This is a genomic window from Pseudomonas sp. 58 R 12 (assembly GCF_900005865.1).
Classification (GTDB): domain Bacteria; phylum Pseudomonadota; class Gammaproteobacteria; order Pseudomonadales; family Pseudomonadaceae; genus Aquipseudomonas; species Aquipseudomonas tritici.
In genome coordinates this window covers 57,507-170,267 of the sequence record NZ_CVTP01000021.1, presented here as the reverse complement: position 1 = coordinate 170,267, position 112,761 = coordinate 57,507, and the positions used below count along the sequence as shown (strand labels likewise).

Genomic DNA, 112,761 nt, shown 5'->3' with positions numbered 1-112,761 from the left:
TTTGCCATTGGGCAGTCGCCCGGCCAAGCGCCGTGCGGGCGGGATTGAAAGCCTGCGTGCGATCCCATGGATCTTCGGTTGGACCCAGACCCGCCTGATGCTGCCGGCCTGGCTTGGTTGGGAAGCGGCGCTGAGCAAGGCGCTGGAGCGCGGCGAAGGCGAACTGCTGGGGCAGATGCGTGAGCAATGGCCGTTCTTCCGTACCCGCATCGACATGCTGGAAATGGTGCTGGCCAAGGCCGATGCCGATATCGCCCGTCTGTATGACGAGCGGCTGGTGCAGCCAGACCTGCTGCCATTGGGTGCGCACCTGCGCGACCTATTGTCGCAGGCGTGCAGCGTGGTGCTTGGCCTGACCGGTCAGTCGCAACTGCTGGCCCATAGCCCTGACACCCTTGAGTTCATCCGCCTGCGCAACACCTACCTCGACCCCTTGCACTTGCTGCAAGCCGAGCTGCTGGCACGCTCGCGCCAGCAGGAAGCGGCGCAGGACAGCCCTCTGGAACAGGCGCTGCTGGTGTCTGTGGCCGGTATTGCCGCTGGTTTGCGTAACACCGGCTAAGGTTTTTTGCGTGTTCTCAATGGCTTGCAGATAAAGCACGTCGGCCGTCCTGAAAAGGGCGGCTGGCGTTTATGCGGCCGGGTTGCACTCAGGCACACCCTACCTATGACGTAAGCCGGGCACGGTTCCTGCGACTTTCGGCGGCTTGTGTGGTTAGGGCCTGCTGTGTATCTTGATCAGCCTTTGGCCGTTTTGGACGGCTGGGCTCATACAGTTACAAACCCTATTTTACGAGATTGGCCCCACGCGGCGAATCCGAGCGTCATCTCTATAAAAAATTGAGGAGCACATCAATGCGCGTCATTCTGCTGGGAGCTCCGGGGGCCGGTAAAGGTACTCAGGCAAAGTTCATCACTGAAAAATTCGGCATTCCACAAATCTCCACCGGCGACATGCTGCGTGCGGCCGTCAAGGCCGGCACCGAGCTGGGCCTGATCGCCAAGAGCGTGATGGACAGCGGTGGCCTGGTTTCTGATGACCTGATCATCAACCTGGTCAAGGAACGCATCAGCCAGGAAGACTGCAAGAACGGTTTCCTGTTCGACGGCTTCCCGCGCACCATTCCCCAGGCCGAAGCCCTGGTGAAGGCCGGCGTCGAGCTGGATGCCGTCGTCGAAATCGCGGTTGAAGACGAAGAAATCGTCCAGCGCATTGCTGGCCGTCGCGTTCACGAAGCTTCTGGCCGCGTGTACCACACCGTCTACAACCCGCCAAAGGTTGAAGGCAAGGACGATGTGACTGGCGAAGACCTGGTGCAGCGTAAAGACGACACCGAAGAAACCGTGCGTCATCGCCTGTCGGTCTACCATTCCCAGACCAAACCGCTGGTGGATTTTTACCAGAAGCTGTCCGCCGCTAACGGCAAGCCGAAGTACAGCCACATTCCTGGCGTCGGCTCGGTTGAAGCGATCACTGCCAAAGTGCTGCAAGCACTGAGCTGATCCCTCGACTGGCTTCACGGATAACGGCCCGCTTGCGGGCCGTTGTTGTTTATACTGGCGCACTTTTTTTCGACTTGGACACCCACAACGATGAGCACCCTGCTGGCCCTGGACACCGCGACTGAAGCTTGCTCCGTTGCCTTGCTGCACGATGGCAAGGTAACGAGCCACTACGAGGTGATCCCGCGCCTGCATGCGCAGAAGCTGCTGCCAATGATCAAGCAACTGCTTGAAGACGCAGGTACTACGTTGGCTGCGGTCGATGCCATCGCCTTCGGCCGTGGCCCGGGCGCGTTTACCGGTGTGCGCATCGCCATCGGCGTGGTGCAGGGGCTGGCGTTCGCGTTGGAGCGCCCGGTGTTGCCGGTGTCCAACCTGGCGGTACTGGCGCAGCGTGCCTTGCGCGAACACGGCGCGCAGCAGGTGGCGGCCGCTATCGATGCGCGGATGGATGAAGTGTATTGGGGTTGCTATCGCGCAACGGCGGGCGAGATGCGCCTGGTGGGCGTGGAAGCAGTGCAGCCGCCGGAGTCGTCTGCGTTGCCGTTGGATGCCAGCGGTGATTGGTTCGGCGCCGGCACCGGCTGGGGGTATGGCGAACGCATTGCCGTGTCGTTGGCCGGCCAGGACGCTGCGATGTTGCCTCATGCCGAAGACTTATTGACCCTCGCGCGCTTCGCGTTCGAGCGGGGTGAAGCGATTCCGGCGGACCAGGCTGCTCCGGTTTATCTGCGCGATAAGGTTGCGCAGACTAAAGCTGAACGCGGGATTATTTGACGTCAAAAATGCTGGCACTTTGGGGCTAAATTCACCAATCGTCAGAATTTGCCCCCGCTTTTAAACCTTTTTCAAATTATGTGTTCTAGTTATCACCAGAGCATTTGCGCGTTATGGATTGCGCCACTAAAATGCCATCACCGATACCGAGTTCGCATACATGCGTATAGATGGATTTTCCTCACCGTCCTACCCCATCAAGCGTAAGCCACGCAAGGCAAACGTTACGGTAGACGAGTCCGTCGAAGATTCGCCGGACTTTATCGAAGTCCAGTCCGAAGCACAGCAAAATGCCCAGGGTTCCGCAGGCGCTCGTATCAGCGGTCTTCCAGCCCGTCAGCAAGACATGGTCTTCCCGCGCTCCATGAGCAAAAGCGTCGCCACCGCCCTGGCCAGCTACCTGACCACTGCCGGTTTTGTCGAATGGGATATGGAAGTGCTGGGCCTCGACATCCACATCTGATGCGTCTGCCTTACTACCTCGGTTGCCCGTCCTGGAGCGAAAACGCTTGGCGCGAGTACCTGTACCCCGCCGATGCCCGTTCCAGCGACTACCTTGCGCTCTATTCCCAGGTCTTCAACGCGGTTGAAGGCAATACCACCTTTTATGCCCGCCCTTCAGCTGCGACGGTGCAACGCTGGGCCGAAATCATGCCTGACGATTTCCGCTTCACGGCCAAATTTCCCGGTGATATCAGCCATAGCGGCAACCTGATCGAACAACTGCCGGCGGCAGAAAGCTTTGTTGGCTTGATGAGCCCGCTGGGTGAGCGGGTATCGCCATTGTGGTTGCAGCTGCCCGCGACGTTCACGCCGCAGCGTCTGGGTGAGTTGGCAGGTTTTATTGATGGGCTCGAGCGTCCGATGGCTGTCGAAGTGCGGCACCTTGAGTTTTTCGCCAAGGGAGATGCCGAGCGCCGGCTCAACCGTTTGTTGCGTGACCGCGGGGTCGAGCGGGTCTGCCTTGACCCGCGCGCTTTGTTCAGTTGCACGTCCACCTCGGCGGCCGTGCTGCACGCGCAATCCAAGAAGCCCAAGGTGCCACCGCGTCCGGCGGCGCTGACGCAGTTTCCCCAAGTGCGTTTTATCGGCCATCCCGAATTGGAAGCCAATGACCCGTTCCTGGTCCCCTGGGTGGAGAAAGTTGCCGGTTGGATTGAAGAAGGCCGCACGCCCTACGTGTTCCTGCACACCTCGGACAACCGCCTCGCCGCGCAATTGGCGCTGCGGTTTCACGACCAGTTGAGGGTGCGCCTGCCTGGCCTGCCAGCGCTGGCAACCCTGGATCGAGCTCCCGTAGCGGAGCAACTGGGGTTACTCTAGGGCACCTTTTTCCGCCTGGAGCCAGACATGGATGCCCAAACCCTTCGCGCCGAAACCTTCAAGGCCTTGCATGAGCGCGACCGTGCGTTTGTGATGCCCAACCCGTGGGATGCAGGTTCCGCTGTGATGCTCGCCAGCCTGGGGTTTGAGGCGCTGGCCACCACCAGTGCGGGGTATGCGTTCAGCCTGGGGCGCCCGGATGCGGAAGGGGCGCTGTCCCTGGATGACACGTTGATCAACGCCAGTATGATCGTCAAAGCCACAGCGTTGCCGGTGGCGGCCGATCTGGAAAACGGCTTCAGTGACACCCCCGAAGGTTGCGCCCAGACGATCCTGCGTGCCGCGGCCACGGGTATCGTTGGCGGTTCCATCGAGGATGCCACCGGTATTGCCGCCGACCCGATCTATCCCTTCGACCTTTCCGTCGAGCGCGTGGAAGCTGCCGTTGCCGCCGCGCGCAGCCTGCCATTCCCCTTCACCCTGACTGCCCGCGCGGAAAACCTCCTGCATGGTCGTCTGGATTTGCCTGACACCATCCGCCGCCTGCAAGCCTACGCCGAAGCCGGTGCCGACGTGCTGTATGCCCCAGCCCTGCGCACTGCCGAGGAAGTGCTGGCGGTGGTCAAGGCGGTCGCGCCCAAGCCGGTGAATGTGTTGATGTCCGGCGGCTTGAACCTCAGCGTGGCGCAGTTGAGCGAGATGGGCGTGCGGCGTATCAGCGTCGGCTCGGCGCTGGCGTTGGCCGCCTATGGTGAGTTCTACCGCGCGGCCCAGGAAGTCTATGAGCTGGGCACGTTCACCTTCACCGACCGCAAAATGCCGTTCAGTCAGGCCAACCAGTTCTTTAAGGACTAAGCGGTGCGTTTCTTCAAAGTTATCGGCGTACTGCTGGTTCTGGGCGGGGTGTTTGCCGTCGGTGTCTGGCGTGGCTGGGTGCCGTTGCCGGCTGAGTGGAACCCCTGGGCGCCGTTGGATGTGCGCGCCAGCCCCAACTTTTTGACCCGTTATAAATTGGGACGTCTGCAGGATGATCCGGCGCTGTGCGACAAAGTGCTGGAAACCTCCGGCCTGCGCGTCGGCCATCAGGCCGATACGCCCGCCGACGCCGCCTGCCCTTTGCGCAATACCTTGCGTGTGCAGGGCGCTGCGGTTGGGCTCAGCAGTAGCTTTCTCGCCAGTTGCCCACTCGCGGTCGCGTTCGCGTTGTTCGAGCGGCACAGCTTGCAGCCGGCGGCCCAGGCGGTGTTTGGCCAGGCGGTGACGCGGGTCGATCACCTGGGCAGCTTCGCCTGCCGCAACATGTATAACCGCGCTGAAGGGCGTCTCAGCCAGCATGCCTCCGCCAATGCGCTGGACATTGCCGGCTTTCGCCTGGCGGATGGACGTAGCATCAGTGTGCTCAAGGATTGGCCGGGGGAGGGCGCTGATGCACGGTTCCTGCGTCAGGTGCGCGACAGTGCCTGCGATGATTTCAATGTGGTACTGAGCCCGGACTACAACGCCGCGCACCGCAACCATTTCCATCTGGACATGGGGCGTTGGTGGGTGTGTCGCTAGGGTTTAAGCGGCCAGACGCAGGTTGTTGGCGATCAGCGGGCGTGCCCAGTAGTAATCGAAGTCCAGGGCCTTTTGTTGCGCGACCAGTTCTTCGGTAGGGTACGGCGTGGCGGCCGGTGGCAGCAGGTCCAGCTCGAATTCGGCAATGGGCAGGTGCAGTGGGCGTGGTTCCGGCGCAGGGCCTGGCTCCGGCAGCGGCTGGCCGGCGGTCAGCACGATCGGGCGTACCCAGCCACTTTCGAAATTCTGCTGGCGTTGCTGGGCGACGATTTCTTCGTCCGGGAACGGCTCGGCGGCGGGTGGCAGCAGTTCGGTTTCGAACTCGGCGATCGGCAGGAACAGCGGCTCAGGAGGGGCGATCTCGGTGTCTTTCACGTCACACTCACGCTGGGTGAGGATCTGCGACAACAGGTCGGCGCCGGCGTTGGGTTCTACCGCTGGGTCCGCAGGTGCAGGCGCCTGGACCGCCAGCGCGCCAGGCGTATCGCCGAGCTGCTCGGCCAATGCCCGGGCGAAGAAGTCCTGCCACACATGACTCACCCCGGCCAGCGCTTGAGTATTGCGCAGGCCGTAGTGGTTATGGGTCGGCAGTACACCGATGGTTAGGGGAAGAATGTCTGACATTTTTCTCGGTCGACGCTCAGCTCTGGCAAAATACCTGACTGTTGTTTTTATCGGCCGGTTTTGGCCGATCCTTAATATTTTTGAGCGTAGCGATTGATGAGCGAACAACCAGCGGCCAGCCGCATCAGGGTCGAGGCCTTGGGCGAAGGTTTCAAGGACCGTGCCGAGCAGTGGGCTTCACTGCTGGGTTTGCCGTTACACCTGGCGGATGCGGACTTTGCCCTGCAGTTCGGGGAGCATGGCCTACAGCTACAACAACTTGGGCCTGACGCGCCTGGGCCGGTGCGGGTGGACTTTGTCGAGGGCGGCGCGGCGCATCGACGGCTGTACGGCGGTGGCAGCGGGCAGATGATTGCCAAGGCCGTGGGGGTCGCCCAAGGCGTACGCCCACGGGTGCTGGACGCCACGGCGGGCCTGGGTAAGGACGCCTTCGTGCTTGCCAGCCTGGGCTGCGAAATGAGCCTGATCGAGCGCCAGCCGCTGATCGGCGCCCTGCTCGAAGATGGCCTGGCGCGCGGCGCGGATGATTTTGAGGTGGCGCCGATCGTGGCGCGTATGAAGTTGCTCAAGGGCAACTCCATTGACGTGATGCGCAACTGGGAAGGCGAGCCACCCCAGGTGATCTACCTCGACCCGATGTTCCCGCACCGTGAGAAGACGGCATTGGTGAAGAAGGAAATGCGCCTGTTCCGCCCGCTGGTGGGCGATGATCCGGACGCACCGGCGCTACTGGCCGCTGCCCTGGCCCTGGCCAGCCACCGCGTGGTGGTCAAGCGTCCGCGCAAGGCGCCGTGCATTGAAGGGCCGAAGCCGAGCCATGCGCTGGATGGTAAGTCCAGCCGGTATGATATTTACCCCAAGAAAGCGCTAAAGGCCTGACTCTTCATTGAGTCTTAGGGCCTCATCGCGGCAGCACAAGGCTTCAGGGTCGATAAGCCCGCATAAACAACCCCACCACTTCCTGCACATGTGCTTCGGCGGCTTCTTCGCTCAGTTGCCCGCCGCAGCCATACAGCAGGCAAAAATTCGCCGTGCCCTTGAGCAGGCAAAAAAAGTGCTCGGCTGCCGTGAAGGGTTTATCGATGCTCAGGGCGCCGCCCTGGTCGATCTTGCCGAGCAGGCGCTCCATGCCTTGCAGCATGCGCATGGGGCCGGCCTCGAAGAAGATCTGCGAGAGTTTCACGTCTTGGCTGCCGGTGGTCATCATCAGGCGATGCAGGTTTATCGACTCTTCGCTGTTGATCAGGCGATGGAACCCCCGCGCGATGTTCAACAACACAGTCTCCACAGGCACGCCTTCGGGCAGCTCGAAGTACATCACCGGCAGCTGTTCCTCGCACTTGGCCACCACGGCGGCGGTGAACAGGGTCTCTTTGTCATTGAAGTGGCTGTAGACGGTCAGTTTTGAAACGCCGGCCTCGAGGGCCACGGCATCCATGCTGGTGCTGGCGTAACCATTACTCAAAAACAGGAATTTCGCTGCTTCGAGAATAGCCTGGCGTTTTGCCATGTCCTTGGGGCGCCCGGGGCTATTGGTGTTTACAGGATTGTCGGACATTTTCACCTTTAATACTGGACTGGCGAGTTTGGTATTAATAACATACCGGCCAGTATAATTATTCTTAGCTTCATTTGCGAAAGGTCCTACAGCATGCGCAGCACTTTCCTGCCCTTTGCGTTGCCTGTCAGTCTGGTGTTCTTGTTGGCTGCCTGCGGCCATGAAGAAGCGGTCCAGACCACCATCCGCCCGGCCATGGTGGTGCAGCCACAGCCTTCTTCGCAGTCGATGGACAGCTACCCCGGCGAAGTGCGCGCGCGCTATGAGCCAGACCTGGCATTCCGCATCGGCGGCAAGATCAGCAAGCGGCTGGTGGAAGAGGGCGAGCGAGTCAAGGCCAACCAACCGCTGGCAGAGCTCGACCCACAGGACGTGCGCCTGCAACTGGAAGCCACCCGTGCCCAGGTTGCCGCCGCCGAGGCCAACCTGAGCCTGGTACGTGCCGAGCGCGACCGCTACAAGACCCTGATGGACCGTCAGATGGTCAGCCGTTCCCAGTACGACAATTCCGAAAACCTCTATCGTTCCGGTGTTGCCCGCCTCAAGCAGATCAAGGCTGAGTTCGACGTGGCCAGCAACCAGGCCGGCTATGCCGTGCTGCGTGCGCCACAGGACGGTGTGGTCGCCAAGCGCGCAGTGGAAGTTGGGCAAGTGGTGTCCGCCGGCCAGACCGTGTTCACCCTCGCCACCGATGGCGAGCGCGAAGTGCTGATCAGCTTGCCGGAGCAGGGTTTTGGCCGTTTCAAGCTTGGCCAGCCGGTCTCGGTGGAGCTGTGGAGCCAGCCCGATCAACGCTTCACCGGGCGTATTCGTGAGCTGTCACCGGCGGCCGATCCGAAGTCGCGTACGTTCGCGGCCCGCGTGGCGTTCACTAGCGGCAAGGTGCCGGCCGAGCTTGGCCAAAGCGCCCGGGTTTTCATACAGGCCGATGGTGTTATTCCGTTGTCGGTGCCGCTGTCGGCCCTCAGTGCGGAGAACGGTGAGTCCTACGTCTGGCGTGTGCAGCCCGACAATACGCTCAAGCGCACGCCGGTACGCATCGGCGCCTTTGGTGAAAAAACCGTCCCGGTACTGGAAGGCCTGACCCCGACCGATTGGGTAATCGCCGCGGGAGTCCATGTGCTCCACGAGGGCCAGCAAGTGCGCCCGGTGGATCGTGCCAACCGTGTGGTGAATCTGGCGGCCAAGGAGTAGTCCCCGATGGGTTTCAATCTTTCCGAATGGGCGCTGCGTAATCGCCAGATCGTACTGTTCCTGATGATCCTGCTGGCGGTGGTTGGCACCTTGTCCTACTCCAAGCTGGGACAAAGTGAAGACCCGCCGTTCACCTTCAAGGCCATGGTGATCAAGACCAACTGGCCGGGGGCCACGGCCCAGGAAGTTTCGCGGCAAGTCACCGAGCGCATCGAGAAAAAACTCATGGAGACGGGTGAGTACGAGCGCATCGTCTCCTTCTCGCGGCCCGGCGAATCCCAGGTCACTTTCATTGCCCGTGATTCCATGCATTCGGCGCAGATCCCCGACCTGTGGTACCAGGTGCGCAAGAAGATCAGCGACATCCGCCAGACCTTGCCACCGGATATCCAAGGGCCGTTTTTCAACGATGAGTTCGGCACCACCTTTGGCAATATCTACGCGCTGACCGGTGATGGTTTTGACTACGCCGTGCTTAAGGACTATGCCGACCGCATCCAGATTCAACTGCAGCGGGTGGCGGATGTGGGCAAGGTCGAGCTGCTCGGCCTGCAGGATGAAAAGATCTGGATCGAACTGTCCAACCTCAAGCTGGCCACGCTCGGCCTGCCATTGGCGGCGGTGCAGCAGGCATTGCAGGAGCAAAATGCGGTGTCCACTGCGGGCTTCTTTGAAACCCCTAGCGAGCGCGTGCAACTGCGGGTGTCGGGCAACTTCAAGAGCGTGGAAGAGATCCGTAACTTCCCGATTCGCGTGGGTGACCGCACCTTCCGCATCGGCGATGCAGCCGACATCCACCGCGGCTTCAACGACCCACCGGCACCGCGTATGCGCTTCATGGGCGCAGATGCCATTGGCCTGGCCGTGGCCATGCGTGACGGCGGCGATATTCTGGTACTGGGCAAAGCCTTGGAGAGCGAATTCTCACGCCTGCAGAAGAACCTTCCGGCAGGCATGGAACTGCGCAAGGTGTCGGACCAACCGGCGGCGGTGAAAACCAGCGTCGGGGAATTCGTGCAGGTGCTGGCCGAAGCGCTGGCCATCGTGTTGCTGGTGAGCTTCTTTTCCCTTGGTGTGCGTACGGGCATGGTGGTGGCCCTGGCGATTCCGCTGGTGCTGGCGATGACCTTTGCCACCATGTATTACCTCGGCATCGGCCTGCACAAGATTTCCCTCGGTGCCCTGGTACTGGCCTTGGGTTTGCTGGTGGATGACGCGATCATCGCGGTAGAAATGATGGCGATCAAAATGGAGCAGGGTTATGACCGGCTCAAGGCCGCCAGCTTTGCCTGGACCAGCACCGCATTCCCGATGCTCACCGGTACGCTGATCACGGCGGCGGGCTTCCTGCCGATCGCCACGGCGCAATCGAGCACCGGCGAATACACCCGTTCGATTTTCCAGGTGGTGACCATTGCGTTGCTCGCCTCGTGGGTGGCTGCCGTGGTGTTTGTGCCCTACCTGGGGGAAAAACTCCTGCCGGACCTGGCGAAGATTCACGCAGCCAAGCACGGCACCGATGGCCCTGATCCCTACGGCACGCCGTTCTATCAGCGTGTAAGGCGATTGGTGGAATGGTGTGTGCGTCGGCGCAAGACCGTGATCGTACTGACCCTGTTGTTGTTTATCGGCTCGGTGGCGTTGTTCCGTTTTGTGCCTCAACAGTTCTTCCCAGCCTCTGGCCGACTGGAGCTGATGGTCGACCTGAAGCTGGCCGAAGGTGCCTCTTTGAGCAACACCGCTGATCAGGTCAAACGCCTGGAGGCGCTGCTCAAGCAGCACGAAAGCATCGACAATTACGTGGCCTATGTCGGTACCGGTTCGCCGCGCTTTTACTTGCCCCTGGATCAGCAACTGCCGGCCGCCAGCTTCGCGCAGTTTGTGGTGCTGGCCAGAACCATTGAAGAACGTGAAAGCCTGCGCACCTGGCTGATCGAAACCCTCAACGAACAATTCCCGGACCTGCGCTCACGGGTCACACGCCTGGAAAACGGCCCGCCCGTGGGCTACCCGGTGCAGTTCCGCGTGACCGGCGAGCACATCGAAGAAGTCCGCGCCCTGGCACGCAAAGTCGCAGCCAAGGTTCGCGAAAATACCCACGTGGTCAACGTGCACCTGGACTGGGAAGAGCCGAGCAAGATCGTCTACCTCAATATCGACCAGGACCGCGCCCGTGCCCTTGGCGTGAGCACGGCCAACTTGTCGAAATTCCTGCAGAGTTCGTTGACCGGTTCCAGCGTCAGTCAATACCGGGAGGACAACGAGTTGATCGAGATCCTCCTGCGCGGCACGGTGCATGAACGCACCGAGCTGTCATTGCTGCCAAGCCTGGCGGTGCCCACCGATAACGGTAAAAGTGTAGCGCTGTCGCAAATCGCTACCCTCGAATACGGCTTCGAAGAAGGCATTATCTGGCACCGCAACCGTCTGCCGACGGTGACCATCCGCGCCGACATCTATGGCAAGGAGCAGCCGGCGACATTGGTCCAACAGATCTTGCCAACCCTTGCAGGCGTGCGTGCCGAACTGCCGGATGGCTACCTGCTGGACGTCGGCGGTACGGTCGAGGACTCGGCCCGTGGCCAGAACTCGGTGAAGGCCGGCGTGCCGCTGTTTATCGTGGTGGTACTGACCCTGCTGATGCTGCAACTGCGCAGCTTCTCGCGCACGGCCATGGTGTTTCTGACAGCGCCGCTGGGGTTGATCGGTGTGACGTTATTCCTGCTGGTATTCCGCCAGCCGTTTGGCTTCGTGGCCATGCTGGGGACCATTGCACTGTCCGGGATGATCATGCGGAACTCAGTGATCCTGGTCGATCAGATCGAACAGGACATCAAGGCGGGCCTGGCACCCTGGCAGGCGATCATCGAAGCCACCGTGCGACGTTTCCGCCCGATTGTGCTGACAGCCCTGGCGGCCGTGCTGGCAATGATTCCACTGTCACGCAGTGTGTTCTTCGGACCAATGGCCGTGGCGATCATGGGCGGCTTGATCGTGGCGACGGCGTTGACGTTGTTGTTTTTGCCGGCGTTGTACGCGGCGTGGTTCCGAGTCAAACCACAGTCCGTGTAAAAGTTTGTCGTAGGGTTTTTCACAAAGGCAATACGGAGGCGGGAACGTTTCAGAGACGCGGGCCACACATGAATTACCTGATTGCCAGGTCTTCTACCAGCAGGCTCCATACCTGCTGGTAGAAGCTTAAATCTGATGATTCAAGGAGTGTTTATGAAAATTGATATCAATGTCAGCGCTTTCAAACCCGCCTGCAGCAGCAACCCATGCGGGCCTGGCAAGCCTGAACCTGCCAAGCCCAGTGACCCTTGCAAAGAGGCTTGCAAGCCCCGCAAGGGTTTCGCGATAGGCTTTGGTGTCATGCCCTTGGGGGCGATCGCTTTTGGCGGTCTTGGTCTTGGTCTTGGTTTAGGGAAGATCTTCTAATCACACGAGGACTTCTTGGTTCCGGGCAGGTGAGCCCCCCCACACCTGCCCGGATTCATGTGCGGCTTTACAGCGCGCCGAAGACTTTCTTCGCCAGGCTGGTCGCGGCAGCTGCAGGGTTCTCGCGAATGGTTTCTTCCTGCTTGGCAATCATCTTGAACAACCCATCCAGCGCCTGCTCGGTCACGTAGTTTTCGACGTTGGCGCTCTTGGCGTCCACTGCGCCAAAGGCCGCAGCCTTGCCGGCCAGGGCGTTGTACTGTTGGGCCACGCCGACCTTGTCGGTAGCCGCCTTGACGATCGGCAGGAACTTGGCGCGAATTTGTTCGCGGCTGCTTTTGTTCAGGTACTGGGTTGCCGAGTCCTGACCCCCACTGAGAATGCCCTTGGCGTCAGTCACGCTCATGTTTTTCACGGCGTTGACCAGGATCGGTTGGGCCTGGGTCACGGCGGTTTCGGCGGCCTTGTTCATGCTGGTCTCCAGCTGAGTGACTTGATCACCCATGCCGAACATTTTCAGTTTGTCGGCGACTTTGCCCAACTTGCCCGGCAGGCCGATCTTCACTTCGGGGTTATCGCTGAAACCACCGGGGACGCCCAGTTGCTTCACGGCGATCTGCGCGCCTTGGGTCAGTGCATCCTTGAGGCCACCGGCGGCGTCGCCTTGGGACAGGCTGCCAAGATCCAGGGCCATGGCATTGGCACCGAGCAGCAAGCCGGCACACAGGGCAGTAAAACGAAGGGAGTTACGGAGCATGGACGCTTCCTTATGATGTTCGAATTCAGTGGGCGACAGCATCAACCCGCAGACGCAACGGTTGTGGGTCCTGGCCGTTGAGCTGCACAGAATGCCGTTCGGTGGTGATAAACAGTAGCTTGCCATCCAGCTCGATGCGAGCGCTCACCGAGTAACTGTGGCCAGGTTTGACGTGCGCCGGGTCGTAGCTCAGGTGAAACGGCAGCGGCACTTGGCCTTTGACCGGGCCTTTCTGTTCGGCCAGGGTGACGGCCGGGGCGTCCATCAGCGACACGTCTTGCAGGCTGACGCTCAAGATCGCGGTCGGCGGCAGGGCAATACGTTGCAGGTAGAACACTTCGCCATCAAGGCTGGCCTTGGGGGTGGGGCTCATGGACTGGCAGGCTCCAAGCAGGGCGGTGAGGCCCAGGAGAATGATCTTTTTCATGGTACAGCTCCTTTTCAACGGCGCCGGCATCCAACCGGCGCCTGTTTAAATCTAGCGGGTTTCTTCAGGTGTCGGGGCTTCGGGTTCGACGGGCGCTTCGGCAGCGCCATCTACACGATGCAGGGCCACCTGACGGATCGACAGGCGAATCTCCGCCGGCAACACGCGCTTGGCTGCGCCTTCAGCCAGCTCACCCAGCAGGTCGTGGTAGCTCAGCTTGCCGGCTTCGTCGCGACGCAGCACATCTTGCTCCAACAAGGTCTGGATGAAATGTCGGAAAAGGCTCTTGTCGAAGAATTCCGGGGCGTTGAGGCCATGCAGGATCGACAGGCGCTGGGCCATGATCGTGCACAGGTCTTCCAGCTCTTCGGCGCTGATGCTGCTCTGGCCACTGTTGAGCAGCAGCGAAATCGCCATGTAGAAGCGTTGCAAGGTCTGGGCGATGCTCTTGGACAGCAGCGTCAGCAGTACGAAGTGCCGCGAACTCGGGGCCGGGCGCAGGAACACGTCTTTCTCGAAACGCAGCAGGCCCTGTTCGACAAAAGCCTCCAGCCATTGGTCAACCACCGTGTCCAGCTCTTCCAGCGACCAGCGGATAAACAGCTCCGATTGCAGGTACGGATACAGCGCGTGGGTGTAACGCAGGATCTGGTCGCGGCTCATGCGCGAGCTGCTCTGGAAGAAACTCGCCAGCAGCGCCGGCAGGGCAAAGATGTGCAAAACGTTGTTGCGGTAGTACGTCATCAGGACGGCGTTTTGCTCGTCCAGGTACAGAATCTTACCGAGGGCGTCGCTCTGTTCCGACAGCAGGTCCATGTCCTTGACGTGCTTGATCAGTGCCAGGCCATCGCCTTCGGGCAACGTGGTGTGAGGCGAGTAGGGCACGCGGCGCAGCAGCGCCAGGTACAGGTCCAACTGGCGCGCCATGGCTTGTTCGTCGAGCGCCAGGCGCGTGGTGGACAGCAGTGCCAGCGCTACCAGGTTCACTGGGTTCACTGCCGCAGCTTCGTTCAGGTGGCGCGCCACCTGTTCGCCAAGACGGTGGGTGGTTTCGTTGAGCCAGGCTGGTTTGTAGTTCGGGCCCAGTTCCTGGGAGCGCCAATCCGGCTGTTCGCTGTCGAGGAACTCGGTCAGCTTGATCGGCTCGCCGAAGTTGACCGCGACTTGGCCAAAGCGCTGCTTGAGCGCGCCGACCACCTTGAAAATATCGAAGATCGATTCTTTCTTCTTGGTCGCGCCGCGCAGCTCGCCGAGGTAGGTGCGGCCTTCGAGCACGCGTTCGTAGCCGATGTACACCGGCACAAACACGATCGGCATACGCGAGGAGCGCAAGAAACTGCGCAGGGTAATCGCCAGCATCCCGGTCTTCGGTTGCAGCATGCGACCGGTGCGCGAGCGCCCGCCTTCGACGAAGTACTCCACCGGGAAACCCTTGGTGAACAGGGTATGCAGGTATTCGTTGAACACCGAGGTGTACAGCGGGTTGCCCTTGAAGGTGCGGCGCATGAAAAACGCACCGCCACGGCGCAGCAGGCTGCCGATGACGGGCATGTTCAGGTTGATCCCTGCGGCGATATGCGGCGGCGTCAGGCCATTTTTGAACAACAGGTAAGACAGCAACAGGTAGTCGATATGGCTGCGGTGGCAAGGTACGTAGATCACCTCGTAACCCTGGGCAACCTTTTGCACACCTTCGATGTTATTGACCTTGATGCCGTCGTAGATCTTGTTCCAGAACCAGCTCAGTACCACTTCCAGGAAGCGGATCGCGGTGTAGGTGTAGTCCGAGGCGATCTCGTTGCCGTAACGCAGGGCCTGGGCCTTGGCTTTTTCCGGGGAGATTTTTTCCCGCTCAGCCTCGTCGGCAATGGCTTGGCGTACCAGCGGCATGTTGACCAGGCCTTTCACCAGATTGCGGCGGTGGGACAGGTCAGGGCCGATCACGGCGGTCTTCAGGTTACGAAAGTGCACACGCAGGATGCGTTGGGCCATGCGCACCGTACGTTCGTGGCCTTTATTGTGCTCGATCAATTCACGCAGGTTGATTGGCGCAGAGAATTGCACACGGGTCTTGCGACCGAGGATCAGGATGCTCAAGAACCGACGCAGACGACCGGTCACCGCCCAGCTGTCGGCAAATAACAATTTCCACGGGCTGGACTCGCTCTCGGGGGATTGGCCCCAGAACACGCTGACCGGAATGATTTGTGCATTCTCTTCGGCGTGTTCGCTGAGGGTGTTGACCAGGCGGGTCAGGGTCGGCGGCGCGCCGCGCTTGTCCTGGCGGCCAAGCCAGTCGGGCTCTGGCGTGAGGTAGAAGAACGCCGCCGCTTCCATCAACGGGCCGACCGCTACCGGCAGCACCGGGCGCGGCAAGCCGGCCTTGGTGCACTCGGCGTCGACCACGGCCAATTCGCTGAGGGAAGGTGATTGCAGGACGTAGAACACCGGCCGGCTGCGGTCCAGGTTAAGGGTTAGGGACGACTGGTTGATCGTCTCCGAGCGAACCCAGAGGTACAACAGCCGGCGCAAGGTGCCAAATACCAGACGGCGAAACGGGGAGCGGGTCATACGGCTTCTGCTTTGAGTGGAAAAAACCGAGCAGACGCTCGGGCGGGTAGTGTGCCGTATTCGCCGAAAATCGGCAAAAAAGCAGCGATGTAAACTTGAGTTGATCGTTTTTGAGCCTGTCTTATACTCGGCAGTTCAATGCGAGCGACTCAACAATAAAAATGCATGTGGGAGTAAGACAGATGGCAACGCGCGAAACCGGCAATGTGAAGTGGTTCAACGATGCAAAGGGCTATGGGTTTATTCAACGCGAGGATGGCAAGGATGTGTTTGTGCACTACCGCGCCATTCGCGGTGATGGTCACCGTTCTCTGGCCGAGGGCCAGCAGGTGGAGTACGCCGTGGTGACCGGCGAGAAGGGGTTGCAGGCGGAGGATGTGGTCGGTCTATAAAGACGCTGGCTTGGTAACCTAATCAACTGTGGGAGCTGGCTTCCCTGCGATAGCATCACTGCGGTCTGACTGAATAGACCGAGGTGTCTGCATTGCAGGCAAACCAGCTCCCACATTGATTGGGTTTGCAGGTTTAGATCAGGCCGTTTTCCAGGTGATCTGCTCTTCACCGTCTTCGCTGATACGAATCCACGTGTCAGCGCTTTCCTCACCTTCCTCTTCAACCCAAGTTCCCGGTGCACAGCGCACTTCCACGTTCAGCGCGGCAAACGCGGCGCGGGCGCAGGCGATGTCGTCATCCCACGGGGTCTGGTCGCTTTCCAGGAACAGGCTGTTCCATTTGCCTACGGCTTTCGGTAGCCACGTTACCGGCACATCGCCGGCCTTGCACTTGTAGGTCTGACCCCGTTGGACCCAGTCGGTGCACGGGCCCAGGGCGGCGCCCAGCCAGGCGGCAATGGCCTTGTGGTCGACGTCAGCGTCCTTCAGGTAAATCTCGATATCGGGTTGGCGCATGGATGTTCCTCGTTGCGGGATTCGAAAATCCATTCGCGGAAAAGTCAGTTAGTTAAGCACGAAATAATCGTAGCGCATCGACACAGTGACCAGCAGCGGCTCGGCCGCCTCGATCACTTGCGCGCGGCGCTCGGCACTGGCGCGCCAGCCGTGGGGTGTCATGGCCAGCAGGTTAGCGCGGTCCTGGGGCTCGGCCAGGCTCAGCGTGAATGCCAGCGTCTCGCTGTGCGCCAGGCTCATGCCGTCCGGCACCAGGGCCAGATGCTTGTCGTCGGTGTATTCGCGCACTTCGTCGTACAGGCGTTCGCGCAGTTCCATCAGGTGGCCGCTGGTAGGACCGACCTTCATCAAGCCGCCGCCAGGGCTGAGCAGGCGCTTGGCCTCCTGCCAGTCCAATGGGCTGAACACGCTGGCGAGGAACTGGCAACTGGCATCGGCCAAGGGCACACGGGCCATGCTGGCGATCAACCAGGTCAGCGCCGGGTTGCGCTTGCACGCGCGCTTGACCGCTTCTTTGGAGATATCCAGCGCGTAGCCATCGGCGTGGGGCAGGGCGTCGGCAATTTGCGCGGTGTAGTAACCCTCGCCACAACCGATGTCGACCCAGCGCGCCGGGGCACGTTCAGCGGCCAGCTCGGCCAGGCGTTTGGCCACGGGAGCGTAGTGCCCGGCGTTGAGGAAGTCGCGGCGCGCTTCCACCATCGCCAGGTTATCGCCCGGGTCGCGGCTGTTCTTGTGCTGCACCGGCAACAGGTTCAAGTAACCCTGGCGCGCACGGTCGAAACGGTGCCCGGCGGGGCAAGCCACGCCATTGTCGACCGCGTTCAGCGGTGCGCTGCAAATGGGGCACGCGAGCATCAGGCGAGCAACTTGATCAGGGTCTGGTAATAGATTTCGGTCAGCACATCGAGGTCGCTGGCGAGGATGCGTTCGTTGACCTGGTGGATCGTTGCGTTGACCGGACCCAGCTCTACCACTTGAGTGCCGAGGGTCGCAATGAAGCGCCCGTCGGAGGTGCCGCCACTGGTGGACGCCTTGGTCTCACGGCCGGTGATTGCCTTGATGCTCGCGGAGACCGCATCCAGCAACGCACCCGGTTCGGTCAGGAACGGCAGGCCCGACAGCGCCCACTCCACGTGCCAGTCCAGGCCATGCTTGTCGAGAATCGCCGCAACCCGTTGCTGCAGGCCTTCCACGGTGGATTCGGTGGAGAAGCGGAAGTTGAACACCGCTGTCAGCTCACCGGGGATCACGTTGGTCGCGCCAGTGCCCGAGTTGAGGTTGGAGATCTGGAAGCTGGTCGGCGGGAAGAACGTGTTGCCGTCATCCCAATGCTCGGCGGCCAGTTCGGCCAGTGCCGGAGCGGCCAGATGGATCGGGTTTTTCGCCAGGTGCGGGTAGGCCACGTGACCTTGCACACCGCGTACGGTCAGGGTGGCGCCGAGGGAGCCACGACGGCCGTTCTTGACCACATCGCCCACCAGTGTGGTGCTTGACGGTTCACCGACGATGCACCAGTCCAGGCGCTCCTTGCGCGCGGCCAGGCGTTCGATTACCGCCTTGGTGCCGTGGTGCGCGGGGCCTTCTTCATCGCTGGTGATCAGGAAAGCGACCGAACCCTTGTGGTCCGGGTAATCGGTGACGAAACGTTCAGCCGCCACCAACATGGCTGCCAGGCTGCCTTTCATGTCCGCCGCGCCACGCCCGCAGAGCATGCCGTTTTCGTCGATCAGCGCGTCGAACGGGTCGTTCTGCCACGCCTGCACCGGGCCGGTCGGCACCACGTCGGTATGGCCGGCAAAGCACAGCACCGGGCCGTCATGCTTGCCGTGAGTGGCCCAGAAATTGTCCACATCTTCGATGCGCATCGGTTCCAGCGCAAAACCGGCGTCGCCCAGGCGCTGCATCATCAGCTTCTGGCAATCGGCGTCGATCGGCGTCACCGAGGGGCGACGGATCAGGTCGATGGCAAGTTGAAGGGTCGGCGAAAGGTCGGCATGGGCCGTCATGGGGGAAACTCCGGAAAGCGTGTAATAGGCGCTGGACGAATGTGGACTTGAAGCAGCGCAGATCCAATGTGGGAGCTGGTTTGCCTGCGATAGCATCGCCACGGTGTACCTGCCAGACCGTGGCGTCTGCATCGCAGGCAAGCCAGCTCCCACAGAGAGCAGGGTCTAGGCCAAGTCTTGCAAAACGGCCGTTATCTTATAGCAAAACGGCGGCCAGAGGCCGCCGTTTAGTGCATTGCGCAAGTTTTTACACGGCTGTGACAGGCTCAGCCTTCGCCGAAGGTTTCGGCAGCGAAGACAGGAACGCCATGATCAGCGCCGCCACATACGGCAGCGACTGCACCAGCAGCATCACCACCCAGAAGCGGATGTCATTGCTTGGCAGGCCCTGCACCAAGTAAATCCCCAGCGCCGCGCCCCACAACAGCAGCATGATGAACATCTCTTCACGGGCTTCGGAAATCGCTACCCAGAAGCCGTGGTTATCCGCGTTTTTCGGTGTACGAAAGAACGGAATACTGGTGGTGAAGAAACCATACAAAACCGCTTTGGCGATGGTGTGCGACAACGCCAGACCGGCCAGGGCTGCACAGAACGCATCCTTGAGGTTCACACCCACGGCGCGGCGGTACAGGAAGATGATCTTGCCGACTTTGAACACAAACAGCGCCAACGGCGGGATCGCGAAAATCAGCAACGGCGGGTCGACCCGCGTCGGCACGATGATCATCGCCGCCGACCACAACAGCGCGCCAACGGTGAAGAAGATGTTCATGCCGTCCGCCACCCACGGCAACCAGCCCGCGAGGAAGTGGTAGCGCTGGCCACGGGTCAGCTCGGTGCCTTTGCCGCGCAACAGGCTTGCGGTGTGACGCTTGATGATCTGGATCGCACCGTAGGCCCAGCGGAAACGCTGTTTCTTGAAGTCGATAAAGGTATCCGGCATCAGGCCCTTGCCGTAGCTGTCGTGGTAATACGCCGCCGACAGGCCTTTCTCGAATACACGTAGGCCTAGTTCGGCGTCTTCGCAGATGCACCAGTCGGCCCAGCCCAGTTCTTCAAGCACCGAGCGACGGGTCATGGTCATGGTGCCGTGCTGGATGATCGCGTCGCGGTCGTTGCGGGTGACCATGCCGATATGGAAGAAGCCCTTGTATTCCGCGTAGCAGAGCTTCTTGAAGGTGCTTTCGTTCTGGTCGCGGTAATCCTGCGGCGACTGCACGACGGCGATTTTCGGGTCGGCGAAATGCGGCACCATGTGCTTGAGCCAGTTTGGCGACACGCAGTAGTCGGAGTCGATCACCGCGATCACTTCGGCATCCTTGGCGGTGTGCGGGATCAGGTAGTTCAGTGCGCCGCCCTTGAAACCAGCCAGGGGCGCGACGTGGAAGAACTTGAAGCGCGGGCCCAGGGTTTCGCAGTAGTCGCGCACCGGCTCCCAAACGGCCGGGTCCTTGGTGTTGTTGTCGATGATCAGGACTTCGTAGTCCGGGTAATCGAGGGCGGCCAGGGCGTCGAGGGTCTGTTTGACCATCTCCGGCGGCTCGTTGTAGCACGGCACATGGATCGACACTTTCGGGCGGTAGTCCGACTCCCCCTCCACCGGCAGGAATTCACGCCGGCGCTTGTGAGTCCATACCGCTTCCGCCAGTTCGTGCGCTTCGGTCAGCAATACGATAAACACGCCCAGGGCGCCGAGGGCCAAGAGGATGCCCACGGTGACACTGAACCAGGTGCTGTATTGCTGGCTGTAGTCGTAACCGATCCACACCAGCACCGAACCGCACAAGAACGCGATGAACGTCAGGAAGGTCCGGCCACGTTGGCGCAGGGCGGAGCCGTCGATCATCAACAGGGTCAAGGACAGCAGCGCGAGTACGACCGAGCCGATGGCCAGTACGCGCCATTGCGGGATCGCGACCACCGGCCCTTCAAAGTTGAATTTCTGCTGGCGTGCGCCGTTGAACACACCCCAGTAAGCGCCGGCCGAGCCTTCGTCGCTGACTTTCCACGGCTGATCGAACGCCTCGATCACGAAGTAGTTGTAGCCCTGACGGTTCAGCTTGTTCACCAGCGTACGCAGGTAAATCGCCTGGTCGGCCGGCGACGTTTCATTGCCGCCGCGCATGCGCCCGTTGCTCGGCCAGCCAACCTCCGACAGCAGCAGCGGCTTTTTCGGGAACAGTTTCTTCAGATCCTTGGCGCGGTCGAGTACGTACTGGCCGGCCTTGTCCATCGGAATGTACTCCCAGAACGGCAGGATGTGCGCGGCGATCAGGTCGACGTGCTTGGCCAGTTGTGGGTTCTTCTCCCAGATGTCCCATTGCTCGGATGTCGTCACCGGCACTTTCACAGCGGCGCGCACCCGATCCAGCAGCACGATCAGCGCTTCTGGCGTGATGTCCTTACGGAACACCGCCTCGTTACCGACCACCACCCGCACCACGCTGCGCGAGGTGTTGGCGATTTCGATGGCGCGCTGGATTTCCCGCTCGTTACGTTCAAGGTCCGGGCTGATCCAGATCCCCAACGTCACGCGCAGGCCGAATTCTTCCGCCAACTTGGGGATGTCGCCCAGGGTGCCGTCGACCGAGTAGGTACGGATGTTGTCCGTCAGCTTGCTCATGATCTCAAGGTCGCGACGCATCTGATCGTCGGTCGGGAACTGGTTTTTCTGTGGGTACTGGCCTTGCTGGAACGGCGAGTAGGAAAAACCGGAGATCTGCTCAGGCCAGTTGGGAGCAGTGACCGGGCGGTTGATCAGCGCCCAGAAACCGGTGAACAGCGCGGCAATTGCCAGCACGATCACCAGGTTGAGTCCAAATTTACGCGATGCCATGGTTATGTCAGGTTCCAAAAGGTGTGGAACGAAAAGAGGTGTCGGCCTGCGCCGAACGGCGCGCATCCTACACCGGCCCTTCCCTGACCGTACAGCAAGCAGAGAAAAACCGGACATTAGTCAGCGAAAGGCCATCTAAGTTCTTTACTTGTAGCTTGTCGCTTCGAACTTGTCGCTGCGTAGTCCATAATGCGCGCCGGTTTTTGGGGTAATGGTCATGAGCACAGAAGATCCACGGTTTGCAGGCGTCGCCCGCTTGTATGGCATTGAAGGCCTGGAACGCTTGAAAGCGGCCCATGTGGCAATCGTCGGCGTCGGCGGCGTGGGCTCGTGGGCGGCGGAAGCCATGGCCCGTTGCGGGGTGGGCGAGATTTCGCTGTTTGATCTGGACGATGTCTGCGTCAGCAACAGCAACCGCCAGTTGCACGCGCTGGACAGCACCGTGGGCAAGCCCAAGGTCGAGGTGATGGCCGAGCGCCTGAAGGGCATCAACCCGGATTGCACCGTGCATGCGGTGGCGGACTTTGTGACCCGCGACACTATGGCCGAGTACATCACGCCGGATATCGACTGCGTGATCGACTGCATTGACGCCGTTAACGCCAAGGCGGCATTGATTGCCTGGTGCAAGCGCCGCAAGATCCAGATCATCACCACTGGCGGCGCCGGCGGGCAGATCGACCCGACGCTGATCCAGGTCTGCGACCTGAACCGCACCTTCAATGACCCGCTGGCGTCGAAAGTGCGCTCCACGTTGCGTCGCGACTATGGTTTCTCACGCACCGTGACCCGCCATTACAGCGTGCCGTGCGTGTTTTCCACCGAGCAACTGCGCTATCCCAAGCCGGATGGCAGTATTTGTTTGCAGAAGAGTTTTGTCGGGGATGGCGTGAAGCTGGATTGCGCCGGTGGGTTTGGCGCGGTGATGATGGTCACGGCCACGTTCGGCATGGTGGCGGCGACCAAGGCAGTGGACAAGATTGTGGCTGGGGTGCGGCGGCCGTCGGAGCGGGTCAAGCCTGCTTAAACCTTAATGCCGTGCACCGCTCCCACACAAGCCCGCTCCCACAGCTAGTTTTGTGTACGGCTCAACGCTCGCATGCGCTGCAATACCGCATTGAGGCCATTGCTGCGCGACGGTGACAGTTGACGGGAAAGGCCCAACTGGTTGAACCAGTCAGGCAGATCCACCGCCTGCAACTCGGCCGCCGACAACCCATTGACCCGCGCCAGCAGCAACGCCACCAGCCCGCGAATCATCCGCGCATCGCTGCTCGCCGCAAACTGCCAATGCCCATCCTGCAAACGCCCCACCAACCACACCAGGCTTTCGCAGCCCTGCACCAGGTTGGCGTCGACCTTGTCCTCATCCGCCAGGGCCGGCATACGCTCGCCCCACTGCATCAACATCCGCGCGCGTTGCTCCCAGCTACCGACGGCTTGAAAGGCTTCAAGCGCGCTGACCGCATCCACCGGCACACTCATCGCAACATATCCAGGGCCTGGTCCAGCGCTTCAAAAAAGCGTTCCAGGTCATCGGAATCGTTATACAGCGCCAGGGACACGCGGATCGCCCCCGACAGATGCATGGCCTTGAGCAACGGCATCGCGCAGTGATGACCCGCGCGCACGGCAATGCCTTGTTCGGTCAGCAGGTGCGCAAGGTCGGCGTTATGCACGCCGTCGACCACAAAACTGACCAACGCCACCTGCGGCGAACCCAGCACGCGCACGCCATTGCGTGCCTTGAGCCCACGCAGCAGGTAGTCATGCAGGGCTGCTTCATGGGCGATGACCGCTTGTTGATCCAGCGAACTCAAGTAATCCAGGCTGGCGCCCAGGCCAATCACGCTGGCAATCGGCGGTGTGCCGGCCTCGAAACCCAGCGGCGCGGGACGGAAACTGGCGCTGTGGTAGTCGGCTTGTTGCACCATTTCTCCTCCGAACTGCCAGTGGCGCAGGTGATGCAGGGCGTCATTGCGCCCAAACAGCACGCCGACGCCGTCCGGGCCGTACAGTTTGTGGCTGGAGAATACGTAGAAGTCGCAACCCAGGGCCTGCACGTCGTGGCGGCCATGGACGATGCCTTGGGCGCCGTCCACGACGGTCAGGGCGCCGTGTGGCTGGGCCAGTGCCAGCAGGGCCTCCAGCGGCTGCCAGGCGCCGAGTACGTTGGACAGCTGGCTCACCGCCAGCAGGCGTGTGCGCGGGCCGATCAGCTCGGCGGCGGCTTGCAGGTCGATCACGCCGTCCTCGCCAAGTGGCAATACCACCAGCGTCAGCGCGCGACGTTTGGCCAATTGCTGCCACGGCAACAGGTTGGCGTGGTGCTCGAGGGCGCTGATGACAATCTCATCGCCCGCATTGAATAAATGCTCCAGGCCATAAGCCAGGAGGTTCAGCGCAGAGGTCGCGCCGTGGGTAAACACAATCTGCCCGCTGTCACCTGCATTCAACCATTGCGCGACCTTGCTGCGACTGTCTTCGAACGCCTGTGTCGCATGGGCCCCCGGCAAATGCTGGGCGCGGTGCACATTGGCTGCGCCGTTGGTGTAGTAATGGCTGATGGCATCCAACAAGGCCTGGGGTTTTTGCGTGGTGGCGGCGTTGTCCAGGTAAGTCTGGTCTTGCCGTTGCAGGGTGGCGATGGCTGGGAAATCGGCGCGCCAGGGGGAGGGCACAAGCATGGTGATCAAGACTCGTATAAGCGAGCCCCAGGGGAGGGGCCCGCTAGTGGCATCGAGTGGCTGCTTAGTTGTGAGCGTGCAGCGCTTCGTTCAGTTCGATAGCCGATTTGTGGGTTTTGCACTCCACGGCACCGGTCTCGGAGTTACGGCGGAACAGCAGGTCTGGCTGGCCGGCCAGCTCGCGCGCCTTGACCACTTTGACCAATTGGTTCTGCTCGTCCAGCAGCGCAACCTTGGTCCCGGCCGTCACGTACAGGCCCGATTCCACGGTGTTGCGGTCGCCCAATGGGATACCAATACCGGCGTTGGCGCCGATCAGGCAGCCTTCGCCGACCTTGATCACAATGTTGCCGCCACCCGACAGGGTGCCCATGGTGGAGCAACCGCCGCCCAGGTCAGAACCTTTGCCGACGAACACGCCCGCCGATACCCGGCCTTCGATCATGCCCGGGCCTTCGGTGCCGGCGTTGAAGTTGACGAAACCTTCGTGCATCACGGTGGTGCCTTCGCCCACGTAGGCGCCCAGGCGGATACGCGCCGCATCAGCGATACGCACACCGCTCGGCACCACGTAGTCGGTCATTTTCGGGAACTTGTCCACCGAGAACACTTCCAGCAGTTCGCCGCGCAGGCGGGCTTCCAGCTGGCGTTCGGCCAGCTCATTGATGTCGATCGCACCTTGGCTGGTCCAGGCTACGTTCGGCAACTGCGGGAACACACCGGCCAGGCTCAGGCCGTGTGGCTTGACCAGGCGGTGAGACAGCAGGTGCAGCTTGAGGTAAGCCTCAGGCGTGGAGGTCAGTGCGGTGTCTTCGGCCAGCAACGTGGCGACCAGCGGGGTGTGGCTCTCGGCGAGCCGATTGAGCAGCGCGGCTTGGGTCGCATCGACATTTTTGAGCGCATCAGCCAGTTGCAGTGCTTGGCTGATGGTGAACGTGATCGCTTGATTGCCTTCGGTGTAACCCAGGATCGGCGCGATGGCCGCGACGATTTCAGCCGATGGGTTGAGCAACGGTTGTGCGTAAAACACTTCCAGCCAAGCACCTTGGCGGTTCTGAGTGCCGACGCCGAAGCCCAGGCTGAACAGGGAATGGGACATGGTGTTACCTCTACAAAAAATGGAAGGCTGGCCTACTTGAGGGCCGCCGAATAACTTTCTGGCTTGAAGCCAATCAGGGTTCTGTCACCGAGATCGAGCACCGGGCGCTTGATCATCGAGGGTTGTGCGAGCATCAATTCAATGGCTTTCGACTGATCGAGATCGGCTTTGCGTTCGTCTTCGAGTTTGCGAAAGGTGGTGCCCGCACGGTTCAAAACCACCTGCCAACCGTGCTCGTTGCACCATTGGGTCAAGTGCTCGCGGTCGATACCGGCCGTTTTATAGTCGTGGAACTCATAGCTCACAGCGTGCTCATCGAGCCAGGTGCGGGCCTTTTTCATGGTGTCGCACGCTTTGATGCCGAAAAGGTGCAACGTTTTGCTTGAAGCGGTCAAGGAATTGCCCCCTTTGAGCGAATGAAATGGAAAGGTTACGGATTATGCCACGACCAGCGGCCTCTGGTGCCCCTCGTCATGCTGGCGTGCGACTTATGTGCAAATGCCAGCCGGCAGCATAGGTGCGTAATATGGCACTTCAACGGCGAGTTGTTGCCTCATGTGTCGTTGCGAGTCGATTGTCCGGGAAACCCGCGTTATGCAAACCGCTTACACCGTTCTTATCCTACTGATGTTGGTCAGCGTTTCGCGCCTGGTCGGGCGTGTCATCCCCCTACCGTTACCCTTGGTGCAGATCGCAGCGGGCGCCTTGTTGGCCTGGCCCACGTTGGGGTTGCACGTGGCGCTGGACCCGGAGCTGTTCCTGTTTCTGTTCCTGCCGCCGCTGCTGTTCTCGGATGGCTGGCGCATGCCCAAGCGTGAGTTGTGGCGCCTGCGTGGGCCGATCCTGACGTTGGCGGTGGGGCTGGTGCTGTTCACCGTGGTGGGTGCCGGTTACTTCATTCACTGGATTTTGCCTACGATCCCGTTGCCCGTGGCCTTCGCCCTGGCGGCTGTGTTGTCACCGACGGACGCCGTGGCGGTGTCGGCCATTTCCCAGAACCGCCTGCCCACGCCGCTGATGCATATGCTCCAGGGCGAGGCCCTGATGAACGATGCTTCGGGCCTGGTGACCTTCAAATTTGCCCTGGCGGCGGCGTTGACTGGCGTGTTTTCCCTGGCGGATGCCAGCCTGACATTTGTGTTGGTCGCCGTAGGCGGCCTGGCCGTGGGGGTGGCGTTGAGCTGGCTGGTCGGGCGACTGCGTGCGTGGATGATCGCGCGAGGCTGGGACGACCCGGCGACTCACGTGGTGTTTATGTTGCTGCTACCGTTCGCCGCCTATGTGCTGGCTGAGCGCTTGGGCGCATCGGGCATTTTGTCGGCGGTGGCGGCGGGCATGATGCAAAGCTGGCTCGACCTGCTACCCCGCCAGACCAGCACCCGCTTGCTCAATCGCAGTGTGTGGTCGTTGCTGGAGTTTGCCTTCAACGGCTTGATTTTCCTGCTGCTAGGCCTGCAACTGCCGGACATCATTAAGGCCGTGGTGAGTCACGAGCCGACGCTGTGGCCCACATTGTTTTATCGCTGCCTGGATGTGGTCGCGATCTTTCTGGTGCTGGTGGTGTTGCGTTTCATCTGGGTGCAGAGCATCTGGCGGCTGTCGGGTTTATTGCGCCGGATTCGTGGGAAAAGTGAATTGACGCTGGTGCCGACTGCGCGCTCCTGCTGGCTGCTGACCGTCGGTGGTGTGCGCGGTGCGGTGACGCTGGCGGGTGTGATGTCAGTGCCGTTGCTGCTGGCGCCGGGCCAGGATTTCCCCGAGCGCGACTTGCTGATCTTTATTGCTGCCGGAGTGATCCTGCTGTCGCTGATCACCGCGTGCATCGCCTTGCCCCTGTTGTTGCGCGGCATCGAAAAAAGCCCCGATGAAAAGCGCCACAACGAAGTGCGCGAGGCCTGGAAAAAGACCGCAGTGGCTGCAATCCACGCGCTGGAGGCCGAAGACTCGGCGCAAAGCGAAACCCAGGACGCCGCCCAGGCTGCGCTGGCGACCGAACTCAAGGCTCGCCTGATGTCGGAATACCGCCATCAGTTGGAGGTGTTCAATGATTCAGCTGAAGCCCAGGCGCTGGCGCGGCAGATGGACCTGCTTGAGCGCAAATTGCGTCTGAAGGCCCTGCGCGCGCAGCGCTTGGAGTTGTATAGCTTGAGCCGTCATCGCCAGATTGGTGACGACGTCTTGAGGGAGGTGTTGGCCGAGCTGGATATGAGTGAGGCTAATCTGGGTCATGTGAAATGACCCATAAGGCCATTAGCGGCGACGCTGAATAAAATCGCGAATCCGCTCCGCCGCTTCCACACACTCCGCCAAGGGGGCAACCAACGCCATGCGCACACGCCCGGCGCCGGGGTTGAAGCCGTCGACTTCCCGCGACAGGTACGAGCCTGGCACCACAGTGACATGTTCCTCTACGAACAGATCCCGGCAGAAAGCGGCGTCATCACCTTCGACATTCGGCCACAGGTAGAAACCGCCGTCGGGGTTTTGCACGTCCAGTACTGGCTTGAGGATCGCCAGCACCGCATCGAATTTCTCGCGGTACAGATCACGGTTGGCCTGTACGTGGGCTTCGTCCTGCCAGGCAGCAATGCTCGCCAGTTGGGTTTGCACCGGCATCGCGCAACCGTGGTAGGTGCGGTACAGCAGGAAAGCCTTGAGAATGTCGGCGTCGCCGGCCACAAAACCGGAGCGTAGGCCTGGCAGGTTGGAGCGCTTGGACAGGCTGTGGAACACCACGCAACGCTTGAAGTCCTGGCGACCCAGCTCGACGCAGGCACTCAACAGGCCCGGCGGCGGGGTGTGTTCGTCGAAGTAGAGTTCGCTGTAGCATTCGTCGGCAGCGATCACGAAGTCGTATTCGTCGGCCAGGGCGATGAGTTTTTTCAGGGTGTCGACCGGTATCAGCGCGCCGGTCGGGTTGCCGGGGGAGCACAGGAACAGGATCTGGCAGCGTTTCCAGACGTCCGGCGTCACGGCGTCGAAATCCGGGTTGAAGCCATTGGCGTCCAGGCACGGCAGGTAGTGCGGCTTGGCGCCGGCCAGGAACGCGGCGCCTTCGTAGATCTGGTAGAACGGGTTCGGGCTCACCACCAGCGCGTCGTCGCCGCGATTGACCACGGTTTGGGTGAAGGCGAACAGCGCTTCACGCGTGCCGTTGACCGGCAAGATGTTGCGCGCCGGGTCGAGCCAGCCCTCGGGCACATCGAAGCGGCGCTCGCACCAGGCGCCGATGGCCTCGCGCAGCGCGGGGATGCCCAGGGTGGTCGGGTACACGGCCATCTGGTCAAGGTTATTGCTCAGCGCTTCGGCCACGAAGGTCGGGGATTTGTGCTTCGGCTCGCCGATGGACAGCGCGATCGGGCGCTTATCCGGGGTCGGCGTAACACTGCCCAGCAGGGCGCGCAGTTTCTCGAACGGGTAGGGCTGCAGCTGGTTCAGGGCGTTGTTCATGTAAGCCTCTATCACGGTGAACACGGACTTTGTGGGAGCTGGCTTGCCTGCGATGGGGACGCCGCGGTACACCAGAGACTCCGCAGCGATGCCATCGCAGGCAAGCCAGCTCCCACAGGGATCGTGTTTACAAAGTTAAAAATTCAAATAGTCAGGCGCGTCAGCTCGACGTTCGGTTCCTGGGTCACGCTTAATTGCTGCTCGATGGCTTCCTGCAAGCGGCGGCACAGCTCCGGGTCGGACAGCGGCTGGTTGTCGGCGTCGGTGATGAAGAACACGTCTTCCACGCGCTCGCCGAGGGTTGCAATCTTGGCATTCTGCAACGACAGGTCGAACTCCAGGAAAATCCCACCGATCCGCGCCAGCAGGCCCGGGCGATCCGGGGCGCTGAGTTCCAGCACCGTCACCGGGCGCTGGGCGTCGTTGGAGATGGTCACCTGGGGCGCAAACGCAAAATGCTTGAGCTGGCGCGGCACCCGGCGCTGGATGATGGTCGGGTAGTCGTCAGGGTTGCGCAGGGCCTCGGTAAGGCCTTCGCGGATCTTTTTCACGCGTGCTGGGTTGTCACCAATGGAGTCGCCATCGGTGTCGAGCACGATATAAGTGTCAAGGGTGAACTGACTGCTGGAGGTAATCACGCGGGCGTCATGGATGTTCAGGTTGAGCTGGTCCATGGCGGCCACCGTCACGGCGAAGAAGTCATGCTGGTCCGGCGCATAAATGAAGATCTGCGTACCGCCCTCGAATTCGCGCTGGGTGGTTTCCTTGATCAGCACCAGCGGGCCGCCATCGGCCGGCTGCTGCAGGATCGCGTCAGTGTGCCAGGCCACGTCGCCAGCGGTGTGGCGCAGGAAATAATCGTCACCCAGTTGCGACCACAGCTGCTCGACGTCGTCCGGGTCGTTGCCGCCGCGCACCAATATGTCCAGCGCCGCGCTTTGGGTGCGGCGGATCTGCTCTTCGCGGTCCACCGGGTTTTCCAGGCCGCGGCGCAGGGCGCGCTTGGTCTCGGTGTACAGCTGGCGCAGCAGGCTGGCGCGCCAGGAGTTCCACAGCGTCGGGTTGGTGGCGTTGATGTCGGAGACGGTCAAGACGTACAGGTAGTCGAGGTGGGTTTCATCGCCGACGGTCTGTGCGAAGTCGTGGATCACCTGCGGGTCGGACAGGTCCTTGCGTTGGGCGGTGGTCGACATCACCAAATGGTTCTGCACCAGCCACACGATCAGGCGGCTGTCCCACAGCGGCAACTGGTGGCGCTGGCAGAACGCCTCGGCATCCACCGCACCGATCTCGGAATGGTCGCCATGCCGGCCCTTGCCAATGTCATGGTACAAGCCGGCCAGGTAGATCAGCTCGGGCTTGGGCAACTTGGCCATCAGCTTACTGGCCAGCGGGAATTTCTCTGATACCTGGGTGTACTGCAATTTACGCAGGTGCTTGATTAGGTTCAGGGTGTGCGCATCCACGGTATAAATGTGGAACAGGTCGTGCTGCATTTGCCCGACGATAAAGCCGAACTCAGGCAGATAGCGCCCAAGGATGCCGTAACGGTTCATGCGCCGCAGGTTGCGGTGGATGCCGATCTTGCACTTGAACAGCTCGATAAACAGGCTGGTGTTGCGGATATCGTTGCGGAAATCGTCGTCGATCAGGTGACGGTTTTCCCGCAGCAGGCGAATGGTGTCGGCGCGCACGCCTTTTATTTCCGGCTGCTGGGCCATCAGCACGAAGATTTCCAGCATGGCGAACGGCGTGCGGCGGAACACATTGTCGTTGCGCGCTTCGATATAGCCGTCGTGCAGTTGGAAACGCGAGTTGATCGGTTGCGGCGGCGCTTCGTCTTCAGGGGCCAGGATCACCTCTTCGAAGTGCTGGATGATCAGGTCGCTGAGCTGGGCAATGCTCATGACCACCCGGTAATACTGCTGCATGAAGCTTTCGATGCTGGTCTTTGCGTCCTCGCCTTCAAACCCCAGCAAGGTGGCGATGGAGCGCTGATGATCGAACAGCAGGCGGTCTTCGGAGCGCCCCGCGAGCATGTGCAGGGCGTAGCGCACCTTCCACAGGAACTCCTGGGAGGAGGCCAGCAGGGCGTTCTCGCTTTCTACCAGGAAACCTTCGCCGGCCAGTGCCCGCAGGTTCAAGGTGCCGTATTGGCGGCGGGCAACCCACAAAATCGTCTGGATATCCCGCAGCCCGCCCGGTGAGCCTTTGACGTTGGGTTCCAGGTTGTATTCGGTGTCGTTGTACTTGTGATGCCGGGCCTTTTGCTCGGCGCGCTTGGCCAGGAAGAAGTCCTTGCTCGGCCACATGTGCGCGGTGCTGGTGACTTCGAGCATGCGCTGGCGCAGGCGCTCGGGGCCGGCAATGGTGCGGCTTTCCATCAGGTTGGTGATCACCGTGAGGTCGGCGCGGGCCTCTTCGGCGCATTCGTCGACCGAGCGCACGCTCTGGCCGACTTCCAAGCCTATGTCCCACAACAGCGTCAGAAAACGCTCGATGGAATCGCGAAAGATCTCATGGTCGGCGCTGTCCAGCAGGATCAGCAGGTCAATGTCGGAGTAGGGGTGCAACTCGCCACGTCCGTAGCCGCCGACCGCCACCAGGGCGATGTCGGCGTCTTCGCTCCAGTTGAACTGTTCCCATGCCTTTTGCAGGATGTTATCGACAAACCAGGCGCGGTCCTCGATCAACCGACGTATGTCCCGGCCGCTGCGAAAGCGCGCATCGAGCACCTCGCGGGCCTGGCGGATAGCTTTCTTGAACGCGGCGATGGGGCTCGCCTTCAGGGCCAGTTCGGCCTGGAACTGGCCACGGTCGAAGAGTTCGGGATCCACCTGGGGCATCGATCGGCTTTCCTTTCTATCTATCAGTCAGTCACAACACAGTGGGGGAAAACCTGAGCAACCGTTACGCCGAAGCAGCACCGGAAGTACGCGGGATTGTGTCGTCGGCGCGCAGGGTAAAGATCTCGTAGCCGGTTTCGGTGACCAGCAGGGTGTGTTCCCACTGGGCCGAGAGCTTGCGGTCCTTGGTGATGGCGGTCCAGCCGTCGCCCAGCACTTTGGTATCGGCCTTGCCTTGGTTGATCATCGGCTCGATGGTGAAGGTCATGCCTGCCTTGAGCTCCATGCCAGTGCCGGCGCGGCCGTAGTGCAGGATCTGTGGCTCTTCGTGGAACACGGTGCCGATACCGTGGCCGCAGAATTCGCGCACCACCGAGAAGCCGTTCTTTTCAGCGTGCTTCTGGATCACTTCGCCGATGTCGCCCAGGCGGCAACCGGGTTTGACGATTTCGATGGCCTTGTACATGCATTCCTGGGTCACCTGGGACAGGCGCTCGGCCCAGACCGGCACAGTGCCGACGTGGAACATGCGGCTGGTGTCGCCGAAGTAGCGGTCCTTGATCACGGTAACGTCGATGTTCAGGGTGTCGCCGTCCTTCAACGGTTTGTCCCCCGGAATCCCGTGGCAGACCACGTGGTTGACCGAGGTGCAGATCGACTTGGGGAAGCCCTTGTAGTTCAACGGCGCAGGGATAGCGCCCTGCACGTTGACGATATAGTCATGGCAGATCTGGTTCAGGGTCTCGGTGGTCACGCCGGGCTTGACGTGCTCGGCGATCATTTCCAGCACGTCGGCAGCCAGTTTGCCGGCGATGCGCATGCCGGCGATGTCTTCGGCGGTTTTCAAACTAACGGTCATACAGGCTCTCTCTAGCGCGACGCGCTGAAATCAATACGGTTTACGGGCGTGCGACAAAAGGTTACAGAATTCGCACAAGCCACAAAAAACGCGATTCTAACAGACGATGGCGTCAAATCATGAGCCTCTGATGATCGCTTCTCTCTATAAGGTAGGGCTATGTGAGCTCTATTCAAGGGGTTACACGAAAGCACCCTGCGGCAAATGTGATTGCGTGTTCCGTTTTTGCCGATGCTGTGGTATAAAATGCGCCGCTTTCCGGGGATACCCCGCAGAGCTTAAATCCACACACGTGTCGACACGATGACCTGGGTGCCGGAGGCCTTGAAGCCGCTGGTTGGTCATTGGGATACGTGGAGGCCAAACCCGACTTATTAAGGAACTATCATGTCCCAAGTCAACATGCGCGATATGCTGAAGGCCGGTGTGCACTTCGGTCACCAGACCCGTTACTGGAACCCGAAAATGGGTAAATACATTTTCGGCGCGCGTAACAAGATCCACATTATCAACCTTGAAAAAACCCTGCCAATGTTCAACGAAGCTTTGACTTTCGTAGAGCGCCTGGCCCAGGGCAAAAACAAGATTCTGTTCGTCGGCACCAAGCGTTCCGCTGGCAAGATCGTTGCTGAAGAAGCAGCACGTTGCGGTTCGCCGTACGTCGATCACCGCTGGTTGGGCGGCATGCTCACCAACTTCAAAACCATCCGTGCTTCCATCAAGCGTCTGCGTGACCTTGAAGTGCAAGCCGAAGACGGTACTTTCGCCAAGCTGACCAAGAAAGAGGCGCTGATGCGCACTCGCGACCTGGAAAAGCTCGATCGTTCCCTGGGTGGTATCAAGGACATGGGCGGTCTGCCTGACGCACTGTTCGTTATCGACGTTGATCACGAGCGCATCGCGATCACCGAAGCCAACAAGCTGGGCATCCCTGTTATCGGCGTAGTCGATACCAACAGCAGCCCGGAAGGCGTTGACTACATCATCCCAGGCAACGATGACGCAATCCGCGCTATCCAGCTGTACATGGGTTCGATGGCTGACGCTGTAATCCGTGGTCGCAACCACGTTGCTGGTGGTGCCGAGCAGTTCGTTGAAGAAGCTCCGGTAGCCGCAGCTGAGTAATTGACGCCCTGGCGTTGACTCAGTAAGCAAAAAGGGGGCTTGGCCCCCTTTTTGCCACCTCGAAAACCATTTGTCGGCAGCGCAGCTACAACATCTGTAACGTGCAGCGGCTAACAAGGGTGGTTCGGGAAGAATTGATCCCCCGTTCGATCGGGTGGAGTGGTTGAAAACCTATCCAAGAGGAATTTGAAAATGGCAGCAATTACTGCAGCGTTGGTTAAAGAACTGCGTGAGCGTACCGGCGAAGGCATGATGGATTGCAAGAAAGCCCTGGAAAAGGCTGACGGCGACATCGAAAAAGCCATTGATGACATGCGTGCTTCCGGCGCCATCAAGGCTGCCAAGAAAGCAGGCAACGTGGCTGCTGAAGGCGCTATCGCTCTGAAAGAAGACGGCAAATCTGCTGTTCTGCTGGAAGTGAACTCGCAGACCGACTTCCTGGCCCTGCAGGACGACTTCAAGGCATTTGTTGCCGCCAGCGTTGATAAAGCGTTCGCCGACAAACTGACTGACGTCGCTCCGCTGATCGCTGCTCAGGAAGCTGATCGCCTGGTACTGGTCGGCAAGGTTGGCGAAAACGTCAACATCCGTCGCCTGACCCGCGTTGAAGGTGATGTGGTTGGTGGTTACCTGCACGGTAACAAAATCGGCGTTGCTGTTGTCCTCAAAGGCGGCGACGTTGAGCTGGCCAAAGACATCGCTATGCACGTAGCGGCCAGCAACCCTGAGTTCCTGCTGCCTTCGGAAGTTTCTGCCGAAGCCATCGAGCGTGAAAAGGCTGTTTTCCTGCAGCTGAACGAAGAAAAAATCAAAGGCAAGCCAGAAAACATTGTTGAGAACATGGTCAAAGGCCGTATCAGCAAGTTCCTGGCTGAAGCGAGCCTGGTTGAGCAGGCGTTCGTCAAGAACCCTGAAATCAAGGTTGGCGAGCTGGCTAAGAAAGCCGGTGCTGAAATCGTTTCCTTCACCTACTTCAAAGTAGGCGAAGGCATCGAGAAGCCGGTCGACAACTTCGCTGAAGAAGTTGCTGCCCAGCTGGCTGCCGCCAAGCAATAAGACAGTTTTCAACTGTCGCCCGAAAGAGGCTGCCCGCTCACGCGCGCAGCCTCTTTTCAAATGGGAAGGCCGATTTTAATTGGCATCCCTTCGGAACTGGCTTACAAAGCCGTGTTCCGATGGCGCTGTAGCAGCGTCCAGCTAGAGTGAACGCAAGCCGTAAACGGCTCGCCAAGAATTTTTAAAAATACGCCGCAGGAGAGATTCGCAATGGCTCAGCAGGGCAGTGGTTATCAGGCTCGCTATAAACGCATTCTACTCAAGCTTAGCGGCGAGGCCCTCATGGGCTCGGAAGAGTTCGGGATCGATCCCAAAGTGCTCGACCGCATGGCGCTGGAAGTCGGCCAACTGGTCGGTATCGGCGTTCAGGTCGGCCTGGTGATCGGCGGCGGTAACCTGTTCCGCGGCGCGGCACTGAGTGCGGCCGGCATGGATCGGGTCACGGGCGACCACATGGGCATGCTGGCCACTGTGATGAACGCCTTGGCTATGCGCGACGCCCTGGAGCGCGCCAATATCTCGGCTATCGTGATGTCGGCTATTTCCATGGTCGGCGTGACCGATCACTATGACCGCCGCAAAGCCATGCGCCACCTGAACGCCAAGGAAGTGGTGATCTTCGCCGCTGGCACAGGTAACCCGTTCTTCACCACCGACTCGGCAGCGTGCCTGCGCGCCATCGAAATCGATGCTGACGTGGTGCTCAAGGCGACCAAGGTAGACGGCGTTTACACCGCAGATCCATTCAAAGACCCGCATGCCGAGAAGTTCGATCATCTGACCTACGATGAAGTGCTGGATCGCAAACTGGGCGTGATGGACCTGACGGCTATTTGCCTGTGCCGCGACCACAAGATGCCACTACGCGTATTTAACATGAACAAACCCGGTGCCCTGCTGAATATCGTACACGGCGGCGCAGAAGGGACTCTGATCGAGGAAGGCCAACAATGATCAACGAAATCAAGAAAGACGCTCAAGAGCGTATGCAGAAATCCCTGGACTCCCTGAACCATGCATTTGGTCAGATTCGTACAGGCAAGGCTCACCCAAGCATTCTGGGCAGCGTGATGGTGCCGTATTACGGCGCAGATACCTCCATCACCCAAGTGGCCAACATCACTGTAAAAGACTCGCGCACCCTGCAAGTCGTCGCCTTTGAGCGCAACATGCTCGGCGCCGTCGACAAGGCCATCCAGAGCGCCGGTCTGAACCTCAACCCGACCAACCTGGGCGAGTTGCTGCTGATCTCCATGCCAGCCCTGACTGAAGAAACCCGCAAGGGCTTCACCAAGCAGGCGCGCAGCGCAGCTGAAGATGCGCGGGTTGCCGTGCGCAACATTCGTCGTGATGCCTTGGGTGATCTGAAGAAGCTGGTCAAGGACAAGGAAATCAGCGAAGACGAAGAGCGCCGTGCCGTTGCCGATATCGACAAGCTGACCAAAGATGCCGAGGCCCAGATCACTAAGGCCACGGAAGAAAAAGAAAAGGACCTGATGGCCGTATAAGGGGTCAGGACGCCTTCATGGAAAAGACCAAGCAGACTGTACCCTCCGTGGTGCCGCGCCATGTCGCGATCATCATGGATGGGAATAATCGCTGGGCGAAGAAACGCTTTATGCCGGGTGTCGCCGGGCATAAAGCGGGTGTCGATGCGGTACGGGCTGTAATTGAGGTGTGTGCCGAGGCCAAGGTCGAAGTGTTGACCTTGTTCGCCTTCTCCAGTGAGAACTGGCAGCGGCCCGCCGAAGAAGTCAGTGCCTTGATGGATCTGTTCTTCAAGGCCTTGCGTCGTGAGGCCAAGCGCCTCAACGACAACAATATCAGCCTGCGTATCATCGGTGATCGCTCGCGCTTCCACCCGGAGCTGCAAGCCGCCATGCGCGAAGCCGAGGCTATTACCGCCGGCGCCGACCGTTTTGTGCTGCAGATCGCAGCCAACTACGGTGGCCAGTGGGACATCGCCCAGGCTGCACAGCGGCTCGCCCGCGAAGTGCAGGCCGGTCATCTGCGTCCCGACGACATCACGCCCGAACTGTTGCAAACCTGCCTGGTTACCGGCGACCTGCCGTTGCCTGACTTGTGCATCCGTACCGGTGGTGAGCACCGCATCAGCAATTTCCTGTTGTGGCAGCTGGCCTATACCGAGCTGTACTTCTCCGACCTGTTCTGGCCGGACTTCAAACACGATGCCATGCGTAAAGCACTGGCTGATTTCGCTTCCCGTCAACGTCGCTTCGGTAAAACGAGCGAGCAGATCGAAGCTGGAGCCCGGGTTTAAATGCTTAAACAACGAATCATCACAGCACTGATCCTGTTGCCGATCGCCTTGTGTGGGTTTTTCCTGCTCGAGGGTTCCGGCTTTGCGCTGTTTATCGGCCTGGTCGTGACGCTGGGTGCCTGGGAATGGGCGCGCCTGGCGGGTTTCAGCGCGCAGTTGCCGCGTGTGGTGTATGCCGCTGTCGTGGCTGCCTTGGCGTTTCTCTTGTACATCCTGCCGGACATTGCGCCCTGGGTGTTGGGGGCGGCGGTGCTGTGGTGGGCGCTGGCGACGTTCCTTGTGTTGACTTACCCGCGTACCAGCGGCAAGTGGTCCAGCGTTGCCTGCAAGCTGGTGATTGGCGTGTTGATCCTCTTACCGGCGTGGCAAGGGCTGGTTGAAATCAAGCGTTACCCTATGGGTAACTGGCTGATCCTGGCCGTGATGGTGCTGGTCTGGGGGGCGGATATCGGTGCCTACTTCTCGGGCCGGGCCTTCGGCAAGCGCAAGTTGGCGCCGGCAGTCAGCCCTGGCAAAAGCTGGGAAGGCGTTTATGGTGGTCTCGCGTTGACGCTGGTGATCGCGCTGGTCGTCGGCGTTGTGCGTGGCTGGTCGGTGAAGGAAATTTTGCTGGCGCTGGTGGCCACGGCCATCGTGGTGTTCATTTCGGTGGTGGGCGACCTCACTGAAAGCATGTTCAAGCGCCAGGCCGGGATCAAGGACAGCAGCAACCTGCTGCCGGGCCATGGCGGCGTGCTGGACCGCATTGACAGCTTGACCGCGGCCATTCCAATCTTCGCCGTGCTGTTGTGGATGACGGCTTCGTGAGCCGCCTGCAACAAGTAACCGTGCTGGGTGCAACCGGCTCGGTAGGGCTGAGTACCCTTGACGTGATTGCGCGTCATCCTGATCGCTATCAAGTCTTCGCCCTCACCGGGTTTACCCGCTTGAGCGAGCTGCTGGCCTTGTGCGTGCGTCATTCGCCGCGCTTTGCCGTAGTGCCCGAAGCCGCTCTGGCTCGGGGGCTGCAGGATGACCTGCGGGCTGCCGGGCTTGCCACTCAGGTGTTGGTGGGGGAGGAGGGGTTGTGCCAGGTCTCGGCTGACGCTGACGTGGATACCGTAGTCGCCGCTATTGTCGGTGCAGCCGGTTTGCGTCCGACCCTGGCTGCCGTCGATGCCGGCAAGAAGATCCTGCTGGCCAATAAAGAAGCGCTGGTGATGTCCGGCGCACTGTTTATGCAGGCGGTGCGCAAAAGCGGCGCCGTATTGCTACCCCTGGACAGTGAGCACAATGCAATCTTCCAGTGCATGCCCGGTGACTATGCGCGCGGCTTGAGCCAGGTTGGCGTGCGCCGGATCCTGCTGACGGCCTCTGGTGGTCCGTTCCGGCAAACTCCGTTGGCTGAGCTGGAGCATGTCTCGCCCGATCAGGCGTGCGCTCATCCGAACTGGTCCATGGGGCGAAAGATCTCGGTGGATTCGGCGAGCATGATGAACAAGGGCCTTGAGTTGATCGAGGCGTGCTGGCTGTTCGATGCGCGTCCGGATCAGGTCGAGGTGGTGATTCACCCGCAAAGTGTGATTCATTCGCTGGTTGATTACGTGGACGGTTCGGTGTTGGCGCAGTTGGGCAATCCCGATATGCGCACCCCTATCGCCAATGCCCTGGCCTGGCCGGAGCGGATTGATTCCGGCGTGGCGCCTTTGGACCTGTTTGCCGTGGCCCGTCTGGACTTCGAAGCGCCGGACGAGCAGCGCTTTCCTTGCCTGCGCCTGGCGCGGCAAGCTGCCGAAGCGGGTAACAGCGCGCCGGCGATGCTTAATGCAGCCAACGAAGTGGCTGTGGCAGCGTTTCTCGAACGGCGCATCCGCTTTCCGCAGATCGCGAGTATCATCGAGGACGTCCTGGCGCTTGAACCTGTCGTGGCGGTGAATGATCTGGGGGCGGTATTCGAGGCTGATACCAAGGCTCGAGCCCTGGCTGGGCAATGGTTGAGCCGGAACGCGCGTTAGTCTTTGGGCGGGTTTGAGCCTCTAGGCGCTGGATTGGAATGCGGAGAAATTAGATGAGTGCGCTTTACATGATCGTCGGCACCCTGGTTGCTCTGGGTGTGCTGGTTACCTTCCACGAATTCGGCCATTTCTGGGTCGCGCGTCGTTGCGGCGTCAAGGTACTGCGCTTTTCCGTCGGTTTCGGCATGCCGCTGTTGCGCTGGCATGACCGCCAAGGCACCGAATTCGTGATTGCGGCCATCCCGCTGGGTGGCTACGTCAAGATGCTCGATGAGCGCGAAGGCGAAGTGCCTGCAGATCAATTGGACCAATCCTTCAATCGCAAGACCGTTCGTCAGCGTATCGCCATTGTTGCCGCTGGCCCGATCGCCAACTTCCTGTTGGCGATGGTGTTCTTCTGGGTCCTGGCCATGCTGGGCAGCCAGCAGGTGCGTCCGGTCATCGGAGCGGTCGAGTCGGACAGTATTGCCGCCAAGGCCGGCCTGGTTGCCGGGCAGGAAATTGTTTCCATTGATGGCGAGCCCACCACAGGTTGGGGCGCGGTCAATCTGCAGTTGGTGCGCCGCCTGGGCGAAAGCGGCATCGTCAATGTGGTGGTGCGTGAACAGGACTCGACTACCGAAACCCCGCGTGATCTGACCCTCGACCACTGGCTCAAGGGCGCTGATGAACCTGACCCGATCAAGTCCCTGGGCATACGTCCATGGCGTCCGGCCTTGCCGCCGGTCCTGGCGGAGCTCGATCCGAAAGGTCCGGCCCAGGCCGCTGGCCTGAAAACCGGCGATCGGCTGTTGGCCCTCGATGGACAGGCGCTGGGCGACTGGCAGCAGGTGGTCGACCTGGTTCGTGTACGTCCTGATACTAAAATTCTGCTGAAAGTTGAGCGCGACGGTGCTCAAATCGACGTCCCAGTGACCTTGTCGGTTCGCGGGGAAGCCAAGGCGGCCGGGGGTTACCTCGGTGCCGGGGTCAAAGGTGTCGAATGGCCGCCGTCGATGGTGCGTGAGGTCAGCTTCGGGCCGTTGGCAGCAATTGGCGAGGGTGCAAAACGCACTTGGACCATGAGCGTGCTGACCCTGGAATCCCTCAAGAAAATGTTGTTCGGCGAGCTCTCGGTAAAAAACTTGAGTGGACCGATAACCATTGCTAAAGTGGCGGGCGCTTCTGCCCAGTCGGGTGTCGCGGATTTCCTGAATTTCCTGGCTTATCTGAGTATTAGCCTGGGTGTTCTGAATTTGTTGCCCATTCCAGTATTGGATGGGGGACATCTGTTGTTTTATCTGGTCGAGTGGGTGCGTGGTCGCCCCTTGTCGGATCGGGTGCAGGGTTGGGGGATACAGATCGGTATCAGTTTGGTGGTCGGGGTGATGTTATTAGCCTTGGTCAACGATCTGGGTCGACTGTAACGCTTCGCTGAATTGCGAATCTGCCGCATTTTGCGGCAGTTTGTTTATTGCCAGTTGGAATAAGAAAGGACTTCATGAAACGTCTGCTGCTAACTGCGGTTCTCACCGTATTGATGATCGCCGAAGTTCACGCCGAGTCCTTCACCATCTCCGATATTCGCGTCAACGGCCTCCAGCGGGTTTCCGCCGGTAGCGTCTTTGGTGCATTACCGTTGAACGTCGGTGAACAGGCTGATGACCGTCGCCTGGTGGAGTCCACTCGTGCGCTGTTCAAAACCGGTTTCTTTCAAGACATCCAACTGGGGCGTGAAGGCAACGTCCTGGTCATCACCGTTGTCGAGCGACCTTCCGTCGCCAGTATCGAGATCGAAGGCAACAAGGCGATCTCTACTGAAGACTTGATGAAAGGTCTGAAGCAATCCGGCCTGGCCGAAGGCGAGATCTTCCAACGCGCCACCCTTGAAGGTGTGCGTAACGAACTGCAACGCCAGTACGTTGCCCAGGGCCGCTACTCCGCGACCGTGGAAACGGAGGTGGTGCCGCAGCCTCGCAACCGTGTGGGCCTCAAGGTCAATATCAACGAAGGCACCGTGGCTGCGATCCAGCACATCAACGTGGTGGGTAATACCAAGTTCGCTGATGAAGACCTGATCGACCTGTTCGAGCTCAAGACCACCAACTGGCTGTCGTTCTTCAAGAACGATGACAAGTACGCCCGCGAAAAACTGTCTGGTGACCTGGAACGCCTGCGCTCCTACTACCTGGACCGTGGCTATATCAACATGGATATCGCCTCGACCCAGGTGTCCATCACCCCGGACAAGAAACACGTCTACATCACAGTCAACGTCAACGAAGGCGAGAAGTACAAGGTTCGTGACGTTAAGCTGAGCGGCGACCTGAAAGTGCCTGAAGACCAGGTCAAGGCGCTGCTGCTGGTGCAGAAAGACCAGGTGTTCTCGCGCAAGCTGATGACCACCACGTCAGAACTGATCACTCGCCGCCTGGGTAACGAAGGCTATACCTTCGCCAACGTCAACGGCGTGCCGACCCCGCATGATGATGACCACACCGTGGACATCACTTTCGTCGTCGATCCCGGCAAGCGTGCCTACGTGAACCGCATCAACTTCCGTGGCAACACCAAGTCGGCGGACGAAGTACTGCGTCGTGAAATGCGTCAGATGGAAGGTGGCTGGGCGTCGACTTACCTGATCGACCAGTCCAAGACCCGTCTTGAGCGCCTGGGCTTTTTCAAGGAAGTCAACGTCGAAACCCCGGCCGTACCGGGTGTGGATGACCAGGTTGACGTGAACTACGCCGTGGAAGAACAAGCCTCGGGCTCGATCACCGCCAGTGTCGGCTTCGCACAAAGTGCCGGTCTGATCCTTGGTGGCTCCATCACCCAGAACAACTTCCTGGGTACCGGTAACCGCGTGTCTATCGGCCTGACCCGAAGCGAATACCAGAGCCGATATAACTTCGGTTATACCGACCCCTACTGGACTGCTGATGGTGTGAGCCTGGGCTACAACGCCTTCTACCGCACCACCGACTACAAAGACCTCGACGTTGACGTTGCAAGCTATGCAATCGACAGCCTCGGTGCCGGTGTCAACGTTGGTTACCCGATCAGCGAGACGTCGCGCCTGACCTTTGGCCTGACTGCGCAACAAGATGAGATCAAGACCGGTGTCTACACCGTGGATGAGATCTTTGACTTCACCCGTCGTGAAGGTGACAAGTTCCTGAACTTCAAGGCGTCTGCCGGCTGGTCCGAGTCGACCCTGAATAAAGGTGTACTGGCGACCCGTGGTCACTCCCAGAGCTTGACCCTGGAAACCACCACGCCGGGCAGCGACCTGTCGTTCTTCAAGCTTGACTACCGTGGCCAACTGTTCACGCCGTTGAGCGACAACTACACCATGCGCCTGCACACTGAATTGGGTTATGGCGATGGTTATGGCTCCACCAACGGTCTACCGTTCTACGAGAACTACTACGCGGGTGGCTTCAACTCCGTACGTGGTTTCAAAGACAGCACCTTGGGCCCACGTGGTACCCCAAGCCGTGGTGTTGGCGTAACCGGTAACCAAGGCACTGTGGCTGACTCCGACAACGACCCGCTGCCGTTCGGTGGTAACGTGTTGATCCAAGGTGGTGCGGAAATCCTGTTCCCGCTGCCGTTCGTAAAAGATCAGCGTTCCCTGCGTACCTCTGTATTCTGGGACGTGGGTAACGTGTTCGACTCCAAGTGCGAGCAGATCCGTAACCCGAGTGGCGTGAAGTCCGACACCCAGTGCAACGACGTGAGCCTGAGCAACCTGGCAAGCTCCGTGGGTGTGGGTGTGACTTGGGTAACTGCGCTTGGCCCATTGAGCTTTGCTCTGGCCATGCCGATCAAGAAACCGGATAACGCTGAAACCCAGATTTTCCAATTCTCCCTCGGCCAGACGTTCTAAGCGTCTGACCCAAGATAACGACAACGGATTCTGTAGGAGTGCATCGTGCGTAAGTTGACTCAATTGGTTCTGCTGGCAACCGTGCTGGTAGCGACCCCGGCCTTTGCCGAAATGAAAATTGCCGTGCTGAACTATCAGATGGCCCTGCTGGAATCCGATGCGGCCAAGCGTTATGCCGTGGATGCCGAGAAAAAATTCGGTCCGCAACTGACCAAACTCAAGACGCTGGAAAGCAGCGCCAAGGGCATCCAGGATCGTCTGGTAGCCGGTGGCGACAAGATGCAGCAAGGCGAGCGCGAGCGTCTGGAGCTTGAATTCAAGCAAAAGGCCCGTGACTACCAGTTCCAGTCCAAAGAGCTGAACGAAGCCAAAGCGGTTGCTGACCGTGAAATGCTTAAACAGCTGAAGCCGAAACTCGACAGCGCCGTTGAAGAAGTCATCAAGAAAGGTGCCTTTGACCTGGTGTTCGAGCGTGGCGCGGTTATCGACGTCAAGCCTCAATACGACATCACCCGCCAGGTGATCGAGCGCATGAACCAGCTGAAGTAAGCCATGACCGCGACTATCAAGCTCGGCGAGTTGGCCGAGTTCCTGGGGGCCACCTTAAATGGCTCCCCGGAGAAAGAAATCACTGGGCTAGCCACCTTGCAGGAGGCTGGCCCAGCTCAGTTGAGCTTCCTCGCAAACCCTCAATACCGTAAATACCTGGTCGACAGCCAAGCCGCCGCCGTGTTGCTGAAAGCTGCTGACGCCGAAGGGTTTGCCGGGGATTCGCTGGTGGTGGCCGACCCGTACCTGGCTTATGCCCGGGTGTCGCACCTGTTCGATCCGAAACCCAAGGCCGCAGCCGGTATTCATCCGTCTGCGGTCATCGCCGATGATGCCCAGGTTGATCCTGCGGCCAGCATTGGCGCCTTTGCGGTGATCGAGAGCGGTGCGCGCATTGCGGCAGGTGTGACCGTTGGTGCTCATTGCTTTATCGGTGCGCGCTGCGAGATTGGCGCTGACGGTTGGCTCGCACCGCGCGTAACCCTGTACCACGATGTGCGTATCGGTGAGCGTGTGGTCATCCAATCGGGTGCGGTGATCGGGGGGGAAGGCTTCGGCTTCGCCAACGCCAAGGGCATCTGGAACAAGATTGCCCAGGTCGGCGGCGTATTGATCGGCGACGACGTGGAAATTGGCGTCAACACGGCTGTTGATCGCGGGGCCTTGGCCGATACCGTGATCGGCAACGGCGTGAAGCTCGACAACCAGATTCAGATCGCCCACAACGTGCAGATTGGTGATCACACCGCCATGGCGGCGTGTGTGGGTATTTCCGGCAGCACCAGGATCGGCAAGCATTGCATGCTCGCCGGTGGCGTAGGGCTGGTGGGGCATATCGATATTTGCGACAACGTCTTCATCACCGGCATGACCATGGTTACCCACTCGATTACCGAGCCAGGGGCCTACTCATCCGGTACCGCCATGCAGCCTGCAGCTGAATGGCGCAAGAGCGCAGCACGGTTGAGGCAGCTCGACGACATGGCTCGACGTCTCAAACAGCTGGAAAAGCGTGTTGGGGACGTGACCCCTGGCGGTAATGCTTCATCAGAAGGCTGATACCATTTCCATATCAAGTGTGCACAGCCGCTAGACTGCCTCCTTGATTTGCTAGCGGGGCGTGCTTTTAGTTCGCCCGCCCCCAATCTTTATTACAGGCTTCCCCCCGAAATGATGGACATCAACGAGATTCGCGAATACCTGCCTCACCGTTACCCGTTCCTGCTGGTGGACCGCGTAGTGGACCTCAACGTCGAGGAAAAGCGCATTCGTGCCTACAAGAATGTCAGCATCAACGAACCGTTCTTCAACGGTCACTTTCCCGCGCATCCAATCATGCCGGGCGTGTTGATCATCGAAGCGATGGCCCAGGCTGCCGGTATCCTTGGCTTCAAAATGCTCGACCTCAAGCCTGCCGACGGCACGCTCTACTATTTCGTGGGCTCCGATAAGTTGCGTTTCCGCAACCCGGTCACCCCGGGTGACCAGTTGATCCTGGAAGCCAAGTTCATCAGCTGCAAACGCCAGATCTGGAAGTTCGAATGCCAGGCTTCGGTGGACGGCAAGCCTGTGTGCTCCGCCGAAATCATCTGTGCGGAACGCAAACTATGAGTTTGATTGACCCTCGCGCAATCATCGATCCGTCGGCCGTACTGGCCGCCGACGTTGAGGTCGGCCCCTGGTCGATCATCGGCGCAGGTGTGGAAATCGGCGAGGGGACTGTCATCGGGCCGCACGTGATCCTTAAAGGTCCGACCCGTATTGGCAAACACAATCGTATCTACCAGTTTTCCTCGGTAGGCGAAGACACCCCGGACATGAAGTACAAGGGTGAAGAAACACGCCTGGTAATCGGTGATCACAACATCATTCGTGAAGGCGTGACCATTCACCGTGGCACCGTGCAAGATCGGGCCGAGACCACGCTGGGTGATCACAACCTAGTCATGGCCTACGCGCACATCGGCCACGACAGCGTCATCGGCAACCACTGCATTCTGGTCAACAACACCGCGTTGGCCGGCCATGTGCACGTCGACGATTGGGCGATCCTCTCCGGATTCACCCTGGTGCATCAGTACTGCCATATCGGCGCCCACAGCTTTTCCGGCATGGGTACCGCCATCGGCAAGGATGTTCCGGCGTTCGTCACAGTATTCGGTAACCCGGCCGAAGCCCGCAGCATGAACTTCGAAGGCATGCGCCGTCGTGGTTTCAGCGAAGAGGCCATCCACGCCCTGCGCCGTGCCTACAAGGTGGTTTATCGCCAGGGGCTTACGGTGGACCAGGCGTTGACCCAATTGGCCGAGCCGTCGGCGTTGTTCCCGGAAGTCGCGGTGTTCCGTGACTCGATCCAGGCGTCGACTCGCGGCATCACCCGCTGATCATGGCTAATCTGCGTATTGCGCTGGTGGCCGGAGAAGCTTCCGGTGACATTCTAGGCGCAGGTCTTATGCGGGCCCTCAAGGCCCAGCACCCTGCGGTGGAATTTATTGGGGTCGGCGGCCCGCTGATGCAGGCCGAAGGGCTCACGTCCTACTTCCCCATGGAGCGGCTATCGGTCATGGGGTTGGTGGAAGTGCTGGGCCGTCTGCGTGAGCTGTTGGCTCGCCGCAAGCTGCTGATCCAGACCCTGATCGAAGAGAAGCCCGATGTTTTCATCGGGATCGACGCACCGGACTTCACCCTTAATATCGAACTCAAGTTGCGTCAGGCCGGGATCAAGACCGTGCACTACGTCAGCCCCTCCGTGTGGGCATGGCGCCAGAAGCGCGTATTGAATATCCGCGAAGGCTGTGACTTGATGCTGACCCTGCTACCGTTCGAAGCCAGGTTCTACGAAGAAAAGGGCGTGCCGGTGCGGTTTGTCGGGCACACCCTGGCCGACACCATCCCTTTGCAGGCTGACCGCGCAGCCGCGCGTGCCGAGTTGGGCTTGCCTGACGGTCCGCTGGTGGCGTTGATGCCGGGCAGCCGTGGCGGCGAAGTCGGCCGCCTGGCTGCGGTGTTCTTCGATGCTGCCGAGCGCCTGCAAGCGTTGAAGCCAGGCGTACGTTTCGTGCTGCCCTGCGCGAGCCCGCAGCGTCGTGCGCAGATCGAAACCCTGCTGGACGGTCGCAACCTACCGGTGACCTTGCTCGACGGCCAATCGCACCTGGCCCTGGCGGCCTGTGATGCGGTGCTGATCGCCTCGGGTACGGCCACCCTGGAGGCCTTGCTGTACAAGCGTCCGATGGTCGTGGCCTATCGCCTGGCGCCGCTGACCTTCTGGATTCTCAAGCGCATGGTCAAAAGCCCTTACATCTCCCTGCCCAACCTGCTGGCCCAGCGCCTGTTGGTGCCGGAGTTGTTGCAGGACGATGCAACGCCTGAGGCCTTGGCGCAAACTCTACTACCCTTGATCGACGGCGGCGAAGAGCAGACTCGCGGTTTTGACGACATTCACCGCACCTTGCGCCGTGATGCCTCGAACCAGGCGGCGGACGCCGTGTTGACCTTGATCGGCAAGAAACAGGAAACTTTATGATCAAGCAAATGGGCCTGGATTTCAGCCTGGTTGCCGAAGCCCACGAACTGGTGGCCGGTGTTGACGAAGTCGGGCGCGGGCCTTTGTGCGGCGCTGTCGTCACGGCGGCGGTGATTCTCGACCCGAGCCGCCCGATTCTCGGCCTCAACGACTCGAAAAAACTCACCGAAGCGCGGCGCGAAAAGCTCTACGACGAGATTATTGAGAAGGCCCTCAGCTGGCATATTGCTCGGGCCGAAGTCGAGGAAATCGACGCGTTGAACATCCTCCACGCCACCATGCTTGCCATGCAGCGTGCAGTAGAAGGCCTGCACATCACGCCAAAAATGGCCATGATCGACGGCAACCGCTGCCCAAAATTGGCCATGCCGGCGGAAGCGGTGGTGAAGGGCGATAGCAAGGTGCCTGCGATTGCGGCAGCTTCAATCCTGGCTAAGGTCAGCCGCGATCGTGAAATGGCTGCTTTCGAATTGATCTACCCCGGCTACGGGATCGGCGGCCATAAAGGCTACCCGACGCCCGTTCATCTGGAAGCCCTGGCTCGCCTCGGCCCGACGCCGATCCACCGCCGCTCGTTCGCCCCCGTACGCCAGGCTTATGAGCTGCGCGAGAGTCTCAGCGAGGTGTAGTCGCGAGGCTGATGTTTTTGCCAAGGCCCGGTACAATCCCGGGCCTTGTTGTTTCTACGTTTAAGACAGGATCACTATGCCGGCTTCATTCGTTCACCTGCGCCTGCACACTGAATACTCCCTGGTTGACGGCCTGGTACGGATCAAACCGCTGGTCAAAACCCTGGTGGGCATGAACATGCCTGCCGTGGCGGTTACCGATCAGAACAACATGTGTTCCCTGGTCAAATTCTATAAAAACGCCATGGGCGCCGGCATCAAGCCGATTTGCGGCGCCGACCTGTGGTTGTCCAACAAAGATCCGGATAACGCCCTTAGCCGTATCAGTCTGCTGGCGATGAACGGCGTGGGTTATCGCAACCTCACCGAACTGATTTCCCGTGGCTTTATCGACGGCCAGCGCAACGGCTCGATCATCATCGAGCGCGAGTGGGTCGCCGAGGCCAGCGAAGGGCTGATCATGCTGTCCGCCGCTAAAGAGGGTGAGATCGGTCTTGCGCTACTCGGCGGCAATCCTCAAGAGGCTGAAGGGCTGGCCCGCGAGTGGATGCAGGTTTTCCCCGACCGTTTCTACCTGGAAGTCCAGCGCACCAACCGCCCCAACGACGAAGAGCACCTGCACGCCGCCGTGGCCCTGGCCGACAAGCTGGGCGCGCCGCTGGTCGCGACCAACGATGTGCGCTTTATCAAGAAAGAAGATTTCGAAGCCCACGAAACCCGCGTGTGCATCGGCGAAGGCCGGGCCCTGGATGACCCGCGTCGCTCGAAGAACTACAGCGAGGAGCAATACCTCAAAAGTGCCGACGAGATGGCCGAGCTGTTCAGCGACCTGCCCGAGGCCCTGGAAAACTCTGTCGAAATTGCCAAGCGTTGTAACATTGAAGTGAAGCTGGGCAAGCACTTCCTGCCCAACTTCCCGATTCCCGATGGCATGACCATCGATGAGTACTTCCGCAAGGTGTCGTTCGACGGCTTGGAAGAGCGCCTCAGCGTGCTGTTGCCCAAGGACACCACTGAGGATTACGACGCCAAGCGCCAGGTCTATGTCGACCGGCTGAATTTCGAACTGGATATCATCATCCAGATGGGGTTCCCCGGTTACTTCCTGATCGTAATGGACTTTATCCAGTGGGCCAAAAGCAACGGCGTGCCGGTAGGCCCGGGCCGGGGGTCGGGTGCTGGCTCGCTGGTTGCTTACGTACAGAAGATTACCGATCTCGACCCGCTGGAATATGACCTGCTGTTCGAACGGTTCCTGAACCCGGAACGGGTTTCCATGCCCGACTTCGACGTCGACTTCTGCATGGACGGGCGCGACCGCGTCATTGAATACGTGGCTGAGAAATACGGCCGTAACGCGGTAAGCCAGATCATCACCTTCGGTTCCATGGCCGCGAAAGCGGTAATCCGCGACGTTGCGCGGGTGCAGGGCAAGTCCTACGGCCTGGCTGATCGCCTGTCGAAGATGATTCCGTTTGAAGTCGGCATGACCCTGGAAAAGGCCTACGAGCAGGAAGAGATCCTGCGTGACTTCATCAAAATCGATGAAGAAGCCGCCGAAATCTGGGACATGGCGCGCAAGCTCGAAGGCGTGGTGCGTAACGTCGGTAAACACGCCGGTGGTGTGGTTATCGCGCCTACAAAGCTCACCGACTTTTCGCCGATCTATTGCGATGAAGAAGGCGGCGGCCTGGTCACCCAGTTCGACAAGGACGACGTGGAGGCGGCCGGCCTGGTGAAGTTCGACTTCCTCGGCCTGCGCACGCTGACGATCATCGACTGGGCGCTGAAGACCATCAACCGCGAGCGCGCCAAGGTCGACGAAGAGCCGCTGGATATTGCGTTTATCCCGCTGGACGACAAGCCGACCTATCAGTTGCTGCAAAAGGCCGAAACCACGGCGGTGTTCCAGCTTGAGTCGCGCGGCATGAAAGAGCTGATCAAAAAGCTCAAGCCCGACTGCCTGGAAGACTTGATCGCACTGGTGGCGCTGTTCCGTCCCGGCCCGCTGCAATCGGGCATGGTGGACGACTTCATCAACCGTAAGCACGGCCGCGCCGAGCTGGCGTACCCGCACTCCGACTACCAATACGAAGGCCTCAAGCCGGTATTGGCGCCGACCTACGGCATCATCCTGTATCAGGAACAGGTGATGCAGATCGCCCAGGTGATGGCCGGTTACACCCTCGGTGGTGCGGACATGTTGCGCCGCGCCATGGGTAAGAAAAAACCCGAGGAAATGGCCAAGCAGCGCGGCGGTTTCATTGAAGGTTGCGCCACCAACAATATTGACGCCGACCTGGCCGGTAATATTTTCGACCTGGTAGAGAAATTCGCCGGTTACGGCTTCAACAAATCCCACTCCGCCGCCTACGGCCTGGTGTCGTACCAGACCGCCTGGCTGAAGGCTCACTACCCGGCGCCGTTCATGGCTGCGGTACTTTCGGCGGATATGCACAACACCGACAAGGTCGTGACCTTGATCGAGGAAGTGCGCACCATGAAACTGCGCCTCGACGCACCGGACGTGAACGCCTCGGAGTTCAAGTTCACGGTAAACGACGAAGGCCGCATCATTTATGGCCTGGGCGCGATCAAAGGCGTGGGCGAAGGTCCGGTGGAAGCCATCACCGAAGCGCGCCAGGACGGCCCTTTCAAGGACCTGTTCGACTTCTGCGCACGGGTTGACCTCAAGCGCATCAACAAGCGAACCCTCGATGGCTTGATCCGCAGTGGTGCGCTCGACCGTCTCGGTCCGTATTTCCATGATGAGCCGAAGGCTTACCAGGCAAATATCGACCGTAACCGCGCCGTGTTGCTCACCGCGATGGAAGAGGCGATCAAGGCTGCCGAACAGACCGCGCGCACCCACGACAGTGGCCACGCCGACCTGTTTGGCGGATTGTTCGTCGAGGAAGACGCGGATGTGTACGCCAACCATCGCAAGGCCAAGGAGCTGACCCTGAAGGAGCGCCTCAAGGGTGAGAAAGACACCTTGGGCCTGTACCTGACCGGTCACCCGATTGATGAATACGAAGGTGAAATCCGGCGGTTCGCCCGCCAGCGCATCATCGACCTGAAACCGGCGCGGGATACGCAGACCGTCGCCGGCATGATCATCGCCCTGCGGGTGATGAAAAATAAAAAGGGCGACAAGATGGGCTTTATCACCCTCGACGACCGCTCGGGCCGCATCGAAGCCTCACTGTTTGCCGATGCGTTCCACTCCGCGCAGTCGCTGCTGCAGACTGACGCCATGGTGGTGGTGGAAGGGGAGGTCAGCAACGACGACTTCTCCGGCGGCCTGCGGCTGCGGATCAAGCGTGTGATGAGCATGGAAGATGCGCGCACCAATTTGGCCGAGAGCCTGCGCTTGAAGGTGAAAACCGAAGCGCTCAAGGGCGATCAGCTACGCTGGTTGGGCGACCTGCTCAAACGCCACCGTGGCGCGTGCCCGGTGACCATGGAGTACACCGGCAATGACGCCAAGGCCATGTTGCAGTTTGGCGAGACCTGGCGAATTGATCCTGCTGATGGCTTGATTCAAGCATTGCGTGACCAGTTCGGCCGTGACAACGTCTTTCTCCAATACCGTTGACGGTCAGGCAGTAATACTTAGCCTGATCTCGGCGAAACATTTAATCTCGACCTAGACGCGCCTCTCCCTTAAGGTAGGGCGCGAATAGACAACCGGCTGGCCAGGCACTCCTTGGCCGTCGACCCAAGACGGACGCTTATGAACCCGAATTTTCTTGATTTCGAACAGCCGATCGCTGACCTGCAAGCCAAGATCGAAGAGCTGCGCCTGGTCGGCAATGACAATTCGCTGAATATCGGCGATGAAATCGCTCGCCTGCAAGACAAGAGCAGTACGCTCACCGAAGACATCTTCGGCAAGTTGACCAGTTGGCAGATCGCCCGCCTGGCCCGCCACCCGCGCCGTCCGTACACCCTGGACTACATTCAGCACATCTTCACCGAGTTCGACGAGCTGCACGGCGATCGCCACTTCTCCGACGACGCGGCCATCGTGGGCGGTATCGCTCGCCTGGACGACCAGCCGGTGATGGTGATCGGTCACCAGAAAGGCCGTGAAGTGCGCGAGAAAGTGCGCCGCAACTTCGGCATGCCGCGTCCGGAAGGCTACCGCAAGGCGTGCCGCCTGATGGAAATGGCCGAGCGCTTCAAGATGCCGATCCTGACCTTCATCGACACGCCGGGCGCCTACCCGGGTATCGACGCTGAAGAGCGCAACCAGAGCGAAGCAATCGCCTGGAACCTGCGCGTCATGTCGCGCCTGAAAACCCCGATCATCGCTACCGTGATTGGTGAAGGTGGGTCCGGTGGTGCACTGGCCATTGGCGTGTGCGATCAGCTGAACATGCTGCAATACTCGACCTACGCGGTGATCTCGCCGGAAGGTTGCGCTTCGATTCTGTGGAAAACCGCCGAAAAAGCGCCGGACGCCGCTGAAGCGATGGGTATCACTGCTGATCGCCTCAAGGGCCTGGGCATTGTCGACAAAGTGATTGCCGAGCCATTGGGCGGCGCCCACCGTGATCCGGCGGCTGCTGCCGCGACTATTCGTGCCGAGCTGGGTTCGCAACTGGCGATGCTCAAGAAGCTGGATAACGAAGCGCTGTTGGCCCGTCGTTATGAGCGTTTGATGAGCTACGGTCTCTGATCAAATACTGATCTGGCAGACAATGCTGTACTAGTGTGGGAGCGGGCTTGCTCGCGAAAGCGGTGAATCAGTCAATATATTCAGTGACTGACACCACGCTTTCGCGAGCAAGCCCGCTCCCACATTTGCTTTGTGTATGCTGGTCTATCGTGTTCCAAGTATGCGGCGACAATGTGTGATGAAACGAACGCTGACCGCCAAACTGCTGCAAGCCCTGAGTCCGTGGCAAAATGCCCCGGCCTGGCATATCGCTTTCTCTGGCGGACTGGATTCCACCGTCCTGCTCCATCTCCTGGCCTCCCTGCCAGAAAACGAAACGCTCCCACCCCTCGGCGCAACCCATGTCCACCATGGCCTGCAAGCCGCCGCCGACGCCTGGCCAAGCCATTGCCAGTCGATATGCGACAGCTTGGGCATCCCCCTGCGCGTCATGCGCGTGCGGGTACAACCCGGCGCCAGTCTTGAGCGGGCTGCCCGTGACGCGCGTTACCAGGCGTTCACCGAGGTGATCGGAGCAGGGGAGGTGCTGCTGACAGGCCAGCATCGCGACGATCAGGCCGAAACCCTGTTATTCCGCCTGTTACGTGGCGCAGGCGTGCGCGGGCTGTCGGCAATGCCTGCACAGCGCCCGTTGGCGGCTGGTTATCTGGTTCGGCCGTTATTGGATGTAACGAGGGGTGAGTTGGAAGCCTACGCCCACGAGCATCAGCTCACGTGGATCGAAGACCCGTCCAACGCCGACCCAAGGTTCTCACGCAATTACCTGCGCCATCACGTGTTCCCAACGCTCACGGAGCGCTGGCCTCAAGCTGTCACGAGCCTTGCCCGCACTGCCGAGCACCTGAGTGAAGCCCAGGGCCTGCTCGATGAATTGGCGCAAATGGACCTGCAAGCCGCCGATCAGCCTGCACCTTTTCCCTGGCTGCACCTGCCGTCCTTGGCTCTCGCGCCGCTGCGCGAACTTTCCGACGCACGCCAGCGTAACGCCCTGCGCCATTGGCTGGCCCCACTGACCCGTCTACCCGACAGCGACCACTGGGCCAGTTGGCATGCCCTGCGTGATGCCAAGGGCGACGCACAGCCCTTATGGCGCCTGGCCGACGGCGACCTGCACCGTAGCGGCGATCGCCTTTGGTGGCTGCCCTCCACATGGTCAGAATTTTCTGACGCATCGCTGAGCTGGTCCGATCCGCAAAATCCACTAGAGTTACCCGGCAATGGTCGGTTGAAACTCACTGGCAAAGCGCCTGCAGGCCCGTTGGTGATCCGTTACCGCAAGGGCGGTGAAATCGTCGAAGTGCCAGGTCGCGGACGGCGTGACTTGAAGCGCCTGCTTAATGAAAGCGGGCTTCCGAGCTTCGTCCGTGGCAGATTGCCGCTGCTGTATCAGGGTGAGCAATTGCTGGGGGTGCCTAGCCTGGCGGGACTGTGGAACACAGGGCCGGGCGACTGGCAATTAGATTGGATGCCACAGACCTGCGATCAAGGTTTGAGCTGATAGCGCCTTTCCGGTAGACTACGCTCCCTTCTTGATACAACTTCTGTGGATTCGCCTGAATCGCAGCAGTTGCCGATTACCAAGCAGTCTTTGCTGGGCGATTCCAAAAAATGTGTAGCGATCAACGTACTGGTGTTTCAGTGCCGGTCTGTCATCACGCGGCGGTTTTTTTGAAAGGTGCACTGTGATTAATGCAGGTGATCGGGGGCTTCGGCCTCTCTTCGCTCTCCCCGGCGGCTCGGACCGCTTTAACGCAGACTTCTAGGGTTTTTCATGACGCGCTACATATTCGTCACGGGCGGTGTTGTTTCTTCATTGGGGAAAGGCATTGCCTCCGCTTCATTGGCGGCCATCCTGGAGGCGCGGGGACTTAAGGTCACCATGCTCAAGCTGGACCCGTACATCAACGTCGACCCGGGCACCATGAGCCCGTTCCAGCACGGTGAAGTGTTCGTCACTCACGACGGCGCCGAGACCGACCTGGACCTGGGCCACTACGAGCGGTTCATCCGCACGACCATGACCCAGAACAACAACTTCACCACCGGCCGTGTCTACGAACACGTGCTGCGCAAGGAGCGCCGTGGTGACTACCTGGGTGCAACCATCCAGGTGATCCCGCACATCACCGACGAAATCAAGCGCCGCATCATCAAGGGTGCAGGCGATGCCGACGTGGCGATGGTCGAGATTGGTGGCACCGTCGGTGACATCGAGTCCCAACCGTTCCTCGAAGCCATCCGCCAGCTGCGTTTCGAAGTCGGCGCCAAGCGTGCGATGCTGATGCACCTGACCCTGGTGCCGTACATCGCCACCGCCGGCGAAACCAAAACCAAGCCTACCCAGCACTCGGTCAAGGAACTGCGTTCCATCGGCCTGCAGCCGGATGTGCTGGTGTGCCGCTCCGATCACCCGATCGACATTTCCTCGCGTCGCAAGATCGCGCAATTCACCAACGTTGAAGAACGTGCGGTGATCGCGCTGGAAGACGCCGACACCATCTACAAGATCCCGGGCATCCTGCACTCGCAAGGCCTGGACGATTTTGTGGTCGAGCGTTTCGGCCTGCAATGCAACGGCGCGGACCTGTCCGAGTGGGAAGCCGTGGTCGACGCCAAGCTCAACCCTGAGCACGAAGTCACCATCGCCATGGTCGGCAAGTACATGGAGCTGCTGGACGCGTACAAGTCGCTGATCGAAGCGATGAGTCACGCCGGCATCAGCAACCGTACCAAGGTCAACCTGCGCTACATCGACTCCGAAGACATCGAGAACCAAGGCACCGCGCTGCTTGAAGGTGTCGACGCGATCCTCGTACCCGGCGGTTTCGGCCTGCGTGGCGTGGAAGGCAAGATCACTGCCGTGCAATACGCTCGTGAAAACAAGGTGCCATACCTGGGTATCTGCCTGGGCATGCAAGTGGCCGTTATCGAGTTCGCCCGTAACGTGCTGGGCTGGAAAGACGCCAACTCCACCGAGTTCGACAGCAAGAGCGGTCACCCGGTCGTGGGCCTGATCACCGAGTGGGAAGATGCCACCGGTGCCGTCGAGACCCGTACCGAAGCCTCCGACCTGGGCGGCACCATGCGCCTTGGCGCGCAGGATTGCCTGCTGGAGCCGGGTTCGCTGGTCCACGATTGCTACGGCAAGGACGTGATCGTCGAGCGTCACCGTCACCGCTACGAAGTGAACAACAACCTGCTGCCACAAATCAAAGAGGCCGGCCTGAAAATTTCCGGTCGCTCCGGTGATGGCGCGCTGGTTGAAGTGGTCGAGGCACCGGATCATCCATGGTTCGTGGCGTGCCAGTTCCACCCGGAGTTCACCTCGACGCCGCGCGACGGTCACCCGTTGTTCAGCGGTTTCGTTAAAGCAGCACTGACGCAACATCAGAAGAAGGCGTAACCCTGATGGCCCAGAAGATCATTCGCGTAGGCGACATCGAGATTGCCAACGACAAGCCCATGGTGCTGTTTGGCGGCATGAACGTGCTGGAAAGCCGCGACATGGCGATGCAGGTCTGTGAAGAGTACGTGAAGGTGACCCAGAAACTGGGTATCCCTTACGTGTTCAAGGCCAGCTTCGACAAGGCCAACCGTTCGTCCGTGACCTCCTATCGCGGCCCGGGCCTTGAAGAAGGCATACGGATCTTCCAGGACATCAAGCAAGCCTTCGGCGTGCCGATCATCACCGACGTCCACGAGCCTGAACAGGCTGCCGTGGTCGCCGAGGTGTGCGACATCATCCAGTTGCCGGCCTTCCTGTCGCGCCAGACCGACCTGGTTGTCGCGATGGCCAAGACCGGCGCTGTGATCAATATCAAGAAAGCCCAGTTCCTCGCGCCCCAGGAGATGAAACACATCCTGAACAAGTGCGTGGAAGCGGGTAACGACCAGTTGATCCTCTGCGAGCGCGGTTCGAGCTTCGGCTATAACAACCTCGTGGTGGACATGCTCGGTTTCGGCATCATGAAACAGTTCGAATACCCGGTGTTCTTCGACGTGACCCACGCGCTGCAAATGCCCGGTGGTCGCGCCGATTCCGCGGGCGGGCGGCGTGCCCAGGTGCTGGACCTGGCCAAGGCCGGTATCAGCCAGTCTTTGGCGGGCCTGTTCCTCGAAGCCCACCCGGACCCGGACAACGCCAAATGCGACGGTCCGTGCGCCCTGCGCCTGGACAAACTGGAGCCATTCCTGGCCCAGCTCAAGCAGTTGGACGAACTGGTCAAGAGTTTTCCGACGGTAGAGACCGCGTAAGCGCCATTTCTCCGGTAGACTTTCCCACGCTTTACGCTCAGGCCTACGGGCCTGAGCCATGTCGCCTGCAAGCCTGCCCCGTTGTTCCACCCTTGCGGTCGGTCAAAAGATTTCCTTCAGCTGCGTCGTTTTCGTCAACTTTGGAGTGTTTACAACAATGGCAAAAATCGTCGACATCAAAGGTCGTGAAGTTCTCGACTCCCGTGGCAACCCCACCGTCGAAGCCGACGTGCTTCTCGATAACGGCATCATCGGCAGCGCCTGCGCGCCGTCCGGTGCTTCCACTGGTTCGCGCGAAGCGCTGGAACTGCGTGATGGCGACAAGAGCCGTTACCTGGGCAAGGGTGTACTCAAGGCTGTAGCCAACATCAACGGCCCGATCCGTGACCTGTTGCTGGGCAAAGACCCGCTGGACCAGAAAGCCCTGGACCACGCGATGATCAAGCTCGACGGCACCGAAAACAAAGGCAGCCTGGGCGCCAACGCCATCCTCGCCGTGTCCCTGGCTGCTGCCAAGGCTGCTGCCCAGGATCAGGACCTGCCGCTGTACGCACACATTGCCAACCTGAACGGCACCCCGGGTGTGTACTCGATGCCGGTCCCGATGATGAACATCATCAACGGTGGCGAGCACGCCGATAACAACGTCGACATCCAGGAATTCATGGTACAGCCGGTCGGCGCCAAGACCTTCTCCGAAGGCCTGCGCATGGGTACCGAGATTTTCCATCACCTCAAGGCTGTGCTGAAGGCCCGTGGCCTGAGCACTGCGGTGGGTGACGAAGGTGGTTTCGCACCGAACCTGGCGTCAAACGAAGATGCACTCAAAGTGATCTCCGAAGCCGTAGCCAACGCTGGCTACAAGCTGGGCACCGACGTGACCCTGGCCCTGGACTGCGCGGCCAGCGAGTTCTACGAGGACGGTAAATACAACCTGTCCGGCGAAGGCCAAGTGTTCAACTCCGAAGGTTTTGCTGACTACCTCAAAGGCTTGACCGAGCGTTACCCGATCATCTCGATCGAAGACGGCCTGGACGAGTCCGACTGGGATGGCTGGAAAATCCTCACCGACAAGATCGGCGAGAAAATCCAGCTGGTGGGCGACGACCTGTTCGTCACCAACACCAAGATCCTGAAAGAAGGCATCGATAAAAAGATCGCCAACTCGATCCTGATCAAGTTCAACCAGATCGGTACCCTGACCGAAACCCTGGAAGCCATCCAGATGGCCAAGGCTGCGGGCTACACCGCCGTGATCTCGCACCGCTCCGGCGAAACCGAAGATTCGACCATTGCCGACCTGGCCGTGGGCACTTCGGCTGGCCAGATCAAGACCGGTTCCCTGTGCCGTTCCGACCGCGTTTCCAAGTACAACCAATTGCTGCGTATCGAAGAGCAACTGGCCGGCAAAGCCAAGTACAACGGTCGCGGCGAGTTTCGCGGCTGATCGCTCTTGATGGTAAGGCATGGTAAAAAGTCGACGGATTGCGTCGGAAAACTCACGATAGTGTGGGTTTCGACGCTAATCTGATGGCTATCAAGCACAAGCCTGGTTTTTCCAGGCTTCGTGCTATCAGTTACTTTAAAAGTTTCGCATGGCTGTCTTTTTTCACTGGATACCCGGATTTCGATGCGCAGTCCCAATTGGTTGTTTCTCGTCTTGCTCTTGTTGCTGGCTGGCCTGCAGTACCGCCTATGGGTCGGTAATGGCAGCTTTGCGCAGGTAAAAGACCTGACCGAGCAAATCGCTGCACAGCACGCCGAAAACGAGGTCCTGCTGGAGCGCAACCGCGTCCTTGATGCGGAAGTGCTTGAGCTGAAAAAGGGTACCGAGACCGTTGAAGAGCGGGCTCGTCATGAGTTGGGCATGGTCAAGGAGGGCGAAACCCTCTACCAGTTGGCCCAATGAGCAACAGCTTGCCGGCCTTCTGGGCCGTGATTCCTGCCGCGGGCATTGGTGCCCGCATGGCCGCGGACCGTCCCAAGCAATACCTGCAACTGGGCGGACGCACCATTCTCGAACACAGCCTTGGCTGTTTTCTCGACCACCCCTCGCTTAAAGGCCTGGTGGTCAGCCTTGCTTCTGATGATCCTTATTGGCCTGACTTGGCGTGTGCCATGGACCCGCGCATTCACCGTGCGGACGGCGGTTCGGAACGTTCCGGGTCGGTGCTCAACGCACTGTTGCAGCTGAACGCTTTGGGGGCCAGTGATGATGATTGGGTACTGGTGCATGATGCGGCGCGGCCGAACCTGAGTCGCGATGACCTCGACAAACTGCTGACTGAACTGGCGGACGACCCGGTGGGCGGTCTGCTGGCCGTGCCGGCACGCGACACCCTCAAGCGCGTCGATAAGCACGGGCGTGTCGTCGAAACCGTCGACCGTAGCCTGATCTGGCAAGCCTACACGCCGCAGATGTTCCGCCTGGGTCCGCTGCATCGTGCTTTGGCTGACAGCCTGGTGGCGGACGCCGTCATCACTGATGAGGCTTCTGCCATGGAATGGTCCGGCCAGGCGCCGCGGCTGATCGAAGGGCGGTCGGACAATATCAAGGTGACGCGGCCGGAGGATCTGGAGTGGCTCAGGTTGCGGTGGGCGAATCGGCGGTAGTCAGTTGCACCGAGTCGACCCCTTCGCGAGCAAGCCAGCTCCCACCTTTAACCGCGTTACTACAGGATAAACGCGGTTAAAGGTGGGAGCTGGCTTGCCTGCGAAGAGGCCGGCACAAACAGCCAATAATTACTGGCTGTACTCCGGCCTCTCAGCCAACCCCACCTTCAAAAAATCCACCAACTTCCTGACCTTCGGCGACAAGTGCCGCTGCTGCGGATACAGCGCCCACACCGCCGTATTCGGCGGCTGATGCGCCTCCAGCAGCGACACCAGCGCGCCACTGTGCAAATGCTCCAGCACGTAATAATCCGGCAACTGGCACAACCCGACGCCCAGCACCGCCGCATCCAGCACCGCTTGCCCACTGTTGCAGCGCCAGTTTCCCTGCACCCGCTGGGAAAACTCGCGTCCGTCCTGGGCCAGTTGCCAGATATCCGAGCTACCAATCAGGCAGTTATGCCGGCTCAACTCCGACAAACTATGTGGCCGACCATACCGCGCCAGGTAGGACGGCGACGCGCACAGGTACATGCGCCTCGGTGCCAGCCTGCTGGCGACCATGCGTGAATCCTGTAAGCGCCCCAGGCGAATCGCCAGATCCAGGCCTTCGTGCACGAGGTCCAGTTGACGGTTGCTCAGCTCGATATCCACGCGCAACTGCGGGTAGAGGCCCATGAACCGCGTTACCAGCGGCACGATAAACCGCTCGCCGTAGGCCACGGCACAGGTCATGCGCAACATGCCTTTGGGTTCGCTGGTGAGGTCACCCACCGCACGCAGGGCTTCTTCGCGACCGTCCTGTAAACGTTGGCAATGTTGCAGAAAGGTCTGGCCGGCTTCCGTCAAGGTAACCTTGCGCGTGCTGCGATACAGCAGCCGCGTTTGCAGGCGTTCTTCCAGGCGCGCCACCTGCCGGCTGATATGCGACGAAGAAACGCCCAGGCGTTCCGCTGCCGCAGTGAATTGGCTGCATTCGGCCACCGCGACAAATTCATCAATGCCTTCCCAGCGGTTTTCAAGCACGGTGATTATCCCTGTACAGCAATAAAGTTTTGCTTTCGCTTGGATTATTAATCAATCAGCCATGTTTTACACTCACCGCCTCAGTATTCAATTCCCTGGAGAAACCCGGATGATCAAGTCCCGCGCCGCCGTAGCCTTCGAAGCCAAGAAGCCCCTTGAGATCGTTGAAGTGGATGTCGCCATGCCCAAGGCTGGCGAGGTGCTGTTGCGCGTGGTCGCGTCCGGTGTATGCCATACCGACGCTTACACGCTGTCGGGCGCTGACCCGGAAGGTATCTTTCCGTCGATCCTCGGCCATGAAGGCGGTGCAGTGGTTGAAGCGATCGGCGAAGGCGTGACTTCGGTCGCCGTTGGCGATCATGTGATCCCGCTGTACACCCCGGAATGCGGCCAGTGCAAATTCTGCCTGTCGGGCAAGACCAACCTGTGCCAGGCCATTCGCTCCACTCAGGGCAAAGGCTTGATGCCGGATGGCACCACTCGGTTTTCCTACAAGGGCCAGCCGATTTTCCACTACATGGGCACTTCGACCTTCTCCGAATACACCGTGTTGCCGGAAATTTCCGTGGCCAAGATTCCTAAAGAAGCGCCACTGGAAAAAGTTTGCTTGTTGGGTTGCGGCGTCACCACTGGCATTGGTGCAGTGATCAACACCGCCAAGGTCAAGCCGGGCGACACCGTGGCCATCTTCGGTCTCGGCGGTATCGGCCTGTCAGCCGTCATCGGTGCAGTCAAGGCCAAGGCTGGGCGCATCATTGCCATCGACATCAACCCTGCCAAATTTGAAATCGCCAAGCAGCTGGGTGCGACTGACTGCATCAACCCGAAAGACTACGACCGCCCGATCCAGGACGTGATTGTCGACCTGACCGATGGCGGCGTGGACTTCTCTTTTGAATGCATCGGCAACGTTCAGCTGATGCGCGCTGCCCTCGAGTGCTGCCACAAAGGTTGGGGTGAGTCGGTGATCATCGGCGTGGCCGGTGCCGGTCAGGAAATCGCCACGCGTCCCTTCCAACTGGTGACCGGTCGCGTCTGGCGCGGTTCGGCCTTCGGTGGCGTGCGCGGTCGTACTGAGCTGCCAAGCTACGTGGAAATGGCCCAGACCGGCGAGATCCCGCTGGACACCTTCATCACCCATACCATGGGCCTGGAAGACATCAACAAAGCGTTTGACCTGATGCATGAAGGCAAAAGCATTCGTACCGTCATCCACTTCTGAGGTCGGCCATGAGTCTGGAAAACCTGTCGTGCCAGAAGAGCTTCGGCGGCTGGCACAAACGCTACAAGCATCACTCCGATGTGCTCGGCTGCGACATGACCTTCGCCGTCTACCTGCCGCCGCAAGCGGAGCAGGGCGGCAAGTTGCCGGTGTTGTACTGGCTGTCCGGTCTCACCTGCACTGATGAGAACTTCATGCAGAAGGCCGGCGCGCAGCGCATGGCCGCCGAGCTGGGGTTGATCATCGTGGCGCCGGACACCAGCCCTCGTGGGCCGGGTGTTCCGGGTGATCCTGATAACGCGTGGGATTTTGGCCTTGGCGCCGGCTTCTATCTGAATGCCACACAGGAGCCCTGGTCCAAGCACTATCGGATGCATGACTACGTGGTGAAGGAATTGCCTGCGTTGGTTGAAGCGCATTTCCCGGCTTCAGATAAACGTGGCATCAGCGGTCACTCCATGGGCGGCCACGGTGCACTGGTATGTGCGTTGCGCAATCCCGGGCGTTACCTGTCGGTGTCGGCGTTTTCGCCCATCAGTAACCCGATGGACTGCCCATGGGGTCAGAAGGCCTTTTCCCGCTACCTGGGCGAAGAGCGTTCGAAATGGCGTGAGTGGGACGCCTGCGTGCTGATCAGCGAAGCCGCGGAAAAGCTGCCACTGCTGGTGGACCAAGGTGACCGCGACGATTTCCTTGCCGTGCAACTCAAGCCTGAAGCCTTGCAGCAAGCGGCGAAGGCGGCCAACCATCCGTTGGAACTGCGGCTGCAACCTGGCTACGACCACAGCTACTTCTTTATCGCCAGCTTCATCGAAGACCATTTGCGACACCATGGTCGTGCTTTGCTCGGTTAATGTGAGGCAAAAGTAGGTAGAATCACGCCCTGAATTAAATCGGGGCGTTTTTTTATGCGTATTGGCCACGGCTACGATGTGCACCGTTTCGCTGAAGGCGATTTCATCACCTTGGGCGGCGTGCGCATTGCACATCACCATGGGTTGCTGGCTCATTCCGACGGCGACGTTGTGTTGCATGCCTTGAGCGATGCCTTGCTCGGCGCGGCGGCGTTGGGCGATATCGGCAAGCACTTTCCGGACACCGACCCGACCTTCAAGGGTGCGGACAGCCGTGTATTGCTGCGCCATGTGGTTGGCCTGATCCATGCCAAAGGCTGGAAGGTCGGCAACGTCGACAACACCATCGTGGCCCAGGCGCCAAAAATGGCGCCCCATATTGAATCGATGCGCGCACTGATTGCCGCAGACCTGCACATTGAATTGGATCAAGTGAACGTGAAAGCCACCACCACCGAAAAGCTCGGGTTCACCGGTCGTGAAGAGGGCATCGCCGTGCACTCCGTTGCCTTGTTGCTGCGCGCATGAATGATCTGCAACTGCTGGGCCCACGGGCCTATGGCGAGGCCTTGGGCAGCGCGGTCCTGAAGGCGACCGCCGAAGACTTCCAGGTTGATGAAGTGCTGGATATCCCGCTGACCGGCGAGGGTGAGCACCTGTGGTTGTGGGTTGAGAAGCGTGGCCTCAATACAGAAGAAGCCGCGCGGCGCATCGCCAAGGCGGCCGGCGTGCCGTTGCGCACTGTCAGCTATGCCGGGCTCAAGGATCGCCAGGCGTTGACCCGCCAATGGTTCAGCGTGCAGTTGCCAGGCAAAGCCGATCCGGACATGAGCGCTGCGGAAAACGATAGCCTCAAGGTTCTCAAGACCGCCCGTCATAAACGCAAATTGCAGCGCGGCGCACATTCGGCCAATGGTTTCACCTTGCGCCTGACCCAGCTGGCCGGTGATACCGCCGCCATCGACGCGCGTTTGCAATTGATTGCACAGCAGGGCATCCCCAACTATTTCGGTGCCCAGCGTTTTGGTCACAATGGTGGCAACGTGGTCGACGCCCGCGAGTGGGCCGCGCGCAAGGCTTTGCCGGAACAGCGCAACGTGCGTTCGCGGCTGCTGTCGACGGCGCGCAGCTACCTGTTCAACAAGGTGCTGGCGGCGCGTGTGGCTGACGGTTCCTGGCAGCGTGCGCAGGTCGGCGACCTGTTGGCGTTTACCGACAGCCGCAGCTTTTTCCCGGCGGGGGAGGCGGAGTGCAGCGACCCGCGCCTGGCCATTCTGGACCTGCACCCGACCGGGCCGCAGTGGGGCGAAGGTGATTCACCTGCCAGCGGCGCAACCTTCGAACTGGAACAGGCGGTCGCCGCCGGTGAAGCCGACCTGCGCGATTGGCTGGTGAATGCCGGCATGAGCCAGGAACGTCGCATTCTGCGACTGCCCATTGGCGGTTTGACGTGGCATTATCCCTCGCTGGACATTCTGCAATTGGAATTCGTCCTGCCGGCCGGATGCTTCGCCACTGTCTTGGTGCGCGAGCTTGTTGATCTGGTGCCGGTGGGGCAGACGGACAACCCATGCGTATTCTGATATCAAACGATGACGGTGCCACCGCACCCGGTCTTGCCGCGCTCTATGCTGCGCTGGAAGATTATGCCGAGTGCGTGGTGGTTGCCCCCGACCAGGACAAGAGCGGCGCCAGCAGTTCGTTGACGCTCGACCGTCCGCTGCACCCGCAGGTCCTGGCCAATGGCTTTATCAGCGTGAACGGCACTCCTACCGACTGCGTCCACCTGGCGATCAACAGCCTGTTGGATCCGCAGCCGGACCTGGTGGTGTCGGGCATCAATCTTGGTGCGAACCTGGGGGATGACGTGCTGTATTCCGGTACCGTGGCGGCAGCCCTTGAAGGGCGTTTCCTGGGGCAAACCGCGTTCGCCTTTTCGTTCGCCTCGCGCCAATTGGATAACCTGCCGACCGCGGCCTATTTCGCGCGCAAGCTGGTAGAGGCCCATGGCTCTCTGGACTTGCCGCCGCGCACGGTGCTCAACGTCAATATTCCCAACTTGCCCCTTGATCATATTCGCGGCATCCAGCTCACGCGCCTGGGCCATCGCGCCCGCGCGGCGGCGCCGTTGAAGGTGGTTGATCCGCGCGGCAAGGAAGGCTACTGGATCGCTGCTGCGGGTGACGCCGAAGATGGCGGCCCGGGCACGGACTTTCATGCGGTGATGCAAGGTTATGTATCGATTACCCCATTGCAATTTGATCGCACCTTCAGTGATGCCTTCAGTGGTCTCGATGGCTGGCTGGAGAGGCTTCGCTGATGGGCCGTGAACAAGACGACTTGCTGCGCCGGGGCATCGGGATGACTTCCCAGCGTACCCGCGAACGCCTGATACAGCGCCTGTACGAAGAGGGCTTGTCCAACGCCCAGGTGCTGGAAGTGATCCGGCGCACGCCTCGGCATCTGTTTGTCGATGAAGCCCTGGCCCACCGTGCCTATGAAGACACGGCGCTGCCTATCGGCCATAACCAGACCATTTCCCAGCCTTACATGGTGGCGCGCATGAGCGAGCTGCTGCTGGCGGCGGGGCCGTTGGACAAGGTGCTGGAAATCGGCACGGGCTCCGGCTACCAGACCGCCGTGCTGGCGCAGTTGGTGGAGCGGGTGTTCTCGGTGGAGCGCATCAAAGTGCTGCAAGACCGCGCCAAGGAGCGCCTGGTGGAGTTGAACCTGCGCAATGTGGTGTTTCGCTGGGGCGATGGCTGGGAAGGTTGGCCGGCGCTGGCACCGTACAACGGCATCATTGTTACCGCCGTGGCCACCGATGTTCCGCAAGCGCTGCTTGATCAACTCGCCCCCGGTGGGCGCCTGGTGATTCCGGTCGGCTCCGGTGAAGTGCAACAATTGATGCTCATTATCCGTGAGGACGAAGGCTTTTCACGGCATGTACTGGGCGCTGTTCGTTTTGTACCGCTGCTCAATGGCCCGCTGGCCTGATCAATTTTTTCCGGCGGTGAATTCTGCTGGCGGGGATGTGTCTTACAGCGGGGTCTATTGAATCAACATCACTGGCGCGACGATTCAACACGCTGAACGATTCGTTTCAGACGTGTGCCGGTAAAACTCCAATGCCCAGTTATACTTGCGTCATATTTCAAGCCTGGTACAGGCATTCATGTTCAGCCAGCACAAAGGGAGCGGCGGGTGAGTCTCACAGGTCTTGCGCAGCGTATGAGTAAAACAAGCTTTCATCGACTGGTGCTTGGCCTCGTCTTCAGTTCTGTGTTGGTAGGGTGCTCCAGCTCGCCAAGCAGCGGCGCGCGGGTGGTTGATCGTAATAGTGCGGCACCGCAAAAGCCGACGGTAACCACCGGGCAATATGTGGTGCGAAAGGGCGATACGATGTTCTCGATCGCCTTCCGTTATGGCTGGGACTACAAGGCCCTCGCAGCGCGTAACAATATTCCTGTGCCTTACACGATACATCCGGGTCAGACGATTCGCTTCGACGGTCGCACAGGATCAACGCCTACGGCAGTCGTGACGAACAGTGGTTCTTCGCCGTCGTCCTCAAGCAAAACCACCGTCTTCACCCGGCCTGCTGGTACTGCCGCGCCTGCCCCTGCGAACAAGCCGGCACCTGCGCCGTTGCCACCTGCAGGGCCCGCGCCGACCGGTTGGGGATGGCCTTCCAACGGCGTGTTGATTGGAAAATTCTCTTCAAACGGTAGTTTGAATAAAGGCATTGATATCGCCGGAGATTTGGGACAGCCTGTTTTAGCTGCGTCTGATGGGACGGTGGTGTACGCCGGGAGTGGTTTACGGGGCTACGGCGAGCTTGTCATCATCAAACACAGCGATACCTACGTCAGTGCCTACGGTCATAACCGTAGGCTGTTGGTTCGGGAGGGGCAGCAGGTCAAAGTCGGACAGACAATTGCCGAAATGGGATCAACTGGTACAGACCGGGTGAAACTGCACTTTGAGATTCGCCGACAAGGGAAGCCTGTAGATCCGCTGCAATTCTTGCCCCGTCGTTGATATGTTGCACAGCCTGTTCCCTTCACGTAGAAGGAACAGGCTCCAGCGTTGCCAAGGATAAAGGCGCCGCTTGAGCTTGAGGTCGAACTCACCAAAGGACTATAACAATGGCTCTCAGTAAAGAAGCGCCGGAGTTTGACATCGACGATGAGGTTCTCCTTATGGAGACCGGCATTGCTACGGAATCGATGTCGAATGAGGGATCTGCTGTACCTTCAGTTCGCACCAAATCCAAGAACTCCACCGCGTTAAAGCAACACAAGTACATTGACTACACACGGGCGCTCGATGCGACCCAGCTGTATCTCAATGAAATCGGCTTTTCCCCTCTGCTTACCCCCGAAGAAGAAGTCCATTTTGCGCGCTTGTCGCAAAAGGGTGATCCGGCTGGGCGCAAGCGCATGATTGAAAGCAACCTGCGCCTGGTGGTGAAAATCGCCCGACGCTACGTCAATCGTGGGCTTTCCTTGTTGGACTTGATCGAGGAGGGCAACCTGGGCTTGATCCGGGCGGTAGAGAAGTTCGACCCTGAGCGGGGCTTCCGCTTTTCGACCTATGCCACCTGGTGGATTCGTCAGACCATCGAACGGGCGATCATGAATCAGACCCGCACGATCCGGTTGCCGATCCATGTGGTCAAAGAGCTCAACGTCTACCTGCGGGCAGCGCGTGAGCTTACCCAAAAACTCGATCATGAACCTTCGCCCGAAGAAATCGCCAACCTGCTGGAGAAGCCGGTAGGGGAGGTCAAGCGCATGCTTGGTCTTAACGAGCGTGTGTCTTCGGTCGACGTCTCGTTGGGTCCGGATTCGGATAAAACCCTGCTGGACACTCTGACGGATGATCGCCCTACAGATCCTTGTGAGCTGTTACAGGACGATGATCTTTCCCAAAGCATTGACCAGTGGTTGTCAGAGCTCACTGACAAGCAGCGTGAAGTGGTGATTCGCCGCTTCGGCCTGCGCGGCCATGAGAGCAGTACCTTGGAAGACGTGGGCCTGGAGATCGGTCTGACCCGTGAGCGGGTGCGGCAGATCCAGGTGGAAGGGCTCAAGCGCTTGCGCGAGATCCTGGAGAAGAATGGCTTGTCGAGCGAGTCGTTGTTTCAGTAACGTCTCCTAAGGCAGCTATTAAAACGCCCGGTGCATGAGAGTGCGCCGGGCGTTTTGCTTTCTACTGCGGTAGCAGCTGCCGAGCCTCGGCGAGGCTGCGTCAACGGTATATCTGACGTACCGCGAACGCAGCCTCGCCAAGGCTCGACAGCTGCTACGTCACGCAGAGTCATACGGCATGAAATCCCAGGCATAAAAAAACCCCGCTTTTAAGGGCGGGGTCTTTTCGACTAAGTCAGTACAAGTTAGATAACTTGAACTTCTTCAGCTTGCATGCCTTTCTGACCGCGGGTAGCGATGAAAGAGACCTGTTGGCCTTCTTTCAGGCTTTTGAAGCCGTCGGATTGGATAGCTTTGAAGTGAACGAACAGGTCGTCACCGGATTGTGGAGTGATGAAGCCGAAGCCTTTTTCATCGTTGAACCACTTAACGGTACCAGTTTGGCGATTAGACATGGTGTAACTCCTTGAACAAAGTTAACTGCGACTCAGGAAAAGCCCTGGCCGAGACTGAGTGCAAAGAGCAGGAAAAATTCTTGGAGATGGTTGGATCGAAATTCAACATATCGTGTAGAGATTCTCAGTGACACAAGCAACACAGTGACGTCACCTTAACTGTTTTTCTCGGACGTGCCAATGATATTTCCGAAGGTTTCTCTATTTTCGTGACTGGCGGTGGTATTTCTATTCGCCTCGCACAGCTATACGGGGCCCGGCTCCGTTGGCTACGACGTGTGAGCAACCGGCGTTTTTTTTAAGAAAAGCCCCGTGGCCTTTGAACCCCAACGCCGGCCCCGGTAAGATGCCCAACAGATTTTTCACCTCGCTATTCAGGACACCGCCATGAGCATCAAATCGGACAAGTGGATTCGCCGCATGGCGCAAGAGCACGGCATGATCGAACCGTTCGTCGAGCGGCAGATCCGCGGCCAAGGCGATGCCCCGGTGATTTCCTACGGCGTTTCCAGCTATGGATATGACGTGCGCTGTGCCGATGAATTCAAGGTGTTCACCAACATCAACTCGGCCATCGTCGATCCAAAAAACTTCGACGAAAAGAGCTTCGTCGACGTCAAGAGCGACGTGTGCATCATCCCACCGAACTCCTTCGCCCTGGCGCGCACCGTGGAGTTCTTCCGTATCCCCCGCGACGTGCTCACCATCTGCCTGGGTAAAAGTACCTACGCGCGTTGCGGCATTATCGTCAACGTGACGCCGCTTGAGCCTGAGTGGGAAGGTCACGTGACCCTGGAATTCTCCAACACCACTACGCTACCGGCGAAAATCTACGCCAACGAAGGCGTGGCGCAGATGCTGTTCCTGCAGTCTGACGAGGCCTGTGAAGTGTCCTATAAAGACCGCGCGGGCAAGTATCAGGGCCAGCGCGGCGTCACTCTCCCACGCGCTTGATAGAAAGGTCTTACGCGTAAAGGGAATTAGTCTGAAGAAAGTGACTCTATCTAGGTGTACTGCCTCGGCGCGTGTAAAACGCGTCGAGCCACGCTTGAGGAGTACTTTATGAAGATCGACCCGCGAATCAGCGCAGAAATTGCCCGGCTTGAACCCAACCAGATTGGCGTTCTGGCCTGGTCCCTGATGGCCGATCCCGCTTATGCGGGTGGTATTCCCGGCCAGCCAGATCCGGATTCCCCGCAACCCATTGAAGAACCGGGCTCGCCCACTGTTCCAGATGAGCCACCTCCCGCGCCTGTAGCCTGACACTTCGCCAGCCAGTTAATGCACTGGCCAAACTTGATGGTCGCCGATGACAAATATTCGGCGGTCATTGGCCTGTTCCACTGCAAAGCCACCGGTAAACGCGCCAAACGCCGGCAGCAAGCTGACCTGCGTTCCGATCTGGAAGCACGGTAGGCGCAGACTTTGCCGTCCCCTGCCGCGCAAGCGATACACCGGATGCACGTGCCCTGCCAATACATGGTGGGTCGCATGGGCATCCGGTTCGTGTTGCAATGCAAACGGGGCCATCAGCAGCGGCTCCGCAACAACCTCGATCCTCAGATCCGCAGGTGGGTCACCCGCACGTTTATCGTGATTGCCTCGAATCAAGGTCATAGGCAGGTCAGGATGGCGTGCTCGCCAGGTTCTCAATGCGCTCAGCGTGCCGCTGGCGTGAGAGCCTGGGCCGTGCAGGAAATCGCCTAGAAAGATCACCTGCGTACACGGTAGCGTCGATAGCAACCGGTCCAGTCGTTGCAAATTCTCGGTCGTGGTTCCCTGCGGCACCGGTTGCCCCAGGCTTCGATATGCCGACGCCTTGCCGAAATGCGCATCCGCAATCAACAGACACTGACGCGCAGGCCAATAGACGGCCTTGTCTGCCAGCAGCCACAGTTCTTCACCCTCGAGCATTACCGAACAAACCATCAACGCTTCCCGTTATCCGCGACTTTTTCCAGGTCCTTGACCATCCGCGCAATGCGCTCAGAAAGTTTTTCCGAACTCATGCTTTCGCGCATCCGCTCAACCAGCAGGGGAAAGGCCAACGGCGTAGGCCGTTCGATCTTATGCAGGTCCAGTTTCAGCGCCGACAGATGACGTAATGTCTCTTCCAGCCGGCGAATATCCAACTCATCACGCAGGACTTCTTCCCCTGCCTGGGTCAGCAGCAGGTTCTGCGGGTCATATTGCTTGAACACCTCAAAGAACAACCCGCTGGACGCCTGCACCTGCCGGGTGCTTTTCGGCGCGCCAGGGTAACCGGCGAACACCAGCCCGGCGATACGTGCGATTTCACGAAAACGGCGCAGGGCCAACTCCCCGGCATTCAGGCTGGCCACCACATCATCCAGCAGGTTTTCAGGACTCAACAGCGCGTCGTTCAACAGCGCTGGCCAATCCACTTCGGTGGCACTCAATAACTCCAGCCCGTAATCATTCACCGCAATGGAGAAGGTGACCGCCTCCCCTCGGCTCACCCGCCACGCCAACACACTCGCCAGCCCCAGGTGCACCTGGCGCCCGGTGAAGGGGTAGAGGAACAGGTGCCATCCCTCCCGCGATTTCAAGGCCTCAGCCAGCAAGTGCTCGCGCGTCGGCAAGCCGGACCAGCGCAATTGTGTTTGCAAGAGGGGCCGAACCGCCTGCATCTCCGGCCCTTCGAAGTGTCCGTGGGCCGCTTCATCCAAGCGCACGACGACGGCCTGGGCCAGCTCATTGGAAAGCGGCATGCGCCCACCATTCCAGCGCGGTACGGCGGCTTTTTTCGCGGTGCTGCGACGTACATAGGCGGTCATGTTTTCGACCCGCACCAGCTCCAGCAAGCGCCCGGCGAACAGGAAGCCATCTCCCGGCTTGAGCCGCGCAATAAAACCTTCCTCGACGCTGCCGAGGTTTTTGCCGCCGCCGCCCTTGCTCCAGAACTTCAACTGGATGCTTGCGTCGCTGACGATGGTGCCGACGCTCATGCGATGTCGACGTGCCAGCCTTGCGTCCGGGACGCGCCAGATGCCGTGCTCGTCCGGCTCGACGCGACGGTAATCCGGATAAGCCGTCAACGAAAGGCCACCATGGCGCACAAACCCCAGCGCCCAGGCCCAGTCTTCATCCGTCAGATCGCGATAAGCCCAGGCGCCGCGTACCTCGGCCAGCAGCGCTTGCGGTGTAAAGCCACCGCCCAATGCCATGCTGACAAGATGCTGGACGAGTACATCCAACGATTTGTGCGGCGACTCGCGCGCTTCAATGCGCCGCTGCGCAATCGCATCCTGCGCCGCCGCGGCCTCCACCAACTCCAGGCTGTGGGTCGGCACCAATGTCACCCGCGAGGGCCGCCCCGGCGCGTGCCCCGAGCGACCGGCGCGTTGCATCAGGCGGGCCACGCCTTTGGCCGAGCCGATCTGCAGTACGCGCTCCACCGGCAGGAAATCCACCCCCAGGTCCAGGCTTGACGTACACACCACCGCCTTGAGCTGGCCGTCTTTCAAAGCCCGCTCCACCCAGTCACGGGTCTCTCGCGACAGCGAACCATGGTGCAGGGCAATCACCCCGGCCCAGTCGGGACGGGCTTCAAGCAATGCCTGGTACCAAATTTCCGATTGCGCTCGCGTGTTGGTAAAGACCAGGCAACTGCTGCTGCTTTCCACCTCGGCCACCACTTGGGGCAGCATCTTCAAGCCGATATGCCCGGCCCAGGGAAAACGTTCTGTAACGGGTGGCAATAATGTGTCGATGATCAACTGCTTGGCCGTTAGCCCCTGCACATTGATCCCGTCACCCTGTGGGATCAGCACTTCCAATGCGTGAGACTGATTACCCAAGGTTGCCGAAATACCCCACACCATCAACTCTGGATGCCAGCGCCGCAAGCGTGCCAGCGCCAGTTGCAGTTGCACGCCGCGTTTATTACCGATCAGTTCGTGCCACTCATCCACGACCACCATGCGCAGGTTTCCCAGGCTGGCTTCGCTATCGGCGCGGGCCAGCATTAACGTCAGGCTTTCCGGGGTGGTGACCAGTGCGGTGGGCTGGCGGCGGGTCTGCCGTGCGCGTTCGCTGCTGCTGGTGTCGCCGGTGCGCAGGCCGACACTCCAGGGAATCTGTAACGCCTCGAGCGGCGCCTCAAGAGCGCGGGCGGTGTCGGCGGCCAATGCACGCATGGGCGTGATCCACAGCACCGTCAGCGGTTCAGCCGGCGGTTTGCGTTTACCGGTTGCCGCTGGGCGAGTGATGGCCAAGCGATTGAGCGCGGCAAACCACAGTGCATAGGTTTTACCGGCGCCGGTGCTGGCATGCAGCAAACCTGATCGGCCTTCCTTGACAGCCGCCCAGACTTCTTTTTGAAAGGCGAACGGCTTCCAGCCTTTGGCGGCGAACCATTGCCGGGCGAAGTCGAGAGGTTTTGCCATGCGGGCGCTGACGCTCTGAAGGGCTTATTGCACAGACCCTTAACGCCTGCCAAAGGTTTAACCGGGTGCGGCACGACAGTAATGCAATTGGGATGTATTGGCCTGGGCCACTGCGTAGCAGGTCAAGGTTGGCGGCAGCGGTTGCTGGTTGTTTTTGCGTCGGACCAGGTAAAAGTCTTTCGACAGCGGCAGTTGTTGTGGGCTTTTGGTGTGCCGTGCCCAGCCGCTGCTATAGAACTCGGCCGAATAAGAGCGTGAGCCCAGGTAGATCAAGTCGCCCGGCGCAGCGGCTTGTTGCGCTTTCCAAAGCGCAACCATGTTTTTCTGGTTTTGTGGGCGGTCGGCAATCTCGCCACTGATGATCAAGATGCAGCCCAGTAGGGGCAAGGCCAACGCCATGGCTGCGATGACGGTCCCGCGTGTTTTGCGGCAGAGCACCTCAGCCAGTAATAACGCCCAGGCTGGCAGCGCGGGCAGTACGTAGGTCCAGAGGATGTTGGTGGACATGGTAAAGAACAAGGGCGCTGAAACAGCCCAGCCCAGCACAAAGATCAAGTACTCTCGCTGACCTTCAAATTGCCCGCGCAGCTTGACCAGCATCGGTAAAAACAGCGTCCAGGGCAAAAGCCCGCCCAGCAGGTGCCCCCAAATCATCGCCAAGGGTTGCGCATGTGCGCTGCCGTATAGATCGCCTTGCCATTTGCTGATGACGTAGCGACTGAAATGTTCGCCGACGATGAAGTACTCCAGAAAACCCGGGGTTTTCAGTTCGGCCAGCCAATACCAAGGCATGGCCACCGCGAGCATCAGTGCCAACCCCGGCAACCATGGCAGCCCCAGCAATCGCCGCCAATGGCCGGTAAGCGCCAGCCAGATTGACGCGGGCATCGCCAGCAACACAAGCGCCAGCGGGCCTTTTGCGAGCAGGCCCAGGCCAAGCCCGAGAAAACCCGCCATGGCCCACCTGCGGTCACCGTGCATCAAACCGCGCCACACGCCCAGGTGGGCGAGCAAAAGGGCGAACGCCAATGCGCCGTCGGTCAACACGGCACCGCTGGAAAGGAGCCCGAGTGTGCAGGTCGAGTAGATAATCGCTGCCGTCAACCCGACTCGCAGGCTGCGCTCGCCGCAAGCGAAGTGCACGATCAGCGCGCAGCTGGCGACATGCAGCAGCCAGGTTGAAAAACGGCTGGAGAACTCGTTGATGCCGAACGCTTTCATGCTCAGTGCCTGTAGCCAGAATGACAACGGCGGCTTGCCCCAGAACGGCACTCCGTGATCGAACATCGGCGTGATCCAGTCATTGGAGACGAGCATTTTTCGGGCAATTTCGGCATAGCGGGCCTCTGAGGTATCCATGATTGGATAGAGCCCGAGTGTGAGCAGGCGCGCCAGCAGCACCGTGAACAGGATGCCCCAGAGCAAACGCATGGACGTGGAATGATTCATGCCGTCAGCCTTTATGAAGGGATTCAAGATAGATCGCGCTTATGCAGGGAGTTGGGCCTGGGGCTCACCACCGTCAGCACCCGGCCGACATACTCGCCGACCACGGCGGTACCCAGGCACAACAACAGAATCGATTGCACCAGCAGATGCGCATGGGTCAGTTCACCGAATGTCGCGGTGGCTGCAACCCACAGTGAGCCAACCAGAAAGCTCATGGCACTCAAGTAGCTGTACATGCGCAGCGGGCGAGTAGAGAAAGCAAGAATCGAGTCCGCACACAGGTCCAGCAATGACAGCGGCGTCCACTTGGTTGTGCCTGCTTGGCGTGGCTTGCGGTCGTAGTTCACTTCGGTACTTGGGTAGCCGAGCCAGCTGACCAGCAGTTTCAATACGCCGGCGTTGTCGTCCATGGCGCGAATGGCCGCGAGTGCGTTGGGCCCTATGAGTCTGAAATCACTGACTTGCTGGGGGACTTCGAAGTCGTCGATCAGTTGGTCCAGCGTGGCGTAATAGAGCCTTGCGGCCGTGCGTTTTGTCCAGGAATCACAGTGCCGTGAGCGGCGCTGCATGTTCACGATCTCATAGCCCTTGTGCCATTCCTGCACCATAAGGGGGATCAGCTCCGGTGGGTCTTGCAGGTCGCAGTCCATGATGATTACTGCGCCGCCGTCTATGTCGTTGATGCCTGCGCGCATGGCCGCTTCTTTGCCGAAGTTGCGACTCAAGTGCAGGCACCTGACACGCGGGTCCTGAGAAAATTGATCGATCATGGCCGCTGTCTGGTCTTGACTGCCGTCATTGATGTAGAACACTTCTGTGCGGATTCTTACGCGTTCAATGATCGCCATCAGGCGCAAATGGAATTGCGTTATTACGCACTGCTCGTTAAAGCAAGGCACCAATATTGTAAGTTTCGTGGCAGGCAAGGACTCACTGAAGAGGTTCGCGTTTGCTGTCATGTTTGAATACCCAGAAGTGATTAATCGTAAAGCCTTGAAGAGTCACGGCGACCATTGTCATGAGCTGTGCAAGTTGTGCAGGTACGCCCCAGTGGATCAGTAGCGTGACAATAAGCGTGTTAGATAAAACCTGACTGGTGGCCGTTATGAAAAATCGCCCTCTATTGCAGTCTCGCTTCACAAATACCCAATGCCTGGACATGCAATAGGCGACCAGCGCCCCCGTAACGGCTGCACAGAAGGTGGATGGCGTTGGGCCGTAGTAAGGCAGCAAGCAGACGAACACTACGAAATGCACCAGTGTCGCGAAGAAGCCTGCGCCCAGATAACGGATGAACACTCGAAGTATTTTTTGCATGACAAGAATGTATAAGATGAAGTGTGAATCAAATGTAACGTCGCGAAACGATATTTGTTGTCAGTTTTATTTGTTTGCTGAAGGGATGTTCTTAGTTGTTTGTAAGAATTTGGAGTTTGTCCTGATGGAAATATTACTAGTTGAAGATGATCATGCGTTGGCGGGTTCGTTGGGGGATTATCTCGGTGAATTTGGTTTCGATGTAGATTTTGCCCGCGATGGGCGAAGTTGCCTGGAGCGTGTCCAGCACCATGAGTACGACCTCATCGTCATGGATGTGGCAATGCCTCGCATGAGCGGTTTTGACACCTGTCGCCAGTTGCGGTGCGAGCAGAACCACACGCCCGTTATATTCCTGACGGCACGTGACGCACTGCCCGATAAACAAGAGGGTTACGACGCAGGCGGCGACGATTACCTGGTCAAACCCTTTGAGCCTCAAGAGTTGCTATGGCGTATCCGCGCGCTGATCCGCCGGGGCTCCCTGCGCCAGCCACGCCGTGTGAAACAACTGGGCGACCTGGTGATTGATCCGGTCTCGCAGGCGTTGCGCTACAACGGCGTCATCACGGTGTTACCCGCCCTCCAATTCACCTTGCTGAACCTGCTTGCCGATGGGGCACCGGAGCCCGTCAGCCGGCGCAAACTGGAGGCCGCGTTGTGGCCAGGGGGTGATCCGCCAGACAGTGATGCACTGCGCACGTATATCTACCGGCTCCGCCAAGCCTTGGGCAAGCCATACGGTAACGAGCTGATCCGGACGGTTCACGGTAAGGGCTATCGTCTTGCGATTCCTTACTGATTCCTTTTTTGCGCGAATCCTCTCTGCACTGCTGCCGTTCATGGCAACGATTACGTTGTTCTACAGTGTGCTGATCTGGGCCACTGTCAACGTGACAGAGGACTACATCATTGCCAGCTATTTGAAGCTTGAGGCACAGGCGTTCGAGGAACGGCATAGCCTGCAAGGGGCAGCGACGGCGATGCCCAACAGCATTTACCTGCAAGGCTACTGGTCGGGAGACGCTGAACTTCCCGCCGTCATTCGCCAATTGCCAGCCGGTCACCATGAACTGGAGGGAGAGGATGTCCATGTGTTCGTGAGTGTTGTACCGGGTGCGTCGCAGCGGCTGATACTGGTGCTGAACGAGTCTGAACTCAGCCAGACCGAAGGCTACGGCGCTCAGATTTTCGGGCTGTTGTGCGCGGTGGCCGGATTGATCCTGATCCTGGGTACCATCCTGGCCATCGCGATTGCCCGCGCCATTGCCCAGCCCGTCAGCCAATTGGTGGAGGACGTGGCCTCTGAACCGCGTGGGCCGTGCAGATTCAGCGGGTTCGAGCGCCAGGACGAAATCGGCACGTTGAGCCGTACGCTGTCGGCTCTGGTGACCCAGCAAAATGCCGCGCTGCTGCGCGAGCAGGCATTTACCCGGCACGTGAGCCACGAGCTACGCACCCCCTTGGGGATCTTGAACAACAGCCTGGCGATCCTGCGTTTGCCCGGCTGCAACGCCGAAAAATCCGCACGCAGCCTGCTACGCATGGAGGGCGCGTTGTCCGGAATGAAAATGACCATTGAGCTGTTTTTGTCCCTGGCCCGTGAACCGCGTCAATTGCCCCATGCGGCGATTGACCTGTCCGCTGTCGTCGCCGAGCAGATCGAAAAATACCAGCTGCTTTACCCTCTCGCGGCTGATGCGCGGGTGCTGACGGGGGCATCAACGATCTGCGTGAAGGCCAATGAGGCGATAGCCCGCAGTGTGGTGCAGAACCTGCTGGGCAACGCTGTTCAGCATGGCGCCGGTAAAGTCCGGGTTGTCCTCACTGAGCAGCAACTGGTGATCATCAATAACCGTGTGGAACAGCGCGTGTCGCCGGGGTTCGGCTTTGGCCTGGAAATCGTCTCGCGTGCCTGCACGCAGGCAGGCTGGCGCTTTGAAACCCGACGCACACGCCATACGTTTCATGCGCGCATCTGCTTCACTTGAGATTGCCACTTAGAAACTGCTGCAAGCGCTCACTCTTGGGATTGCCCAACACATCCGCAGGCGCACCTTGCTCTTCCACCAGGCCCTTGTGCAGGAACAGCACCTGGCTCGACACCTTGCGCGCAAAGCTCATCTCGTGGGTCACCATGATCATGGTGCGGCCTTCCTCGGCCAGGCCCTGGATCACCTTGAGCACTTCGCCCACCAGTTCCGGGTCGAGGGCCGAGGTGGGCTCGTCGAACAGCATCACCTCGGGTTCCATGGCCAAGGCGCGGGCGATGGCGACCCGTTGCTGCTGGCCGCCGGACAGGAATGCCGGGTATTGATCGGCCACACGCGCCGGCAACCCTACCTTGTCGAGGTAGCGACGGGCGCGGTCTTCGGCGTCTTTCTTGCTGCAACCCAGCACCCGGCGCGGGGCCATGGTGATGTTTTCCAGCACGCTCATGTGGCTCCACAGGTTGAAGTGCTGGAACACCATCGCCAGGCGCGTGCGCAGGCGCTGCAGTTCGGCGTCGTCGGCCACGCGCATGCCGTGGCGATCGCTGACCATGCGGATCGACTGGCCGTCCAGGGTCATGGCGCCGTCGTTGGGGGTTTCCAGGAAGTTGATGCAGCGCAAAAAGGTGCTCTTGCCCGAGCCGCTGGCGCCGATCAGGCTGATCACGTCACCGGTCTTGGCCTTGAGCGAAACACCTTTGAGCACCTCATTGTCGCCATAGCTTTTATGCAGGCCTTCAACGGTCAATTTGTACATGGGGCGTGCATCCTCAAGGCGAAAGTAGGTAGCCGCTACGGTAGGCCTCGCTGCCTGCGACATGGCCGATGACCATCCCGGCAGTGGCCATGCGGCGTAGCGAACGGGCGTAAAGCAGGCCGGCCTTCTGGCAGTGCACCGGCGTTACGCGGTCGGAAATGGGGTCGATGATTTCGGCGATCAGTTGCCCGGCCTCCAGGTATTCACCGGGCAGGGCGCTGAACACCAGCAGGCCACCCACTGGCGTCGCCACCGGTTCAACGCCGGCCAGCGGTGTGGCCGGGTAGGGCAGGTCGGGCAGCGGTGCCGCATCACCGGTGATGGCGCCGAAGTGAATCAGGTAATCGATGATTGCCTGGCAGTCGAGACTGGCCAGGCCGTGGTTGACGTCGCCTTGCCCGCGCAGTTCGACGGTCACCGAAAAACTGCCCATGGGGATCGGGAAGCGCTCGCCGAAGCGTTGCTGCAATTGCCACCAGACCAGGGTGAAACACTCATCGAAGGATTGTCCACCGGAGTCGGTCGCGAGCAAATTAGCTTCCGAACCGATATACCGCGCGAGCGGTTCCACCTGCGGCCAGGCCTCGGGCGTGGTGTACAAGTGCGCCACGGCTTCGAAATCGCAATGCAGGTCCAGTACTATGTCGGCGTCACAGGCCAGGCGTTGCAGCACCAGGCGCTGGGATTGCAGCTGGGTGTCGGCATTTTGTGCGGCGAGGGCGGTGGACAGCGCGGCGCGGATCAGTTCGACGTTGTGCCGAGGATCATCCCCGAGCAAATCTTCGACCTGGTTGCCGACCGCTTCACTGAGGTCGACAAACAGGCGATTGAAGTTCTGCCCGCTCTCCAGCTCATAGCGACCCAGCGGGATATCCATCAACACCTGTTCCAGGCCCACCGGGTTGGCGATAGGCACCAGCACGATCTCGCTGCGCAGGCGACCGGCCGCGGCCAGCTTCGCCAATTGCACTTTGAGGTGCCAGGCCACCAGCATGCCCGGCAACTCATCGGCGTGCAGCGACGACTGGATGTAAATCTTGCCCTCGGCCTGCTCCGGGCCGAAGTGAAAACTGTGAATCTGCCGCGCCGTACCTGGCACTGGCGCGATCAGTTCATGAACCTGATGACGCATACAAACTCCTTAATGGCTCGGCCCGAGAAACGCCAGCCAGCGGCGCTCCGCCAGACGAAACAGACCGACCAGCGCGAAGGTCACGGTCAGGTAGATCAGCGCAGCGATACCGAATGATTGAAAGGTCATGAAGGTGGCCGAGTTAGCGTCCCGCGCCACTTTGAGGATGTCTGGAATCGTCGCGGTGAAGGCCACCGTGGTCGAGTGCAGCATCAGGATCACTTCATTACTGTAGTAGGGCAGCGAGCGACGCAGCGCGGACGGCATGATCACGTAGGCGTACAGCTTCCAGCCGCTCAAGCCATAGGCCTTGGCCGCTTCGACTTCGCCATGGGCCATGCTGCGGATCGCCCCGGCGAAAATCTCCGTGGTGTAGGCGCAGGTGTTGAGGGCGAAGGCCAGGATGGTGCAGTTCATCGCATCGCGAAAGAATGCGTCCAGCAGCGGTTGCTCGCGCACGGCGGCGATGCTGTAGATGCCGGTGTAGCAGATCAGCAACTGGATATAGAGCGGCGTGCCCCGGAACAGGTAGGTGTAGAACTGCACCGGCCAACGCACGGCACGATTGCGCGAGACACGCGCAATGGACAGCGGAATCGACACCAGAAAGCCGATGACCAGCGCGGCGCTGAGCAGCCACATCGTCATGGCCAGACCGGTGATGTGCTGGCCGTCGCTATAAAGGAAGGGGCGCCAGTATTCCTGCAAGAGTTCGATCATCGCACTGCCTCCCGGGCGCCTGCGGAGTAGCGCCGTTCAAGGCGACGCAAGACGAAGTTGGACGCGCTGGTGATCATCAGGTAGATCAACGCGGCGAGCACCAGGAAGTAGAACAGCTGATAGGTGTTCTTGCCCGCGTCCTGGGCAGCCTTGACCAAGTCGGCCAGGCCGATGATCGACACCAGCGCCGTGGCCTTGAGCATCACCATCCAGTTATTGCCGATACCCGGCAGGGCAAAGCGCATCATCTGCGGGAAGGTCACGTAGCGAAACCGTTGCCCGCGCTTGAGGCCGTAGGCCGTGGCGGCTTCCAGTTGGCCACGGGGCACGGCGAGGATTGCGCCGCGAAAGGTTTCGGTGAAATAAGCACCGTAGATAAAGCCCAGGGTGATCACCCCGGCGCTGAATGGGTCGATCTCGATGTATTCCCATTCCATGAAGTCGGTGAAACCGGTGAGCCAGGTTTGCAGGCTGTAGAAAATCAGCAGCATCAGGACCAAGTCGGGTACACCGCGAATCAGCGTGGTGTAGAGCTGGGCGGGGATGCGCAAAAAGGGCAGGCTGGACAATTTGGCGCTGGCACCGAGCAAGCCGAGCACGACGCTGACGGCCAGGGACAGCACTGACAACTTGATCGTCATCCACGTGCCTTGCAGCAACAGCGGGCCGAAACCCTTCAAACTGAGCGCGCTCAGCCCGAGGGTTTGCAACAATTCTTCGAGCATAAATCAGGACCTATGGCGATAAAAAAGCGCCCTTCCAGGGAAGGGCGCTCCAGGCATTATTTGCCGCTGTACAGGTTCAGATCGCCAAAGTGTTTCTTCTGGATGGTGGCGTAGGTGCCATCATCGTGTAACGCTTTGATACCTTTATCCAAAAGCGCCTTCAGTTCAGTGTTACCTTTTTTGATACCGATGGCGGTTTTCGACGGCAGCAGTGGGTCGTCAATGGCGGCGCTGACTTCGTAGCCCGCACCGGCTGGCGACTTCAAAAAGCCCAGTTCGGCTTGCAGCATGTCCTGCACGGAAGCGTCGAGACGGCCGGAGGTCAGGTCGGCATACACTTGGTCCTGGTTGGCGTAGGCCTTGGTGGTCACACCGGCTTTATCCAGTACCGCCTTGGCGTAGGCTTCCTGGATGGTGCCTTGCTCGTAGCCCACGGATTTACCCTTGAGGGACTCGGGCGTCGAGAAGCCAGCACCCTTCTTGAACACCAGCGAGGTTGGGCCGGAGAACAGCTCGTTAGAGAAGTCGATGGCCTTTTCACGCACCGGGGTCACGGTCATGGACGAAATCACGCCGTCGAATTTGTTGGCTTTCAGGCCTGGAATCATGCCGTCGAAATCACTTTCGACCCACTTGCACTTCACTTTCAGCTCGGCGCAGATCGCATTGCCCAAGTCGATATCGAAGCCGACCAGGCTGCCGTCGGCGGCCTTGGATTCAAACGGTGCATAGGACGGATCGACACCAAAACGCAGTTCCTTGTATTCCTTGGCCAGCGCGGAACCGGCGGCCATGCACAGAGCCAGTGCAGAAAGGGTCAGCAATGCTTTTTTCATTATGTAATCCCTGGAAACCAAGATAAGCGCTTGTGGCGCGTTTAGGACTGTTACTGAACGGTGTCAGACGGATCACAGGTAGCAATTTCTGCACCATAGTTCCGAATGAGCGTTTTAAAAGGTGGGATGAGGGAAGTTTGAGTGTAGGAGATGCCCGGAAATGGGCATGGAAAATTCATCGCACCAATTTGGAACTGATGCAGATCAAAAAGGTGGGAGCTGGCTTGCCTGCGAGAGCGGTGGGTCAATTACAGATGCATTAGCTGACCCGCCGCCATCGCAGGCAAGCCAGCTCCCACAGGTGTTTTGAGTCAGGTCAGAAGGTCCTGCAACGTGGCGAGGTTATCGGCTTCTTCCACCGCCTTATCCTGTCGCCAGCGCAACATTCGCGGAAACCTCACCGCAATCCCGCTTTTATGCCGCTTGGACAGGGCAATCCCCTCAAACCCCAGCTCAAACACCATGCTCGGCGTGACGCTGCTGACCGGCCCGAACTTTTCCACCGTGGTCTTGCGCACGATGGCGTCGACCTTGCGCATTTCCTCGTCCGTCAGCCCTGAATACGCCTTGGCAAACGGCACCAGCGTGCGTTCGGTACCGGGCGGCCCGTCCCATACCGCAAAGGTGTAGTCGCTATACAGGCTGGCGCGTCGACCATGACCGCGCTGGGCATAGATCAACACCGCGTCGATGCTGAACGGGTCCACCTTCCACTTCCACCATAGACCCATGTCCTTGGTGCGGCCCACGCCGTAGAGGCCTTTGCGGTCCTTGAGCATCATGCCTTCCACCCCGAGGCTGCGAGAGGCTTCGCGTTGTTCGGCGAGGTCCTGCCAACTGCTCCCAGTCAGCAACGGTGATGCCTGCAACGAGGGTTGGTTGCACTGGGCAATCACCTGCTCAAGTTGCGCGCGGCGCTCAGCCTGAGTGTGGTTGCGCCAGTCGTTACCCTGATGTTCCAGCAGGTCGTAGGCCAGGACTGCGACCGGGGCGTCCTCAAGTACTTTTTTGCTCAGGGTCTTGCGACCAATGCGCTGTTGCAGCAGCGCGAAAGGTTGCACCGCGTCCTTCCACACTACGATTTCGCCATCGATCACCGTGCCATCGGGCAAGCCACTGACCAGGCTGTGAAGTTCGGGGAAACGCTCGGTGACCAGTTCTTCACCCCGGGACCAGATCCACAGGCGGCCCTCACGCTTGACCAGTTGCGCACGGATGCCATCCCACTTCCATTCCACCTGCCAGTCGGCGGGCGAGCCGAGCAAGGTGTCGAACTGCTCCACCGGTTGCGCCAAACCGTGGGCGAGAAAAAACGGATAGGGCTGCCCGCCCCTTTGCGCATGCTCGTCGGAAGATTCAGCGGCGATCAGCTTGAGGTAGCCCTCAGGCGTAGGACGGTTGGACAAGTCGGTGTAGCCCACCAGCCGCTGCGCCACGCGCTTGCTGTCGAGGTCGGCCATGGCAGCGAGGGCTCGCGTGACCAGCAACTTGGACACGCCCACGCGAAAACTGCCGGTGATCAACTTGATGCACACCATCAGGCTGGGTTGATCCAGTTGCGCCCATAACGCCGGTAGGCGCTCAGCCAATTCCAACGGAGGCAAGCCACGCAGGGGTAGGAGTTTTTCCTCCAGCCACACTGCAAGGCCGTCTTCTGAGGTGTAGGTGGATTCCGGTAACAGCAGGGAAATCGTCTCCGCCAAGTCACCCACCGACTGGTAGCTTTCTTCGAACAGCCAGGGTTCGATGCCCGACGCTTCGGTGGCCATGTCCCGCAGTAGGCGCGTGGGGACCAACTGGCGAGGGCGCCCCCCGGACAGAAAGTACACCGCCCAGGCGGCATCGTCCGGTGGCGCTTGCAGAAAGTAGGCTTGCAGTGCAGCAAGCTTGGCGTTGCTGGAGGTGGTGGCGTCGAGGTTGGCGTACAGCTCGGCGAAGGTCTTCATGCGCTGGCCTCCTCTTCGTCATCGCCGTATTCAGTGGTGAAGCCTTGGGCATCCAGACCTTTTTCCCGCAGATGGCGCACCAATACACCGACAGAGCCGTGGGTGACCATCACCCGCTCGGCGCCGGTTTGCTCGACGGCCCACAACAAACCGGGCCAGTCGGCGTGGTCTGACAGCACAAAACCTCTGTCCACACCCCGCCGCCGACGGGTACCGCGCAGGCGCATCCAGCCGCTGGCAAAGGCATCGCTATAGTCGCCAAAGCGCTTTATCCAACTGCTGCCGCCGGCAGAGGGCGGGGCGATGATCAAGGCCTGGCGCAACAACGGGTCGGTCTTTTTGAAGTCACCGGCATACAGGGTTTCGGGGATGTAGATCCCGGCCTCGCGGTACACCCGGTTCAGCGGCTCGACCGCGCCATGGCTGAGGATCGGGCCGATGCTGGCGTCGATCCCATGCAGGATGCGCTGGGCTTTGCCAAAGGAATAACAGAACAACACGCTGGCCTTGCCGGCGGCGATGTTCGCCTGCCACCAATCGTTGATCCCGGCAAAGATCTGCGCCTGGGGTTGCCAGCGGTAGATCGGCAGGCCGAAGGTGGATTCGGTGATGAAGGTATGGCAACGCACCGGTTCGAAGGGGGCGCAGGTGCCGTCGGGCTCGACTTTGTAATCGCCGGATGCGACCCACACTTCGCCTTGATATTCCAGGCGCACTTGGGCCGATCCCAATACATGCCCGGCCGGGTGGAAGCTCAGGGTGACGCCGTGATGGACCAGTTGTTCGCCGTAGGCCAAGGTTTGCAGGTTGATGTCCTGGCCCAGCCGCGAGCGCAGGATGCCTTCGCCGGGAGCCGCCGCCAAGTAGTGCTGGTTGCCGGTGCGGGCATGGTCGCCGTGGGCGTGGGTGATGACCGAACGTTCCACCGGGCGCCAGGGGTCGATGTAGAAATCTCCGGCGGGGCAATACAGGCCTTCGGGGCGGGCGATGACAAGGTCCATGGAATGACCGGGGAAGTGGGCTTGTTACTTATGAGGCGGGGCTGAGCGCAGAAGTTCTATCGGAATGTACACAGAACAAATGTGGGAGCTGGCTTGCCTGCGATGGCGGTGTATCAGCCACTGAAAGAGTGACTGAAAAGGCGTCATCGCAGGCAAGCCAGCTCCCACATTCTGGTTCGGTTTCTTCAGTAAGGCCCCGGGTTACTTACCAGGCGTCAGGGTCAACCTTGTTTTCCCATACACCTTCTCAAAGTTCTGCGGCTGCATCGGGAAGCTCAGGTATTGCGCCTTGAGCGCCGGGTCGATGCCATTGGCATAGTTCGGGCTGGCCGGGTTGCCGGACTGGCCGATGCCACCCTGGCCCATCATCGGTTCCACCTGGCCGAAATCGACAATCATGCGCAGCGCCGGCACTTGGGTGGTGGTGAAATCCTGGCCCCAGTTGTACGGTGCCGGGTTCAAGGTGTTGTGGTCGCCGCCGGACGCCAGTGGGCCACGAATCACCTGGCCATTGGTGTTTTTCCAAGTAGTCGTGTGCAGCTTGCCCCACTGCCAGGCCTTGTGATCGGTACCCAGTTGGCTGTCACCGGCGCTGATCGCCGCGGCCAGGCTGCGGGCGAGGATCAAAGGTTTGTCTTCTTTCTGCGGGGTGTGCACGTCGTCCCAGAATGGGCTGTCTTCGCGGCCCAGCAAGTGATCGGCCTGGGCGGCGTAGGACAGGCGGGCATTGCTGACGAAAGCCTTCCAGCTGGCGCTGTTTTCCGGGCCGAGTTCGTCGAGGAAGATCTGCCGAGTGCTTTCCTGCAGGAACAGTTCGTAGATGGCGGCGTCGGCGGACGTTGTCACCAGTCGACCATCGAAGGCCATCAAGCGATTCAGTGCTTCCCGTGCCTTGACCTGCTCAGCCGCCGGCAACGCATCGATCGCCTGTTTCAGTGGCTGGGCCATGCCTGGCGCCTGGAACATGGTCTTTAGCTTGGCAGCAAACGTGGTGGTCTGGTCGTATTGCATGGCTATCATGCTGCGGCTGTCATGCTTGCCGGCATTGGCCAACTGCGCCAGGCGCTCGCTGCGCTCCGGTGCATCCCAGGAGTTGGACAGTTGCATGCCATAACCGCGTGGCGCGGTGCGCTGGTTGGCAGTGCCTATCCAGCCTTGGGCCGGGTCCTGGTCATAGGGGTGCAACATCGCGTCGGCGTAACCGTCCCAGTCGAAACGCGTGTCCCAGCCCGGCGACGGCAGCAAACCTTCGCCTTCGCGACGGTTGGGGAAGCGGCCGGTGACTTGCCAGCCAATGTTGCTGGCGTCGGCGAAGACCATGTTCAGCGCAATGGCGCGAATCTCGCGGGTTGCGTCCGAGGCCTTGGCGGCGTTTTGCGCGCGTGACAGGTCGAAGAACGCATCCAGGCTCTTGTCGTCCTTGAAGTCGGCGGTTTGCAGCGCCAGGCCCAGGCCGGTGGTCAGCGCCTGGCTGCTGTTGAGCAAGGCACCGTGGCGGGTTTCGTACACCACTTCACGAATCGAGCGCTGGCCTTTGACGAAGAAGGTTTCGTTACGCACACCTGCTGGTAGCCATTTGCCGTTGTTCTCGTAGTACAGCGCGTTGCCCTGGCGTTTGACCTTTTCCAGGAACAGGTCCTGGGTGTCGCCCTTGACGGTGCTCATGCTCCACGCGACTTTGCCGTTGAAGCCGGACAGCAGCGTCGGCAAGCCGGCAATCGAGGCGCCCACGGCCTGGTATTTCGGTGCGCGGATCTGCACGTAGCTCCATGGCGACGGCGCTTGCGGCTGGGCGGCGAGGTCGTTGGCCAACAGGCTTTTACCGCTGCGGCTGCGTTGCGGGCCAATCGCCCAGTTGCTCGAGGTGGTGACCGCCAGTGAGTTGAAGCTGCTCAGTTGCTGGCTGACCGCGTCCAGCCCGGCCAGGCCGGTGATCTGGCCCAGGTTCACACCCTTGAGTTTCTCGGCTTCAGCCAGCGGGACCGCTTCATCCGGCGCGCTTGGGGTCAGCCAGGCGAGTTTGTCGACGCCGACTTTCTGCGCCAGCACCAGGGATGAAATTTCTTCCTGCAGGTTGGCCGACTCGCTGAAATTCAGCAGGCAGAACAGCAGCGCCGAATCTTCCGGCTTCCAGTATTCCGGCTTGTAGCCAGTCTGGGCCAGGTCTGGCGGTAGCTTGTCGCGGTAGCGGAACAGGTAGGCGTTGACGCCTCGGGCATACACTTCAAAGAAGCGTTTAAGGCGCGGCGACGAAGCGTTATACAGCTCGCCGGCACTTTTTTTCAGGTTGACCGCACGCATGAAACGGTCGACGTCCAGCACTTCAGCACCCGCCATTTCCGCCAAGCGACCCTGGGCCAGCAGGCGCAGGGTGACCATCTGGGTGATGCGATCGCTGGCGTGCACGTAACCGAGGCTGAACAGCGCGTCATGGAAGGTATTGCTTTCGATCAGCGGCATGCCCTGGGCATTGCGGCGCACGGAAACGTTTTGAGCCAGGCCTTTGATCGGCAGCACGCCGGCGACCGGCGGCAGGGTGTCCTGGGTGTTCTGGAGCTGGCAACCGGCCAGGCTTAACGCACTGGCCACTGCCGCGGCAACGCCGAACCGGGGAAGAAAATGTGAGAGGGCTGGCGAGGCCATGGCAAAGCTCCTGCGGGGGGTAGCGTCAGTAAAGGCGCTACGTTAGTGAGCGCGGCGAAACGACGCAAGCGGGAGTTTGGGGAAAGCGTGAGATCTTGAGTCTTGCGCAGACAAATGTGGGAGCGAGCTTGCTCGCGAAGGCGGTGTATCAGTGCCTGTACGGTTGACTGACCCACCGCTTTCGCGAGCAAGCCCGCTCCCACACTGAGGTCTCAGTTGCCTTGAGATCAGGATTTGGGCGGGTTGACCTTCTGCACCAGTTCATAGGCGCGGACCGTCGCAGGCCGTTCCTTGATGCTGTTGAACCAGCGCTGCAGGTGTGGGAAATCTTCCAGCCGCTGGCTCTGCCACTTGTGGGAAACAACCCACGGGTAGATCGCCATATCCGCGATGCTGTAGGCCTCGCCTGCCACGAACGGCCGATCCGCCAAGCGCCGGTCCAGCACGCCGTAAAGCCGGGCGGTCTCATCTATATAACGCTTGATTGCGTAGGGAATCTTCTCCGGCGCGAACTGGCTGAAGTGATGATTCTGACCGGCCATTGGCCCCAATCCGCCCATTTGCCAGAACAGCCATTGCAAGGCTTCCTGACGACCGCGCAGGTCTTTTGGAATGAACTGGCCAGTTTTTTCCGCGAGGTACAGCAGGATTGCTCCGGATTCAAACAGCGAAATCGGCGCGCCGCCGTCGGCAGGGTTCTGATCGACGATCGCCGGAATGCGGTTGTTGGGGGCTATCTTCAGGAAGTCAGGCTTGAACTGTTCGCCCTGGCCGATATTGATCGGGTGCACCTCGTAGGGGAGGCCGGCTTCTTCCAGGAACAGCGATATTTTGTGACCGTTGGGGGTGGTCCAGTAATACAGGTCGATCATGAAGCTCTCCAAAAAGGGGGATGCTTGAGCGGATGCCTGTAGGTATAGGTGATGTTCAGCGCGCGAAAATTCAATGAAATATTTGCGCATAACCTTAGAAGCAATTTATACGGCCCTATCCACCAACCCAATGTGGGAGCGGGCCTGCTCCCACATTTGGATCTTCAGCGTGGCTTACGCCCCGTGGCACTTCTTGAATTTCTTCTCGCTGCCGCACGGGCAAGGGTCATTGCGACCCACGTCCTTCAACGCATTGCGCACCGGCTCCTGGTGAGCGTGGCCGCAGTTCGGACCGTGGACATGGCCGTGGTCGTGATCATGGTGATCGTGGTGATCGTGGTGATCGTGATCATGGTTGCAGTCAGGACCATGGACATGGGGTTGCTGAGTCATCGATGTCGCTCCGGAATAAAATCGCCGGGGATTATCTCGCCATTGTGGTTCACCTGCACGTCATAACCGATGAATAATCCGGTTTTCAGCTCACCTTCCAGGCGATACGGCACAGGCTTGTTGGGGTTTTTCAGCATCTGCACCACATCACGGATCTGCGGCCAGAGGTTGGTGCGTACCGACACCCGGAAAAACTTATGACTGCGCGGCGGTACGGTGAGCCACTCGTCGGACTCGCCCTCGGTCAACACGAAGTCGCCCAGGCTGACCTTGTAGATCAGGCCGCGCACGGTCAGGTCGGCGTCGTCACGGTTGTCCACGCGAAAGAACAGCTTGAACTTCTGCTCCAGCAGCTTGGCGCGCACCACTTCGACTTTCACCAGGGACACGTGCGGCGGCGGTGAGTCGTCTTCGAACCACGACGCGCAGCCGGTCAGGCCAAGGGTTAACGCCAGCATCAAGCTGTACATCCGGAGCATGGCGTGAGCCCTGTGGTGGCTAGAGATAGCTGGAACAACACTTCTTGAATTTCTGCCCACTGCCGCACAGGCACGGATCGTTGCGTCCGGCCTTCACTTCCACTGTCGGGTCGATGAAGTACCAGCGCCCGTCATTCTGTACGAAAGAGGACTGCTCGCGGTGGCTATGTTCGCCGGTGCTGTCATGCCAGCGCGCAGTGAACGTCACAAAGGCATGTTCCGGCTGGCCGCCAAACACCTCGGAGCTTTCCACTTCAAGGCCGAGCCAGGTGCTCTGTGCGCTCCAGGTGCCGATGGCATTGCGGTCCAGGTTCGGCTGTTGGGCGGGCAGGGTGGTGGCGACCAGATAGTCCACCAGGCCCAGCACGTAGGCGCTGTAGCGCGAGCGCATCAGCGCGCTCGCGCAAGGTGCCGGGTGCCCGGCGTGATAATGGCCGCAGCAGGCATCCAGCAGGTTGCCACTGCCGCAGGGGCAAATGGGTGTGCTCATGGGGTTACCACCAGTACTTTCCGAAGTTTTCCGGGTTGGCCCAAAAGCGGGCGTTGAGCCAGTCCGGTACTTGTTTATAGTCAAGCAGATCATAGGTAAACAGCGTCAGAACCTGCTCATCACGCTGGAAACGCTCACCAGCCTGCAGGGCCAGCGAGAAGAAGTCGGTGTCCTTCCAGTCGCAGGCGCCCAGGTCCACCAGCACCGCAATGCGGCTGGCATTGAGGTTGCGGATGCCGCCAAGCAGCGTCAGGCCTTGTGGTTTTGACAGGTGCTCCAGGCAGTCCACCACCAGCGCCAGGTCAAACCGCTGTGCGGCAAGCTCCGCCGGCAAGGCTCCCGGTGCCGCGACAGACACCTGGGTATCCGGGTGCGCCTTTTGAAACGCTTCCAGCGCCGGGAACTGGCTGGCGCCCAACAACAACAGGCGTTTTGGCTGGTGCAAATCAAGCAAGGCGGCCAAGGCTTGCTGGGGTGTACGGGCAGAAATACCAGCGGTCATCAGAGATCCTCACATCAGGACCGTAGAGACTAGCGCGGCTGAGCGTGCGGGCCTAGAGCGGGCGGCAGCGAAAAGTCCGACAAGAGCAACGAACCTCAATGAATACAGGGGGGCGGCGCAGTGGCGCAGATGAAAAGAGCCGTCTTTACTCCACCCATCGGCCCCCGCCGATCCCCTCAGGAGAAATCAGATGAGCATCATGCGGACAGCTCTACCCTTGGTTCTGCTAACCGGAGTATTGACAGGTTGCGCAGGTTTGCAAAAAACCGATTGGCCCACCTGCGCCGCCGTTGGCGGTGTGACCGGCGCGGCGATCGGTGCCACTGAAAGCTCGGCCTATGCAGGCTATGGTGCGTTGCTGATCGGTGGCATGGCCGGCGCCTATTGCTGGGTGCACGGCGATGGCGACGAAGACGGCGATGGTGTGCCAGACAGCCGCGACAAGTGCCCGGGCACGCCAAAAGGTGTGCAGGTAAATGCCGATGGGTGTCCGCCTGCGCCGCCAGCGGCCGTGGTTGAGGAGGTCGTGGTGGTCAAGGAAGAAACCATCGTGATTCGCGATGTGCATTTTGAATTCGACTCGGCCAGGCTGACCGCGGCGGATAAAACCAAGCTCGACATCATCGCCACCCGCCTGAAACAGGAAGCCCCAAGCGCTCAACTGCGCGTCACCGGCCATACCGACAGCGTGGGCAAAGACGCCTACAACCAACGGCTCTCGGATAAGCGCGCGCATTCGGTGACGGATTACCTGGTCGGCTCCGGTGTGCCTCGCAGCGCCTTCGTGGCGGTGACGGGCGCGGGTGAGAGCCAGCCGGTGGCTGACAATAAAACCGCTGAAGGCCGTGCCTTGAACCGTCGCACGGAAATCCAGATCAACCGCTGACGGCCCTTGCCCCTGTGGGTTCCACAGGGGCATTGCTGGCAACTTTCGCTGAAGTCTCCCCTTTGTTAACTTTTTTGATCCTTCACTGGCAAAACGCCGGTAGAAGTCGTTACTGTGCGTCCAAAGAATAATTTGAAATAGCTTTTGTAATAATTCCGGGGAGCTTCATATGCGTAAGGTTTTACTGTTGGCCGTGTTGGTCAGCCCCGTTGCCCTGGCGCAAAGCGTCAGTGTTGAAACCAACTCGTTGATGCGCCTGCCCAGCAGCACCAGCGTGTTGCAACTGGAGCGCCTGGACGTGGCGGACTACGGCACCTTGCTGGTGCCTTCCACCATCAGCCAAGTCACGGTGGATGAGTTGCACCTGGGGCGTGACGCCCGTATCGCCATCGTGCCCGGCGGCACCGCGCTGCAATTGCAGGTGCGCCATGCGCAGTTGGACCACGGCAGCCAGATCACCTCACGCGGCGCTCCCGGTACCCATGAAAAGCCGGCCAAGGCTGGGCGTGATTTGATCTTGCGCATCAATTCGCTGAACGCTGAAGAACTCTCGGTGGACGCCCGTGGCGGCGCCGGTGCCCAAGGTTATGCCGGGCTGGATGGTGCCAACGGTGAGGACCCGGGTTGCACCTGGGGTTCGGCGGGCCGGGGCTTCAATGGCGATAACGGCGGGGATGGTTTGCCCGGCGCGGCAGGTGCACAGGTGCGGGTTGAGTTGCCGCAGGACTTCCCCGCGCAGCAGATCAAGGTGTGGGTGGACGGTGGCCCCGGTGGCCTGGCGGGCACGGCGGGTAAACCAGGTCGCGGCGGCGAGTCCAAGGGCTGCCTGGTGTACCGCGCAGACGGTGGCGAGAAAGGCCGCCCAGGGTTGGAAGGGCAGCCGGGGCCTACGGGGCCAGCGGGTACAGTGACCATCCAACGCCTGTAGAAACCCCGTAGCAGCTGTCGAGCCCTGGCGAGGCTGCGTCCGCGGTGTATCTGACGCACCGCGGACGCAGCCTCGCCAGGGCTCGACAGCTGCTACGTCGATTCGCGAGGGTTTTAGAACATCGGTCGGGCCGAAGCAATTGCCACCACCCCCAACCCCACGATCAGATTGATTCCCACCAGCTTGCGAATCTGACCCAACGCAGCCGCACCCGCCGGCCAATCTTCAGCCGCCACTGCCGTGCGCAATTCCGGGAGTTTCAACGCCTGGATACGGATAAACAGCGCCGTCATCACCAGATACAACCCCATCATCACCTGCACATAGCGCGGTGCTGTCTCAAACCCGCTGAAGCGCAACTGCAACAGGCCAATGCCGCTGATCGGCAAAACCGCCACCGCGACCCACACCCAAACGAAAAAACGTTGAAACACATTTGCCCACAGCTTGAGCCGGGCAGGGCCTTCAAGCGCCGCCACAGCGGCGGGGCGCAGGATCATCCAGGCGAAAAACATGCCGCCGACCCAGATCAGGGCAGCCAGTACATGCAGGGTATAAACGAGGCTAAACACAGTCATTGAGGTACTCCGTTCTGCGCGGGATTAATTAGCGGGGTATGATAGCGGCCGATCCGAACCACTGAAAATTTATCCAGCGTTTTTTGCGCCCGACTATCCATGATCAGCACTGAACTCAAAACTACGATCCAGGGCGCCTACACGCGTTTTCTCGAAGCCAAGAGCTTGAAACCGCGCTACGGCCAACGCCTGATGATCGCCGAAGTGGCCAAGGTCCTCGGGGATATCGACACCGACGACGAAGGCCGGCGCAGTGGCGACCCCGCGATCGTGGCCGTCGAGGCCGGCACCGGTACCGGCAAGACTGTAGCCTACAGCCTGGCCGCGATCCCTACCGCCAAGGCCGCCGGCAAACGCCTGGTGATTGCCACCGCGACCGTCGCCCTGCAAGAGCAGATCGTCTACAAAGACCTGCCTGACCTGATGCGCAACAGCGGCCTGAACTTCACCTTCGCCCTGGCCAAGGGCCGTGGCCGCTACATGTGCCTGTCCAAGCTCGACGTGCTGTTGCAGGAAGGCCACGCGCAAACCGCCACCGCGTCGCTGTTTGAAGAAGAAGGCTTCAAGATCGAAGTGGATGAAGTCAGCCAGAAGCTGTTCACCAGCATGATCGAGAAGCTGGCCGGCAATAAATGGGACGGCGACCGCGACAGCTGGCCCACCGCGCTGGAAGACGCCGACTGGGCGCGCCTGACCACCGACCACAGCCAGTGCACCAATCGCCATTGCCCCAACTTCGGCCAGTGCGCCTTCTACAAAGCGCGCGAAGGCATGGGCAAGGTCGATGTGATCGTCACTAACCACGACATGGTCCTGGCCGACCTGGCCTTGGGCGGTGGCGCCGTGCTGCCTGACCCGCGCGACACCCTCTATGTATTCGACGAAGGCCATCACCTGCCCGACAAGGCCATCGGCCACTTCGCCCACTACACGCGGCTGCGTTCCACTGCCGACTGGCTGGAAACCACCGCGAAGAACCTCACCAAGTTGTTGGCCCAGCATCCGCTGCCCGGCGACCTGGGCAAGCTGATCGAACAAGTGCCGGAGCTGGCGCGGGAGATCAAGACCCAACAGCAATTCATGTTCAGCGCCTGCGAGCAGGTGGCTGACTTCAAGCCCGGTGAAGACGTCGAGGGCCGTGAGCGACCCCGTCATCGTTTCGTCGGTGGGTTGATCCCCGAACACATGCGCGAAATGGGCATCGAGTTAAAGAAGGGCTTCTCGCGCCTGACCGACCTGTTCACCCGCCTTACTGACCTGCTCAAGGAGGGCATGGACGGCGAGGTCAACATTGGCATCGCCAGCAACCAGGCCGAAGAATGGTATCCGCTGTTCGGCAGTCTGCTTTCCCGTTCCCAGGGCAACTGGGAGTTGTGGACCGCTTTCACCGTCGAAGACCCGGAAGACAATCCGCCCATGGCGCGCTGGCTGACCCTGTCCGAAAGCGGCGCACTGTTTGATATCGAGGTCAACGCCAGCCCGATCCTGGCGGCCGAGATGCTGCGGCGCAACCTCTGGAACGTGGCCTACGGCTGCCTGGTGACCTCGGCCACGCTGACCGCGCTGGGTACTTTTGATCGCTTCCGCATGCGCGCCGGCCTGCCGAAAAAAGCCGTTACGGCGGTAGTGCCAAGCCCGTTCCATCACGCCGACGCGGGTGTGTTGCGGGTGCCGGACCTCAAGGCCGACCCACGGGATGCACCCGCCCACACGGCCGCGATCATCCGCGACCTGCCGGAGCTGGTAGAAGGCTCGCGGGGCACCCTGGTGCTGTTCTCGTCACGCAAACAGATGCAGGACGTGTTCGACGGCCTCGACCGCGACTGGCGCAAGCAAGTGTTTATCCAGGGCAACCTGTCCAAACAGGAAACCCTGAACAAGCACAAGGCGCGGGTCGACGGTGGAGACTCCAGCGTGCTGTTCGGCCTGGCGAGTTTCGCCGAGGGTGTGGACTTGCCCGGTGCCTACTGCGAACACGTGGTGATCGCCAAGATCCCGTTTTCGGTGCCGGATGATCCGGTCGAGGCGGCACTGGCCGAGTGGATCGAAGCACGGGGTGGTAATCCGTTCATGGAAATCTCGGTGCCGGATGCTTCCTTGAAGCTGGTCCAGGCCTGCGGTCGCTTGCTGCGTACCGAAGAAGACCGGGGCACCATCACCTTGCTCGACCGCCGTTTGGTCACCCAACGCTATGGCAAGGCTATCCTCAATGCCTTGCCGCCGTTCAGGCGCGAAATTTCTTAAGCCACCGTGGGCGGATTCGCCCACTTCGTGGTCTATCTCAATTATGTCATCAGGCCATTCACCGGCCGTCTGGGAGAACCTTGCTCGTATGATTCGCACGCTGCCCGCTCTTTTTGCCCTGCTGTTTACCGCGCCCTTGATGGCCGCGCCCGCCGGGCAACAGACCTTGTTCAACTTTGTCCGGCCTGCCGATGTGGTCAAGGTGGCGACCCAGGACGCCAGCCTGCCGCAATACAACGCCGAACAGACCGCCGAAGGCGAAGTGCTGCGCCGCATCACCTTCAACCCGGCGGCCGAACCGAGCCTGGTGCTCAGCCCGCAGACCGGCACCTGGGACTGGGCGCAATCGAGCGCCATGAGCTTGCGTATCCAGAGTGCGATGGACTGGGCGTTAACCCTCTATGTCAAGGTGCAGAGCAGCGATGGCCGCACCCTGATCAGTCGCATTGACTTGCCGGCCGGTCCGGCCCAGACCTTGTTGATCCCGTTGCAAGCCAATTCGCCGTTGAGCCAGGGCATGAAGGCCGGCCCGCCGATGCCGATCACCGTGGACGGCCAGCGCGTATTGCTCGCCAGCAGCGCGGGTGAAATCGACCGCAGCCAGGTGGTTTCGGTGACCTTGTCGATGCTCAAGCCCAACGCCGCCCAGAGCATCTTGCTGGAGCGCTTTGGCGTGCAGGACAGCGCGCCTGTATTGAAGGCGGCCTACAGCGAGTTGGTGGATGCCTATGGTCAATCCACCCGGGCGCGCTGGCCGGAAAAAGTCAGCAGCGACGAGCAACTCAAAGCCGCTGCGGCCAAGGAACAACAGCAACTTCAGGGCTGGCTGGCCACGCGGGATAAGTCCGCCCTGGACCAGTACGGCGGCTGGAACAAAGGCCCGGCGTTCGACGCCAGCGGGTTTTTCCGCACCGAAAAACGCGACGGCCGCTGGTACCTGGTGACGCCGGAGGGGCATCCGTTCTACTCCCTGGGCGTCAATACTGTGGCCCCGGACAACAGCCAGACTTATGTGGCCGGGCGTGAATGGATGTTCGCGGCGTTGCCTAAAGGCGGCGAACCCTTCGACAAGTACTACGGCAGCGGCGACAACCGTACCGGTAACGGTGCAGGCGAAGGGCGTAGCTTTGGTGCCGGCCGTTGGTATGACTTTTACGGCGCCAACTTGCAACGCACGTATGGCGGTGACGGTTTCGACCAAAAACGCTGGGTCACCCATACCCTTGACCGCCTGCAAGCCTGGGGTTTCAACACCGTAGGCAACTGGAGCGACGAGGGTTTGACCACTGCCGATCGTGTGCCCTACACCTTGCCGCTGTCGATCGTCGGCGACTACGCCAGCATCAGCACCGGCACCGACTGGTGGGGTGGCATGCCCGACCCGTTCGACCCGCGTTTCGCCATGGCCACCGAACGCGCCGTGGCTATCGCCGCCCGCGATCACCGTGACGACCCGTGGTTGGTCGGTTTCTTTGCCGACAACGAGCTGGCCTGGGCCGGCCCCGGCGATGATGCTAAATCCCGCTACGCCTTGGCCTACGGCACCTTGCGCATGACCACCGACGTACCGGCCAAGCGCGCCTTCCTCAAACAACTGCGTGACAAGTACCGTAACGAAGAGGGCCTGTCGAAAGCCTGGGGCATCGAGTTGAAGGGCTGGGAATTGATGGAAGACCCGGGCTTCGAACCGCCGATTCCCAACCCTGAGCACCCGGAAATCGAAGCTGATTTCCGATACTTCCAGAAGACGTTTGCGGATGCCTACTTCAAGACCATCTCCGACTCGCTGAAATGGCACGCCCCCAACCAACTGCTGTTGGGCGGCCGGTATGCGGTCAGCACGCCGGAAGCCGTGGCCTCCTGCGCGCAGTATTGCGATGTGCTGAGCTTCAACATGTACACGCTTAAGCCGCAGGACGGCTATGATTTTGCCGCTTTGCGTGCGCTGGACAAGCCGGTGCTGATCACCGAATTCAACTTCGGCTCGGCCGACCGTGGGCCGTTCTGGGGTGGCGTGACGCAGTTGGCCAAGGAAGACGACCGTGGCGCGGCTTACGGCAACTTCTTGAAGCAGGCCATGGCCGAGCCGTCGATTGTCGGCGTGCATTGGTTCCAGTACCTGGACCAGCCGGTGACCGGTCGATTGCTCGACGGTGAAAACGGCCACTTTGGCCTGGTGGGCATCACCGACGTACCGTTCCAGGGTTTTGTTGAAAGCGTGCGCAAAAGTAACCTGGCGGCGGTCGATCAACTCGGCAAAGAGGCCGAAAAGGCCAAGGCGGCCGGTGCCGTGCGCGAAAGCGAAGGGGGCAGGGCCGGGCACGAAGGCAAAGGCCCGGGGCAGGGCGCCGGGCATGCCGGTGGGCACTCCGGAAATGGTCATTGATTGAGTGCTGACGGGTTCACAAAACCCACAAGGGCTGGAACAATGTCGGCCACTTTTTGCTGTGTTGTCCGAGGGTGTTCAGGTGCAGATCCAGGGTCATTACGAACTCCAGTTCGAAGCGGTACGTGAAGCCTTTGCCGCGTTGTTCGATGACCCCCAGGAGCGCGGGGCCGGGCTCTGCATCCAGATCGGCGGTGAAACCGTCGTCGACCTGTGGGCCGGTACCGCCGACAAGGACGGTAGCGAGGCCTGGCACAGCGATACGATCGTCAACCTGTTCTCCTGCACCAAGACCTTTACTGCCGTTACGGCCCTGCAGCTGGTGGCCGAAGGCAAATTGCAACTGGATGCACCGGTTGCCAACTACTGGCCGGAATTTGCGGCGGCAGGCAAAGAAGCCATCACCCTGCGCCAGTTGCTCTGCCACCAGGCCGGGTTGCCGGCGATCCGCCAGATGCTGCCTACTGAAGCCCTGTACGATTGGCAACTGATGGTCGACACACTGGCGGCCGAAGCACCGTGGTGGACGCCGGGCCAAGGCCATGGCTACGAGGCGATCACCTACGGCTGGCTGGTGGGTGAGTTGCTGCGTCGCGCCGATGGGCGCGGGCCGGGAGAGTCCATCGTGGCGCGGGTTGCACGGCCATTGGGGCTGGACTTTCATGTGGGCCTGGCCGATGAAGAGTTTTATCGCGTCGCGCATATAGCGCGCAGCAAAGGCAATAGGGGCGATGAGGCCGCACAACGCTTACTGCAAGTAATGATGCGTGAACCTGAGGCCATGACTACACGGGCTTTTGCCAATCCACCGTCTATTCTGACCAGCACTAATAAACCCGAATGGCGGCGTATGCAGCAGCCAGCGGCAAATGGTCACGGTAATGCACGTAGCCTGGCGGGTTTTTATAGTGGATTGTTGGACGGTAGTTTGCTGGAAGCCGACATGCTTGAACAATTGACCCGTGAGCACAGTATCGGGCCGGATAAAACATTATTGACACAAACCCGTTTTGGCCTGGGCTGCATGTTGGACCAACCGCAGTTGCCCAACGCCACCTTCGGCCTTGGCCCGCGTGCTTTCGGGCATCCCGGCGCGGGTGGTTCGGTCGGGTTTGCCGATCCCGAGCATGATGTAGCGTTTGGTTTCGTGACTAATACATTGGGGCCTTATGTACTAATGGACCCGCGGGCGCAGAAGTTGGTCGGAATATTGGCCGGTTGTCTGTAAACCCCTTGCTGTTTCACGTTTTTTTGTTACAAAGGCAACTATAAGAAGACGCTGAACGAAATGACGTAACTTTAATGTTCTGTAAGCGTCTGTTTAACGGGTCACCCAGACCCCCGTTTCTTTTCTCATTTTGTGGATATCTCATGTTATCGAACAAGTCCTTGGCACTGGCGCTATGCCTCACTATTACCGGCTGCGCACAAACTCCACAAAATGATGCCGAGGGCGGGCATTGGTGGTCATTTGGATCTGATAAGGCCGCTACCAAGGACGCAGTGACCCAAACCGACGCCAAGCCGGATGCGAAGCCGGATGCCAAGCCCGCTGCGGGCGCCAAGCCTGCAGCACCAGTAGCGGCCGCCGCTGCTGCGCCAGCCCCAGCGCCAACCGCCAAGGCTGACACCGGCTCCAACTGGTGGCCGTTCTCGTCCAAAAGCGCCGACGAAAAGGCGGCCGATGCCAAGGCTGACCTGAAAGCCGACCTCAAGGCCGCGGAGCCAGCACCTGCCGCCGCCCCAGTCGTCGCCAAGACCGACACCGACACCAAATGGTGGTGGCCTTTCGAAAGCAAACCTAAGCCATTGGCCAAGGTCGACGTGACCAACGTACCAATGCCTGATCCGAAAATCACTCAGGCCTGGCTGGACGACTATGAGCCACGCCTGCGGGCCGCCATCAAGGACAGCAACCTGCAACTGGAGCGTCGTGACAATGTGCTGGTGGTGATTGCCCCGGTAGACGGCTCCTACAACCCGAAACGCCCAGCGATGCTGCTGCCCGTCACCCTCGGCCCGTTCACCCGCGTTGCCAAGGCCGTTGAAGCCGATCCAAAGACCGCCGTACTGGTATTGGGCCACGTCGATGCCACCGGCACCGCCCCGGCCAGCCAGGCGCTGACCAAGGAACGTGCACAATCCATCGCCTCGATCTTCAGCCTCAGCGGCCTCAAGCAAGACCGCCTGATGCTGCGCGGCATGGGCGACCTGATGCCACGTGCCGCCAACGACAGCAACCAGGGTCGCGCCCTGAACCGTCGTATGGAAATCATGTTCACCCAGCGCACCACCATGCTGGCTTTGCTGAGCAAGTATCAGTCGGGCAAGACTCCACCTGTGGCTGAAATGGTTGCAGTACAGAACGTTCCAGCCCCGGCCCCGGCTGCGAAAGCCCCGGCCAAGAAAGCTACAGCCGCCAAGAAAGCCGCTGCCAAGCCAGCCGCTAAAAAAGCACCGGCCAAGCCTGCTGCCAAAAAGCCTGCTCCCGCCAAAGCCAAGGCCGCTGCACCGGCAAACGACCAGGCGAAAAACTGATCTGCTGAACCAGAAGGATAAAGCCGCATGACCCAGGCACTGGCCGATATGCGCCGTGACTACACACGGGATGGTTTGAGCGAGGCCCAGGCCCCGAGTGAGCCGTTTGCCTTGTTCCACCAGTGGTTTGCTGATGCAGTGACAACCGAGCAGCCCCCGGTGGAAGCCAATGCCATGACCTTGGCCACGGTCGACCAGGACGGTCGCCCGCACTGCCGCATCCTGTTGCTCAAGGGCCTGGATGCGCAGGGCTTTACCTTCTTCACCAATTATCAGAGTGCCAAGGGCCAACAGCTCGCGGCTCGGCCGTTTGCGGCCATGACCTTTTTCTGGCCGACCCTGGAACGCCAAGTGCGCATCGAGGGGCGGGTGGTCAAGGTCACGCCTGAGGAGTCGGACGCTTATTACCAGGTCCGTCCGCTGGGCAGCCGTCTGGGGGCCTGGGCGTCCCCGCAGAGCCAGGTCATCCGTGACCGCGAAGAACTGCAGGACCTGCTCAAGGCCACCGAACAGCGTTTCAGCGATACCCAGCCCGATTGCCCCGAGCATTGGGGTGGCTATCGTTTGCTGCCGGAGCGCATCGAGTTCTGGCAAGGTCGCGCCAGCCGCTTGCATGACCGCTTGAACTATCGCTTGCAAGGGGCCGACTGGACCCGCGAACGCCTGGCGCCCTGAGCCACACCTTTCGTCACCTCACCTGAATGTTGCCGATCACGCCGAAGTCTCTATCACAGAGGCTTCGGGCGTGTGCTGCTGCGCGGCTTTTTTCAACCAGAGCGGCAAATCGGACCGCCTGATTTTCAGCGCGCGAGCCTGCTCCAGCTGTTGCAGCATAAATGCGCGCTTGTGCAGGTCATTGCCCGCCAGCGATAGCGCCAGGTCACGGTCGATCCAGCGCCTGATACGCAGGTACAGCCAGCCGTGGAAATACAGGCCGGCAAGCGTTGTGACTACAATGATGAAGTAATCCATGGAGGTCCTGGCTAGGAGTGGAGTGCTACCGTTCGTCGAGTTTCCTGGTACGGGCTGTCTGTACTCAGGCTGAATGAAAGCAATTTTCTGCGGCGCTTGCCGTGACAGGCGTCAAGCTGCAGCGTTTAATGAACACCTGTCCTTTGGAGTTGATGCTATGCGTAAGTCCGTTTTACTGGTTGCCTGCTTTACCACCCTGTCGTTGCTGCTGGGTGGCTGCGCCTCGAGTCTGACCGGCGACTCGTACTCCCGCGACGAAGCGCGTCGTGTTCAGACCGTGCGCATGGGGACCATCGAATCCCTGCGCCCCGTGAAAATCGAAGGCACCAAGACCCCAATCGGCGGCGCTGCTGGCGCAGTCATCGGCGGCGTTGGCGGCAGCGCTATCGGCGGCGGCCGTGGCAGCATCGTGACTGCCGTGATCGGCGCCGTTGCTGGCGGCCTGCTGGGCTCGGCCACCGAAGAAGGCCTGACCCGCACCCAGGGTGTGGAAATCACCGTACGCGAAGACGACGGCAGCATGCGCGCCTACGTGCAGGCTGTGCAGGAGAATGAAATCTTCCGCATTGGTGACCGCGTACGCATCATGACCGTTGATGGTACTAGCCGCGTTACGCGTTAAGCGCTGGTTGTAGAAATACAAAACCCCAGCCGGGTGACCGGTTGGGTTTTTTTGGTTTTATGGGGTGTGGTCGGGCTGAACTGCAAAAAATGCAGGCAATAAAAAACCGCCTTAGTAGGGCGGTTTTTTATTGCGAACCCCATTATTAACGGGGGCTGCGACTTCAAAGATGCATTGACCTGTATCCAAAGGCTCACGTGTTCCGGTAAGTGCGCTGGAGGTAAGGCCTGACGTTAGGAGGGCCGAGTATGTCGAAGTTTGCACGACCTGTGGCGAGGGAGCTTGCTCCCGCTGGGGCGCGAAGCGGCCCCTTTTGCGTAAGCGATATAACAATCGCGGTAAACGCTTTGGGGCCGCTGCGCAGCCCAGCGGGAGCAAGCTCCCTCGCCACAGTGAGTAGGCTTCGTCGGGCGTATCAGGCCTTCTTGCGACTCGCCATCGCTGTCACCGCGTAACCAATACACGCCGCCAATATCGAGCCGGTCAAAATTCCCATGCGGTCCTCGCCCGCGAACTCACTGGCACCCGGCACAAATGCCAGCGAACCCACAAACAGGCTCATGGTAAAGCCGATGCCGCACAGGATTGCCACGCCAAACACCTGGCCCCAGTTTGCGCCGTTGGGCAGGGCGGCAATTCCGGTCTTGATAGCCAACCAGGTAAGGCCGAACACGCCGACGGTCTTGCCGATCAACAGGCCTGCGGCGATACCCATAGGCACATGGTGGGTGAAGCTTTCCAGGCTGACACCTGTCAGCGAGACCCCGGCGTTGGCGAAGGCGAACAGTGGCAGGATGGCGTAGGCCACCCACGGGTGCAGGGCGTGCTCCAGCGTGAGCAACGGTGACGGCTCGGCGTTCTTGGTGCGCATCGGGATGCAGAATGCCAACGTCACACCGGCGAGCGTCGCGTGTACGCCGCTCTTGAGCACACACACCCACAGGATCAGACCAATGATCAGGTACGGTCCAAGTTTGATAACACCCAGGCGGTTCATCGCGATCAGGGCAATCAAGCAGGCACCTGCACCTGCCAGGGCGGCGCCGGACAGGTCGGCGGAATAGAAAATGGCGATCACGATGATCGCGCCCAGGTCGTCAATAATCGCCAGGGTCATCAGGAACAGCTTCAGCGACACCGGTACGCGTTTGCCCAGCAGGGCCAGCACGCCGAGGGCGAAGGCAATGTCGGTGGCCATCGGGATCGCCCACCCCGAAAGTGCCGCGGGGTAGTCCTTGTTGATCGCCCAGTAGATCAGCGCTGGCACCACCATGCCGCCGATGGCCGCTGCGCCGGGCAGCACCACTTGCGAGGGCTTTGACAGGTGGCCGTCGAGCAGCTCGCGCTTGACCTCAAGGCCGATCAGCAGGAAGAACAAGGCCATCAGGCCATCGTTGATCCAAAGCAAGGCGGGCTTGGCGATTTTCAACGCGCCAATCTGCGCCACTACCGGTACGTCGAGAAACGCGCTGTACAGGTGCGACAAAGGTGAATTGTTGACGATCAGGGCCAGGGCGGCTGCCGCGATCAACAACAGACCGCTGGCGGCTTCCAGCTGGAAGAAACGGGTGAAAGTGCTACGCAGAGGCAAGGGATGCTCTCCAATCCAGGTTCAATAGGTGGGTACCCTAACCCGTACCGTTGGTTGTTAAAACAAAAGTTATATTCTTATTTGTTATAAGCGGCGGTTCGCGTTGACGTTACGTCGAAGCCTAGCAATTACGCCCTCAATTGAGCCGGTACTGTATCTGTGTGGTGAGTAGGAAACCCCCTAAAATCAGGGCTTACACCTTTAGAGAAACTCTCCATGAACGACCAACGTCCCTGGGCCCGCGAAGCCATTCGTATCATTGAAGCAGACTTCCAGCGCAGCGCCGACACGCACCTGATTCCCTTGCCTCTGCCGGGGTTGCCGGGTATTGAGTTGTACTTCAAGGACGAGTCCAGCCACCCCACTGGCAGCCTCAAGCATAGGCTGGCTCGCTCGCTGTTCCTGTATGCGTTGTGCAACGGCTGGCTCAAGCCTGGCGCGCCGGTGATCGAAGCGTCCAGCGGGTCAACGGCGATTTCCGAAGCTTACTTTGCCGGTCTGCTCGGCTTGCCATTTATTGCGGTGATGCCGGCCACCACCTCCCAGGAAAAAATCGCGCAGATTGCTTTCTACGGCGGTAAAAGCCACCTGGTACAGGACCCGACGCAGATCTATGCGGAGTCCGAGCGGCTGGCACTGGAAAGCGGTGGTCATTTCATGGACCAGTTCACCTACGCCGAGCGCGCCACCGACTGGCGTGCGAACAACAACATCGCCGAGTCGATCTTCCAGCAGATGCGTTTCGAGCAGCATCCGGAACCGAGCTGGCTGATCTCCAGCCCCGGCACCGGCGGCACCACAGCAACTCTCGGCCGTTATGTGCGCTATCGCCAGCATTGCACCCGTGTGTTGTGTGCCGATGCCGAACGCTCCGTGTTCTTTGATTTCTATCAGAGTGGCGACGCGAGTTTGCGCCTGGACTGTGGTTCGCGCATCGAAGGGATTGGTCGGCCACGGGTCGAGGCATCCTTTTTGCCAAAGGTGATTGATGCGATGGTCAAGGTGCCGGATGCGCTCTCGCTGGCGGCCATGCATTACCTTGCTGCACGGCTTGGACGGCGGGTCGGCGGTTCCAGCGGGACCAACCTGATTGGCGCGCTGGTGGCGGCGCAGCAGATGAAAGCGGCGGGGGAGTCGGGCTCGATCGTGGCGATTTTGTGTGATGGGGGTGAGCGGTATGCCACCACCTATTACGATCAGGCGTGGCTGGCGGGGCAAGGCTATGAATTGGTCGGGTTAATGGCGGCCGTTGCGGCCAGTGTGGAGCGGGGTGAGCCATTGCCCGAAACGATCTTGCGCGCAAATATCTGACCCGACACAACAACCAATGTGGGAGCTGGCTCGCCTGCGATTACAGACTGTCAGTCGCCGAATTTATCGACTGAACCATCACAATCGCAGCGATGCGGTGATCCGGCAAGCCAGCTCCCACCTTTGAATGGGGGCTGGCAGGGAGAGAATGTCAGGCCTCGATGCCCAACATATCTCGCGCCAACGCCTCGGCAATCCGAATCCCATCCACACCCGCTGACAGAATCCCCCCGGCATAACCGGCGCCTTCACCGGCCGGGAACAGGCCTTTCACGTTCAAGCTCTGCATCGATTCGTTACGGGTTATCCGCAGTGGCGACGAGGTGCGCGTCTCGATACCGGTCAACACCGCGTCGTGCAGCGAATAGCCCTTGATCTGTTTCTCGAACGCCGGCAACGCTTCGCGGATCGCCTCGATAGCGAAGTCCGGCAACGCCAGGGCCAGGTCACCGAGAGCAACGCCAGGCTTGTAGGACGGTTCCACACTGCCGATAGCGGTCGATGGCTTACCGGCGATGAAATCACCCACCAATTGCGCCGGGGCCTCGTAGTTGCTGCCGCCGAGGACGTAGGCGTGGGACTCCAGGCGTTCCTGCAACTCGATACCCGCCAGCGGGCCACCCGGGTAATCCACTTCAGGCGTGATGCCGACCACGATGCCGGAGTTGGCATTGCGCTCGTTACGCGAGTACTGGCTCATACCGTTGGTGACGACGCGACCTGGCTCGGAGGTCGCGGCAACCACGGTGCCGCCTGGGCACATGCAGAAGCTGTAGACCGAGCGGCCGTTCTTAGCGTGGTGCACCAGCTTGTAGTCGGCGGCGCCGAGTTTTGGGTGCCCGGCGTATTTGCCCAGGCGCGCGGCGTCGATCAGCGACTGTGGGTGTTCAATACGGAAGCCCACCGAGAACGGCTTGGCTTCCATGTAAACCCCACGGCCGTGGAGCATGCGGAAGGTATCGCGGGCGCTGTGGCCGAGAGCCAGGATCACATGCCTGGACAGGATCTGCTCGCCGCCATCGACCACCACGCCGTTCAACTGGCCGTCTTCGATCAGCACGTCGGTAACCCGCTGCTCGAAGCGCACTTCACCGCCCAGGGCGATGATCTGCTCGCGCATGTTCTCCACCACGCCGGTCAGGCGGAATGTACCGATATGCGGCTTGCTGACGTAGAGGATTTCTTCCGGCGCACCGGCCTTGACGAACTCGTGCAGGACTTTGCGACCGTGGAACTTCGGGTCCTTGATCTGGCTGTACAGCTTGCCATCGGAAAAGGTCCCGGCGCCGCCTTCACCGAATTGCACGTTGGATTCGGGGTTGAGCACGTTTTTGCGCCACAGGCCCCAGGTGTCCTTGGTGCGCTGACGCACTTCCTTGCCGCGTTCGAGGATGATCGGCTTGAAGCCCATCTGCGCGAGCAACAGCCCGGCGAAAATGCCGCACGGGCCAAAGCCCACGACGATTGGACGTTCTGTCAGGCCTTCCGGCGCCTGGCCGACCACGGTGTAGCTGACATCCGGCGCCGGGTTGACGTTGCGGTCATCAGCGAACTTGAGCAACAGGGCGGCTTCGCCTTTCACGTTCAGATCGATGGTGTAGATGAAACACAGCTCCGACGATTTCTTGCGGGCGTCGTAGCTGCGCTTGAACAGGGTGAAATCGAGCAGGTCATCACTGGCGATGCCCAGGCGCTGCACGATGGCAGGCCGCAGGTCTTCTTCGGGATGGTCGATGGGCAGCTTGAGTTCGGTGATTCGTAACATGACAGGATCCGGTAGGCGGCGGGCTCGGAGGCCGGCTGTTTTGCAAACCGGCGATTATAAGCCCCAAAGGCGGTTTCCCGTCATGTTAAAACAGCGCAGCGTGGAGTCAGTCGTCGCGTGAACCGCCGAACGACGCGCAACCGCGCTGTACCTGACCGTTGACGCGCAACTCGGCGGTCATGTGTTGCAGGCTGCCGCTCGCGCTGTCGATGCAACGTTGTGGGGCCACCCACAGTTCGACGCGCTGGTTGTTGGCTTCAGTCATCAGGTTGAAGCGGCCGTCACCGATCTGCTCTTCCACATAAGGCACTGCCAGTGGCGGCTGGCCTTCGCGCTCCAGTACCAGGCCCTTGGCGGTGACGTTCATTATCCAGGTCGGCTTGTGACCGTTGGCACGCAGGATCATGCGCTTGAAGTCCGGATCGTTGCAGGCCGAGGTCGAGCGTTCGACGCGATACAGCTGTTGCAGGTCCACGCTGCCCTGGGTGCCGCTGGCAACGCCGGAAAATTTGCCGCGCAGGTCGGCAAACAACGCGCCTTGCTGGCCGGCCAGGGAGGCCGCTTCCTGCAGGATGCTGGTGCCCCCGGTATCGTTGACCACGTAGTTGCGCTTGTCGTTGCACGGCTGGAACAGCAGTTTGTCGCCGACCGCCGTGAGTTCGCCCTGCATGCGGGTCAGCCCGGCAAGAGAAGGCTTGGCTGGGTCGCTGTCGAACATCTGGCAGGCGGCGAACAGGGGAAACAAGGCAAGTAGAGTAAGGGTATGAGCGGCGCGCATTATCGGTCTCCAGACAAGTGCCGCCACGTTACGCAGGCTGGCGTTTCATCACAACCCCGGCTGCCAGCTTCAGTCAAATCTGACAGGTATCCGATTCAACCCACGATAAAGGTCTGACCGGTCTGTAAACCTTCAACACTTTTTGCGTAGGCCAGCGCCACGTCGGCGGCTGGAGCTGGTTTGTAGCCGCGGAAATATGGCGCGTAACTGTCCATGGCTTCCAGCAGGACCGTCGGGCTCACGGAGTTGATGCGCAGGCCGCGCGGCAATTCAATTGCCGTCGCTTTGACAAAGGCGTCAATGGCGCCGTTGACCAGCGCAGCCGAGGCGCCGGTGCGGATGGGGTCGCGATTCAGAATGCCACTGGTGAAGGTAAACGAGGCGCCATCGTTGGCGTATTCACTACCGATCAACAGCAGGTTGACCTGGCCCATCAGCTTGTCACGCAGGCCCAGCTCGAAATCGCTTTCGCTCATGTCGCCCAGCGCGACGAAGTTCACACGGCCCGCCGCACAGATCAGCGCGTCGAACTTACCGGTCTGTTCGAACAGTTGGCGGATCGACGCGCTGTCGCTGATATCCACCTGGAAGTCGCCGCTGCTGCGGCCGATGCTGATCACTTCGTGACGCTGAGCCAGTTCCGCCTTGACTGCCGAGCCGACGGTGCCGCTGGCGCCAATCAATAGGATTTTCATGGTGCTGTTCCTCCAAGGGTAAGTGAGGGTTCAGTGTAGAGTGGCTTTTTAGGCAGATAAACGTACTAATGGGCAACCTTTGGTTTTAAAATGGAAACAATCCATGAGCGAAATGGATGACTTGGCGGCCTTCGCCGTGCTGATCGACGCCGGAAGTTTTACCGTGGCCGCGGAGAAACTGGGCTGTAGCAAAGGGCAGTTGTCCAAGCGAATCAGCCAGCTGGAAGCACAGCATGCCGTGGTGCTGCTGCACCGCACGACGCGCAAGCTCAGCCTGACTGCAGCCGGTGCGGCATTGCTGCCCCAGGCTCAGGCATTGGTGGTGCAGGTGGATCGCGCCCGTCAGGCGTTGGCCCGGCTAAAGGACGATCTGGCCGGGCCGGTGCGTATGACGGTTCCGGTCTCCTTGGGCGAAACCTTCTTCGATGGCTTGTTGCTGGAGTTTTCCAAGCAGTACCCGCAGGTGCAGATCGAGCTGGAGCTCAACAACAATTACCGCGACCTGGCGCGGGATGGCTTTGATTTGGGGGTACGCTCAGGCGCGATTGAAAACGAGCGCCTGGTGGTCAAGCCTCTGCTGGCCTGGCATGAAATGACCTGCGCCAGCCCGGCGTACCTTGAGAAGCATGGCGAACCAGAGACGCCGGCCGATTTGGCCGCCCACACCTGCCTGCTCAACAGCCACTACAGCGGCCGTGAAGAGTGGTTGTACCACCAGCAGCACGAATTGCTGCGGGTGCGGGTCAGCGGTACCTTTGCCTCCAATCACTACAATTTGTTGAAAAAGGCCGCGTTAGTGGGCGCTGGTATCGCGCGCCTGCCGTCCTACGTTCTGCCTGCGGAATTGGCTGACGGCCGCTTGCGCTGGCTCCTGCGTGATTATCAGACGCGGAGCATGCCAATGTACCTGGTGCATCCCTACCAGGGCGGCCTGCCGCGTCGCACCCAGGTGCTGGCTGACTACTTGGTGGACTGGTTCAAGCGCAGCGGCGAGGCCCTCGACCGACTCTAAGCGTAGCGACGCGCGATCAAGTGATCGATGGACAGGCGCCCCGGTCCTTTGGCTACGAGTAGCAAAAGCAGCGCAATCCAGGTGCCATGGGTCGGGTAGGCGTCCGGGTAGACGAACAGCTGAATCACCAGGGTCATGCCGATCAGGGCCAAGGCCGAGAAGCGCGTGGCGAAGCCCACCAGGATCAACACTGGGAAGAAGTGCTCGGCAAACGCCGCCATATGCGCCGCCACCTCCGGTGATAGCAGCGGCACGTGGTATTCGCTGCGAAACAACGGCAATGTCGAGGCGGCCAGTTTCGGTTCGCCCAGTTGGAAGGTGCCGCTGACCAAATCAATGACGAATCCTTCGACCTTGGTTTGCCCGGATTTCCAGAACACCGCAGCAATCGAAAAACGCGCAAGAAAGGCAGTCAAGCTGTAAGGGATTTGTTCGAAAAGCGCGATGGCCCGATTGATCAGGCCTGATGGACGAGTGTTCATGGCGATACCTTTTGTTCTGGATGCAAATGAGTAATGGCGTTGTGGCTGATCAGCAGCGTCAGGCATTGGTGCAGGTCGAACTCGGCCGCTGCGTCAAGCGCATGCTCCACGGCTTTTTCTAAGGTATTGCCATGGGCGAGGCTGTTGATAAACGCCACTGAGCCACTGTCGGTGGCAAATACCCTGACCTCCAGCCCCTGACGTATTACCAGCGCACTCTGGGCGTGCCAGGGATTCAGGGTGGCCAGGCCGCCTTCGGTCTGGTGCGCGGCCCATACCGCCACCACCGCGTAGGCAGAATTCAAGGTGGCAAGGGAGGGATGCAGCTGCAGGCGCAATTTCCCCAGGGCTGTTTGGCCTTGCAGTGCTTGAAGAACAGTCGGTTGGTCGAGTGGCTGGGTGTCCGCCGCGTGATAAGCGCGCACACGCAGTCGTTCCAAACGCGCCATATCGGCTAGGTAGGGCACGCTGGCGGCGGGCTCAAAGTCCTGGATAAATGCGGCGAGCGCACTGCCGTACCCGCTGATCAGCGGGCTGGTGGGTGGGCAAGCCTGGATAAACAGGCCGGTCATCGCACGGAAGAAGTCCTCGCCCACCAATTGCAATGTCACGGGGTAGGCCGTTGCGAGTGCGTTGATCAACGAGCTGTGCACATTGTTGCGATACACCGCAAAACGACTGCTCGGGTCGGCACCGTTGCTGCTGTACAGGCCATTGGGGCACGCCTGGTTCGGCGCCAGCAGCGCTGCGGCAAAGTCGTCATGAAGGCTCATGAAGTCACCTGCGACAGGTGCCATTGAGCCTGTTGAGCCTCGGCCAGCAATACACTGAGCGCGGGCACTTGGTTGTCCCGTTCGATCAGCGTGGCTATTGGGCCTACGTGCGCCAATACTTTTTCGTACAGCTGCCATACGGCGTTATCGATAGGCGCGCCGTGATCGTCGATCAACAAGCGATCACCGAGGCTGTCAGTGTCTTCGGCAAAACCGGCCAGATGAATCTCGCCCACCGCATGCATCGGCAGGCGGTCGATGTAGGCAACCGGATCGCGTTGATGGTTGATGCACGACACATAGACGTTATTCACGTCCAGCAGCAAACCGCAGCCAGTACGGCGGATGATCTCACTGATGAAGTCGGTCTCATCCAGGGTTGAGCGCTGGAATTGCAGGTAAGTCGACGGGTTCTCCAGCAACATTGGTCGCTTGAGGGTATTTTGCACGTGGTCAATGTGTTCGCACACCCGTTGCAGGGTCGCGCTGTCATAGGCCAAGGGCAGCAGGTCATTGAGAAACACCGGGCCGTGGCTTGACCAGGCCAGGTGTTCGGAAAAAGAGTGGGGTTGATAGCGTTCGATCAGCGTTGCCAACCGTGCAAGGTGCTCACGGTCCGGCGGGCCTTCTCCGCCGATGGACAGGCCTACGCCGTGCAATGACAGCGGGTACTGTTCGCGGATCAACCCCAGGTAGTAATGAAACGGGCCGCCATCCACCATGTAGTTTTCGGCGTGCACTTCAAAAAAACCGATGTCGGGCGAGGTCTGCAGCACTGCAATGAAGTGCTCATGCTTGAGCCCCAGCCCGGCCCGGCGTGGGAGGCCGGGCGCCTGAGCCTGGGAGACGGCTTGCAGGGATGAAAGGGTCATCATCAGTACTCAGGTTTTTCGAGGATCAGGACTTGGCAGTGAAGGCTGCTTCCTGGCCGAAGCCGGTCGGTGAGGTGGAGCTTGGGGTCTTGAGGCAGGTGCCGGCCGGAACCAGTTTCCAGGCGTTGGCCTGGTCCTTGGTTTTCGAGGTGCCGGCGCAGGAAGTGCCAGCACCTGCGGCGCAATCGTTCTTGCCGGCTTCGGCGACACCGAAGCACTTTTGCATGTCGTCGGCGGCGTGAGCGGTGGTGGTCAGGGCCGACAGGCTCAGCGCGGAACCGAGGGCCAGGACGAGGGTGGCAGCGGACAGTTTGGTGGTCATGGTGTCTCTCCAGTGGGGTGGGTTGGCGGGCTTGAATGCCTGCTTGTACCACTAGAGAGAGGGGGGTGGGGTTCGTTACAAATCAGCCGAAAATAGTTTCAAGCAACGCCATTCCAGAGATCACACGAAGCAAATGTGGGAGCTGGCTTGCCTGCGATGGCATCACCTCGGTGTGACTGATACACCAAGGTGATGCCATCGCAGGCAAGCCAGCTCCCACGCAGGCCTGCACACACATTGAAAGCTGATCAGCCGCCGAGGTATGCCTCGCGCACCTTAGGGTCCGTCAACAACTGCTCGCCCGTACCCTGCATCACCACCCGGCCGTTTTCCAGCACGTAGGCACGGTCAGCAATCTTCAGCGCCTGGTTGGCGTTCTGCTCCACCAGGAACACCGTCACACCGTCCTTGCGCAGTTGTTCGATGATGTCGAAGATCTGCTGGATGATGATCGGCGCCAGGCCAAGCGAAGGTTCGTCGAGTAGCAACAGCTTGGGCTTGCTCATCAGCGCCCGGCCGATGGCGAGCATTTGCTGCTCGCCGCCGGACATGGTGCCGCCGCGCTGGCTGAAGCGTTCCTTGAGCCGAGGGAACAGGTGCAGCACCTTGTCCATCTGCTCCTGGTAGTCGCCCTTGTCGGTGAAGAACCCGCCCATGGCGAGGTTCTCTTCGACGGTCAGGCGCGAGAACACGCGACGGCCTTCCGGTACTACCGCAATGCTCTTGCGCATGATCTGCGACGACTGCTGGCCCACCAGTTCTTCACCCATGTAGCGGATGCTGCCGCTGTGGGCCTGCGGTGAACCGCAGAGGGTCATCAGCAAGGTCGACTTGCCGGCACCGTTGGCGCCGATCAGCGTCACGATCTCGCCTTGGCGCACTTCCACGTTGACGCTGTGCAGGGCCTGGATCTTGCCGTAGAAAGTGGAAACGTTTTCGAATTGCAGCATTTTACGCTTCCCCCAAATAGGCTTTGATCACTTCAGGATTGTCGCGGATCTGCTCCGGTGTCCCGTTGGCCAAAGGCGTGCCCTGGTTGATCACCACGATGTGGTCGGAAATGCTCATGACCAGTTTCATGTCGTGTTCGATCAACAGCACGGTGGCGTTGTTTTCTTCACGCAACACGCTGATCAGCGCTTTGAGGTCTTCGGTTTCCTTGGGGTTCAGGCCGGCGGCCGGTTCGTCGAGCATGAGGATCCGCGGGCGGGTCATCATGCAGCGGGCGATCTCCAGGCGACGTTGCTGACCATAGGCCAAGGTGCCGGCGGGGCGGTTGGCAAACTCGGTGAGGTTGACCTTGTCCAGCCAGTACTCGGCGTACTCCATGGCCTCGCGTTCGCTCTTGCGGAACGCCGGGGTCTTGAACAGGCCCGCGAAGAAGTTGGTGTTCAAGTGACGGTGCTGGGCGATCAGCAGGTTCTCGACCGCCGTCATGTCCTTGAACAACCGCACGTTCTGGAAGGTCCGCACCACGCCCTTGCGGGCAATCTCGTGACCGGCCAGGCCCTGGATCGGCTGACCGTCCAGCAGGATGCTGCCGCCACTCGGCTTGTAGAAACCGGTGAGGCAGTTGAACACCGTGGTCTTGCCGGCGCCGTTCGGGCCGATCAACGCTACAACCTGTTTCTCTTTCACGGTCAGGGCCACGCCGTTGACCGCCAGCAAACCGCCGAAACGCATGCTCAGATTTTCGACTTTCAGGATCTCGCGGCTCATTTGCGCAGCTCCATGTGTGGACGTTGCATGGGCAGCAGGCCTTGAGGACGCCAGATCATCATCAGCACCATCATGGCGCCGAACATCAACATGCGGTATTCGCTGAACTCACGCATCATTTCCGGCAACAGGATCATCACGATCGCGGCCAAAATCACACCCAGTTGCGAGCCCATGCCACCCAGTACCACGATGGCGAGGATGATCGCCGACTCGATGAAGGTGAACGACTCCGGCGTCACCAGACCTTGGCGAGCGGCAAAGAAGCTACCGGCGAAACCGGCGAATGCAGCACCCAGGGTAAAGGCGGAGAGTTTGATGATGGTCGGGTTCAGGCCCAGTGCACGGCAGGCGATCTCGTCTTCGCGCAATGCTTCCCAAGCGCGGCCTATCGGCATGCGCAACAGGCGGTTGATCACGAACAAGGCTGCCAGTGCCAGCAACAGCGCCACCAGGTACAGGAACACCACTTTGCTCACCGGGTTGTAGGCAATCCCGAAGTACTCGTGGAACGTCTGCATGCCCTCTGCGGCGGTGCGGTCGAACGACAGCCCGAAGAAGGTCGGCTTGGGGATGCTGCTGATGCCGTTGGGGCCGCCGGTGATATCGGTGAGGTTACGCAGGAACAAGCGGATGATTTCACCGAAGCCCAGGGTCACGATGGCCAGGTAGTCACCGCGCAACCGCAATACCGGAAAGCCCAGCAGGAAGCCGAACGTGGCCGCCGCCATGCCGGCCAGCGGCAGGCAGATCCAGAAGCTCCAGCCCAGGTAGTGCGACAGCAGCGCGTAGGTGTAGGCACCCACCGCATAAAAACCCACATAACCCAGGTCGAGCAGGCCGGCCAGGCCCACCACGATGTTCAGGCCCAGGCCCAACAACACGTAGATCAGGATCAGGGTGGCGATGT

General features: G+C 60.1%; 108 protein-coding genes (2 of these 108 running past the window's edge). 59 read left to right on the top strand and 49 right to left on the bottom strand.

The window, feature by feature from the left end; genetic code table 11:
- The 7 genes from ppc to BFP95_RS18100 all read left to right on the top strand — a co-directional run.
- Positions 1-562, top strand: partial view of a phosphoenolpyruvate carboxylase gene (gene ppc / locus BFP95_RS18130; RefSeq protein WP_065872470.1) — the 3' portion only. The gene continues 2,066 nt to the left of window position 1, outside the view; the window shows 562 of its 2,628 coding nt (coding positions 2,067-2,628); its start codon lies off the left edge, out of view; it ends in the stop codon at positions 560-562.
- A gap of 293 nt (positions 563-855) precedes the next feature.
- Positions 856-1,503, top strand: a complete 648-nt coding sequence (gene adk / locus BFP95_RS18125) for an adenylate kinase (RefSeq protein ID WP_049709696.1) — start codon at positions 856-858, stop codon at positions 1,501-1,503.
- A 90-nt stretch (positions 1,504-1,593) separates the two neighbouring features.
- Positions 1,594-2,280 (top strand): tRNA (adenosine(37)-N6)-threonylcarbamoyltransferase complex dimerization subunit type 1 TsaB, encoded by a 687-nt coding sequence (tsaB, locus tag BFP95_RS18120; protein WP_065880088.1) that lies wholly within the window; start codon positions 1,594-1,596, stop codon positions 2,278-2,280.
- A gap of 160 nt (positions 2,281-2,440) precedes the next feature.
- On the top strand, positions 2,441-2,743 hold the full coding sequence (locus BFP95_RS18115; RefSeq protein WP_049709694.1) for a hypothetical protein: 303 nt from the start codon (positions 2,441-2,443) through the stop codon (positions 2,741-2,743).
- The gene (locus BFP95_RS18110) at positions 2,743-3,603 is read left to right on the top strand and encodes a DUF72 domain-containing protein (protein ID WP_065872468.1); all 861 of its coding nucleotides are present in this window, start codon (positions 2,743-2,745) and stop codon (positions 3,601-3,603) included. The genes BFP95_RS18115 and BFP95_RS18110 overlap by 1 nt, the downstream gene beginning before the upstream one ends.
- 27 nt (positions 3,604-3,630) lie before the next feature.
- Entirely contained in the window at positions 3,631-4,458 is an 828-nt protein-coding gene (locus tag BFP95_RS18105) for an isocitrate lyase/PEP mutase family protein (protein WP_065872467.1), read from the top strand.
- Positions 4,459-4,461: 3 nt separating this feature from the next.
- Positions 4,462-5,160: an extensin-like domain-containing protein gene (locus BFP95_RS18100; protein ID WP_065872466.1), complete on the top strand. Its 699-nt coding sequence runs from the start codon at positions 4,462-4,464 to the stop codon at positions 5,158-5,160.
- A gap of 3 nt (positions 5,161-5,163) precedes the next feature.
- On the opposite strand, the gene BFP95_RS18095 is transcribed toward BFP95_RS18100, so the two are convergent.
- Positions 5,164-5,784 carry an energy transducer TonB gene (locus BFP95_RS18095; RefSeq protein ID WP_065872465.1) on the bottom strand — a complete coding sequence of 207 codons (621 nt, stop codon included), beginning with the start codon at positions 5,782-5,784 and terminating at the stop codon, positions 5,164-5,166.
- 96 nt (positions 5,785-5,880) lie between these two features.
- On the opposite strand from BFP95_RS18095, the gene BFP95_RS18090 reads away from it, so the two are divergent.
- On the top strand, positions 5,881-6,663 hold the full coding sequence (locus BFP95_RS18090; protein WP_065872464.1) for a class I SAM-dependent methyltransferase: 783 nt from the start codon (positions 5,881-5,883) through the stop codon (positions 6,661-6,663).
- Between the two features lie 43 nt (positions 6,664-6,706).
- Here BFP95_RS18090 and BFP95_RS18085 read toward each other — a convergent pair whose 3' ends face one another.
- On the bottom strand, positions 6,707-7,342 hold the full coding sequence (locus BFP95_RS18085; protein ID WP_065872463.1) for a TetR/AcrR family transcriptional regulator: 636 nt from the start codon (positions 7,340-7,342) through the stop codon (positions 6,707-6,709).
- Positions 7,343-7,435: 93 nt separating this feature from the next.
- Here BFP95_RS18085 and BFP95_RS18080 point away from each other — a divergent pair, with 93 nt between their 5' ends.
- The 3 genes from BFP95_RS18080 to BFP95_RS18070 all read left to right on the top strand — a co-directional run bounded on the left by BFP95_RS18080 (position 7,436) and on the right by BFP95_RS18070 (position 11,974).
- Complete coding sequence (locus tag BFP95_RS18080) at positions 7,436-8,536, top strand: efflux RND transporter periplasmic adaptor subunit (protein WP_065872462.1); 1,101 nt, start codon at positions 7,436-7,438, stop codon at positions 8,534-8,536.
- Positions 8,537-8,542: 6 nt separating this feature from the next.
- Entirely contained in the window at positions 8,543-11,608 is a 3,066-nt protein-coding gene (locus tag BFP95_RS18075) for an efflux RND transporter permease subunit (RefSeq protein WP_065872461.1), read from the top strand.
- Between the two features lie 153 nt (positions 11,609-11,761).
- On the top strand, positions 11,762-11,974 hold the full coding sequence (locus BFP95_RS18070) for a hypothetical protein (RefSeq protein ID WP_065872460.1): 213 nt from the start codon (positions 11,762-11,764) through the stop codon (positions 11,972-11,974).
- Positions 11,975-12,041: 67 nt separating this feature from the next.
- On the opposite strand, the gene BFP95_RS18065 is transcribed toward BFP95_RS18070, so the two are convergent.
- Genes BFP95_RS18065 through plsB form a run of 3 tightly spaced genes read right to left on the bottom strand, consistent with a single transcriptional unit; the run spans position 12,042 to position 15,729 of the window.
- Entirely contained in the window at positions 12,042-12,731 is a 690-nt protein-coding gene (locus BFP95_RS18065; protein ID WP_049713406.1) for a DUF4197 domain-containing protein, read from the bottom strand.
- Between the two features lie 25 nt (positions 12,732-12,756).
- Positions 12,757-13,158 (bottom strand): YbaY family lipoprotein, encoded by a 402-nt coding sequence (locus tag BFP95_RS18060; RefSeq protein WP_065872459.1) that lies wholly within the window; start codon positions 13,156-13,158, stop codon positions 12,757-12,759.
- Between the two features lie 51 nt (positions 13,159-13,209).
- Positions 13,210-15,729, bottom strand: coding sequence for a glycerol-3-phosphate 1-O-acyltransferase PlsB (plsB, locus tag BFP95_RS18055; protein WP_065872458.1), 2,520 nt, complete (start codon positions 15,727-15,729; stop codon positions 13,210-13,212).
- A 182-nt stretch (positions 15,730-15,911) separates the two neighbouring features.
- On the opposite strand from plsB, the gene BFP95_RS18050 reads away from it, so the two are divergent.
- Positions 15,912-16,121, top strand: a complete 210-nt coding sequence (locus tag BFP95_RS18050) for a cold-shock protein (protein ID WP_032891681.1) — start codon at positions 15,912-15,914, stop codon at positions 16,119-16,121.
- Positions 16,122-16,259: 138 nt separating this feature from the next.
- On the opposite strand, the gene BFP95_RS18045 is transcribed toward BFP95_RS18050, so the two are convergent.
- The 4 genes from BFP95_RS18045 to BFP95_RS18030 form a co-directional block, all read right to left on the bottom strand.
- Entirely contained in the window at positions 16,260-16,637 is a 378-nt protein-coding gene (locus BFP95_RS18045) for a hypothetical protein (protein ID WP_065872457.1), read from the bottom strand.
- Positions 16,638-16,685: 48 nt separating this feature from the next.
- On the bottom strand, positions 16,686-17,495 hold the full coding sequence (locus BFP95_RS18040) for a putative RNA methyltransferase (RefSeq protein ID WP_065872456.1): 810 nt from the start codon (positions 17,493-17,495) through the stop codon (positions 16,686-16,688).
- Positions 17,495-18,646, bottom strand: coding sequence for a succinyl-diaminopimelate desuccinylase (dapE, locus tag BFP95_RS18035; RefSeq protein WP_065872455.1), 1,152 nt, complete (start codon positions 18,644-18,646; stop codon positions 17,495-17,497). The genes BFP95_RS18040 and dapE overlap by 1 nt, the downstream gene beginning before the upstream one ends.
- A gap of 247 nt (positions 18,647-18,893) precedes the next feature.
- On the bottom strand, positions 18,894-21,485 hold the full coding sequence (locus BFP95_RS18030; protein ID WP_065872454.1) for a glycosyltransferase: 2,592 nt from the start codon (positions 21,483-21,485) through the stop codon (positions 18,894-18,896).
- Between the two features lie 217 nt (positions 21,486-21,702).
- Between BFP95_RS18030 and tcdA the strand changes: the two genes are divergently transcribed.
- Complete coding sequence (tcdA, locus tag BFP95_RS18025) at positions 21,703-22,512, top strand: tRNA cyclic N6-threonylcarbamoyladenosine(37) synthase TcdA (protein ID WP_371905336.1); 810 nt, start codon at positions 21,703-21,705, stop codon at positions 22,510-22,512.
- Between the two features lie 44 nt (positions 22,513-22,556).
- Here tcdA and BFP95_RS18020 read toward each other — a convergent pair whose 3' ends face one another.
- From BFP95_RS18020 to BFP95_RS18005, 4 genes are all read right to left on the bottom strand, one after another.
- A complete protein-coding gene (locus tag BFP95_RS18020; RefSeq protein WP_065872452.1) occupies positions 22,557-22,970 on the bottom strand; it encodes a SufE family protein in 414 nt (137 codons plus the stop codon).
- Entirely contained in the window at positions 22,967-24,172 is a 1,206-nt protein-coding gene (locus BFP95_RS18015) for an aminotransferase class V-fold PLP-dependent enzyme (protein ID WP_065872451.1), read from the bottom strand. Before BFP95_RS18015 ends, BFP95_RS18020 begins: the two co-directional genes overlap by 4 nt.
- A gap of 64 nt (positions 24,173-24,236) precedes the next feature.
- Positions 24,237-25,271: a 2,3,4,5-tetrahydropyridine-2,6-dicarboxylate N-succinyltransferase gene (gene dapD / locus BFP95_RS18010; RefSeq protein ID WP_065872450.1), complete on the bottom strand. Its 1,035-nt coding sequence runs from the start codon at positions 25,269-25,271 to the stop codon at positions 24,237-24,239.
- Positions 25,272-25,303: 32 nt separating this feature from the next.
- A complete protein-coding gene (locus BFP95_RS18005) occupies positions 25,304-25,612 on the bottom strand; it encodes an arsenate reductase (protein ID WP_231984831.1) in 309 nt (102 codons plus the stop codon).
- A gap of 253 nt (positions 25,613-25,865) precedes the next feature.
- Between BFP95_RS18005 and BFP95_RS18000 the strand changes: the two genes are divergently transcribed.
- Positions 25,866-27,509, top strand: coding sequence for a Na+/H+ antiporter (locus BFP95_RS18000; RefSeq protein ID WP_065872449.1), 1,644 nt, complete (start codon positions 25,866-25,868; stop codon positions 27,507-27,509).
- A gap of 12 nt (positions 27,510-27,521) precedes the next feature.
- Here BFP95_RS18000 and dapC read toward each other — a convergent pair whose 3' ends face one another.
- From dapC to map, 3 genes are all read right to left on the bottom strand, one after another.
- The gene (gene dapC, locus BFP95_RS17995) at positions 27,522-28,721 is read right to left on the bottom strand and encodes a succinyldiaminopimelate transaminase (protein ID WP_065872448.1); all 1,200 of its coding nucleotides are present in this window, start codon (positions 28,719-28,721) and stop codon (positions 27,522-27,524) included.
- Positions 28,722-28,864: 143 nt separating this feature from the next.
- Positions 28,865-31,567 (bottom strand): [protein-PII] uridylyltransferase, encoded by a 2,703-nt coding sequence (locus BFP95_RS17990; RefSeq protein WP_065872447.1) that lies wholly within the window; start codon positions 31,565-31,567, stop codon positions 28,865-28,867.
- 64 nt (positions 31,568-31,631) lie between these two features.
- Positions 31,632-32,426: a type I methionyl aminopeptidase gene (gene map, locus BFP95_RS17985; RefSeq protein WP_065872446.1), complete on the bottom strand. Its 795-nt coding sequence runs from the start codon at positions 32,424-32,426 to the stop codon at positions 31,632-31,634.
- 387 nt (positions 32,427-32,813) lie between these two features.
- On the opposite strand from map, the gene rpsB reads away from it, so the two are divergent.
- The 23 genes from rpsB to ispD all read left to right on the top strand — a co-directional run bounded on the left by rpsB (position 32,814) and on the right by ispD (position 59,005).
- On the top strand, positions 32,814-33,551 hold the full coding sequence (gene rpsB, locus BFP95_RS17980; RefSeq protein WP_049709669.1) for a 30S ribosomal protein S2: 738 nt from the start codon (positions 32,814-32,816) through the stop codon (positions 33,549-33,551).
- A gap of 192 nt (positions 33,552-33,743) precedes the next feature.
- On the top strand, positions 33,744-34,607 hold the full coding sequence (gene tsf / locus BFP95_RS17975; protein ID WP_065890112.1) for a translation elongation factor Ts: 864 nt from the start codon (positions 33,744-33,746) through the stop codon (positions 34,605-34,607).
- A gap of 210 nt (positions 34,608-34,817) precedes the next feature.
- Positions 34,818-35,561 carry a UMP kinase gene (gene pyrH / locus BFP95_RS17970; RefSeq protein WP_003172271.1) on the top strand — a complete coding sequence of 248 codons (744 nt, stop codon included), beginning with the start codon at positions 34,818-34,820 and terminating at the stop codon, positions 35,559-35,561.
- Complete coding sequence (gene frr, locus BFP95_RS17965) at positions 35,558-36,115, top strand: ribosome recycling factor (protein ID WP_049709667.1); 558 nt, start codon at positions 35,558-35,560, stop codon at positions 36,113-36,115. Before pyrH ends, frr begins: the two co-directional genes overlap by 4 nt.
- Positions 36,116-36,132: 17 nt before the next feature.
- Complete coding sequence (gene uppS, locus BFP95_RS17960) at positions 36,133-36,888, top strand: polyprenyl diphosphate synthase (RefSeq protein ID WP_065872444.1); 756 nt, start codon at positions 36,133-36,135, stop codon at positions 36,886-36,888.
- On the top strand, positions 36,889-37,695 hold the full coding sequence (locus BFP95_RS17955; RefSeq protein WP_065872443.1) for a phosphatidate cytidylyltransferase: 807 nt from the start codon (positions 36,889-36,891) through the stop codon (positions 37,693-37,695).
- The gene (ispC, locus tag BFP95_RS17950) at positions 37,692-38,882 is read left to right on the top strand and encodes a 1-deoxy-D-xylulose-5-phosphate reductoisomerase (RefSeq protein WP_065872571.1); all 1,191 of its coding nucleotides are present in this window, start codon (positions 37,692-37,694) and stop codon (positions 38,880-38,882) included. Before BFP95_RS17955 ends, ispC begins: the two co-directional genes overlap by 4 nt.
- 53 nt (positions 38,883-38,935) lie before the next feature.
- Positions 38,936-40,288 (top strand): sigma E protease regulator RseP, encoded by a 1,353-nt coding sequence (rseP, locus tag BFP95_RS17945; protein WP_065872442.1) that lies wholly within the window; start codon positions 38,936-38,938, stop codon positions 40,286-40,288.
- Between the two features lie 74 nt (positions 40,289-40,362).
- Positions 40,363-42,750 carry an outer membrane protein assembly factor BamA gene (gene bamA / locus BFP95_RS17940; RefSeq protein WP_049709662.1) on the top strand — a complete coding sequence of 796 codons (2,388 nt, stop codon included), beginning with the start codon at positions 40,363-40,365 and terminating at the stop codon, positions 42,748-42,750.
- Between the two features lie 45 nt (positions 42,751-42,795).
- On the top strand, positions 42,796-43,299 hold the full coding sequence (locus BFP95_RS17935; protein WP_033902788.1) for an OmpH family outer membrane protein: 504 nt from the start codon (positions 42,796-42,798) through the stop codon (positions 43,297-43,299).
- A gap of 3 nt (positions 43,300-43,302) precedes the next feature.
- Positions 43,303-44,358, top strand: a complete 1,056-nt coding sequence (gene lpxD, locus BFP95_RS17930) for a UDP-3-O-(3-hydroxymyristoyl)glucosamine N-acyltransferase (protein WP_065872441.1) — start codon at positions 43,303-43,305, stop codon at positions 44,356-44,358.
- Between the two features lie 111 nt (positions 44,359-44,469).
- Entirely contained in the window at positions 44,470-44,910 is a 441-nt protein-coding gene (fabZ, locus tag BFP95_RS17925; RefSeq protein ID WP_003172281.1) for a 3-hydroxyacyl-ACP dehydratase FabZ, read from the top strand.
- Entirely contained in the window at positions 44,907-45,683 is a 777-nt protein-coding gene (gene lpxA / locus BFP95_RS17920; RefSeq protein ID WP_065872440.1) for an acyl-ACP--UDP-N-acetylglucosamine O-acyltransferase, read from the top strand. Before fabZ ends, lpxA begins: the two co-directional genes overlap by 4 nt.
- Before the next feature lie 2 nt (positions 45,684-45,685).
- Positions 45,686-46,825: a lipid-A-disaccharide synthase gene (gene lpxB, locus BFP95_RS17915; RefSeq protein ID WP_065872439.1), complete on the top strand. Its 1,140-nt coding sequence runs from the start codon at positions 45,686-45,688 to the stop codon at positions 46,823-46,825.
- Positions 46,822-47,454, top strand: coding sequence for a ribonuclease HII (rnhB, locus tag BFP95_RS17910; RefSeq protein ID WP_065872438.1), 633 nt, complete (start codon positions 46,822-46,824; stop codon positions 47,452-47,454). The genes lpxB and rnhB overlap by 4 nt, the downstream gene beginning before the upstream one ends.
- A 76-nt stretch (positions 47,455-47,530) precedes the next feature.
- The gene (dnaE, locus tag BFP95_RS17905; RefSeq protein WP_065910503.1) at positions 47,531-51,052 is read left to right on the top strand and encodes a DNA polymerase III subunit alpha; all 3,522 of its coding nucleotides are present in this window, start codon (positions 47,531-47,533) and stop codon (positions 51,050-51,052) included.
- A gap of 138 nt (positions 51,053-51,190) precedes the next feature.
- The gene (locus BFP95_RS17900) at positions 51,191-52,138 is read left to right on the top strand and encodes an acetyl-CoA carboxylase carboxyltransferase subunit alpha (RefSeq protein WP_003172288.1); all 948 of its coding nucleotides are present in this window, start codon (positions 51,191-51,193) and stop codon (positions 52,136-52,138) included.
- Between the two features lie 178 nt (positions 52,139-52,316).
- On the top strand, positions 52,317-53,636 hold the full coding sequence (gene tilS, locus BFP95_RS17895) for a tRNA lysidine(34) synthetase TilS (protein ID WP_065890109.1): 1,320 nt from the start codon (positions 52,317-52,319) through the stop codon (positions 53,634-53,636).
- A gap of 273 nt (positions 53,637-53,909) precedes the next feature.
- A complete protein-coding gene (locus BFP95_RS17890) occupies positions 53,910-55,541 on the top strand; it encodes a CTP synthase (RefSeq protein ID WP_010212443.1) in 1,632 nt (543 codons plus the stop codon).
- A 5-nt stretch (positions 55,542-55,546) separates the two neighbouring features.
- On the top strand, positions 55,547-56,392 hold the full coding sequence (gene kdsA / locus BFP95_RS17885) for a 3-deoxy-8-phosphooctulonate synthase (RefSeq protein WP_065910502.1): 846 nt from the start codon (positions 55,547-55,549) through the stop codon (positions 56,390-56,392).
- Between the two features lie 157 nt (positions 56,393-56,549).
- A complete protein-coding gene (gene eno, locus BFP95_RS17880; RefSeq protein ID WP_065880069.1) occupies positions 56,550-57,839 on the top strand; it encodes a phosphopyruvate hydratase in 1,290 nt (429 codons plus the stop codon).
- 183 nt (positions 57,840-58,022) lie between these two features.
- On the top strand, positions 58,023-58,301 hold the full coding sequence (gene ftsB, locus BFP95_RS17875; protein ID WP_049709653.1) for a cell division protein FtsB: 279 nt from the start codon (positions 58,023-58,025) through the stop codon (positions 58,299-58,301).
- Positions 58,298-59,005 (top strand): 2-C-methyl-D-erythritol 4-phosphate cytidylyltransferase, encoded by a 708-nt coding sequence (gene ispD, locus BFP95_RS17870; protein WP_065890107.1) that lies wholly within the window; start codon positions 58,298-58,300, stop codon positions 59,003-59,005. The genes ftsB and ispD overlap by 4 nt, the downstream gene beginning before the upstream one ends.
- Positions 59,006-59,134: 129 nt before the next feature.
- On the opposite strand, the gene BFP95_RS17865 is transcribed toward ispD, so the two are convergent.
- On the bottom strand, positions 59,135-60,031 hold the full coding sequence (locus BFP95_RS17865; RefSeq protein ID WP_065890105.1) for a LysR substrate-binding domain-containing protein: 897 nt from the start codon (positions 60,029-60,031) through the stop codon (positions 59,135-59,137).
- Positions 60,032-60,140: 109 nt separating this feature from the next.
- Here BFP95_RS17865 and BFP95_RS17860 point away from each other — a divergent pair, with 109 nt between their 5' ends.
- From BFP95_RS17860 to rpoS, 8 genes are all read left to right on the top strand, one after another.
- Complete coding sequence (locus BFP95_RS17860) at positions 60,141-61,253, top strand: S-(hydroxymethyl)glutathione dehydrogenase/class III alcohol dehydrogenase (RefSeq protein ID WP_065880066.1); 1,113 nt, start codon at positions 60,141-60,143, stop codon at positions 61,251-61,253.
- An 8-nt stretch (positions 61,254-61,261) separates the two neighbouring features.
- Complete coding sequence (gene fghA, locus BFP95_RS17855; protein WP_065910501.1) at positions 61,262-62,107, top strand: S-formylglutathione hydrolase; 846 nt, start codon at positions 61,262-61,264, stop codon at positions 62,105-62,107.
- Between the two features lie 54 nt (positions 62,108-62,161).
- Positions 62,162-62,635, top strand: a complete 474-nt coding sequence (gene ispF, locus BFP95_RS17850; protein WP_025855145.1) for a 2-C-methyl-D-erythritol 2,4-cyclodiphosphate synthase — start codon at positions 62,162-62,164, stop codon at positions 62,633-62,635.
- The gene (gene truD, locus BFP95_RS17845) at positions 62,632-63,690 is read left to right on the top strand and encodes a tRNA pseudouridine(13) synthase TruD (protein WP_065890103.1); all 1,059 of its coding nucleotides are present in this window, start codon (positions 62,632-62,634) and stop codon (positions 63,688-63,690) included. Before ispF ends, truD begins: the two co-directional genes overlap by 4 nt.
- Positions 63,678-64,427: a 5'/3'-nucleotidase SurE gene (gene surE, locus BFP95_RS17840; protein WP_065880063.1), complete on the top strand. Its 750-nt coding sequence runs from the start codon at positions 63,678-63,680 to the stop codon at positions 64,425-64,427. The genes truD and surE overlap by 13 nt, the downstream gene beginning before the upstream one ends.
- Positions 64,428-64,468: 41 nt before the next feature.
- Positions 64,469-65,104 carry a protein-L-isoaspartate(D-aspartate) O-methyltransferase gene (locus tag BFP95_RS17835; protein WP_010563544.1) on the top strand — a complete coding sequence of 212 codons (636 nt, stop codon included), beginning with the start codon at positions 64,469-64,471 and terminating at the stop codon, positions 65,102-65,104.
- 207 nt (positions 65,105-65,311) lie between these two features.
- Positions 65,312-66,148, top strand: coding sequence for a peptidoglycan DD-metalloendopeptidase family protein (locus BFP95_RS29065; RefSeq protein WP_083207061.1), 837 nt, complete (start codon positions 65,312-65,314; stop codon positions 66,146-66,148).
- A gap of 107 nt (positions 66,149-66,255) precedes the next feature.
- A complete protein-coding gene (rpoS, locus tag BFP95_RS17825) occupies positions 66,256-67,260 on the top strand; it encodes an RNA polymerase sigma factor RpoS (protein WP_065910500.1) in 1,005 nt (334 codons plus the stop codon).
- A gap of 245 nt (positions 67,261-67,505) precedes the next feature.
- Here the strand turns inward: rpoS and BFP95_RS17820 are convergent, their stop codons facing one another.
- On the bottom strand, positions 67,506-67,715 hold the full coding sequence (locus BFP95_RS17820) for a cold-shock protein (protein ID WP_002554837.1): 210 nt from the start codon (positions 67,713-67,715) through the stop codon (positions 67,506-67,508).
- Positions 67,716-68,102: 387 nt separating this feature from the next.
- Between BFP95_RS17820 and dcd the strand changes: the two genes are divergently transcribed.
- Positions 68,103-68,669 (top strand): dCTP deaminase, encoded by a 567-nt coding sequence (gene dcd, locus BFP95_RS17815; protein WP_010212421.1) that lies wholly within the window; start codon positions 68,103-68,105, stop codon positions 68,667-68,669.
- Positions 68,670-68,777: 108 nt separating this feature from the next.
- Positions 68,778-68,978: a hypothetical protein gene (locus BFP95_RS17810; RefSeq protein WP_049709645.1), complete on the top strand. Its 201-nt coding sequence runs from the start codon at positions 68,778-68,780 to the stop codon at positions 68,976-68,978.
- A 15-nt stretch (positions 68,979-68,993) separates the two neighbouring features.
- On the opposite strand, the gene pdeM is transcribed toward BFP95_RS17810, so the two are convergent.
- Genes pdeM through BFP95_RS17785 form a run of 5 tightly spaced genes read right to left on the bottom strand, consistent with a single transcriptional unit; the run spans position 68,994 to position 74,890 of the window.
- Complete coding sequence (pdeM, locus tag BFP95_RS17805; RefSeq protein ID WP_065872429.1) at positions 68,994-69,644, bottom strand: ligase-associated DNA damage response endonuclease PdeM; 651 nt, start codon at positions 69,642-69,644, stop codon at positions 68,994-68,996.
- Positions 69,644-72,124 carry a ligase-associated DNA damage response DEXH box helicase gene (locus tag BFP95_RS17800; RefSeq protein WP_065910499.1) on the bottom strand — a complete coding sequence of 827 codons (2,481 nt, stop codon included), beginning with the start codon at positions 72,122-72,124 and terminating at the stop codon, positions 69,644-69,646. The genes pdeM and BFP95_RS17800 overlap by 1 nt, the downstream gene beginning before the upstream one ends.
- Positions 72,125-72,181: 57 nt before the next feature.
- Entirely contained in the window at positions 72,182-73,573 is a 1,392-nt protein-coding gene (locus BFP95_RS17795) for an ArnT family glycosyltransferase (RefSeq protein ID WP_065880060.1), read from the bottom strand.
- 23 nt (positions 73,574-73,596) lie between these two features.
- The gene (locus BFP95_RS17790; protein WP_083224231.1) at positions 73,597-74,532 is read right to left on the bottom strand and encodes a glycosyltransferase family 2 protein; all 936 of its coding nucleotides are present in this window, start codon (positions 74,530-74,532) and stop codon (positions 73,597-73,599) included.
- Positions 74,504-74,890 (bottom strand): GtrA family protein, encoded by a 387-nt coding sequence (locus tag BFP95_RS17785; RefSeq protein ID WP_065910498.1) that lies wholly within the window; start codon positions 74,888-74,890, stop codon positions 74,504-74,506. The genes BFP95_RS17790 and BFP95_RS17785 overlap by 29 nt, the downstream gene beginning before the upstream one ends.
- A gap of 124 nt (positions 74,891-75,014) precedes the next feature.
- Here BFP95_RS17785 and BFP95_RS17780 point away from each other — a divergent pair, with 124 nt between their 5' ends.
- Positions 75,015-75,692 (top strand): response regulator transcription factor, encoded by a 678-nt coding sequence (locus BFP95_RS17780; protein ID WP_065910497.1) that lies wholly within the window; start codon positions 75,015-75,017, stop codon positions 75,690-75,692.
- Positions 75,693-75,732: 40 nt separating this feature from the next.
- Positions 75,733-76,881: a sensor histidine kinase gene (locus tag BFP95_RS17775; RefSeq protein ID WP_065910496.1), complete on the top strand. Its 1,149-nt coding sequence runs from the start codon at positions 75,733-75,735 to the stop codon at positions 76,879-76,881.
- Here BFP95_RS17775 and BFP95_RS17770 read toward each other — a convergent pair.
- The 13 genes from BFP95_RS17770 to BFP95_RS17715 form a co-directional block, all read right to left on the bottom strand.
- A complete protein-coding gene (locus BFP95_RS17770) occupies positions 76,874-77,638 on the bottom strand; it encodes an ABC transporter ATP-binding protein (RefSeq protein WP_065880055.1) in 765 nt (254 codons plus the stop codon). The two genes, BFP95_RS17775 and BFP95_RS17770, sit on opposite strands and share 8 nt — an antisense overlap.
- Before the next feature lie 13 nt (positions 77,639-77,651).
- Positions 77,652-78,770, bottom strand: a complete 1,119-nt coding sequence (locus tag BFP95_RS17765) for a succinylglutamate desuccinylase/aspartoacylase family protein (protein WP_065890096.1) — start codon at positions 78,768-78,770, stop codon at positions 77,652-77,654.
- A 9-nt stretch (positions 78,771-78,779) separates the two neighbouring features.
- A complete protein-coding gene (locus BFP95_RS17760; protein ID WP_065872420.1) occupies positions 78,780-79,490 on the bottom strand; it encodes an ABC transporter permease in 711 nt (236 codons plus the stop codon).
- Entirely contained in the window at positions 79,487-80,215 is a 729-nt protein-coding gene (locus tag BFP95_RS17755; RefSeq protein ID WP_065910495.1) for an ABC transporter permease, read from the bottom strand. Before BFP95_RS17755 ends, BFP95_RS17760 begins: the two co-directional genes overlap by 4 nt.
- A gap of 56 nt (positions 80,216-80,271) precedes the next feature.
- Positions 80,272-81,051 (bottom strand): transporter substrate-binding domain-containing protein, encoded by a 780-nt coding sequence (locus BFP95_RS17750; RefSeq protein WP_065872418.1) that lies wholly within the window; start codon positions 81,049-81,051, stop codon positions 80,272-80,274.
- Between the two features lie 311 nt (positions 81,052-81,362).
- Positions 81,363-82,997 (bottom strand): ATP-dependent DNA ligase, encoded by a 1,635-nt coding sequence (locus BFP95_RS17745; RefSeq protein ID WP_065910494.1) that lies wholly within the window; start codon positions 82,995-82,997, stop codon positions 81,363-81,365.
- A complete protein-coding gene (locus tag BFP95_RS17740; RefSeq protein ID WP_065872416.1) occupies positions 82,994-83,998 on the bottom strand; it encodes a ligase-associated DNA damage response exonuclease in 1,005 nt (334 codons plus the stop codon). The genes BFP95_RS17745 and BFP95_RS17740 overlap by 4 nt, the downstream gene beginning before the upstream one ends.
- A 201-nt stretch (positions 83,999-84,199) precedes the next feature.
- Positions 84,200-86,641: a penicillin acylase family protein gene (locus BFP95_RS17735; RefSeq protein WP_065910493.1), complete on the bottom strand. Its 2,442-nt coding sequence runs from the start codon at positions 86,639-86,641 to the stop codon at positions 84,200-84,202.
- A gap of 227 nt (positions 86,642-86,868) precedes the next feature.
- A complete protein-coding gene (locus tag BFP95_RS17730; RefSeq protein WP_065872414.1) occupies positions 86,869-87,513 on the bottom strand; it encodes a glutathione S-transferase N-terminal domain-containing protein in 645 nt (214 codons plus the stop codon).
- Between the two features lie 174 nt (positions 87,514-87,687).
- Complete coding sequence (locus BFP95_RS29060; RefSeq protein WP_083224229.1) at positions 87,688-87,906, bottom strand: SEC-C metal-binding domain-containing protein; 219 nt, start codon at positions 87,904-87,906, stop codon at positions 87,688-87,690.
- Positions 87,903-88,385 carry an LEA type 2 family protein gene (locus tag BFP95_RS17725; RefSeq protein WP_065872413.1) on the bottom strand — a complete coding sequence of 161 codons (483 nt, stop codon included), beginning with the start codon at positions 88,383-88,385 and terminating at the stop codon, positions 87,903-87,905. Before BFP95_RS17725 ends, BFP95_RS29060 begins: the two co-directional genes overlap by 4 nt.
- Before the next feature lie 19 nt (positions 88,386-88,404).
- Positions 88,405-88,875 (bottom strand): YchJ family protein, encoded by a 471-nt coding sequence (locus BFP95_RS17720; RefSeq protein WP_065872412.1) that lies wholly within the window; start codon positions 88,873-88,875, stop codon positions 88,405-88,407.
- Between the two features lie 4 nt (positions 88,876-88,879).
- A complete protein-coding gene (locus BFP95_RS17715) occupies positions 88,880-89,377 on the bottom strand; it encodes a DUF6231 family protein (RefSeq protein WP_049709632.1) in 498 nt (165 codons plus the stop codon).
- A gap of 190 nt (positions 89,378-89,567) precedes the next feature.
- On the opposite strand from BFP95_RS17715, the gene BFP95_RS17710 reads away from it, so the two are divergent.
- Together BFP95_RS17710 and BFP95_RS17705 are read left to right on the top strand one after the other, a co-directional pair.
- Positions 89,568-90,263, top strand: coding sequence for an OmpA family protein (locus BFP95_RS17710; protein WP_065872411.1), 696 nt, complete (start codon positions 89,568-89,570; stop codon positions 90,261-90,263).
- A 169-nt stretch (positions 90,264-90,432) separates the two neighbouring features.
- The gene (locus tag BFP95_RS17705) at positions 90,433-91,191 is read left to right on the top strand and encodes a collagen-like triple helix repeat-containing protein (protein WP_065872410.1); all 759 of its coding nucleotides are present in this window, start codon (positions 90,433-90,435) and stop codon (positions 91,189-91,191) included.
- A gap of 113 nt (positions 91,192-91,304) precedes the next feature.
- Here BFP95_RS17705 and BFP95_RS17700 read toward each other — a convergent pair whose 3' ends face one another.
- Positions 91,305-91,769, bottom strand: a complete 465-nt coding sequence (locus BFP95_RS17700) for a CopD family protein (RefSeq protein ID WP_065872409.1) — start codon at positions 91,767-91,769, stop codon at positions 91,305-91,307.
- A gap of 99 nt (positions 91,770-91,868) precedes the next feature.
- Between BFP95_RS17700 and dinG the strand changes: the two genes are divergently transcribed.
- From dinG to pdxH, 5 genes are all read left to right on the top strand, one after another.
- The gene (dinG, locus tag BFP95_RS17695) at positions 91,869-94,013 is read left to right on the top strand and encodes an ATP-dependent DNA helicase DinG (protein ID WP_065880050.1); all 2,145 of its coding nucleotides are present in this window, start codon (positions 91,869-91,871) and stop codon (positions 94,011-94,013) included.
- Positions 94,014-94,101: 88 nt separating this feature from the next.
- The gene (locus BFP95_RS17690) at positions 94,102-96,399 is read left to right on the top strand and encodes a beta-galactosidase (protein WP_065880049.1); all 2,298 of its coding nucleotides are present in this window, start codon (positions 94,102-94,104) and stop codon (positions 96,397-96,399) included.
- Between the two features lie 82 nt (positions 96,400-96,481).
- Complete coding sequence (locus BFP95_RS17685; RefSeq protein ID WP_065880126.1) at positions 96,482-97,627, top strand: serine hydrolase domain-containing protein; 1,146 nt, start codon at positions 96,482-96,484, stop codon at positions 97,625-97,627.
- A gap of 143 nt (positions 97,628-97,770) precedes the next feature.
- The gene (locus BFP95_RS17680) at positions 97,771-98,937 is read left to right on the top strand and encodes an OmpA family protein (RefSeq protein WP_083224228.1); all 1,167 of its coding nucleotides are present in this window, start codon (positions 97,771-97,773) and stop codon (positions 98,935-98,937) included.
- Between the two features lie 27 nt (positions 98,938-98,964).
- Complete coding sequence (gene pdxH, locus BFP95_RS17675) at positions 98,965-99,612, top strand: pyridoxamine 5'-phosphate oxidase (protein WP_065872405.1); 648 nt, start codon at positions 98,965-98,967, stop codon at positions 99,610-99,612.
- A 36-nt stretch (positions 99,613-99,648) separates the two neighbouring features.
- Here pdxH and BFP95_RS17670 read toward each other — a convergent pair whose 3' ends face one another.
- The gene (locus BFP95_RS17670; RefSeq protein WP_065872404.1) at positions 99,649-99,909 is read right to left on the bottom strand and encodes a hypothetical protein; all 261 of its coding nucleotides are present in this window, start codon (positions 99,907-99,909) and stop codon (positions 99,649-99,651) included.
- Between the two features lie 157 nt (positions 99,910-100,066).
- On the opposite strand from BFP95_RS17670, the gene BFP95_RS17665 reads away from it, so the two are divergent.
- Positions 100,067-100,531, top strand: a complete 465-nt coding sequence (locus BFP95_RS17665) for a glycine zipper 2TM domain-containing protein (protein ID WP_003189251.1) — start codon at positions 100,067-100,069, stop codon at positions 100,529-100,531.
- Between the two features lie 415 nt (positions 100,532-100,946).
- On the opposite strand, the gene nhaA is transcribed toward BFP95_RS17665, so the two are convergent.
- On the bottom strand, positions 100,947-102,122 hold the full coding sequence (gene nhaA / locus BFP95_RS17660; RefSeq protein WP_065910491.1) for a Na+/H+ antiporter NhaA: 1,176 nt from the start codon (positions 102,120-102,122) through the stop codon (positions 100,947-100,949).
- A 216-nt stretch (positions 102,123-102,338) separates the two neighbouring features.
- Between nhaA and BFP95_RS17655 the strand changes: the two genes are divergently transcribed.
- Entirely contained in the window at positions 102,339-103,433 is a 1,095-nt protein-coding gene (locus BFP95_RS17655) for a PLP-dependent cysteine synthase family protein (RefSeq protein ID WP_065872402.1), read from the top strand.
- Positions 103,434-103,584: 151 nt separating this feature from the next.
- On the opposite strand, the gene BFP95_RS17650 is transcribed toward BFP95_RS17655, so the two are convergent.
- The 3 genes from BFP95_RS17650 to BFP95_RS17640 form a co-directional block, all read right to left on the bottom strand.
- Entirely contained in the window at positions 103,585-105,198 is a 1,614-nt protein-coding gene (locus tag BFP95_RS17650; protein ID WP_065910490.1) for an NAD(P)/FAD-dependent oxidoreductase, read from the bottom strand.
- Between the two features lie 106 nt (positions 105,199-105,304).
- The gene (locus BFP95_RS17645) at positions 105,305-105,976 is read right to left on the bottom strand and encodes a COG3650 family protein (protein WP_065872400.1); all 672 of its coding nucleotides are present in this window, start codon (positions 105,974-105,976) and stop codon (positions 105,305-105,307) included.
- 95 nt (positions 105,977-106,071) lie between these two features.
- Positions 106,072-106,671: a short chain dehydrogenase gene (locus tag BFP95_RS17640; RefSeq protein WP_065872399.1), complete on the bottom strand. Its 600-nt coding sequence runs from the start codon at positions 106,669-106,671 to the stop codon at positions 106,072-106,074.
- A 103-nt stretch (positions 106,672-106,774) separates the two neighbouring features.
- On the opposite strand from BFP95_RS17640, the gene BFP95_RS17635 reads away from it, so the two are divergent.
- A complete protein-coding gene (locus tag BFP95_RS17635) occupies positions 106,775-107,683 on the top strand; it encodes a LysR family transcriptional regulator (protein WP_065872398.1) in 909 nt (302 codons plus the stop codon).
- Here BFP95_RS17635 and BFP95_RS17630 read toward each other — a convergent pair.
- From BFP95_RS17630 to BFP95_RS17600, 7 genes are all read right to left on the bottom strand, one after another.
- A complete protein-coding gene (locus BFP95_RS17630; RefSeq protein ID WP_065872397.1) occupies positions 107,680-108,165 on the bottom strand; it encodes a DoxX family protein in 486 nt (161 codons plus the stop codon). The genes BFP95_RS17635 and BFP95_RS17630 overlap by 4 nt on opposite strands.
- A complete protein-coding gene (locus tag BFP95_RS17625) occupies positions 108,162-108,938 on the bottom strand; it encodes an HvfC/BufC N-terminal domain-containing protein (RefSeq protein ID WP_065872396.1) in 777 nt (258 codons plus the stop codon). Before BFP95_RS17625 ends, BFP95_RS17630 begins: the two co-directional genes overlap by 4 nt.
- Positions 108,935-109,813, bottom strand: coding sequence for an MNIO family bufferin maturase (locus BFP95_RS17620; RefSeq protein WP_065872395.1), 879 nt, complete (start codon positions 109,811-109,813; stop codon positions 108,935-108,937). The genes BFP95_RS17625 and BFP95_RS17620 overlap by 4 nt, the downstream gene beginning before the upstream one ends.
- Before the next feature lie 22 nt (positions 109,814-109,835).
- Entirely contained in the window at positions 109,836-110,132 is a 297-nt protein-coding gene (locus BFP95_RS17615) for a BufA1 family periplasmic bufferin-type metallophore (RefSeq protein WP_012722651.1), read from the bottom strand.
- Positions 110,133-110,380: 248 nt separating this feature from the next.
- Positions 110,381-111,082 carry an ABC transporter ATP-binding protein gene (locus BFP95_RS17610; RefSeq protein WP_010212366.1) on the bottom strand — a complete coding sequence of 234 codons (702 nt, stop codon included), beginning with the start codon at positions 111,080-111,082 and terminating at the stop codon, positions 110,381-110,383.
- 1 nt (position 111,083) lies between these two features.
- Complete coding sequence (gene livG, locus BFP95_RS17605; RefSeq protein ID WP_010212365.1) at positions 111,084-111,851, bottom strand: high-affinity branched-chain amino acid ABC transporter ATP-binding protein LivG; 768 nt, start codon at positions 111,849-111,851, stop codon at positions 111,084-111,086.
- On the bottom strand, positions 111,848-112,761 hold the 3' portion of the coding sequence (locus tag BFP95_RS17600; RefSeq protein ID WP_065873280.1) for a high-affinity branched-chain amino acid ABC transporter permease LivM. Its footprint extends 340 nt past the window's final position; only the last 914 of its 1,254 coding nucleotides appear in the window; the start codon falls outside the window, past its right edge — the gene reads right to left on this strand; it ends in the stop codon at positions 111,848-111,850. The genes livG and BFP95_RS17600 overlap by 4 nt, the downstream gene beginning before the upstream one ends.

What these genes read in the sequence shown, in the direction of transcription:
- adk (WP_049709696.1), top strand. Translation starts at nt 856, where the DNA reads ATGCGCGTCATTCTGCTGGGAGCTCCGGGGGCCGGTAAAGGTACTCAG.
- tsaB (WP_065880088.1), top strand. Translation starts at nt 1,594, where the DNA reads ATGAGCACCCTGCTGGCCCTGGACACCGCGACTGAAGCTTGCTCCGTT.
- BFP95_RS18115 (WP_049709694.1), top strand. Translation starts at nt 2,441, where the DNA reads ATGCGTATAGATGGATTTTCCTCACCGTCCTACCCCATCAAGCGTAAG.
- BFP95_RS18110 (WP_065872468.1), top strand. Translation starts at nt 2,743, where the DNA reads ATGCGTCTGCCTTACTACCTCGGTTGCCCGTCCTGGAGCGAAAACGCT.
- BFP95_RS18105 (WP_065872467.1), top strand. Translation starts at nt 3,631, where the DNA reads ATGGATGCCCAAACCCTTCGCGCCGAAACCTTCAAGGCCTTGCATGAG.
- BFP95_RS18095 (WP_065872465.1), bottom strand. Translation starts at nt 5,784, where the DNA reads ATGTCAGACATTCTTCCCCTAACCATCGGTGTACTGCCGACCCATAAC.
- BFP95_RS18090 (WP_065872464.1), top strand. Translation starts at nt 5,881, where the DNA reads ATGAGCGAACAACCAGCGGCCAGCCGCATCAGGGTCGAGGCCTTGGGC.
- BFP95_RS18085 (WP_065872463.1), bottom strand. Translation starts at nt 7,342, where the DNA reads ATGTCCGACAATCCTGTAAACACCAATAGCCCCGGGCGCCCCAAGGAC.
- BFP95_RS18080 (WP_065872462.1), top strand. Translation starts at nt 7,436, where the DNA reads ATGCGCAGCACTTTCCTGCCCTTTGCGTTGCCTGTCAGTCTGGTGTTC.
- BFP95_RS18075 (WP_065872461.1), top strand. Translation starts at nt 8,543, where the DNA reads ATGGGTTTCAATCTTTCCGAATGGGCGCTGCGTAATCGCCAGATCGTA.
- BFP95_RS18070 (WP_065872460.1), top strand. Translation starts at nt 11,762, where the DNA reads ATGAAAATTGATATCAATGTCAGCGCTTTCAAACCCGCCTGCAGCAGC.
- BFP95_RS18065 (WP_049713406.1), bottom strand. Translation starts at nt 12,731, where the DNA reads ATGCTCCGTAACTCCCTTCGTTTTACTGCCCTGTGTGCCGGCTTGCTG.
- BFP95_RS18060 (WP_065872459.1), bottom strand. Translation starts at nt 13,158, where the DNA reads ATGAAAAAGATCATTCTCCTGGGCCTCACCGCCCTGCTTGGAGCCTGC.
- plsB (WP_065872458.1), bottom strand. Translation starts at nt 15,729, where the DNA reads ATGACCCGCTCCCCGTTTCGCCGTCTGGTATTTGGCACCTTGCGCCGG.
- BFP95_RS18050 (WP_032891681.1), top strand. Translation starts at nt 15,912, where the DNA reads ATGGCAACGCGCGAAACCGGCAATGTGAAGTGGTTCAACGATGCAAAG.
- BFP95_RS18045 (WP_065872457.1), bottom strand. Translation starts at nt 16,637, where the DNA reads ATGCGCCAACCCGATATCGAGATTTACCTGAAGGACGCTGACGTCGAC.
- BFP95_RS18040 (WP_065872456.1), bottom strand. Translation starts at nt 17,495, where the DNA reads ATGCTCGCGTGCCCCATTTGCAGCGCACCGCTGAACGCGGTCGACAAT.
- dapE (WP_065872455.1), bottom strand. Translation starts at nt 18,646, where the DNA reads ATGACGGCCCATGCCGACCTTTCGCCGACCCTTCAACTTGCCATCGAC.
- BFP95_RS18030 (WP_065872454.1), bottom strand. Translation starts at nt 21,485, where the DNA reads ATGGCATCGCGTAAATTTGGACTCAACCTGGTGATCGTGCTGGCAATT.
- tcdA (WP_371905336.1), top strand. Translation starts at nt 21,703, where the DNA reads ATGAGCACAGAAGATCCACGGTTTGCAGGCGTCGCCCGCTTGTATGGC.
- BFP95_RS18020 (WP_065872452.1), bottom strand. Translation starts at nt 22,970, where the DNA reads ATGAGTGTGCCGGTGGATGCGGTCAGCGCGCTTGAAGCCTTTCAAGCC.
- BFP95_RS18015 (WP_065872451.1), bottom strand. Translation starts at nt 24,172, where the DNA reads ATGCTTGTGCCCTCCCCCTGGCGCGCCGATTTCCCAGCCATCGCCACC.
- dapD (WP_065872450.1), bottom strand. Translation starts at nt 25,271, where the DNA reads ATGTCCCATTCCCTGTTCAGCCTGGGCTTCGGCGTCGGCACTCAGAAC.
- BFP95_RS18005 (WP_231984831.1), bottom strand. Translation starts at nt 25,612, where the DNA reads ATGAAAAAGGCCCGCACCTGGCTCGATGAGCACGCTGTGAGCTATGAG.
- BFP95_RS18000 (WP_065872449.1), top strand. Translation starts at nt 25,866, where the DNA reads ATGCAAACCGCTTACACCGTTCTTATCCTACTGATGTTGGTCAGCGTT.
- dapC (WP_065872448.1), bottom strand. Translation starts at nt 28,721, where the DNA reads ATGAACAACGCCCTGAACCAGCTGCAGCCCTACCCGTTCGAGAAACTG.
- BFP95_RS17990 (WP_065872447.1), bottom strand. Translation starts at nt 31,567, where the DNA reads ATGCCCCAGGTGGATCCCGAACTCTTCGACCGTGGCCAGTTCCAGGCC.
- map (WP_065872446.1), bottom strand. Translation starts at nt 32,426, where the DNA reads ATGACCGTTAGTTTGAAAACCGCCGAAGACATCGCCGGCATGCGCATC.
- rpsB (WP_049709669.1), top strand. Translation starts at nt 32,814, where the DNA reads ATGTCCCAAGTCAACATGCGCGATATGCTGAAGGCCGGTGTGCACTTC.
- tsf (WP_065890112.1), top strand. Translation starts at nt 33,744, where the DNA reads ATGGCAGCAATTACTGCAGCGTTGGTTAAAGAACTGCGTGAGCGTACC.
- pyrH (WP_003172271.1), top strand. Translation starts at nt 34,818, where the DNA reads ATGGCTCAGCAGGGCAGTGGTTATCAGGCTCGCTATAAACGCATTCTA.
- frr (WP_049709667.1), top strand. Translation starts at nt 35,558, where the DNA reads ATGATCAACGAAATCAAGAAAGACGCTCAAGAGCGTATGCAGAAATCC.
- uppS (WP_065872444.1), top strand. Translation starts at nt 36,133, where the DNA reads ATGGAAAAGACCAAGCAGACTGTACCCTCCGTGGTGCCGCGCCATGTC.
- BFP95_RS17955 (WP_065872443.1), top strand. Translation starts at nt 36,889, where the DNA reads ATGCTTAAACAACGAATCATCACAGCACTGATCCTGTTGCCGATCGCC.
- rseP (WP_065872442.1), top strand. Translation starts at nt 38,936, where the DNA reads ATGAGTGCGCTTTACATGATCGTCGGCACCCTGGTTGCTCTGGGTGTG.
- bamA (WP_049709662.1), top strand. Translation starts at nt 40,363, where the DNA reads ATGAAACGTCTGCTGCTAACTGCGGTTCTCACCGTATTGATGATCGCC.
- lpxD (WP_065872441.1), top strand. Translation starts at nt 43,303, where the DNA reads ATGACCGCGACTATCAAGCTCGGCGAGTTGGCCGAGTTCCTGGGGGCC.
- fabZ (WP_003172281.1), top strand. Translation starts at nt 44,470, where the DNA reads ATGATGGACATCAACGAGATTCGCGAATACCTGCCTCACCGTTACCCG.
- lpxA (WP_065872440.1), top strand. Translation starts at nt 44,907, where the DNA reads ATGAGTTTGATTGACCCTCGCGCAATCATCGATCCGTCGGCCGTACTG.
- lpxB (WP_065872439.1), top strand. Translation starts at nt 45,686, where the DNA reads ATGGCTAATCTGCGTATTGCGCTGGTGGCCGGAGAAGCTTCCGGTGAC.
- rnhB (WP_065872438.1), top strand. Translation starts at nt 46,822, where the DNA reads ATGATCAAGCAAATGGGCCTGGATTTCAGCCTGGTTGCCGAAGCCCAC.
- dnaE (WP_065910503.1), top strand. Translation starts at nt 47,531, where the DNA reads ATGCCGGCTTCATTCGTTCACCTGCGCCTGCACACTGAATACTCCCTG.
- BFP95_RS17900 (WP_003172288.1), top strand. Translation starts at nt 51,191, where the DNA reads ATGAACCCGAATTTTCTTGATTTCGAACAGCCGATCGCTGACCTGCAA.
- tilS (WP_065890109.1), top strand. Translation starts at nt 52,317, where the DNA reads ATGAAACGAACGCTGACCGCCAAACTGCTGCAAGCCCTGAGTCCGTGG.
- BFP95_RS17890 (WP_010212443.1), top strand. Translation starts at nt 53,910, where the DNA reads ATGACGCGCTACATATTCGTCACGGGCGGTGTTGTTTCTTCATTGGGG.
- kdsA (WP_065910502.1), top strand. Translation starts at nt 55,547, where the DNA reads ATGGCCCAGAAGATCATTCGCGTAGGCGACATCGAGATTGCCAACGAC.
- eno (WP_065880069.1), top strand. Translation starts at nt 56,550, where the DNA reads ATGGCAAAAATCGTCGACATCAAAGGTCGTGAAGTTCTCGACTCCCGT.
- ftsB (WP_049709653.1), top strand. Translation starts at nt 58,023, where the DNA reads ATGCGCAGTCCCAATTGGTTGTTTCTCGTCTTGCTCTTGTTGCTGGCT.
- ispD (WP_065890107.1), top strand. Translation starts at nt 58,298, where the DNA reads ATGAGCAACAGCTTGCCGGCCTTCTGGGCCGTGATTCCTGCCGCGGGC.
- BFP95_RS17860 (WP_065880066.1), top strand. Translation starts at nt 60,141, where the DNA reads ATGATCAAGTCCCGCGCCGCCGTAGCCTTCGAAGCCAAGAAGCCCCTT.
- fghA (WP_065910501.1), top strand. Translation starts at nt 61,262, where the DNA reads ATGAGTCTGGAAAACCTGTCGTGCCAGAAGAGCTTCGGCGGCTGGCAC.
- ispF (WP_025855145.1), top strand. Translation starts at nt 62,162, where the DNA reads ATGCGTATTGGCCACGGCTACGATGTGCACCGTTTCGCTGAAGGCGAT.
- truD (WP_065890103.1), top strand. Translation starts at nt 62,632, where the DNA reads ATGAATGATCTGCAACTGCTGGGCCCACGGGCCTATGGCGAGGCCTTG.
- surE (WP_065880063.1), top strand. Translation starts at nt 63,678, where the DNA reads ATGCGTATTCTGATATCAAACGATGACGGTGCCACCGCACCCGGTCTT.
- BFP95_RS17835 (WP_010563544.1), top strand. Translation starts at nt 64,469, where the DNA reads ATGACTTCCCAGCGTACCCGCGAACGCCTGATACAGCGCCTGTACGAA.
- rpoS (WP_065910500.1), top strand. Translation starts at nt 66,256, where the DNA reads ATGGCTCTCAGTAAAGAAGCGCCGGAGTTTGACATCGACGATGAGGTT.
- BFP95_RS17820 (WP_002554837.1), bottom strand. Translation starts at nt 67,715, where the DNA reads ATGTCTAATCGCCAAACTGGTACCGTTAAGTGGTTCAACGATGAAAAA.
- dcd (WP_010212421.1), top strand. Translation starts at nt 68,103, where the DNA reads ATGAGCATCAAATCGGACAAGTGGATTCGCCGCATGGCGCAAGAGCAC.
- BFP95_RS17810 (WP_049709645.1), top strand. Translation starts at nt 68,778, where the DNA reads ATGAAGATCGACCCGCGAATCAGCGCAGAAATTGCCCGGCTTGAACCC.
- pdeM (WP_065872429.1), bottom strand. Translation starts at nt 69,644, where the DNA reads ATGGTTTGTTCGGTAATGCTCGAGGGTGAAGAACTGTGGCTGCTGGCA.
- BFP95_RS17800 (WP_065910499.1), bottom strand. Translation starts at nt 72,124, where the DNA reads ATGGCAAAACCTCTCGACTTCGCCCGGCAATGGTTCGCCGCCAAAGGC.
- BFP95_RS17795 (WP_065880060.1), bottom strand. Translation starts at nt 73,573, where the DNA reads ATGAATCATTCCACGTCCATGCGTTTGCTCTGGGGCATCCTGTTCACG.
- BFP95_RS17790 (WP_083224231.1), bottom strand. Translation starts at nt 74,532, where the DNA reads ATGACAGCAAACGCGAACCTCTTCAGTGAGTCCTTGCCTGCCACGAAA.
- BFP95_RS17785 (WP_065910498.1), bottom strand. Translation starts at nt 74,890, where the DNA reads ATGCAAAAAATACTTCGAGTGTTCATCCGTTATCTGGGCGCAGGCTTC.
- BFP95_RS17780 (WP_065910497.1), top strand. Translation starts at nt 75,015, where the DNA reads ATGGAAATATTACTAGTTGAAGATGATCATGCGTTGGCGGGTTCGTTG.
- BFP95_RS17775 (WP_065910496.1), top strand. Translation starts at nt 75,733, where the DNA reads ATGGCAACGATTACGTTGTTCTACAGTGTGCTGATCTGGGCCACTGTC.
- BFP95_RS17770 (WP_065880055.1), bottom strand. Translation starts at nt 77,638, where the DNA reads ATGTACAAATTGACCGTTGAAGGCCTGCATAAAAGCTATGGCGACAAT.
- BFP95_RS17765 (WP_065890096.1), bottom strand. Translation starts at nt 78,770, where the DNA reads ATGCGTCATCAGGTTCATGAACTGATCGCGCCAGTGCCAGGTACGGCG.
- BFP95_RS17760 (WP_065872420.1), bottom strand. Translation starts at nt 79,490, where the DNA reads ATGATCGAACTCTTGCAGGAATACTGGCGCCCCTTCCTTTATAGCGAC.
- BFP95_RS17755 (WP_065910495.1), bottom strand. Translation starts at nt 80,215, where the DNA reads ATGCTCGAAGAATTGTTGCAAACCCTCGGGCTGAGCGCGCTCAGTTTG.
- BFP95_RS17750 (WP_065872418.1), bottom strand. Translation starts at nt 81,051, where the DNA reads ATGAAAAAAGCATTGCTGACCCTTTCTGCACTGGCTCTGTGCATGGCC.
- BFP95_RS17745 (WP_065910494.1), bottom strand. Translation starts at nt 82,997, where the DNA reads ATGAAGACCTTCGCCGAGCTGTACGCCAACCTCGACGCCACCACCTCC.
- BFP95_RS17740 (WP_065872416.1), bottom strand. Translation starts at nt 83,998, where the DNA reads ATGGACCTTGTCATCGCCCGCCCCGAAGGCCTGTATTGCCCCGCCGGA.
- BFP95_RS17735 (WP_065910493.1), bottom strand. Translation starts at nt 86,641, where the DNA reads ATGGCCTCGCCAGCCCTCTCACATTTTCTTCCCCGGTTCGGCGTTGCC.
- BFP95_RS17730 (WP_065872414.1), bottom strand. Translation starts at nt 87,513, where the DNA reads ATGATCGACCTGTATTACTGGACCACCCCCAACGGTCACAAAATATCG.
- BFP95_RS29060 (WP_083224229.1), bottom strand. Translation starts at nt 87,906, where the DNA reads ATGACTCAGCAACCCCATGTCCATGGTCCTGACTGCAACCATGATCAC.
- BFP95_RS17725 (WP_065872413.1), bottom strand. Translation starts at nt 88,385, where the DNA reads ATGCTCCGGATGTACAGCTTGATGCTGGCGTTAACCCTTGGCCTGACC.
- BFP95_RS17720 (WP_065872412.1), bottom strand. Translation starts at nt 88,875, where the DNA reads ATGAGCACACCCATTTGCCCCTGCGGCAGTGGCAACCTGCTGGATGCC.
- BFP95_RS17715 (WP_049709632.1), bottom strand. Translation starts at nt 89,377, where the DNA reads ATGACCGCTGGTATTTCTGCCCGTACACCCCAGCAAGCCTTGGCCGCC.
- BFP95_RS17710 (WP_065872411.1), top strand. Translation starts at nt 89,568, where the DNA reads ATGAGCATCATGCGGACAGCTCTACCCTTGGTTCTGCTAACCGGAGTA.
- BFP95_RS17705 (WP_065872410.1), top strand. Translation starts at nt 90,433, where the DNA reads ATGCGTAAGGTTTTACTGTTGGCCGTGTTGGTCAGCCCCGTTGCCCTG.
- BFP95_RS17700 (WP_065872409.1), bottom strand. Translation starts at nt 91,769, where the DNA reads ATGACTGTGTTTAGCCTCGTTTATACCCTGCATGTACTGGCTGCCCTG.
- dinG (WP_065880050.1), top strand. Translation starts at nt 91,869, where the DNA reads ATGATCAGCACTGAACTCAAAACTACGATCCAGGGCGCCTACACGCGT.
- BFP95_RS17690 (WP_065880049.1), top strand. Translation starts at nt 94,102, where the DNA reads ATGATTCGCACGCTGCCCGCTCTTTTTGCCCTGCTGTTTACCGCGCCC.
- BFP95_RS17680 (WP_083224228.1), top strand. Translation starts at nt 97,771, where the DNA reads ATGTTATCGAACAAGTCCTTGGCACTGGCGCTATGCCTCACTATTACC.
- pdxH (WP_065872405.1), top strand. Translation starts at nt 98,965, where the DNA reads ATGACCCAGGCACTGGCCGATATGCGCCGTGACTACACACGGGATGGT.
- BFP95_RS17670 (WP_065872404.1), bottom strand. Translation starts at nt 99,909, where the DNA reads ATGGATTACTTCATCATTGTAGTCACAACGCTTGCCGGCCTGTATTTC.
- BFP95_RS17665 (WP_003189251.1), top strand. Translation starts at nt 100,067, where the DNA reads ATGCGTAAGTCCGTTTTACTGGTTGCCTGCTTTACCACCCTGTCGTTG.
- BFP95_RS17655 (WP_065872402.1), top strand. Translation starts at nt 102,339, where the DNA reads ATGAACGACCAACGTCCCTGGGCCCGCGAAGCCATTCGTATCATTGAA.
- BFP95_RS17650 (WP_065910490.1), bottom strand. Translation starts at nt 105,198, where the DNA reads ATGTTACGAATCACCGAACTCAAGCTGCCCATCGACCATCCCGAAGAA.
- BFP95_RS17645 (WP_065872400.1), bottom strand. Translation starts at nt 105,976, where the DNA reads ATGCGCGCCGCTCATACCCTTACTCTACTTGCCTTGTTTCCCCTGTTC.
- BFP95_RS17640 (WP_065872399.1), bottom strand. Translation starts at nt 106,671, where the DNA reads ATGAAAATCCTATTGATTGGCGCCAGCGGCACCGTCGGCTCGGCAGTC.
- BFP95_RS17635 (WP_065872398.1), top strand. Translation starts at nt 106,775, where the DNA reads ATGAGCGAAATGGATGACTTGGCGGCCTTCGCCGTGCTGATCGACGCC.
- BFP95_RS17630 (WP_065872397.1), bottom strand. Translation starts at nt 108,165, where the DNA reads ATGAACACTCGTCCATCAGGCCTGATCAATCGGGCCATCGCGCTTTTC.
- BFP95_RS17625 (WP_065872396.1), bottom strand. Translation starts at nt 108,938, where the DNA reads ATGAGCCTTCATGACGACTTTGCCGCAGCGCTGCTGGCGCCGAACCAG.
- BFP95_RS17620 (WP_065872395.1), bottom strand. Translation starts at nt 109,813, where the DNA reads ATGATGACCCTTTCATCCCTGCAAGCCGTCTCCCAGGCTCAGGCGCCC.
- BFP95_RS17615 (WP_012722651.1), bottom strand. Translation starts at nt 110,132, where the DNA reads ATGACCACCAAACTGTCCGCTGCCACCCTCGTCCTGGCCCTCGGTTCC.
- BFP95_RS17610 (WP_010212366.1), bottom strand. Translation starts at nt 111,082, where the DNA reads ATGCTGCAATTCGAAAACGTTTCCACTTTCTACGGCAAGATCCAGGCC.
- livG (WP_010212365.1), bottom strand. Translation starts at nt 111,851, where the DNA reads ATGAGCCGCGAGATCCTGAAAGTCGAAAATCTGAGCATGCGTTTCGGC.